Source organism: Mycobacterium sp. 4D054, from assembly GCF_052245755.1.
Lineage (GTDB): Bacteria > Actinomycetota > Actinomycetes > Mycobacteriales > Mycobacteriaceae > Mycobacterium.
On sequence record NZ_JBQQCF010000007.1, the window covers coordinates 1 to 115,343 of the forward strand.

The 115,343-nt window shown below is 69.2% G+C and carries 80 protein-coding genes, 3 pseudogenes and 1 riboswitch; of the genes and pseudogenes, 32 read left to right on the plus strand and 51 right to left on the minus strand.

The window, feature by feature from the left end; genetic code table 11:
* The 6 genes and pseudogenes from ACTWP6_RS07565 to ACTWP6_RS07590 form a co-directional block, all read left to right on the plus strand.
* Positions 1-151, plus strand: a pseudogene (locus ACTWP6_RS07565) (HNH endonuclease signature motif containing protein); the annotation flags it as partial.
* Between the two features lie 188 nt (positions 152-339).
* The gene (locus ACTWP6_RS07570) at positions 340-930 is read left to right on the plus strand and encodes a TetR/AcrR family transcriptional regulator (protein ID WP_260752747.1); all 591 of its coding nucleotides are present in this window, start codon (positions 340-342) and stop codon (positions 928-930) included.
* Positions 923-1,984, plus strand: a complete 1,062-nt coding sequence (locus ACTWP6_RS07575) for a hypothetical protein (protein ID WP_443187266.1) — start codon at positions 923-925, stop codon at positions 1,982-1,984. The genes ACTWP6_RS07570 and ACTWP6_RS07575 overlap by 8 nt, the downstream gene beginning before the upstream one ends.
* Positions 1,920-3,581 carry a tetratricopeptide repeat protein gene (locus ACTWP6_RS07580; RefSeq protein WP_443187267.1) on the plus strand — a complete coding sequence of 554 codons (1,662 nt, stop codon included), beginning with the start codon at positions 1,920-1,922 and terminating at the stop codon, positions 3,579-3,581. The genes ACTWP6_RS07575 and ACTWP6_RS07580 overlap by 65 nt, the downstream gene beginning before the upstream one ends.
* Before the next feature lie 78 nt (positions 3,582-3,659).
* Positions 3,660-4,139: a nucleoside deaminase gene (locus tag ACTWP6_RS07585; protein ID WP_260752744.1), complete on the plus strand. Its 480-nt coding sequence runs from the start codon at positions 3,660-3,662 to the stop codon at positions 4,137-4,139.
* A 28-nt stretch (positions 4,140-4,167) separates the two neighbouring features.
* Complete coding sequence (locus ACTWP6_RS07590; RefSeq protein WP_443187268.1) at positions 4,168-5,472, plus strand: alpha-amylase family glycosyl hydrolase; 1,305 nt, start codon at positions 4,168-4,170, stop codon at positions 5,470-5,472.
* A 3-nt stretch (positions 5,473-5,475) separates the two neighbouring features.
* Here ACTWP6_RS07590 and ACTWP6_RS07595 read toward each other — a convergent pair whose 3' ends face one another.
* A complete protein-coding gene (locus ACTWP6_RS07595; protein WP_443187269.1) occupies positions 5,476-5,904 on the minus strand; it encodes a DUF1810 domain-containing protein in 429 nt (142 codons plus the stop codon).
* Between the two features lie 205 nt (positions 5,905-6,109).
* Between ACTWP6_RS07595 and ACTWP6_RS07600 the strand changes: the two genes are divergently transcribed.
* Positions 6,110-7,114 carry an esterase family protein gene (locus ACTWP6_RS07600; RefSeq protein ID WP_260752740.1) on the plus strand — a complete coding sequence of 335 codons (1,005 nt, stop codon included), beginning with the start codon at positions 6,110-6,112 and terminating at the stop codon, positions 7,112-7,114.
* Between the two features lie 70 nt (positions 7,115-7,184).
* Here the strand turns inward: ACTWP6_RS07600 and ACTWP6_RS07605 are convergent, their stop codons facing one another.
* A complete protein-coding gene (locus ACTWP6_RS07605; RefSeq protein ID WP_260752736.1) occupies positions 7,185-8,462 on the minus strand; it encodes an ATP-binding protein in 1,278 nt (425 codons plus the stop codon).
* A 163-nt stretch (positions 8,463-8,625) separates the two neighbouring features.
* Here ACTWP6_RS07605 and lon point away from each other — a divergent pair, with 163 nt between their 5' ends.
* From lon to ACTWP6_RS07620, 3 genes are read left to right on the plus strand one after another with little or no spacing between them, the layout of a single operon-like run.
* On the plus strand, positions 8,626-10,956 hold the full coding sequence (lon, locus tag ACTWP6_RS07610) for an endopeptidase La (RefSeq protein ID WP_443187270.1): 2,331 nt from the start codon (positions 8,626-8,628) through the stop codon (positions 10,954-10,956).
* 53 nt (positions 10,957-11,009) lie between these two features.
* Positions 11,010-11,648 (plus strand): endonuclease, encoded by a 639-nt coding sequence (locus ACTWP6_RS07615; protein WP_443187271.1) that lies wholly within the window; start codon positions 11,010-11,012, stop codon positions 11,646-11,648.
* A gap of 13 nt (positions 11,649-11,661) precedes the next feature.
* Positions 11,662-12,282, plus strand: coding sequence for a hypothetical protein (locus ACTWP6_RS07620; protein WP_443187272.1), 621 nt, complete (start codon positions 11,662-11,664; stop codon positions 12,280-12,282).
* 17 nt (positions 12,283-12,299) lie between these two features.
* Here ACTWP6_RS07620 and ACTWP6_RS07625 read toward each other — a convergent pair whose 3' ends face one another.
* Entirely contained in the window at positions 12,300-13,775 is a 1,476-nt protein-coding gene (locus ACTWP6_RS07625; protein WP_443187273.1) for an acetyl-CoA acetyltransferase, read from the minus strand.
* Positions 13,685-16,032 (minus strand): annotated as a pseudogene (locus ACTWP6_RS07630) (CoA transferase). The gene ACTWP6_RS07625 and the pseudogene ACTWP6_RS07630 overlap by 91 nt, the downstream one beginning before the upstream one ends.
* Positions 16,033-16,119: 87 nt before the next feature.
* On the opposite strand from ACTWP6_RS07630, the gene ACTWP6_RS07635 reads away from it, so the two are divergent.
* Positions 16,120-18,624 (plus strand): phosphoketolase family protein, encoded by a 2,505-nt coding sequence (locus tag ACTWP6_RS07635; protein ID WP_443187274.1) that lies wholly within the window; start codon positions 16,120-16,122, stop codon positions 18,622-18,624.
* 19 nt (positions 18,625-18,643) lie between these two features.
* On the plus strand, positions 18,644-19,405 hold the full coding sequence (locus ACTWP6_RS07640) for a lysostaphin resistance A-like protein (RefSeq protein WP_443187275.1): 762 nt from the start codon (positions 18,644-18,646) through the stop codon (positions 19,403-19,405).
* Positions 19,406-19,427: 22 nt separating this feature from the next.
* On the opposite strand, the gene ACTWP6_RS07645 is transcribed toward ACTWP6_RS07640, so the two are convergent.
* From ACTWP6_RS07645 to ACTWP6_RS07655, 3 genes are all read right to left on the minus strand, one after another.
* Positions 19,428-20,441 (minus strand): zinc-binding alcohol dehydrogenase family protein, encoded by a 1,014-nt coding sequence (locus ACTWP6_RS07645; RefSeq protein WP_443187276.1) that lies wholly within the window; start codon positions 20,439-20,441, stop codon positions 19,428-19,430.
* 14 nt (positions 20,442-20,455) lie between these two features.
* The gene (locus tag ACTWP6_RS07650) at positions 20,456-20,761 is read right to left on the minus strand and encodes a GlsB/YeaQ/YmgE family stress response membrane protein (RefSeq protein ID WP_260752728.1); all 306 of its coding nucleotides are present in this window, start codon (positions 20,759-20,761) and stop codon (positions 20,456-20,458) included.
* A gap of 116 nt (positions 20,762-20,877) precedes the next feature.
* Positions 20,878-21,915 (minus strand): APA family fibronectin-binding glycoprotein, encoded by a 1,038-nt coding sequence (locus ACTWP6_RS07655; RefSeq protein ID WP_443187277.1) that lies wholly within the window; start codon positions 21,913-21,915, stop codon positions 20,878-20,880.
* A 316-nt stretch (positions 21,916-22,231) separates the two neighbouring features.
* Here ACTWP6_RS07655 and ACTWP6_RS07660 point away from each other — a divergent pair, with 316 nt between their 5' ends.
* From ACTWP6_RS07660 to ACTWP6_RS07670, 3 genes and pseudogenes are all read left to right on the plus strand, one after another.
* Positions 22,232-22,903 (plus strand): SDR family oxidoreductase, encoded by a 672-nt coding sequence (locus tag ACTWP6_RS07660; RefSeq protein WP_443187278.1) that lies wholly within the window; start codon positions 22,232-22,234, stop codon positions 22,901-22,903.
* Positions 22,904-23,034: 131 nt separating this feature from the next.
* Positions 23,035-23,855, plus strand: a pseudogene (locus ACTWP6_RS07665) (LLM class F420-dependent oxidoreductase); the annotation flags it as partial.
* A 140-nt stretch (positions 23,856-23,995) separates the two neighbouring features.
* Positions 23,996-25,369, plus strand: a complete 1,374-nt coding sequence (locus ACTWP6_RS07670; RefSeq protein ID WP_443187279.1) for an NAD(P)/FAD-dependent oxidoreductase — start codon at positions 23,996-23,998, stop codon at positions 25,367-25,369.
* Here the strand turns inward: ACTWP6_RS07670 and ACTWP6_RS07675 are convergent.
* The 8 genes from ACTWP6_RS07675 to ACTWP6_RS07710 all read right to left on the minus strand — a co-directional run bounded on the left by ACTWP6_RS07675 (position 25,366) and on the right by ACTWP6_RS07710 (position 31,206).
* Entirely contained in the window at positions 25,366-25,992 is a 627-nt protein-coding gene (locus ACTWP6_RS07675; RefSeq protein WP_443187280.1) for an urease accessory protein UreD, read from the minus strand. The genes ACTWP6_RS07670 and ACTWP6_RS07675 overlap by 4 nt on opposite strands.
* Positions 25,992-26,696, minus strand: a complete 705-nt coding sequence (gene ureG / locus ACTWP6_RS07680; RefSeq protein ID WP_443187281.1) for an urease accessory protein UreG — start codon at positions 26,694-26,696, stop codon at positions 25,992-25,994. Before ureG ends, ACTWP6_RS07675 begins: the two co-directional genes overlap by 1 nt.
* A gap of 13 nt (positions 26,697-26,709) precedes the next feature.
* Positions 26,710-27,354, minus strand: a complete 645-nt coding sequence (locus ACTWP6_RS07685; protein ID WP_443187282.1) for an urease accessory protein UreF — start codon at positions 27,352-27,354, stop codon at positions 26,710-26,712.
* A gap of 17 nt (positions 27,355-27,371) precedes the next feature.
* Positions 27,372-29,093, minus strand: a complete 1,722-nt coding sequence (locus ACTWP6_RS07690; protein ID WP_443187283.1) for an urease subunit alpha — start codon at positions 29,091-29,093, stop codon at positions 27,372-27,374.
* A gap of 25 nt (positions 29,094-29,118) precedes the next feature.
* On the minus strand, positions 29,119-29,436 hold the full coding sequence (locus ACTWP6_RS07695; protein WP_443187284.1) for an urease subunit beta: 318 nt from the start codon (positions 29,434-29,436) through the stop codon (positions 29,119-29,121).
* 13 nt (positions 29,437-29,449) lie between these two features.
* Positions 29,450-29,752, minus strand: coding sequence for an urease subunit gamma (locus ACTWP6_RS07700; RefSeq protein ID WP_260752715.1), 303 nt, complete (start codon positions 29,750-29,752; stop codon positions 29,450-29,452).
* A gap of 103 nt (positions 29,753-29,855) precedes the next feature.
* A complete protein-coding gene (locus tag ACTWP6_RS07705; protein ID WP_443187285.1) occupies positions 29,856-30,260 on the minus strand; it encodes a PaaI family thioesterase in 405 nt (134 codons plus the stop codon).
* Between the two features lie 175 nt (positions 30,261-30,435).
* Entirely contained in the window at positions 30,436-31,206 is a 771-nt protein-coding gene (locus tag ACTWP6_RS07710; RefSeq protein WP_443187286.1) for an iron reductase, read from the minus strand.
* A gap of 172 nt (positions 31,207-31,378) precedes the next feature.
* Between ACTWP6_RS07710 and ACTWP6_RS07715 the strand changes: the two genes are divergently transcribed.
* The 4 genes from ACTWP6_RS07715 to ACTWP6_RS07730 all read left to right on the plus strand — a co-directional run bounded on the left by ACTWP6_RS07715 (position 31,379) and on the right by ACTWP6_RS07730 (position 35,807).
* Positions 31,379-31,795: a BlaI/MecI/CopY family transcriptional regulator gene (locus ACTWP6_RS07715; protein WP_443187287.1), complete on the plus strand. Its 417-nt coding sequence runs from the start codon at positions 31,379-31,381 to the stop codon at positions 31,793-31,795.
* A gap of 14 nt (positions 31,796-31,809) precedes the next feature.
* Complete coding sequence (locus ACTWP6_RS07720; protein ID WP_260752711.1) at positions 31,810-32,745, plus strand: M56 family metallopeptidase; 936 nt, start codon at positions 31,810-31,812, stop codon at positions 32,743-32,745.
* Positions 32,746-32,800: 55 nt separating this feature from the next.
* The gene (gene gndA, locus ACTWP6_RS07725) at positions 32,801-34,270 is read left to right on the plus strand and encodes an NADP-dependent phosphogluconate dehydrogenase (RefSeq protein ID WP_260752710.1); all 1,470 of its coding nucleotides are present in this window, start codon (positions 32,801-32,803) and stop codon (positions 34,268-34,270) included.
* Between the two features lie 100 nt (positions 34,271-34,370).
* Positions 34,371-35,807 (plus strand): GuaB1 family IMP dehydrogenase-related protein, encoded by a 1,437-nt coding sequence (locus ACTWP6_RS07730; protein WP_443187288.1) that lies wholly within the window; start codon positions 34,371-34,373, stop codon positions 35,805-35,807.
* Here ACTWP6_RS07730 and ACTWP6_RS07735 read toward each other — a convergent pair.
* The 3 genes from ACTWP6_RS07735 to ACTWP6_RS07745 are packed head-to-tail and all read right to left on the minus strand — an operon-like array spanning position 35,760 to position 39,426.
* Positions 35,760-36,842, minus strand: a complete 1,083-nt coding sequence (locus ACTWP6_RS07735; protein WP_443187289.1) for an ABC transporter ATP-binding protein — start codon at positions 36,840-36,842, stop codon at positions 35,760-35,762. The two genes, ACTWP6_RS07730 and ACTWP6_RS07735, sit on opposite strands and share 48 nt — an antisense overlap.
* The gene (locus tag ACTWP6_RS07740) at positions 36,835-38,343 is read right to left on the minus strand and encodes an ABC transporter permease (protein WP_443187338.1); all 1,509 of its coding nucleotides are present in this window, start codon (positions 38,341-38,343) and stop codon (positions 36,835-36,837) included. Before ACTWP6_RS07740 ends, ACTWP6_RS07735 begins: the two co-directional genes overlap by 8 nt.
* Positions 38,344-38,397: 54 nt before the next feature.
* Positions 38,398-39,426, minus strand: coding sequence for an iron ABC transporter substrate-binding protein (locus ACTWP6_RS07745; RefSeq protein ID WP_260752704.1), 1,029 nt, complete (start codon positions 39,424-39,426; stop codon positions 38,398-38,400).
* A gap of 308 nt (positions 39,427-39,734) precedes the next feature.
* Between ACTWP6_RS07745 and ACTWP6_RS07750 the strand changes: the two genes are divergently transcribed.
* The 6 genes from ACTWP6_RS07750 (at position 39,735) to ACTWP6_RS07775 (ending at position 48,669) form a co-directional block, all read left to right on the plus strand.
* A complete protein-coding gene (locus tag ACTWP6_RS07750) occupies positions 39,735-41,090 on the plus strand; it encodes a hemolysin family protein (RefSeq protein ID WP_443187290.1) in 1,356 nt (451 codons plus the stop codon).
* On the plus strand, positions 41,083-42,150 hold the full coding sequence (locus tag ACTWP6_RS07755; RefSeq protein ID WP_260752702.1) for a hemolysin family protein: 1,068 nt from the start codon (positions 41,083-41,085) through the stop codon (positions 42,148-42,150). Before ACTWP6_RS07750 ends, ACTWP6_RS07755 begins: the two co-directional genes overlap by 8 nt.
* On the plus strand, positions 42,128-43,018 hold the full coding sequence (locus ACTWP6_RS07760; RefSeq protein ID WP_443187291.1) for a 3-methyladenine DNA glycosylase: 891 nt from the start codon (positions 42,128-42,130) through the stop codon (positions 43,016-43,018). The genes ACTWP6_RS07755 and ACTWP6_RS07760 overlap by 23 nt, the downstream gene beginning before the upstream one ends.
* A gap of 90 nt (positions 43,019-43,108) precedes the next feature.
* Positions 43,109-45,313, plus strand: coding sequence for a malate synthase G (locus ACTWP6_RS07765; protein ID WP_443187292.1), 2,205 nt, complete (start codon positions 43,109-43,111; stop codon positions 45,311-45,313).
* A 67-nt stretch (positions 45,314-45,380) separates the two neighbouring features.
* On the plus strand, positions 45,381-47,237 hold the full coding sequence (locus ACTWP6_RS07770) for a hypothetical protein (RefSeq protein WP_443187293.1): 1,857 nt from the start codon (positions 45,381-45,383) through the stop codon (positions 47,235-47,237).
* A 244-nt stretch (positions 47,238-47,481) separates the two neighbouring features.
* Positions 47,482-48,669: an alkane 1-monooxygenase gene (locus ACTWP6_RS07775; protein WP_443187294.1), complete on the plus strand. Its 1,188-nt coding sequence runs from the start codon at positions 47,482-47,484 to the stop codon at positions 48,667-48,669.
* Here ACTWP6_RS07775 and ACTWP6_RS07780 read toward each other — a convergent pair.
* A complete protein-coding gene (locus tag ACTWP6_RS07780; protein WP_443187295.1) occupies positions 48,649-49,506 on the minus strand; it encodes an SDR family NAD(P)-dependent oxidoreductase in 858 nt (285 codons plus the stop codon). The genes ACTWP6_RS07775 and ACTWP6_RS07780 overlap by 21 nt on opposite strands.
* A gap of 32 nt (positions 49,507-49,538) precedes the next feature.
* Positions 49,539-50,774, minus strand: coding sequence for a PE-PPE domain-containing protein (locus tag ACTWP6_RS07785; protein WP_443187296.1), 1,236 nt, complete (start codon positions 50,772-50,774; stop codon positions 49,539-49,541).
* A gap of 853 nt (positions 50,775-51,627) precedes the next feature.
* Between ACTWP6_RS07785 and ACTWP6_RS07790 the strand changes: the two genes are divergently transcribed.
* The 5 genes from ACTWP6_RS07790 (at position 51,628) to ACTWP6_RS07810 (ending at position 57,524) form a co-directional block, all read left to right on the plus strand.
* Entirely contained in the window at positions 51,628-52,839 is a 1,212-nt protein-coding gene (locus ACTWP6_RS07790) for a PE-PPE domain-containing protein (protein WP_443187297.1), read from the plus strand.
* 166 nt (positions 52,840-53,005) lie between these two features.
* The gene (locus ACTWP6_RS07795) at positions 53,006-54,484 is read left to right on the plus strand and encodes a flavin-containing monooxygenase (protein ID WP_443187298.1); all 1,479 of its coding nucleotides are present in this window, start codon (positions 53,006-53,008) and stop codon (positions 54,482-54,484) included.
* 59 nt (positions 54,485-54,543) lie between these two features.
* Positions 54,544-55,209 carry a cutinase family protein gene (locus ACTWP6_RS07800; protein WP_260752693.1) on the plus strand — a complete coding sequence of 222 codons (666 nt, stop codon included), beginning with the start codon at positions 54,544-54,546 and terminating at the stop codon, positions 55,207-55,209.
* A gap of 195 nt (positions 55,210-55,404) precedes the next feature.
* Entirely contained in the window at positions 55,405-56,658 is a 1,254-nt protein-coding gene (locus tag ACTWP6_RS07805; protein ID WP_260752692.1) for a PE-PPE domain-containing protein, read from the plus strand.
* Positions 56,659-56,702: 44 nt separating this feature from the next.
* Positions 56,703-57,524 (plus strand): class I SAM-dependent methyltransferase, encoded by an 822-nt coding sequence (locus tag ACTWP6_RS07810; RefSeq protein WP_260752691.1) that lies wholly within the window; start codon positions 56,703-56,705, stop codon positions 57,522-57,524.
* Here the strand turns inward: ACTWP6_RS07810 and ACTWP6_RS07815 are convergent.
* The 4 genes from ACTWP6_RS07815 to ACTWP6_RS07830 form a co-directional block, all read right to left on the minus strand.
* Positions 57,521-58,885: a cytochrome P450 gene (locus ACTWP6_RS07815; protein WP_260752690.1), complete on the minus strand. Its 1,365-nt coding sequence runs from the start codon at positions 58,883-58,885 to the stop codon at positions 57,521-57,523. The two genes, ACTWP6_RS07810 and ACTWP6_RS07815, sit on opposite strands and share 4 nt — an antisense overlap.
* 36 nt (positions 58,886-58,921) lie before the next feature.
* Positions 58,922-60,406 (minus strand): flavin-containing monooxygenase, encoded by a 1,485-nt coding sequence (locus ACTWP6_RS07820; protein WP_260752689.1) that lies wholly within the window; start codon positions 60,404-60,406, stop codon positions 58,922-58,924.
* A gap of 34 nt (positions 60,407-60,440) precedes the next feature.
* Entirely contained in the window at positions 60,441-62,744 is a 2,304-nt protein-coding gene (locus ACTWP6_RS07825) for a PE-PPE domain-containing protein (RefSeq protein ID WP_443187299.1), read from the minus strand.
* 873 nt (positions 62,745-63,617) lie between these two features.
* Complete coding sequence (locus ACTWP6_RS07830) at positions 63,618-64,400, minus strand: alpha/beta hydrolase (protein ID WP_260752687.1); 783 nt, start codon at positions 64,398-64,400, stop codon at positions 63,618-63,620.
* Between the two features lie 41 nt (positions 64,401-64,441).
* Between ACTWP6_RS07830 and ACTWP6_RS07835 the strand changes: the two genes are divergently transcribed.
* Complete coding sequence (locus ACTWP6_RS07835) at positions 64,442-65,230, plus strand: SDR family NAD(P)-dependent oxidoreductase (protein ID WP_260752686.1); 789 nt, start codon at positions 64,442-64,444, stop codon at positions 65,228-65,230.
* A gap of 12 nt (positions 65,231-65,242) precedes the next feature.
* Here ACTWP6_RS07835 and ACTWP6_RS07840 read toward each other — a convergent pair whose 3' ends face one another.
* From ACTWP6_RS07840 to ACTWP6_RS07855, 4 genes are all read right to left on the minus strand, one after another.
* The gene (locus ACTWP6_RS07840; protein WP_260752685.1) at positions 65,243-66,664 is read right to left on the minus strand and encodes a hypothetical protein; all 1,422 of its coding nucleotides are present in this window, start codon (positions 66,662-66,664) and stop codon (positions 65,243-65,245) included.
* A gap of 133 nt (positions 66,665-66,797) precedes the next feature.
* A complete protein-coding gene (locus ACTWP6_RS07845; protein ID WP_260752684.1) occupies positions 66,798-67,517 on the minus strand; it encodes a nitroreductase family protein in 720 nt (239 codons plus the stop codon).
* A gap of 2 nt (positions 67,518-67,519) precedes the next feature.
* Positions 67,520-68,026, minus strand: coding sequence for a DUF2505 domain-containing protein (locus ACTWP6_RS07850; RefSeq protein ID WP_260752683.1), 507 nt, complete (start codon positions 68,024-68,026; stop codon positions 67,520-67,522).
* A gap of 4 nt (positions 68,027-68,030) precedes the next feature.
* Positions 68,031-68,678: a flavodoxin family protein gene (locus ACTWP6_RS07855; protein WP_260758125.1), complete on the minus strand. Its 648-nt coding sequence runs from the start codon at positions 68,676-68,678 to the stop codon at positions 68,031-68,033.
* A 104-nt stretch (positions 68,679-68,782) separates the two neighbouring features.
* Here ACTWP6_RS07855 and ACTWP6_RS07860 point away from each other — a divergent pair, with 104 nt between their 5' ends.
* Positions 68,783-69,622 carry a class I SAM-dependent methyltransferase gene (locus tag ACTWP6_RS07860; protein WP_260752682.1) on the plus strand — a complete coding sequence of 280 codons (840 nt, stop codon included), beginning with the start codon at positions 68,783-68,785 and terminating at the stop codon, positions 69,620-69,622.
* A 4-nt stretch (positions 69,623-69,626) separates the two neighbouring features.
* On the opposite strand, the gene ACTWP6_RS07865 is transcribed toward ACTWP6_RS07860, so the two are convergent.
* The 23 genes from ACTWP6_RS07865 to secA2 form a co-directional block, all read right to left on the minus strand.
* Positions 69,627-70,877 (minus strand): phthiocerol/phthiodiolone dimycocerosyl transferase, encoded by a 1,251-nt coding sequence (locus ACTWP6_RS07865; RefSeq protein WP_260752681.1) that lies wholly within the window; start codon positions 70,875-70,877, stop codon positions 69,627-69,629.
* Between the two features lie 54 nt (positions 70,878-70,931).
* Positions 70,932-71,786, minus strand: coding sequence for an ABC transporter permease (locus ACTWP6_RS07870; protein ID WP_313901389.1), 855 nt, complete (start codon positions 71,784-71,786; stop codon positions 70,932-70,934).
* Positions 71,783-72,607 carry an ABC transporter permease gene (locus tag ACTWP6_RS07875; RefSeq protein WP_443187300.1) on the minus strand — a complete coding sequence of 275 codons (825 nt, stop codon included), beginning with the start codon at positions 72,605-72,607 and terminating at the stop codon, positions 71,783-71,785. Before ACTWP6_RS07875 ends, ACTWP6_RS07870 begins: the two co-directional genes overlap by 4 nt.
* On the minus strand, positions 72,604-73,602 hold the full coding sequence (locus tag ACTWP6_RS07880; protein WP_443187301.1) for an ATP-binding cassette domain-containing protein: 999 nt from the start codon (positions 73,600-73,602) through the stop codon (positions 72,604-72,606). The genes ACTWP6_RS07875 and ACTWP6_RS07880 overlap by 4 nt, the downstream gene beginning before the upstream one ends.
* Positions 73,603-73,621: 19 nt before the next feature.
* Positions 73,622-78,073, minus strand: a complete 4,452-nt coding sequence (locus ACTWP6_RS07885) for a type I polyketide synthase (RefSeq protein WP_443187302.1) — start codon at positions 78,071-78,073, stop codon at positions 73,622-73,624.
* Positions 78,070-83,463, minus strand: a complete 5,394-nt coding sequence (locus tag ACTWP6_RS07890; protein ID WP_443187303.1) for a type I polyketide synthase — start codon at positions 83,461-83,463, stop codon at positions 78,070-78,072. The genes ACTWP6_RS07885 and ACTWP6_RS07890 overlap by 4 nt, the downstream gene beginning before the upstream one ends.
* Positions 83,463-88,901, minus strand: a complete 5,439-nt coding sequence (locus tag ACTWP6_RS07895; protein ID WP_443187304.1) for a type I polyketide synthase — start codon at positions 88,899-88,901, stop codon at positions 83,463-83,465. Before ACTWP6_RS07895 ends, ACTWP6_RS07890 begins: the two co-directional genes overlap by 1 nt.
* A gap of 5 nt (positions 88,902-88,906) precedes the next feature.
* Positions 88,907-93,679 (minus strand): SDR family NAD(P)-dependent oxidoreductase, encoded by a 4,773-nt coding sequence (locus tag ACTWP6_RS07900; protein ID WP_443187305.1) that lies wholly within the window; start codon positions 93,677-93,679, stop codon positions 88,907-88,909.
* Complete coding sequence (locus tag ACTWP6_RS07905; RefSeq protein WP_443187306.1) at positions 93,676-95,406, minus strand: AMP-binding protein; 1,731 nt, start codon at positions 95,404-95,406, stop codon at positions 93,676-93,678. The genes ACTWP6_RS07900 and ACTWP6_RS07905 overlap by 4 nt, the downstream gene beginning before the upstream one ends.
* Before the next feature lie 60 nt (positions 95,407-95,466).
* Positions 95,467-100,935 (minus strand): beta-ketoacyl synthase N-terminal-like domain-containing protein, encoded by a 5,469-nt coding sequence (locus ACTWP6_RS07910; RefSeq protein ID WP_443187307.1) that lies wholly within the window; start codon positions 100,933-100,935, stop codon positions 95,467-95,469.
* Positions 100,932-102,710: an AMP-binding protein gene (locus ACTWP6_RS07915; protein WP_313901322.1), complete on the minus strand. Its 1,779-nt coding sequence runs from the start codon at positions 102,708-102,710 to the stop codon at positions 100,932-100,934. The genes ACTWP6_RS07910 and ACTWP6_RS07915 overlap by 4 nt, the downstream gene beginning before the upstream one ends.
* 553 nt (positions 102,711-103,263) lie before the next feature.
* Positions 103,264-104,001 carry a thioesterase II family protein gene (locus ACTWP6_RS07920; protein WP_260752672.1) on the minus strand — a complete coding sequence of 246 codons (738 nt, stop codon included), beginning with the start codon at positions 103,999-104,001 and terminating at the stop codon, positions 103,264-103,266.
* Between the two features lie 30 nt (positions 104,002-104,031).
* Positions 104,032-106,881: an aminomethyl-transferring glycine dehydrogenase gene (gcvP, locus tag ACTWP6_RS07925; protein WP_443187308.1), complete on the minus strand. Its 2,850-nt coding sequence runs from the start codon at positions 106,879-106,881 to the stop codon at positions 104,032-104,034.
* A 154-nt stretch (positions 106,882-107,035) separates the two neighbouring features.
* Positions 107,036-107,134, minus strand: a riboswitch (glycine riboswitch).
* A 22-nt stretch (positions 107,135-107,156) separates the two neighbouring features.
* Entirely contained in the window at positions 107,157-107,780 is a 624-nt protein-coding gene (locus ACTWP6_RS07930; RefSeq protein ID WP_260752669.1) for a MerR family transcriptional regulator, read from the minus strand.
* A 212-nt stretch (positions 107,781-107,992) separates the two neighbouring features.
* Positions 107,993-108,487 carry a bifunctional nuclease family protein gene (locus tag ACTWP6_RS07935; protein WP_260752668.1) on the minus strand — a complete coding sequence of 165 codons (495 nt, stop codon included), beginning with the start codon at positions 108,485-108,487 and terminating at the stop codon, positions 107,993-107,995.
* 49 nt (positions 108,488-108,536) lie between these two features.
* Complete coding sequence (ftsR, locus tag ACTWP6_RS07940) at positions 108,537-109,280, minus strand: transcriptional regulator FtsR (RefSeq protein ID WP_260752666.1); 744 nt, start codon at positions 109,278-109,280, stop codon at positions 108,537-108,539.
* Positions 109,281-109,303: 23 nt separating this feature from the next.
* Positions 109,304-109,777: a glycogen accumulation regulator GarA gene (gene garA / locus ACTWP6_RS07945; RefSeq protein ID WP_443187309.1), complete on the minus strand. Its 474-nt coding sequence runs from the start codon at positions 109,775-109,777 to the stop codon at positions 109,304-109,306.
* Between the two features lie 156 nt (positions 109,778-109,933).
* The gene (gcvH, locus tag ACTWP6_RS07950; protein WP_260752663.1) at positions 109,934-110,329 is read right to left on the minus strand and encodes a glycine cleavage system protein GcvH; all 396 of its coding nucleotides are present in this window, start codon (positions 110,327-110,329) and stop codon (positions 109,934-109,936) included.
* Positions 110,330-110,350: 21 nt separating this feature from the next.
* On the minus strand, positions 110,351-111,115 hold the full coding sequence (locus ACTWP6_RS07955) for a DUF881 domain-containing protein (RefSeq protein ID WP_443187310.1): 765 nt from the start codon (positions 111,113-111,115) through the stop codon (positions 110,351-110,353).
* Between the two features lie 2 nt (positions 111,116-111,117).
* Positions 111,118-111,450 carry a small basic family protein gene (locus tag ACTWP6_RS07960; RefSeq protein ID WP_260752659.1) on the minus strand — a complete coding sequence of 111 codons (333 nt, stop codon included), beginning with the start codon at positions 111,448-111,450 and terminating at the stop codon, positions 111,118-111,120.
* Positions 111,451-112,338 (minus strand): DUF881 domain-containing protein, encoded by an 888-nt coding sequence (locus tag ACTWP6_RS07965; protein ID WP_260752657.1) that lies wholly within the window; start codon positions 112,336-112,338, stop codon positions 111,451-111,453. It abuts the gene before it with no gap.
* Positions 112,335-112,916 carry a CDP-alcohol phosphatidyltransferase family protein gene (locus ACTWP6_RS07970; RefSeq protein ID WP_260752654.1) on the minus strand — a complete coding sequence of 194 codons (582 nt, stop codon included), beginning with the start codon at positions 112,914-112,916 and terminating at the stop codon, positions 112,335-112,337. The genes ACTWP6_RS07965 and ACTWP6_RS07970 overlap by 4 nt, the downstream gene beginning before the upstream one ends.
* Before the next feature lie 10 nt (positions 112,917-112,926).
* Positions 112,927-115,272, minus strand: a complete 2,346-nt coding sequence (gene secA2, locus ACTWP6_RS07975) for an accessory Sec system translocase SecA2 (RefSeq protein WP_260752652.1) — start codon at positions 115,270-115,272, stop codon at positions 112,927-112,929.
* Positions 115,273-115,343: the final 71 nt, after the last annotated feature.

A 115,343-nucleotide genomic window follows, 5' to 3' on the forward strand; every position in this document is an offset into this window, starting at 1 on the left:
CACCGGCTGGACCACCACCAAAAACGCCAAGAACCAGACCGAATGGCACCCACCACCAGGGCTCGACGCCGGCCAACACCGCACGCAGCTGGTCAATGGCTACCACCACCCCGAACACCACCTACTCCCCGAAGATGACCAAGGCCCGTGAGAGACGAAGGCCCGCCATCGCCGAGGCACATGGACGGCCAAGCCTCTGCAGAAGGCGCTGGCCGTGAAATGCATTGATAGCCAGGTGAACTGCGGTCCAGCGACCAGGATCACACCGGCCGCGGAGCGGTGGCATAGATTACCTAAGTTGTCGTAGACAACTGTCAACGAAGTCTTTAGTCTCGTGGAATGACCGAACGCGGCCGAAGTGCCGACCCACGCGCCGAACGGGTCCACACCCGACTGCGTGAGGCCGCGTTCGCGCTCGCGCACGAGTATCCCGTCGAGGCGATCACCGTCGGCGATCTCGTTGCCCGGGCCGGGGTCAGCCGTCAGGTGTTCTATCGGCACTTCCGTGACCGCGACGACGCGGTGGCGCAAGCTTTCTCGCATGCGTTCGGCACGATCGCCCAAGTCGAGCACGACGACGCCCGCGCACGGATCCAGGACCTCTTCGGCTTCGCGGCCCGGCATGAACGGTTGTGCCGCCACGTCGCCTCCAGCACCGTGCACCAGCACGTGCTGGCCGCCTACCGCGACGCACTGTTGACGCCTTGCCGCCAGATCTCCGAACAGGGCATGACAGTCCTGGACATCGTGTCTGACGTGCCTGCCGAGTCGGTCACCCGGTTCCTGGTGGGCGGGCTCATGGAGGTACTGCGGTCCTGGATGGAAGACGACCACGTCACCGATCTCCGAGCCCGGGTCAGCGCGGCTCTCGACACCGTCGACGCGCTGCTGGGCATCTCCTCACCGACGAAAGGCTCCACCCATGGGTAGACATCACGTCCCCGAAATCCCGCCGGTGCGTGATCGTTCCGCATTGCGCATCACCGTGCTGGCTCTGACCGCCTTGACGGTTTTCGTGCTCGCCATGGTGGCCAGTTATGCCGGGGCATTCGCGAAACCGACGTTGCGTCACATGACCGTCGCCGTGTCGGCGCCCCAGCCGATCGTCGACGGACTGCGTGCCCAAGATGTGCTGTCGGTCAACGAAGTCGGCGACGCCGCCGCAGCCAGAGCCCAGGTGTACGAGCGCGTTGCCGACACCGCGTTTTCGGTGACCTCCGATCACCAGCTGACCGTCTACGTCGCCGGCGGCGGTGGCCGCAGTACCGCGGCCGCCGCCGAGAGCGTCGGCCGCGCTGCCGCCGAACGCGCCGGCCTCACCACCGTCGTCGAGGATGTCGCCCCGACCACCGCCGCCGACCCGTCGGGCACCGTCGAGTTCTACGCGGTGATCTTCCTGTCGATCGGCGCATCGCTGGGTGCGGCGCTCCTCGGCCGGCTGATGGGCAGCGTCCGCACACCGGCCACCTTCGCGTTGCGCACAGCGTCGCTGGCCGTGTTCTCGACGGTGCTCGCCGGTGTCGTCACCGCCTACGTCGGGCCGGTGCTCGGTGCCCTCACCGGGCACACCTGGCAGGTATTCGGCGGGCTGTGGCTCTATGCGATGGCAGTCGGTGGTGCGATCACCGGCGTCGCGGCCGCCTTCGGGTCCGCCGCTTCGATCGCGCTGGGAGTCTTCCTGGTGGTCGTCGGCAACGCGGCCGCCGCCGGTCCGGTCGGCCGGCCGCTGCTGTCGAGTTTCTACGCCACGTTGACCGCCGTGGTGCCGCAGGGCTCCGGTGTCTCGCTGCTGCGCAGCATCTCCTATTTCGGCGGCAACGGCGCGGCCACTCCCCTGGTCACGCTGGGGATCTGGGCCGGCGCCGGCTGTTTTCTCGCAGTTGCCGCCATCGCCGCGCGGCTGAATTATCGTGCCTGGTATGAGCGCCGAGCCGGGCACCGCCGAGCCGTATTACGACCTCGGCTCCTTCCATCGGCCGACTGACACCCCATCGCCCGCCGCCCAGGTCTGGTTCGACCGCGGCATGGTCTGGTCCTATGCGTTCAACCATGAAGAGGCGATCCGCTGCTTCGAGCGCGCCCTCGAGTTCGACCCCGACTTTGCGCTCGCACACTGGGGCATCGCCTACGCCGTCGGCCCGAACTACAACAAGGGCTGGGAAGCCTTCGACCCGGTGGATCTCGCGGCGTCGCTGCAGCGGGCGCGGACCGAACTCGGCTTGGCCGCACACGGCCGGGCGACGGCCGTCGAACGCCGTTTGATCGCCGCGCTGACCGCCCGCTTCCCCACCGAGGACCCCGCTGACGCCGAGGCGCTGCAGGCTGGGCACAGCGCCTACGCCGACGCGATGTCGGCTCTCGTCCAGGACTATCCGGACGACATCGACGTGGCCACGCTGGCGGCCGACGCGTTGGTCAACGTGACCGCGTGGGCGTTGTGGGACAGCCGGACCGGTCAACCGGCACCCGGGTCGCGGGTGGTGGAGGCCAAACGCATCCTCGACGACGCGCTGGCCACCCCGGCCGGGCGTGACCATCCCGGCGTTCTGCACCTCTATCTGCACACCATGGAGATGTCGGCGACTCCCCAGGACGCGTTGCCCGCAGCGGACCTGCTGCGTGGACTGGTGCCCGACGCCGGCCACCTGCGGCACATGCCAAGTCACATCGACGTGCTGTGCGGCAACTACCACGACTCGGTGACGGCGAATGTGGCTGCGACGACGGTCGATCAGCGCTTCGTCGAACACCGGGGCCCGTTGAACTTCTACTCGCTGTACCGGGCGCACAACCTGCACTTCATCGTGTATTCCGCGATGTTCGAAGGCAATTCGAGGGTGGCGCTGCAGGCCGCCGACGAGCTCGCCGGCCAGCTGACCCCCCAATTGCTGGCCATCGACTCGCCGCCGATGGCGGACTGGCTGGAAGCGTTCGTACCGTTGCGGGTGCACGTGCTGGTGCGGTTCGGCCGCTGGAGCGAGCTGATCGCCACGCCGCTGCCCGACGACCCCGCGCTGTACTGCACCACCACGGCCACCATCCACTACGGGCGCGGGGTGGCGCACGCCGCGAGCGGCCACCCGGACCGGGCCGCCGCCGAACGGGAGTTGTTCGCCGCTGCCTACGACCGCATCCCGGAGACCAGATATCTGTTCAACAACACCAGCCGCGATATCCTGGCCGTCGCAGCGGCGATGCTGAACGGCGAGATCGATTACCGCGCAGGACGATTCGATGACGCCTTTGCGCATCTGCGACGCGCGGTCGACCTCGACGACAACCTGCCCTACGACGAACCGTGGGGCTGGATGCAGCCGACCCGGCACGCCCTGGGCGCCCTGCTCCTCGAGCAGGGCCGGGTCGAGGAAGCCGCCCAGGTGTACGCCGCCGACCTCGGGCTGGACCCCACGCTGAGCCGCCCCTGCCAGCACCCCGGCAACGTGTGGAGCCTGCACGGATACCACGAATGCCTGACCCGGCTCGGCCGCGGAGCCGAAGCGGCCATCATCGGCAAACAGCTCGAGCTGGCCTCCGCCCGCGCCGACGTGCCGATCGAAGCGTCCTGCGCCTGCCGGCTGTAGGCGCACTGCTGCGACTGACTCAGGCGAACGCGACACGTCCGGGCCGCAAGTGCACCAGTCCGACCGTAGACTCCGGCTGTGGCGGTCACCGACGACGACCTGGCTTTCCTGCGCCGATGTGTCGAACTCGCCCGCGAGGCGCTCGACGACGGGGACGAACCTTTCGGTTCCCTGCTTGTCGATCCTCAGGGTTCGGTCCGGTTCGAAGACCACAACCGGGTCAAGGACGGCGACGCCACCCGTCATCCCGAGTTCGCGATCGCCCGCTGGGCGGTGGCGCACCTCACCCCCGAGGAGCGGGCCCGCTGCACAGTGTACACCTCAGGCGAGCACTGCCCGATGTGTGCCGCGGCGCATGCCTGGGTAGGCCTCGGGCGCATCGTCTACGCCGCGTCGGGGGCGCAACTGTCCCGATGGCTGCAGGAATGGGCCGCGCCAGCGCCACCGGTCGCGGCGCTGCCGATCACGGCCGTGGCGCCGGGGGTGGACGTGCACGGACCGGCCGAGGAGTTGACCGAGGAGATGAAGGCGTTGTACCAGAGGGCGTTTCGACCGTGACCGACCATCGCTCACGCGAGGAGCCGAAGTGACCGATCCCGGCTGGGTGGAACACGTCATCTGGTGGCAGATCTATCCGCTGGGGTTCGTCGGCGCCTATCCGGCCGACCCTGCCCCGGGACCGGACGGGCACCGGTTGCGCCGGGTCGTCGACTGGCTCGACTACGCAGTCGAGCTCGGTGCGTCCGGGGTGGCGCTGGGCCCGGTGTTCGCGTCGCGCACCCATGGTTACGACACCACCGACCACTACCGCATCGACCCGAGGCTCGGTGACGACGAGGACTTCGACCACCTGGTGGCCGAGGCCGGCAAGCGCGGACTGCGGATTCTGCTCGACGGGGTCTTCAACCACGTGGGCACCGAGTTCCCGCGCTACCGCGAGGCCCTGGCCGGCGGTGACCGGTCGTGGTTCCGCGCCCGGGGCGACGGGTTCGCCACGTTCGAGGGGCACGACGGGCTGATCGCACTGAACCACGGCAACGCCGAGGTCATCGACTACACCGTCGAGGTGATGGCGCACTGGCTGGACCGCGGCGCGCACGGATGGCGGCTCGACGCCGCGTACGCCACCCCGGACCGGTTCTGGTCGCAGGTGCTGCCGCGGGTGCGGCAGCGGCACCCCGACGCGTGGATCGTCGGCGAGGTCATCCACGGCGACTACCAGGCGCGGGTGCGTGACTCAGGGTTCGATTCGGTTACCCAGTACGAGCTGTGGAAGGCCATCTGGAGCAGCCTCAACGACGGCAACTTCCACGAGCTGGACTGGGCACTGACCCGGCACAACGAGTTCCTCGACAGCTTCGTGCCGATGACGTTCATCGGCAACCACGACGTCACCCGCATCGCCAGCCGGCTCACCGACCCCCGGCATGTCGAGCAGGCGCTGGTGCTCCTGCTGACCACCGGCGGCACCCCCAGCGTCTATGCCGGCGACGAGGTCGCCTACCGCGGGGACAAGGAGGAGAGATTCGGCGGCGACGACGCCGTCCGGCCCGAATTCGGTTCGCCGTTCGACGGAGTCGGCGAGCACGGGCACCAGATGTTCCGTTCACATCAGCACCTGATCGGATTGCGACGCCGGCACGCGTGGCTGCATACCGCCAGGACCACGGCGCTGCGTGTCACCAACACCGGATACGTCTACACCTCCCGTCACGGCGGTGACGAGCTCGTCGTCGCGCTCAATGTCGCCGACGATCCGCTGCCGGTGCCGCTCGCGGACTTCGGGATCGGTCGTGCCGAGGTGGTCGCAGGGTCCGGCGCACCGCCGGCCGAGATCGTCACCGACACCGCGGTGCCGCCGCACGGCTGGCTGATTCTGGCGCCACGGTAAAGGTCAGCCGAGCAGCTCCAGCGTCGCGGGATCTTCGTGGCCGTCGTAGAACGCGTCGAGCACGGTGCGGAACACCCCGTCCCCACCGGCCCGGGCGAACAGCGTCATCGACGACCGCACCTTGAGATCGTCGGGATGTCCGAGAATGGTTGTCGCCGAACGCCCTTGGTGAGTCATCAGTAGCGTCGCGCACTCGCGCAGGCGCGGACCGAGCACCGGATGGCTCAGGTAAGCCCCGGCCTCCTCCAGCGAGGAGATACCGTATCGCTGCGCGGTGGCGCTGCGGCCGAGGCCGCGCAGCTGCGGGAAGATGAACCAGATCCAGTGCGAGCGCTTGCTTCCGGCGCGGAGTTCGGCCAGCACCGCGGGGTAGACCCGCTGCTGTGCGGTCACGAAACGTTCCAGATCGAACGGGTCATCGGAATCGGCCATCGTCTTCTCAGGCTGGCACGCCGGGGTCCGCTCATCAACCTGCGGTGAGTCCGGCCCGAGTCGCAATCGTTGCCCAACCGCGATATGGGTTCGCCGTGTCGGGGCGGTATGGGCTCAGTTCCAACGTGTTTCATTACGACTGCAAAGCGACGGCAATTTTGCGAGCTGTACGAGACTTGATGAGAAAGGTGGGTTGGTTGCCGTTATGAAGTTCACAGAGAAGTGGCGGGGTACCGCAAAAGCGGCGATGCGCAGGGTGGCGGTTGCCGCCCTGGCCGCCGTTGCGATGCCCGGGCTGATCGGCTTCGCCGGGGGTTCGGCAACGGCAGGAGCATTCTCCCGTCCTGGTCTTCCCGTCGAATATCTCGACGTGTTCTCCCCGTCGATGAACCGCAACATCCGCGTCCAGTTCCAGGGCGGTGGGCCGCACGCGGTCTACCTGCTCGACGGCCTGCGCGCCCAGGACGACTACAACGGCTGGGACATCAACACTCCCGCGTTCGAGTGGTTCTACCAGTCCGGCCTGTCGACCGTCATGCCCGTCGGTGGCCAGTCCAGCTTCTACAGCGACTGGTACCAGCCGTCGCGGGGCAACGGGCAGAACTACACCTACAAGTGGGAGACGTTCCTGACCCAGGAACTGCCCGCGTGGCTGGAGGCCAACCGCGGGGTCTCGCGCACCGGCAACGCCGTCGTCGGCCTGTCGATGGCGGGCAGCGCGGCGCTAACCTACGCGATCTACCACCCGCAGCAGTTCGTCTACGCCGGTTCCCTGTCGGGCTTCCTGAACCCGTCCGAGGGCTGGTGGCCGATGCTGATCGGGCTGGCGATGAACGACGCGGGCGGCTTCAACGCCGAGAGCATGTGGGGCCCGTCCTCTGACCCGGCGTGGAAGCGCAACGACCCGATGGTCAACATCAACCAGCTGGTGGCCAACAACACCCGCATCTGGATCTACTGCGGCACGGGCACCCCGTCGGACCTGGACTCGGGCACCCCGGGCAACAACCTGATGGCCGCTCAGTTCCTCGAAGGGTTCACGCTGCGGACCAACATCAGCTTCCGTGACAACTACATCGCAGCCGGCGGCACCAACGGTGTCTTCAACTTCCCCACCTCGGGCACCCACAGCTGGGGGTACTGGGGTCAGCAGCTGCAGCAGATGAAGCCGGACATCCAGCGGGTCCTGGGGGCTCAGGCGACAGCCTAGCCACCCACCCCACACCCAGAGAGCCTGCCGTTTCCCCCGAGCGGCAGGCTCTCTGCCGTCGGGTCACCGGTCATAGCCGTGTCCGGACGTCGATGTCCTCGCCGAACTCGTCGAGCATCGCGTCGGTCAGCGTCGGTCGGGTCTCGGCGATCGCGGCCAAGTAGTCGGCGGTGCACGCAGGTTCGCCGCGCCGGTGTTCGATCTCACGCTCGAACGCGCACTGGGCGCCCTTTCGGGCCGCGAATTCGATGTCAGCCGGGGTGAACATGTGAGTGGCCTCGACGAGCTCGTCGACAGCGACGGTGGCGGCGTTGACACCGAGGTAGCGATTCCAGATCGCCGTGCGCGCGGCGTCATCCGGCGGACCGACCGGGATGATGTAGTCGAATCGGCCGGGACGTAGAAACGCCGAGTCCAGGGAGCGCACCGAGTTCGTCGCGCAGATCAGCAGCCGCTCGTCGTGCTGACGGAATGTCGGGATCAGTTTGAGCAGCTCGTTGGTGACCCCGTGGGCGGGGTCAGACGGGATCCCTGAGCGCGATCCCGCGATCTCCTCGACCTCGTCGATGAAAACCACGGCGGAGTCGAGTTCGTTGAGGTTGGTGAACACCTCCCGCAGCGCGGTGGGCATCGCGACGTCCGGGGCGGCCAGCCGGGAGGGGAAGATCTCGACGAATGGCCAGCCCAGGCGGCCGGCAACCGCTTTGGCGAAACTGGTCTTTCCCGTTCCCGGCGGACCGAACAGAATGACGGCCTTGGGCGGCGACACGCCGTATCGCTCCGCCAGATCCGGCTGGGCCAGCGGCAACACGATCCGGCGCTCGATCAAGCGCTTCTCCGTTTCCATGCCCGCCATGCCCTCCCACAGCCCCGGACCCATCAGCTGACCGCCCAGCGCGGACAGCAGGCCGGCATCTGAGGCCCCGACGTGATCGATCTTCTCGAAGAAGCACAGGTCGGAGCGTTCGGTGTATCCCGAATTGCGCAGCGCGGCGGTGCCCGTGGCCTCGGCATGCAACAGTCCACTGATGCGTCGCGCTCCCAGCGTCCGTAGCCGCACCTCCAACTCCGCGATCAGCGCGCTGCCGATGCCGCGGCCACGCCACCGCTCGCTCAGCGCCATCATCGAGATCCAGGCCCGATCACCCGTGACCTGCGCGACGGCCATACCCACAAGTTGATCGCCGACGACCGCGACGACGGCTGGCTGCCCCGAGCGGGCGGCCGCGATCACCTCCGAGACCGGGAAGGCCGGCGGCGGTTCCCCCGGTTCGCGGCTCTGGTCCCAGACCGAGATCGCCCGGTCGAGGTCGTCGTCGTGGAAATCGCGCAAACGCCATGGGGGCATACCGCACAGATCTACCCGGGCACGTGCCGCACGGCATCACCCGTGCGGGTGGTCAGGCCGGGGGCTGGCTCGGGGCGGGAACAAAACCACCGCCCACAAGGTTGAGCGCATAAGGTTCAACTTTGGAGGTTTAGTGCCTGAAGCTATACATACGCCGGGGGCCGTGCCGGTCCTCTTCGCAAGCGAGCCGATCGTGCTGCCCGGCATGGTGGTGCAGATCGAGCTCGACGACGCCGCGCGTGCCGCGGTGGATGCCGCGCAGGCCAGCGAGACCGGCAAGCTCTTGATCGCACCGCGGCTGGACGACCGATACCCCACCTCCGGCGTACTCGCGTCGGTGGTGCAGGTCGGCCGGGTTCCGGGCGGCGGAGCGGCCGCGGTGGTGCGGGGTGAGAAGCGTGCCCACATCGGATCCGGGACCACAGGCCCCGGCACCGCGCTCTGGGTGTTCATCGAGGAAGTGGCCGAGGCGGAAGCCACCGACGCCACCAGGGCGCTCGCCGCCGAATACAAGAAGCTGCTGCTGGCGATGCTGCAGCGCCGTGAGGCCTGGCAGATCGTCGACGTGGTCAACAAGATCACCGACCCGTCCGCGCTCGCCGACACCGCCGGCTACGCGTCGTATCTGAGCGACGTGCAGAAGCGGGAGTTGCTGGAGACCGCGGATGTGGACGCCCGGCTGCGTCAGCTCATCGACTGGACCGGGTCCCAGCTGGCCGAGGTCGAGGTCAACGACAAGATCGCCGAGGACGTCCGCGCCGGAATGGACAAGCAGCAGAAGGAATTCCTGCTGCGCCAGCAGCTGGCCGCGATCCGCAAGGAGCTCGGCGAAGGCGAGCCCGACGGTTCCGATGACTACCGGGCCCGGGTGGAAGCCGCCGACCTGCCGGAGAAGGTGCGCGAGGCCGCGCTGCGCGAGGTCGGGAAGCTGGAAAGGTCCAGCGAGCAGAGCCCCGAGGGCGGTTGGATCCGCACCTGGCTCGACACCGTGCTGGACCTGCCGTGGAACGTCGTCACGGAGGACTCGTCCGATCTGACGATGGCCCGAGAGATCCTCGACGCCGATCACCACGGGCTCGACGACGTGAAGGACCGCATCGTCGAATACCTGGCTGTGCGGGCCCGCCGCGCTCAGCGCGGAATGTCCGTCGTCGGCGGTCGCGGCTCCGGTGCGGTGATGGTGCTGGCCGGTCCGCCCGGTGTCGGCAAGACGTCGCTCGGTGAGTCTGTCGCCCGCGCGTTGGGCCGTAAGTTCGTGCGGGTCGCCCTGGGCGGTGTGCGCGACGAAGCCGAGATCCGTGGGCACCGCCGCACCTATGTCGGCGCGTTACCCGGCCGGATCGTGCGGGCCATCGGCGAGGCGGGATCGATGAATCCCGTTGTGCTGCTGGACGAGATCGACAAGGTCGGCTCCGACTACCGGGGCGACCCGGCGGCCGCACTGCTGGAGGTGCTCGATCCTGCGCAGAACCACACGTTCCGGGACCACTACCTGGATCTGGATCTGGATCTGTCCGACGTGGTGTTCCTGGCCACGGCCAACGTGATCGAGAACATCCCGCAGGCACTGCTCGACCGCATGGAGCTCGTCGAGATCGACGGGTACACCGCCGATGACAAGCTCGCGATCGCACGTGACTTCCTGCTGCCGCGACAGTCCGAACGGGCCGCGCTGACCACTGACGAGGTCACGATCACGGAGGCCGCGCTGCGCAAGATCGCCGCGGACTACACCCGTGAGCCCGGTGTGCGGCAGTACGAACGGCTCCTGGCCAAGGCGCTGCGCAAGGTCACCACCCAGCTGGCGGCGCGCGTGCGAGGAGCACAGGAGGGTTCCGAACCCGGGCCGATCGTCGTCGACGAGCCGGATCTCGTCGAGTACCTGGGCCGTCCGCGGTTCTTGCCGGAATCGGCCGAACGCACGGCGGTGCCCGGCGTCGCGACCGGGCTGGCGGTCACCGGCCTGGGTGGCGACGTCCTCTATATCGAGGCGGGCGCCACTGACGGAGAGCCAGGGTTGCAGCTGACCGGTCAGCTGGGCGACGTGATGAAGGAGTCCGCGCAGATCGCGCTGTCCTACGTCCGCTCGCACGCGGCGCAACTCGGCGTCGACCCGAAGGCGCTGGACCGCCGGATCCATGTGCACGTGCCCGCGGGCGCGGTGCCCAAGGACGGTCCGTCGGCCGGCGTGACGATGGTGACGGCGCTGGTGTCGATGGCCACCGGTCGGCAGGTGCGCGCCGATGTCGGCATGACCGGCGAGGTCACGCTGAACGGGCGAGTGCTGCCGATCGGCGGAGTCAAGCAGAAGCTGCTGGCTGCGCAGCGGGCCGGATTGTCGACGGTGTTCATCCCGCACCGCAACGAGGCCGACCTCGACGACGTGCCGGCCGAGGTGCTCGAGGCGCTGGACGTGCGGCCGATGACTGACGTCGCCGAGATCGTCGCGCAGGCCTTGGCGCCGGCGGGCGACACGCAGGTGGCCGCCGCCTAGGGCGGCCACCGGCGGGGGTTTCCGCGGGGTGGATTCGGGAAAGCCGTGCCGGCATGGCCACGTCGGCACAGGAACAACTCGTCGAGCGTCTACTCGGCCGCGCCGGAACCACGTACGCCGAGGAGGCCGGGATCCGGCTGCGGGACAAACCGATGCCGCTGTTCCAGCTGCTGTTGCTGTGCATGCTCGCCAGCAAGCCGATCGACGCCGCCATCGCCACCCGGGCGGCCCGCGAGATGTTCCGCGCCGGGCTGCGCACCCCGCGTGCCGTGCGCGACGCCGAGCGGTCCGCGCTGATCCATGCGTTCGGACGGGCCCGCTACGTCCGCTACGACGAGAGTTCGGCCACCCGTGCGGTCGACATCGCCACGATGATCGACCAGGACTACGCGGGCGACCTGCGGCGGATGGCCGTCGCCGGCGGCCGTGACCCCGACAAGACCAAGCACCTGCTGACCCGGTTCAAAGGCATCGGCGACACCGGCGCCGACATCTTCCTGCGCGAGATCCAGGACACCTGGACCTGGGTGCGGCCCTACTTCGACGATCGGGCGGTCACCGCGGCGGCCGCGCTGGGACTGCCGCGCGACCCGGACCGGCTGGCGGCGCTGGCGCCGAGGCGGGCCGCGAACCTGGCCGCCGCGCTGGTGCGGGTGTCACTCGACGGCGAACTGCGTGACGAACTGCGATGAGCGACCGCCGGGCATGGCAGGCTTGGACACCGACATGCATCCCCTTCTCCGCGCCACGCTGCCCGTGCTCGTCGTCGCCGGCGCCGCCTGCTCCGGTCCGACCGTGATCACCACCGACGACGGAACCCGGCCCCCAGCTCCCGCTGCGCCGTCCCCGACCTCGACCACCAGACCCAGCAATGCCCACCTGGCCAACGCCCACGACTTCCTCGCCGAGGTCGACGGCCGGACCGGTTACTACTTCACCTCCCCGAGCGGGCGGTGGGAGTGTGCGATCGTTCCCCGCGTGCGGGCGGGTTGTCAGAACGCGCAGAACGCCGCGAGTATCGGGGTCAGCGCGGCACCCGAGGAGGTACCCGGCGACGACGGCGAACCCGGCACACCGAACGCCGTCGTGGTGGACCGCGACTCCGACCCGGGTTTCATCGCGCTGGAGGCGCCCGCGTTCGGCCTCGACTCCGAGCCGGCGACCGCGCTGCCGTTCAACCGGATCCTCGCCGCGGCCGGATTCCGGTGCAATGTGCAAGAGGCGACCGGTATTTCGTGTCTCTCTGAGACCAGCGGCAAGGGTTTCACCTTCTCGGCGGACACCTACGTGCCGCGGTACACCGATGTGCCCGCCAACGCCCCGTGACCAGGGTTACCCCATGCCTATTCCAGCGACGCAGTACCGTCCGGGTGCACCCGCACCGCGACGCCGGCGATGTCCTCACGCACCGTGACCTCGGCGCCTGCAGGGTCGGTGATCACCGCCAGCGCCCGGGCGTCGTCGGGCGTGCGCACCGCCAGGAACGCTTTCTCCGGTGCGCCGTCGCGGTCGACCGGTGTGGTCCAGGACTCGACGGTGCCGACCCCGGTCCACTCCACCGCGGCGCGGCGGGTCGGCTCCCGGTCGACCTCGGATTGCACGTCCTGCCAACGAAATTCATGTGACGGCGGCTCGGTGCCGTACACGCCGAAGCTGTGCTTGGTCAGGTAGCCGCCGTTGGCGGTGATCAGGCCGCGGAGTCCGGGTTCGGCGGCGAGCCGCTCGGCCATCGTCGCGATCGAGTGGGTGACGTAGTTGTTCCACGGCCCGCCCGCGAACGTCAGGCCGCCGGTGACCGTCAGCGGCCGCGCCGGATCCCCGACCGGCAGGCCCAGCTCGGCGGCGGCCACCTGGACAGCTGACGGGAAGCACGAGTACACGTCGATCAGGTCGATGTCGTCGACGGTGGTGCCGGCCAGTTCCAGCGCCCGCCGGCCCGCGATGCGGATGGCCGGCGAGGTGTGGAACTCGGCCCGCTCGGCGATGGCGTAGGTGTCGTGGGAGTCCGCTCCGGCGTAGGGGAAAACCCAACGCTCGGTAGGGATCTGGAGATACCGGGCCTTCTCGGCCGAGGCCAGCATCAGCACCGCCCCCTGATCGACCATGTTGTTGGAGTTCATCAGCTTGGTGTACGGCCAGCTGATCATCCGGTTCTTCGGCGACGGCTGCCAGATCTCCTCGGCGGTCAACGCGTCGCGGCTCCACGCATGCGGATTGTCCGCGGCCACCGCCGAGAACTGCGACCACAACCCTCCGATGCGCCTGCGATGCTCGTCGGGTGATTCCCCGGCGGCGATGCGCACCGCCTGCTCGAACATCGGGTAGACGTAGGCCGGTCGGTCCAGGTTGATCCGCATGTCGGACGGGCCCGCCATCGGCACGCCCTCGTCGGCCCCTGGCGGCACCGGCACCGATTCGTCCTGCTTGGTCCACGCCGGTTTGCGGCCCGCGGCGCGCAGCCGGGTCCGGGTGCGCCACGTCTCGGCGCCGGCGATCAGCACCACGTCGGCCCGGCCCTGCTGAATGTCCCGGCACGCCAGGTTCACCAGGGTCTGCGGCACGTTGCCCCCGATGCCGGTATAGCGCGTCGTCGCCTTGTCGGCCCCGATGCGTTGCGCCAGCAGCAGTCCGGGGTCGCGGTAGCGCCAGGACAGCAGGTTGACGACGCGGACCGCGTCGACGGCCTCCAGGACCCGGGGGTCGGCCGCCTCGCGGGCCGCCGCGGCCATCAGGTCGATGGGCTCGACGCCGGGATCCTCCTCGCGCTGGTTGACCTGGCCGTAGCCGACGAGGACGGGCGTCCTGGGATCGATGGGCATCTAGGCGGGGGCCTTTCGCTCAATGGGCTGATGGGTGAACAACGCGCCGGCGGCGACCAGGTCGTCGACGTGCGCGGGGGTCATGCCGAGCACGTCCCGGCAGATCTCGGCGGTGTGCTCGCCCGGCATGGGAGCCGGGCCCGAACCGGCGCGTGGGATCCGGGCCAAAGGCGCCGGCGCGGTCTCGGCCGGCATCACCGGCTCGACCAGCGGATGGGTCATCGGGCGCAACAGCTTCCGGGCCCGGATCTGCGGGTCGGCGAGAACATCGGCCGCGCGGTACATGGGCGCGGCGGGGATTCCCGCCTCCTGCAGGCGCCGGGCGACGCCGATGTTGGTGCGGCTGCGGGTCCACCGCGACACCGCGTCGATGAGTGCGGCTCGGTCGTCGGGCAATCGCGGGATCCCGAGCAGGTCCGCCAGCGTCGCACGGTGTGCCGCGGTGCGCAGCGAGATCACACACCACTCGTCGTCCCCGGCGCACGGGAACACCGCGTCCATGTCCTCGCCGAGACGGACGGGAAGGCCTGCACCGGTAGCCGTTTCGACAGCGAAGTGTTCGGCCAGCTGACTCATCGCGGCCTCGGCCTGGGAGATGTGGACATGACCGCCGGTCCCGCCGGTCAACGCGCGCCGGATCAGGGTGGCCAGCGCGGCGATCGCGGTGAGCCTGCCGACGAGGTGGTCGGGAAAGACCGTGGTCGCATCGTAGGTCGCGCCGGGCGCCGCATCCGGGGACGTCCACAGCCGCGTGACGCCCGAGGACGCCCGGACCAACGGCCCGTAACCCATCCGCGCGCTCCACGGACCGCGATCGCCGAACGCGCTGCTCTCGGCCAGCACGATGCCCGGATTGAGCGCCCGCAGCCGCTCGTAGCCGAAGCCCAGGGAGGCAAGGGTGCCGGGCCGGAAGTTCGCGAACACCGCGTCGGCGCCTCCGACGAGGCGGCGGAACACCGCCGCGCCGGCCGGGTGGCGCAAATCGAGCCCGAGGCCGCGCTGGTTGCGGTGCGCGAGCGCCCACGACCGGCTCATCAGCGTCCCCGGCGTGGTCTGGCGTAACCCGTCCGGATAAGCCGCGCTCTCGATCTTGATCACGTCGGCGCCGAAATCCGCGAACAGCCGGCCCAGCTCACCGCCGGCCACGATCACCCCGAGATCGAGGATGCGCAGTCCCTCGAACGGACGGGCGCCGGCGGCTCCGGACGCCGGCGCAGGCTCGACCCGGTGCCGCCACTCGGCGATCTCGACGGACTCCGGCCCGTGCCGGTACCCGTGGTGCATGCCGTCCACCACCAGCGCGCCCCCCGGCCTGGCCCTGCGCGACGAGCTCGGCCCTGGTCTGGGTGGCGAACAGGGCGCCGATGGCGGCGTTCAGCGTGCGCGACGCGGCATACCTGGCGGCGATCGTCTCGAACTGCGGTCCGGCGAACTCCTCGGGCCGCCCCAGCCAGTCCCACATACTCCGCCACTGCCGCGGCGACAGCAGGCACAGCCGCACCTGCCCGTCACGGCATTCGACGATCGGGTAGATCTGCTGGTTACGTGGCCGTCCACGCCACAACCGGTCGGGCGACTTCACGCCGACCACGGCCTGGCCCTCGGTGCCGAACGGCGGATCCAGCGCCTGCACGACGGCCTCGAAGCGCGAGGCGTCGATGAATTCTCCCCTGCCGCAACGCAATCTGTCGAAGTACGCGACCAGTGCGGCCCAGGCCGCCTGCGCCGCCGCGGTGCCCGACGCGACACCGCGAGGGGGCAGCACCGGCGTTCCCGTTGTCGGTCCGGTCCGCGAGAGCGCCGAGGACATCGCGTAGAGCACCGCGTCGGTGGCGCGCCACCGTGCGTACGGACCGGTGGTGCCGAAGTCGGTGACCGACACGACGACCAGGTGCCCGAACCGTGCCGCCAGTTCCTGCCCCGACAGTCCGAAAGCCGCTGCGATGCCGTCACTTCCGGATTCGGCATGTCCCGACTCCACGACGATGTCGGCCGCGGCAGCGAGGTCCGTCAGCCGTCGGCGGTCCGCGCCGCTGCCCGGATCCAGCCGGACGCATCGCTTGTTCGCGTTGTTCACGGTGAACCCGACCCCGACGCCGTCGACCGCCGGCGCGGCGGTCCGGGTCCTGGACCCACCCGGGGGTTCGATCTTCAGCACGTCGGCGCCGAGGTCGGCCAGGATGCGGCTCACGGCGTCGGCGTCCCCGGACGCCAGGTCGAGCACGCGCAGCGACGGCAGCAACGCACCCTCGGACATCCGAACACGATAACGGTGCGCAAAAGATTAACGCGCACGCCATCGGGTACGGGTTGACTGGACCTCGATGCCGAGTTGGATGAAGAGATGACTACCACGACCACAGCCGATACCTCCTCGATCGCCGCGTGGAAGACCGTGGAACGCCGTCCGCTCAGCGACGCGGAGATCGATCAGGTGGACCGGTGGTGGCGCGCCGCCAACTATCTGTCGGTCGGTCAGATCTACCTGCTCGACAATCCGCTGCTGCGCACGCCGCTGAGCCGCGACGACGTGAAGCCCCGATTGCTCGGGCACTGGGGCACCACGCCGGGGCTGAACTTCCTCTACGCCCACCTCAACCGGGTGATCAAGGAACGGAGCCAGTCGACGATCTACGTGACGGGCCCGGGACACGGCGGCCCCGGCCTGGTGGCCAACACCTACCTCGACGGCACCTACAGCGAGATCTACTCCGACGTCACCCAGGACGACGAGGGACTGCGCCGGCTGTTCCGCCAATTCTCCTTCCCCGGCGGCATCCCCTCGCATGTGGCGCCGGAGACCCCCGGGTCGATCCATGAGGGCGGCGAACTGGGTTACGCGCTGTCGCACGCTTACGGTGCGGCATTCGACAACCCGGACCTGCTGGTGGCCGCGGTGGTCGGCGACGGCGAGGCCGAGACCGGGCCGCTGGCGACCAGCTGGCATTCCAATAAGATCTCCAACTGCGCGCACGACGGCGTGGTGCTGCCGATCCTGCACCTCAACGGCTACAAGATCGCCAACCCCACGGTGCTGGCCCGCATCCCCGAAGACGAGCTGCGCGCGCTCATGGTCGGATACGGTCACCGCCCGTACTTCTTCGAAGTCCCCGACGACGAGGGCGGGCCGGGCGTGGATCATGCCGATGCCCACCGGCGCTTCGCCACCCTGCTCGACGACGTCCTCAACGAGATCGCCGCCATCAAGGCGAGGGCCCGCGCCGGTGACGAGTCCCGCCCGATGTGGCCGATGATCGTGTTCCGCACACCCAAGGGCTGGACCGGTCCGGCCACCATCGACGGCAAGAAGACCACGGGTTCGTGGCGGGCCCACCAGGTACCGCTGGCCAGCGCCCGCGACACCCCGGAACACCTCGCGGTGCTCGCCGACTGGCTCGCCTCCTACCGCGCCCACGAACTCTTCGACGACGACGGGAAACTGATGCCCGACATCGCCGAGCTCGCGCCGCGAGGGCAGCTGCGGATGAGCGACAACCCGCACGCCAACGGCGGGCTGCTGCTCAAGGACCTCCGGCTGCCCGATTTCCGTGAGTGCGCCGTCGACGTCCCCGCACCGGGAGCGACGGTGGCCGAGGCGACCCGGGTGCTCGGCCAGTGGCTCACCGGGGTGATCCGGCTCAACCCCGACAACTTCCGCATCTTCGGCCCGGACGAGACGGCGTCCAACCGCCTGCAGGCCGTCTACGACGTCACCGACAAGCAGTGGAACGCCGAGTTCTTCGGCCCGGAGGTCGACGAGCACCTCGCCCGGGTGGGCCGGGTGGTGGAGGTGCTGTCCGAGCATCAGTGCCAGGGCTGGCTGGAGGGCTATCTGCTCACCGGCAGACACGGGCTGTTCAACTGCTACGAGGCGTTCATCCACATCGTCGACTCGATGCTCAACCAGCACGCCAAGTGGCTCAAGGTCACCAACGGCATCCCGTGGCGGCGGCCCATCGCCAGCCTGAACTATCTGCTGTCCAGCCACGTCTGGCGGCAGGACCACAACGGGTTCTCCCACCAGGACCCCGGCTTCATCGACCACGTGGTCAACAAGAGCGCCAAGGTGGTACGGGTCTATCTGCCGCCGGACGCCAACACGCTGCTGTCCACCTACGACCACTGCCTGCGGTCCCGGCAGTACGTCAACGTCGTGGTGTCGGGCAAGCAGCCCTCGCCCAACTTCCTGACCATGGAGCAGGCGGTCGCGCACTGCATCCGCGGCGTGGGCATCTGGGAGTGGGCCGGTTCGGAACAACTGGGGACCGATCCCGACGTGGTGCTGGCCGCCGCCGGGGACATCCCCACGCTGGAGGCGCTGGCCGCCGCCGACATCCTGCGTCGGCACCTGCCGGATCTGTTGGTGCGGTTCGTCAACGTCGTCGATCTGATGCGGCTGCAGGACCCGACCGAGCATCCGCATGGGCTGTCCGATCGCGATTTCGACGTCATCTTCACCACCGACCGCCCCATCATCTTCGCCTATCACGGCTATCCGTGGCTGATCCACCGGCTGACCTACCGCCGGGCCGGGCACGACAACCTCCATGTCCGCGGATACAAGGAGGAGGGCACCACGACCACCCCGTTCGACATGGTCATGCTCAACGATCTGGACCGGTATCACCTGGTGATGGACGTGATCGACCGGGTTCCGTCCCTGGGTTCGCGGTGCGCGACGCTGCGGCAGCAGATGGCCGACAAGCGGATCGCCGCGCGTGAATACACCCGCGCGTACGGCGACGACATCCCGGAGGTGAAGGACTGGGTGTGGCCCGCCGCGCGCGAATCGGGCTTCGGCACAGCCGGCAGTGACGCCACCGCGTCCACCGGGGGGGACAACGAATAGCCGGTAAGCTGGTGCGGTTATGTCAGATGCCGTCGCAGCCGCCGCCGAGCCGCACCCCGTGGTGGCCCAGCTCGCCGCGCTGCATCACTTCCGGATCTATGTCGACATCGCGGTCGTCGTCGTCGTTTTGGCGCTGACCAACCTGCTGGCTCACTTCACCACTCCGTGGGCCAGCGTCGCCGTGGTGCCCGCCGCCGCGCTGGGACTGCTGGTGTTGATCCGCTCGCGAGGGCTCGGCTGGTCGGAACTGGGGCTGGGCCGGGAGCACTGGAAGTCCGGCGCCGGGTACGCCCTGGGCGCGGTCGGTCTGGTCGGGACCGTGATCGCGATCGGGGCGCTGCTGCCGTGGACGCGGCCGATGTTTCTGAACAACAATTACGCGACGCTGTCCGGTGCGCTGATCGCGTCGATGATCATCATCCCGCTACAGACCGTGATCCCCGAGGAGCTCGCGTTCCGGGGCGTGCTGCACGGCGCGCTGGACCGGGCCTGGGGCTGGCGCGGCGTCGCCGCGGCCGGCTCTGTGCTGTTCGGGCTGTGGCACGTCGCCACCTCGCTGGGCTTGACGGCCAGCAACGTCGGGTTCACCAAGATCCTCGGCGGCGGGGTGTTCGGGATGGTCGCCGGGGTCGTCGGCGCGGTGCTGGCGACCGCGGCCGCCGGTTTCGTGTTCTCCTGGCTGCGGCGCCGCAGCGGCAGCCTGATCGCGCCGATCGCGCTGCACTGGTCACTCAACGGACTGGGGGCGCTGGCCGCCGCACTGGTGTGGCACCTGTCATGACCTGCCGGGTGGCCGGGGCGGGCTAGACGACCAGCACGGCCGCACCGGCGACCCGCCCGGCGGCCAGGTCGCCGAGCGCCTCGTCGGCGCGGTCGAGCGGATACCGCGGATGGGTGACCTCGAGCCGGTGCCCGGCGGCGAAATCGAGAAACGCCTGCGCGTCGGCGCGGGTGTTCGACGTCACCGACCGCATCTGCCGCTCCTGGAACAGGTGTCGCTGATAGTTGAGCACCGGGATGTCGCTGAGGTGGATGCCGGCGATGGACAGCGTGCCGCCCCGGTCCAGGGCCGCCAACGCGGGCAGCACCAGATCGCCGACCGGGGCGAAGAGGATCGCCGAATCCAGCGGCACCGGCGGCGGATCCGCGGGCCCCTGCGCCGACGCCGCGCCGAGCTCCAGCGCGAGCTCGCGGGCTCGCTGCCCCCGGGTCATCACATGGACCTCGGCTCCCTCAGCCAGCGCCACCTGCGCGGTCAGGTGCGCGCTGCCCCCGAATCCGTAGATTCCCAAGCGCCCTCCGGGCGGCAGGTCAGCACGCAGCAATGCCCGATACCCGATGATTCCCGCGCACAGCAGCGGAGCCAGCTCGGTGTCGGCGTAGCCGCCGGGCAGGCGCAACGCGAACGCCTCCGGAACCGTCGCGTACTCGGCGTAACCGCCGTCGGCGTCCCACCCGGTGTACCTGGACTCCGGGCACAGGTTCTCCCGCCCGCTCACGCAGTATCGGCAGGCCCCGCAGGTGTGGCGCAGCCAGGCGATACCGACCCGGTCGCCGACCGCGAAGCGCGGTGCCGCCTGCCCCTCCGGCGACGCACCGATCTCGACAACCTCTCCGACCACCTCGTGGCCGGGGACCACCGACGGACGGTGCACCGGCAGGTCGCCCTCGGCGACGTGCAGATCCGTCCGGCACACCCCGCACGCCCGCACCGCGACCAGCAGTTCACCGGGTCCGGCCCGCGGCACCGGCACGGTCACCGAGACCAGCGGGCGAGTCGACATCGGACCGGGTGTGCGCACCTGCCATGCGCGCATCACGGGTCCGGGGTTCAGACGCGCGACTTGGTGAACTTACCGACGATCCACAGCAGGATCACCGAGCCGAGGATCGCGGTGAACAAGGTGAACCACCAGCCGCCGCCGGCGGTGTCGAGGAAGAAACTCAGCAGGAAACCGCCGATGAGGGCACCGACGATGCCGATCACGATGTTCATCAAAATGCCCGAGCCGGAGCCCTTGACGATCTTGCCGGCGATCCATCCCGCGATCGCCCCGATGATGATGTAGCCGATCCAGCCGACGCTGGTGAGCGTTGTCGAACGGGCCAGAATCTCGGTAGCTGCCACGACGTCCATCACGAACTCCTGTCTGTCACCGCGTCGACCCGGTGCGGCCGCGACCGGGCCATGCCCCAGGTATACCTACCTCGGGTAACGAAAGGGTCGTGCAAACAGGCAGCGAACGGACACGATCAGGCGGGCGGCAGCATCCCGGGGGCGGTGTTCGGATCGACCGGGACCGGCACACCGACCGCGGGCCGCGGGGCGGGCGCGTTCGGATCCGGCGGCGGCGCATTCGGATCGGCGGGCGGCACCGGAGCGTTCGGGTCCGCGGCCGGCGGAGGCGGCGGAGGCGTCCAGGGGCGGATCGAGTTCGCCAACGCGACGGCCTGCTCCTGCGGAATCGGGTTGGTCGCCGTACCGAGCCACACCACGAACCACCGCTCCGGGGTGCGCTGTCCGCGCGGGGTGCCCGGCGCAACCGGCGTCCCGACCACACCGGCCCAGATCTGGCCGTTGGGCTTGTTGGTGTCGGTGAACTTCACCTCGTAGGACGACGCGACACCGTTGTTCTCCAGCGGAACGGTCTGCTGATTGATCCGGGTGCCCGGGAACGGCATGAAGAACTCGCCCATGTCCGAGGCGAGCCGCTGGGCCGCCTTGGTGTTGTCGGTCTCCGCGCCGGCGAACAACTTCAGGTCCAGCCGGCCCAGCAGCACACTGGTGTCATTCGGCGGCTGCGTGTCAGGCGGAGATCCTGCGGGCGGCAGCTTGGTCAGCAGCGCCTGCCCGTACGACAGCTGGGTGGAGTCGGAGACCTCCCAGCCTTCGGGCACCACGTAGCTGAAACCGCCGGCGGCGTTGTCAACGCGGCCCGGTTCCGGGGCGGGCGCCGCCGGAGCGTTCGGGTCGGCCGGCGGCACGGGGGCGTTCGGGTCGGCCGGTGGCGGTACCGGGGCATTCGGATCCGCCGGCGGCGGCGGAGGCGCAGGAGCCGGCGCCACGGGGGCGTTCGGGTCGGCCGGGGGCGGTGCCGCCGGGGGCGCCGCAGGCGCCTCGACGGCGGGGGCCGGCGCGGGGCTGGGCGGCGGTGCGGGCTGGGCGTAGGCCACTGCGGGCACGGTCAAGGCCGCGGCCAGTGCCGCCGCGGTGGCGCCGGTCAGCGCCGAGCGTCGCAACGACGTCGGCAGCCCTTTACGGCGCGGGAAATGCACGTCCGGCTGGTCCATGGGGAAGAAACTACCGTGTTGCTGGCGTGACGCAAGTGTGAGGTGCTCAAAATGTGCCGAATTGTTACATTGCTGACCAACGCATACCTGCTGTTAAAGGCGCCGTCGCGAGGTAGCTGACGCGCAAGACCACCCGCGCGTGGCGCGGGTGGTGTCACGGTGCCGAAGCGGTCTGGTGTTCTCTCGCTCTGTCCATCGCCGCCCACCCCGGGCGTGTTACCGGGTCGGCAAGTCGCATTTTCCGATATAGCTACTGTCCAGTAACATTGGCGCCACTCGCTGGGGTTCAGCGTCGAACACAACAGGAGGCTCGCCGATGGATGTGCTGATCACAGGATGCGACACGGATCTGGGACGCACGATCGCGGAGAGCTTCACCGAAGCCGGCCACACCGTGCTGGTCGGCGGCCGGCGCCGCGAGGAGGTCGAGGTTCTCGCCAAGGAACTCGACGCCGACGCGTTGGTGTTCGACAACACCGATCCCGCCTCGGTCGCCGAGCTTCACGGACAAGTCCCCGCGCACCTGGACACCATCATCAACGTTCCCGCGCCGACCTGGCCGGGCGGCGACGTCCGCACCTACACGCTCAACGACCACGCCGCCGAGTGGCGCGGCCTGTTCGACGCCACCGTGGTGGCCGCGATGCTGACCGTGCAGGTGCTCGGCGATCACATGCGGTCCGGCGGCTCGATCGTCAGTGTGATCCCGGACTTCACCCACGAGGGTGGCGCCGCGTCTGCGGTCAAGGCCGCGGTCTCTGACTGGACCGCCGGCCAGGCCACCCACTTCGGCATCCGCGGCATCACCGTCAACGCCGTGGCTGTGGGACGCGCCGTGGAACCCGGCTACGACGGGCTCGGGACCACGCCCCCCTCGGTCGCGGCCGAGATCTCCCGGCTCTCGCTGTTTCTCACGACTCCGTCCGCGCGTCACATCACCGGACAGACCCTGCACGTCACCCACGGCGCGCTCGCCAACTTCGGCTGACGCTGGCGTCCCGCGCGGGCTGACGAACGGGCCCGCGCAGCGTTTTTCCGCGATCGTTTATTCCGCGGTTCGCGGCGCGTGAAAACGGGCGTCGCCGCTGGGAGCCGGATCGTAGGGTCGACCCGTGACCATTCGACTCGGTGTTCGTGATGGACCACTTCTATCAACTGCCCGGCATCGGAACCCCTGATCAGCCGATGCTCGAGGCCTACACCGCCCTCGGCGCGCTGGCGACGGTCACCGAGAACGTGCAACTGGGCACGCTCGTCACCGGCAACACGTACCGCAATCCCACGCTGCTGGCCAAGAACATCACCACACTCGATGTGATCAGCCAGGGCCGCGCGGTGCTGGGCATCGGGACCGGGTGGTTCGAGCTCGAACACGACCAGCTCGGCTACGAGTTCGGCACGTTCACCGACCGGTTCGACAAGCTCGACGAGGCGCTGGAGATCATCCTGCCGATGCTCAGAGGTGAGCGACCCACCTTCACCGGCCGGTACTACCGGGTGCAGGAAGCGATGGCCAATCCCCGCTTCCGCGAACACATTCCGCTGATGATTGGCGGCAGCGGCGAGAAGAAGACGATTCCGCTCGCGGCGAGGCACTTCGACCACCTCAACGTGATCGCCGGCTTCGACGAGCTCGCCAGGAAGGTCGCGGTGGCCCGGCAGCGGTGTGAGGAGATCGACCGCGACCCCGACACGTTGGAGACGAGCATGCTGGTCGGTGCCGTCGTCGGCGAGGGGGTCTCCCCCGATCTGATCCCCGAAGATTTCCGGCAGCGGATGGTGGCCGGAACACCCGGGCAGATCGCCGAGCAGTCAAGGAGAAAGTCCTCGACGCAGGCATCGACGGTGTCATTCTGTTCGTGCCCACCCAGACCGTCGGGTACCAGCCGGGACAGGTTTCGGCGCTCGGAGAGGCACTCAAGCCGCTGGTCACGGCCTGATTCCAGGGGTGGGGCATGTCACCGCGCCGCCCGGAAGCGCAGCGACTAAGGTTCTCGTTGTTCGGAACGGGTAAAGCAAGGAAGGTCTCAGACCGCCCAGGGGACGACCGCATCCGACAAGGACCCGACAAGGAGTTGCAATGAGCCATCCCGGAGCCACTCCGTCCGATCGCCACAAGGTGGTGATCATCGGATCGGGATTCGGCGGGTTGACCGCAGCCAAGACGCTCAAACGAGCCGATGTCGACATCAAGATGATCGCCCGCACCACCCACCACCTGTTCCAGCCGCTGCTCTACCAGGTGGCGACGGGCATCATCTCCGAGGGAGAGATCGCCCCCGCCACCCGGATGATCCTGCGTAAACAGAAGAACGCGCAGGTGCTGCTCGGCGACGTGACGAAGATCGACCTGAAAACCAAGACCGTGCGCTCCGAGCTCCTCGGCCACACCTACATCACCCCGTTCGACAGCCTGATCGTGGCCGCGGGCGCAGGTCAGTCCTACTTCGGCAATGACCATTTCGCGGAGTGGGCGCCCGGCATGAAAACGATCGACGACGCGCTGGAGCTGCGCGGGCGCATCCTCGGCGCGTTCGAACAGGCCGAGCGGTCCAGCGATCCGGCCCGCCGCGAGAAACTCCTCACCTTCGTGGTCGTCGGCGCCGGCCCGACCGGCGTCGAAATGGCCGGTCAGATCGCTGAATTGGCCGACCACACGCTCAAGGGCGCGTTCCGGCACATCGATCCGACCAAGGCGCGGGTGATTCTGCTCGACGCCGCGCCCGCGGTACTGCCGCCGATGGGTGAGAAGCTCGGCAAGAAGGCGCAGGCCAGGCTCGAGAAGCTCGGCGTCGAGATCCAGCTCAACGCGATGGTCACCGACGTCGATCGCAATGGCATCACCGTCAAGGATCCCGACGGCACCATCCGCCGGATCGAGGCGGCGTGCAAGGTGTGGTCTGCCGGTGTGTCGGCCAGCCCGCTCGGCCGTGACCTCGCCGAGCAGTCCGGTGTCGAGCTCGACCGGGCCGGCCGGGTCAAGGTGCTCCCCGACCTGTCGATCCCGGGGCACCCGAACGTGTTCGTCGTCGGTGACATGGCCGCGGTCGAAGGGGTGCCGGGCATGGCCCAGGGCGCGATCCAGGGCGGCAAGTACGCCGCCAAGGCGATCGAGGCCGGCATCAAGGGCGCAGACCCGTCCGAACGGGAGCCGTTCAGCTACTTCGACAAGGGTTCGATGGCCACGGTGTCGCGGTTCAGCGCGGTGGCCAAGATCGGCCCGCTGGAGTTCGAGGGCTTCATCGCCTGGCTGGCCTGGCTGGTGCTGCACCTGGTGTATCTGGTCGGCTTCAAGACCAAGATCGTCACGCTGCTGTCCTGGACGGTGACGTTCCTGTCGACCAAGCGCGGCCAGCTGACCATCACCGAACAGCAGGCCTACGCACGAACACGGATCGAGGAACTCGAGGAGATCGCGGCTTCGGTGCAGGACACCGAGAAAGCGGCGAGCTAGAGTCGCTCCCCCTGCCAGGTGGTCAGAGCACCGCCGGCCGCCAGCGCCAGCGTCACCCCGTCGGTCTCGGCATCGGTTCGGGGGTAGTGCAGTTCGCTGACCGCGGCGCGAGGTCCGGCGATCTCGTCGTCGGTGCAGGCTCCCGTGCCGAGTTCGACGCGGTGTCGCAGCAACGGGGCGCCGTCGAGGTCGGCGTTCAGTGAGCCGCTCCAGAAGCCTTGCCGCTCCCCGGATCTGCCGATCTGGATGCGCTCGCGCAGCCGCACGGCGCCCGTCCCGGCCAGCGCCAGCCGCGTCGACGTGAAGTGCCGCGAGGTGGCTGCGACGATCGTCGGCTCCGGGTCGAGGTCGAGCTCGCCGGCGACCTCGAGCTCCCAGGCCGAGTGGGATTCGGCGGTCATGCGTCCCGGCAGCGTGATGGTGGCAGCCACCGTCCTGATGACGAGTCTGGCCCCCGATTCGACGACGACGCGCATCGCGATCGCGTCGCCGCCCAGCGGGGTCGCCACCGACGACACCAGATGCACGGTGTCCCTGGCGGTGCGGCGTGCCGCGATCCCGCCGCTGCACTCGATGTGAGGCAGGCGGTCGGGCCGGGCGACGATCACGACTTCCGAACGCACTAGAGCGCCTGCGCGACCCGCAGTTGCTCGCGCACCCAGCCCAGCACCGGCGTGGCCGCCGGGTCGGCGGTCAGCGAGATCAGTTCGAACGGACGGACGCCGCGCACCGCCGCCGCGTCCCGCCGCATGACGTCCAGATCGGCGCCCACCAGCGGTGCGAGATCGGTCTTGTTGATCACCAGCAGGTCGGAGAACGTGACACCGGGCCCGCCCTTGCGCGGCACCTTGTCCCCGCCGGCGACGTCGATGACGAAGATCTGCACATCGACAAGACCTGAGGAGAACGTCGCGGTGAGATTGTCCCCGCCCGATTCCACCAGGATCAGGTCCAGGTCCTGCCCCGGACCCGAGTGAGCGGCGATGAGGTCGTCGATCGCGTCGAGGTTGGCGGTGATGTCGTCCCGGATGGCGGTGTGCGGGCAGCCCCCGGTCTGCACCGCGGCGATACGGTCGTCGGGCAGAACGGCGTTGCGGCGCAGGAAGTCTGCGTCCTCGGTGGTGTAGATGTCGTTGGTCAGCACCGCCAGGGACAACTCGTCACGCAACTGGCGGCACAGTGCCGCGACCAACGCGGTCTTGCCGGAGCCGACCGGACCGCCGACGCCGATGCGCAGCGGCTCCCCCACCCGGCGCTCCCGGCGGGGACGGTGGGTGTGGCCGTGCGGCTGGCCGGCCGAATCGGCCGACAGGAAATGCGGTGGCATCGCGGGACTCTCTCTAGGAGGCGAACAACGGGCGGTCACGGTCGGCGTGGCGTTGAGCGAGCACGTCGAGCAGTGGATCGGAAAGGTCGGCGAGCTCCTTGGCAGCCTCGGCCGCGGTCTGCTCGCACAGCGGGGACAACGCGAACGCGACCGCTGCGACGTCGCCGGGATCGAGCGCGAGCAGTCGCTGCGCGGCGGTCGCCGACCCGGTCATCGTCGTGTACACCAGCGACAGCGCGGTGTGTGCCGGTACCAGGCCGCCGGCCCGGCCGGCCACCCCCGCGGCGACGGCCAGGTGCGGTGTCGGGCCGAGGGCGTCCCAGTCGTCCTCCGGCCAGATCCGCCGGGCCAGCCGGACCAGGCCGCGGCCCTGCGCGCGCGAAGCCGCGCGTGCCGCCGGCGAAGGGGTGCGGGCATCTGTCTCGACGTCGCCGGCCCGGCCCGCGGCCGGGGCCAGGGACCCGCGGTGCACGGCCGCAGCCAGCGATGCGGTGACGAGGCCGCTGGTCCGGATCCTGCGCCGCAGAAACGCTTGCAGCGTGACCAGGTCGACGACCAGTCCACTGGTCACCGCCTCCTCCACACCGCCGGAATGCACGTGCCCGCCGGTGGGCAGCCGTGAGTCCGACAGCGCGAGCAGGGTGGCCAGATTGGTCATCGTGGGCAGGACTTCGCCTAGAAGAGGAAGTATCTCTGAGCCATCGGCAGTTCGGCCGCGGGCTGCTCCTGCCAGACCTCACCGTCGATGCGCACCGTAAACGTGTCCGGATCGACCTCGATGTCGGGAGTGGCGTCGTTGAGCGGCATCTGTGCCTTGCCGATTCCGCGGACATTGCCCACCGCGACGAGCCTGCGGTTCACTGCGATCCGGTCGGCCAGGCCGTCCTCGATCGCCTGCGGCGCGACGAAATGCAGTGACGTCGCGGCGGCCGCGGCGGGTGCGGCGCCGAACATCGGCCGCGGCAGCACCGGTTGCGGCGTCGGGATCGACGCGTTCGCATCACCCATCGCGGCCCACGCGATCATCCCGCCCTTGACCACCGCGTGCGGGCGCACGCCGAAGAACGCCGGTTCCCACAGCACCAGGTCGGCGAGCTTGCCGACCTCGATCGAGCCGATCTCGTGGTCGAGCCCGTGCGCGACCGCCGGGCAGATCGTGTACTTCGCGACATATCGCTGCGCGCGGGCGTTGTCGGCGCCGGTGTCCCCCGGCAGGAATCCTCTGCGGCGCTTCATGACATGCGCGGTCTGCCAGGTGCGCATCACCACCTCGCCGATGCGGCCCATTGCCTGCGCGTCGCTGCCGATCATCGAGATCGCCCCGATGTCGTGCAGCAGGTCCTCGGCGGCGATGGTCGACGGCCGGATCCGGCTCTCGGCGAACGCCAGGTCCTCGGGCACACTCGGGTTCAGGTGATGGCACACCATGAGCATGTCGAGGTGCTCATCGAGGGTGTTGACCGTGTGCGGCCGGGTCGGGTTGGTGGAACTCGGCAACACGTTCGGGTGACCGGCGACGGTGATGATGTCGGGCGCGTGCCCGCCGCCGGCGCCCTCGGTGTGGTAGGCGTGGATCGAGCGGCCTTTGATCGCTGCCAGGGTGTCCTCGACGAATCCCGCCTCGTTGAGGGTGTCGGTGTGGATGTTGGCCTGCACCCCGGCCGCCTCGCACACCGTCAGGCACGCGTCGATCGCCGCAGGCGTCGTCCCCCAATCCTCATGCAGCTTGAAACCGGCTGCGCCGCCGCGCAATTGTTCCCACAGGGCGTCGCTGCTGACCGTGTTTCCCTTGGCCAGCAGGGCCACGTTCAGCGGCCAGGTGTCGAGCGCCTCCAACATGCGCGCCAGGTGCCAGGCCCCCGGGGTGACCGTGGTGGCCTTGCTGCCCTCGGCCGGACCGGTGCCACCGGCCACGATCGTGGTGATCCCGCCGCCCAGCGCCTCCTCCATGATCTGCGGGCAGATCAGGTGGACATGGCAGTCGATGGCGCCGGCGGTGATGATGCGGCCATTGCCGGCGATGATCTCGGTGGACGGGCCGACCACCAGGTCCGGGTGCACACCGGACATGATGTCGGGATTGCCGGCCTTGCCGATCGCGGTGATGCGACCGTCGCGAATTCCGATGTCGGCCTTGATGATCCCCCAGTGGTCGAGGATCACCGCGCCGGTGATGACAGTGTCGGGGGCGCCGTCGGCACGCGTTGCGCGCGACTGGCCCATCGATTCGCGCAGCACCTTGCCACCTCCGAACACCGCCTCGTCACCGGCCAGCCCCGGGCCGCCGCTGCGATCCTCGGTGACCTCGATGAACAAATCGGTGTCAGCCAGCCGGATGCGGTCGCCGGCGGTCGGCCCGAACAAAGCCGCGTACCGCGCGCGGGACAGCAGGGTCATCTCGGTTCTCTCTTCGCGCGAGCGCTCATCGGTTTTCGTCCAAACGTCCCGGCGGATCCAGACTCAGGCCGTGCACCTCACGCGCGCCCGTCAGCGGGACCAGGCGAACACGTTGCGCCACACCGGGTTCGAACCGGATCGCGGTGCCCGCCGGGATGTCGAACCGTTGTCCGTGGGCGGCGGCGCGATCGAACCGCAACGCGCGGTTGGCCTGTGGGACGTGGACGTGGCTACCGACCTGCACCGGACGATCGCCGGTGTTGACGATCTCGAGTTCCATCCGCGGTGCGCCCGGGTTGATCTCGATGTCTCCGTCCCCGAAGACGACTTCTCCTGGAATCACCGTCGCACCTGCCTCACGGAATCGGGTGGTGGACGGTGACCAGCTTGGTGCCGTCCGGGAAGGTGGCCTCGACCTGGACGTCGTCGAGCATCTCGGGGACACCGTCCATCACGTCGTCGCGGGACAGCACCGCCTGCCCGCTGACCATCAACTCGGCCACGGTGCGGCCATCTCGGGCACCCTCGAGGATGTGATCGGTGATCATCGCCACTGCCTCGGGATGATTCAACTTCACGCCGCGGGCCTGCCGGCGGCGGGCGAGTTCGGCGGCATACGACAGCAGCAGCCGTTCCTGTTCATGCGGCGTCAAACGCATAGTGGGCGATACTGCCACGCCGTGGCGTACTCAGCAGCGCGCCCGTCCTGCCGCTACGCGTCCGGCTTTGATTCGCCGCTACGCGTCCGGCTTTGATTCGCCGCTACGCGTCGGTGATGTTCTGCAACCTGACCTGCCCCCGCGCGACCACCCGTTCGGTGTCGTCGGTGATGGTGATCAACCACAGCTGCTGGCGCCGGCCGCGATGGATCGGCGTCGATGTCGCCGTGACGGTCCCTGTCCCGATCGCCCGCAGGAAGTCGGTGTTGTTGTTCACCCCGACGACGGTGCCGCCACCGTGTTCGCAGAGCCAGACTTGACCCGACACGCTGGCCATGCTCTCGATCACCGCGCAGTAGACGCCGCCGTGCACGATGCCCCACGGCTGCAACAGCTGTTCGGTGATCTCCAGCGTGGCGCGTCCGCCGTCGGGCGTCATCTCCAGATAGGTCAGCCCCAGCACCTTGTCGAAACCGTCACCGAGACCTTGGGGAACTTCACTCGTCACGCGTCGTGTCTACACGTCGCCGCCGCAACCTCCGACGCGGGGTCTGGAGAAAGCGGAAGGGCCCCACACCCCTGGTGTGGGGCCCTTCCTTCGATCGGACCGGGGGTCTCTGCAGCCCTCAGTGACTCCGGCGCGGTCCGTTGGTTCCGATACCAAGACAATAGGCAAGGCTTGCCTAATTAATCAAGACCTTCCCGGTATTCATCCGGGGGGTGCCGCGCACCGGCAGCCCGAAGCCGACCAGCGCGTCGAGCACCGCCTGTCCCCGGCGCATGCTGACGAACTCGCTGGTGCCGGCCAGCAGCGGGATCTGAGTCGCCGCGCTGACCACGGTGGCGCCGACGGTATGCCACATCGCCGGCACGCTCATCGTTCCGGCGCCGACCGCGGCGAGCTTGTCGAAGATGGGGCCGAGCGCGCAGTGGCTGCGATGAGCGATCCAGGTGGTCAGCGCGGCCTCGCTGGGCAGCGCGACGATGCCCTCCTGGGCTGCAACACCGTTGCCGCGCCGGGTGAAGTGCGGATCCTCGGGCAACGCGCGCAGCGTCGGATCCACCACGCCGACCCAGTCGATCGCGCCCTCGGAGTCGACATGGACCCAGAGGTTCTCCAGGCCGGTGTCCCACGCGCGGCCCTCGACCGCCAGCAACGGGACCACTCGCCCGACCACGACGTGGGCGAACGTAGCAGCCAGCTGCTGGGCCACCGCGGACCGGCTCTCGGTCTCGGCGACGCCCGCCTCGAACATGGCGTGCAGACGGTCGGTGGTCAAGATCTCGGCCAGCGGCCACCAACGTCTCCGCGAGAGGTCGCCCATCACGGCGACCCCGTAGACCCGCGGGCACTCGCGGTAGAGCTCCCGCAGGCGGCGGCTCGATTCATGGATCGGCAGCGCGCGCCGGATCGCCATACTCGCGATCAACGGATCCTCGACGAGAACCGTCATGTCACCTCCCGTTCGTGAGTTAGGTTAGCCTTACTATAGTCATAGGCCCCGAGGCCGCCAGGCTGTGTGATCGGACTCACGGCCGCCTGGCCTGCGACGTCATCTGGTACGACACGCGGTAGTAAGCACGTAGTAGGCTTTGGTCCTACTGCCGGTAGGAGATGAACGGAAGATGGCCAAGCTGACGAGGCTCGGGGAACTCGAGCGTTCCGTGATGGACCACTTGTGGTCCGCAGGTGAGCCGCAAACCGTGCGCCAGGTACACGAAGCCCTGGCTGCCCACCGCTACCTCGCCTATACGACGATCATGACCGTGCTGCAGCGCCTGGCGAAGAAGAACCTCGTGGTGCAGCACCGCGACGACCGCGCGCACAGATATGCGCCGACCCACGGCCGGGATGAACTGGTTGCGGGCCTGATGGTGGACGCCCTCGACCAGGCCGCCGATTCGGGCAGCCGGGAGGCCGCGCTCGTGCATTTTGTGGAGCGTGTCGGCGCCGATGAGGCGGCCGCCCTTCGGCGCGCGCTGGCCGAGCTTGAAGACAAGCACCGCATCGGAGGGCCAGGTGGCGATCCGGGTACCGGCTGAGAGACACTGACAGCGTGTCCGCGCTGGCCTTCACCGTCGTGGCCCTGCTGCTGTCAGGGCCGGTGCCTGCGATGCTGGCGCGGGCCTCGTGGCCGCTGCGCGCGCCGCGCGCCGCGATCGTGCTCTGGCAGTCGATCGCGCTGGCCGCGGTGCTCTCGGCATTCTCCGCCGGGATCGCGATCGCGAGCCGGCTGTTCGTGCCCGGGCCCGACGGCAGGCCTACTGCCACCATCGTCAGCGAGATCGCTGTGCTGGGCTGGCCGCTGTGGACCGCGTACGTGGTGGTCTTCGTCCTGACCTTGATGATCGGCGCCCGGTTGATCGTGTCGGTGCTGCAGGTCGCCATCGCCACCCGCCGCCGCCGGGCCCACCACCGCATGGTGGTCGACCTGGTCGGTTCCCTCGATCCCCGGCACCGGGCCGGCAACGGCCTGCGCATCCTCGACGTCGCCGAACCGCTGGCCTACTGCCTGCCCGGGGTTCGCAGCCGCGTGGTCGTCAGCGAGGGTGCTTTGAAAGCGTTGTCGGACAACGAGATGTCGGCGATCCTCGAGCACGAACAGGCGCACCTGCGGGCTCGCCATGATCTGGTGCTGGAGATGTTCACCGCGGTGCACGCCGCCTTCCCCCGCCTCGTCCGCAGCGGGCACGCGCTCCACGCCGTACGGCTGCTGATCGAACTTCTCGCCGACGACGCCGCGGTGCGGGCCGAAGGTCCGACCCCGCTGGCGCGGGCGCTCGTCGCGTGCGCGTCGGCTCGGGCACCGCGTGGCGCACTGGCCGCCGGCGGGCAGACGACCGTGGTACGGGTACGCCGGCTCGGCGGCGAGCCCAACAGCAGGGCGCTGGCCGCCGCCGCGTACGCCACCGCCGCGGCAGTGCTGGTGGTGCCGACCATCGCGCTGGCGGTGCCGTGGCTGACCGAGCTCCAGCGGCTGTTCTCGGCGTAGACGCGGCCCCGTAGATTCTGCGGTGCCGCATTCAACGAACGAAAGGGATCCGTTCATGAGCTCGTCGCAGTCCACTACGGGGACGGCGCAGATCGGCGTCACCGGTCTGGCCGTCATGGGGTCGAACATCGCGCGGAACTTCGCGCGGCACGGCTACACCGTGGCACTGCACAACCGCTCGGTGGCCAAGACCGACGCGCTGCTGGCCGAGCACGGATCCGAGGGCACCTTCGTCCGCAGCGAGACCATCGCCGAGTTCCTCGACGCGCTGGAGAAGCCGCGTCGGGTGCTGATCATGGTCAAGGCCGGTGAGGCGACCGACGCCGTGATCAACGAGCTGGCCGACGCCATGGAAGAAGGCGACATCATCATCGACGGCGGCAACGCGCTCTACACCGACACCATCCGCCGCGAGAAGGCGATCCGCCAGCGCGGGCTGCACTTCGTCGGCGCCGGGATCTCCGGTGGTGAGGAGGGGGCGCTGAACGGGCCGTCGATCATGCCCGGCGGTCCGGCGGAGTCCTACGCCTCGCTGGGTCCGCTGCTGGAGGAGATATCCGCCCATGTCGACGGGGTGCCGTGCTGCACCCACATCGGCCGCGACGGCGCCGGCCACTTCGTCAAGATGGTGCACAACGGCATCGAGTACTCCGACATGCAGCTCATCGGCGAGGCCTATCAGCTGCTGCGGGACGGCCTCGGCAAGACGGCGCCGGAGATCGCCGACGTCTTCGACGAGTGGAACTCCGGAGACCTCGACAGCTTCCTGGTCGAAATCACCGCGAAGGTGCTGCGCCAGATCGACGCCAAGACGGGCAAGCCGCTGGTCGACCTGATCCTCGACGAGGCCGAGCAGAAGGGCACCGGCCGCTGGACGGTCAAATCCGCCCTCGACCTGGGCGTGCCCGTCACCGGCATCGCCGAGGCGGTGTTCGCCCGCGCGCTGTCGGGCTCGGTCCCCCAGCGCAAGGCCACCACCGGGCTGGCGTCCGGGGACCTCGGCGGGCAGGTGCCCGCAGACGGTGAAGCCGCAGAGCAGTTCACCGAGGACATCCGGCAGGCGCTGTACGCGTCGAAGATCATCGCCTACGCGCAGGGCTTCAACCAGATCCAGGCCGGCAGCGCCGAATACGACTGGGACATCACACCCGGCGACATGGCGAGGATCTGGCGAGGCGGCTGCATCATCCGGGCCAAATTCCTGAACCGGATCACCGACGCCTTCGACAACGATCCCGACCTGCCCACGTTGATCGTGGACCCGTACTTCCGCGACGCGATCGAGAACGCTATCGACAGCTGGCGCCGTGTCGTGGTCAAGGCCACCGAGCTCGGCATACCGATTCCCGGCTTCAGCTCGGCGCTGTCCTACTACGACGGGCTGCGCACCGAGCGACTGCCCGCCGCGCTGACCCAGGGGCTGCGCGACTTCTTCGGTGCGCACAGCTACGGGCGCATCGACGCCGACCGCGACCAGCGGTTCCACACCCTGTGGAGCGGGGACCGCAGCGAGGTCGAGGTCTAATTTCCGCGCGCGAGCAGACACATACTCCGGCGTGTCGCCGGCATGTCGCGCGAATTTGTGTCTGCTCGCGGGGGAAAGTCGCGCAACTAGACTCGGGTTTGTGAGATTTCTCGATGGGCACCGGCCGCCGTACGACCTGACTTACAACGACGTCTTCGTCGTGCCGAGCCGCTCGGAGGTGCTGTCGCGCTTTGACGTGGACCTGTCGACGGTGGACGGGTCAGGCACCACGATTCCGGTGGTGGTCGCGAACATGACCGCGGTCGCCGGCCGGCGTATGGCCGAGACGGTGGCCCGCCGCGGCGGTCTGGTGGTGCTGCCGCAGGACCTTCCGCTGTCGGCGGTCAAGCACACCGTCGACTTCGTCAAGAGCCGCGACACCGTGGTCGACACCCCGGTGACCCTGTCTCCCGACGACTCGGTATCGGATGCGAACGCGCTGATCCACAAGCGGGCGCACGGCGCGGCCGTCGTCGTCTTCGAGAATCGGCCGATCGGGTTGGTCACCGAGGCGTCCTGCGCGGGGGTGGACCGGTTCACCCGCGTGCGTGACGTCGCGATCTCAGACTTCGTCACCGCCCCGGTCGGCACTGATCCGCGCAAGGTGTTCGACCTGCTCGAGCATGCCCACATCGACGTCGCCGTGCTGACCGAGGCCGACGGATCACTGGCCGGCGTCCTGACCCGGACCGGGGCCGTGCGCGCCGGCATCTACCGGCCCGCCGTCGACGCCCGTGGCCGGCTGCGGATCGCCGCGGCGGTCGGGATCAACGGCGACGTCGGGGCCAAGGCGCGGGATCTGGCGGATGCCGGGGTGGACCTGCTCGTGGTCGACACCGCGCACGGCCACCAGCAGAAGATGCTCGACACGATCGAGACGGTGGCCTCCCTCGACTTGCGGCTGCCGCTGGCCGCGGGCAACGTGGTGTCGGCCCAAGGCACCCGCGACCTGCTCAACGCGGGCGCGTCGATCGTCAAGGTCGGTGTTGGGCCCGGCGCCATGTGCACCACCAGGATGATGACCGGCGTCGGGCGGCCTCAGTTCTCCGCCGTGGTCGAATGCGCTGCGGCAGCAAGGGAACTCGGCGGCCACGTGTGGGCCGACGGTGGCGTGCGGCACCCGCGGGACGTGGCGCTGGCCATCGCCGCCGGTGCGTCGAACGTCATGATCGGATCCTGGTTCGCCGGCACCTACGAGTCGCCGGGCGACCTGATGCACGACCGCGACGACCGACCCTTCAAGGAGAGTTACGGCATGGCGTCCAAGCGTGCCGTCGCGGCGCGCACCGCCGGCGACAGCGCGTTCGACCGGGCGCGCAAGGCGCTGTTCGAAGAGGGCATCTCCTCGTCGCGGATGAACCTGGACCCCGTGCGGGGCGGTGTCGAGGACCTGCTCGACCACATCACCTCCGGGGTTCGCAGCACCTGCACCTACGTCGGCGCGACGACGTTGCCGGAGTTGCACGAGAAAGCGGTGCTCGGCGTGCAGTCAGCCGCCGGTTTCGCCGAGGGACACCCGCTGCCCACTGGTTGGTGACGGGTAGGCCAGCACCTCACCGGCGACCTCCACGGTGACGACGTCACCGTCGTCCAGCGCGGTCGGCCCCGGGCTGCGCAGCTGCAGGCGGGTGCCGTCGTCGAGTTCGACGTGCACGACGGTGTCGGCGCCGTAGAACCGACGCGCCGTCACCCGTCCCGCCGCCCCGGACGCGCCGGTGCCGAACCTGAGCTGTTCGGGGCGCAGCATCACCACCGCCGCACCGGGTGTGGTTCCCGCATCACGCAGCCGCAGTGGTCCGAGCGTGGTGTGCGCGATGCCGGCGTCCACGGTCCCGGAGATCTCCACAGTGCTGCCGAGGAACCGTGCGGTCGCCAGCGAGCCCGGACAGTCGTAGAGGTCGCTCGGCGCGCCGTGCTGGGCGACGACACCGTCGATCAGCAGCGCCACCGAGTCGGCGAGCGACAGCGCCTCGGCCTGGTCGTGGGTGACCAGCAGCGCGGTGGTCCCGGTGTCGTGCAGGATCGTCGCGATGTCCTCGCGTACCCGGACCCGCAATCCGGCGTCCAGCGCGGCGAACGGCTCGTCGAGCAGCAGCACCCGCGGCCGGGCCGCCAATGCCCGCGCCAGCGCCACCCGCTGCTGCTGTCCCCCCGAGATCTCGTGGGGCCGGGCTCCGGCCAGACCGGTCAGGCCGACGACGTCCAGCCAGTGGGCGATCTCGGCGGCCGCTTGCGCGCGGGGGACGCGGCCCAGCCCGAACCCGATGTTCTCCCCCACGCTCAGGTGCGGGAACAACGCTCCTTCCTGCGGCATCAGCCCGACGCGACGGCGGTGCACCGGCACTACTCGGCCGTCCCCGGCCACCGTCTCGCCGGCGATCCTCACCGTCCCGGCGTTGGGATCCTCGAATCCGGCCAGGATGCGCAGCAGCGTCGTCTTGCCGCAGCCCGACGGCCCCAGAACCGCGGTGATGGTCCCCGCGGCCAGCTCGAGGTCGACGCCGCGCAGCACATGGCGCTCGCCGAACGACTTGTGGAGTCCGCGCGCGCTGACCGCGGTCGGGTCAGTCACTGCGCACGGCCCCCTCGTCGGTGCCCCACATCCCGAGCAGCGCCGTGGGGACCGCGGCGAACAGCAACAGCGCGGCCGCATACGGTGCGGCGGCCGCGTAATTGCTGACCGAGCTGTAGTTCCATAGCCGGGTGGCCAGCGTGTCGGTGCCGGTCGGGTGCAGCAGCAGCGTCACCGGAAGCTCTTTCATGCAGGTCAGCAACACCAGGGCGGCACCGGCCGAGATGCCCGGGAGCGCGACGCGGGCGGTCACGGTGCCGAAGGCGCGCAGGGGTGTGCGCCCGAGTGAGCGCGCCACCTCCTCCAGGCGGATCGGGGCGGCTTCCACCGCGGCACGGATCGAACCGATGGCCATGGGCACGAACAGCACGGTATAGGCCAGGATCAGCAGCGGCTCGCGCTGGTAGATCGGCCGCAGCAGCAGCACGCCGAGGGACACCATCGAGATCGCGATGACGATGGCCGGAAGGCCGTGGGCGACATAGCTCGCGCCCTCCAGCAGCCGGGTCGCCCGGTCGCGGTGACGGGCCGCGAGCACCCCCAACGGAAGCGCGGCGGCCGTGGACACCAGCGCGGCGGCGGCCGACAACCATACCGTCGCGCCGAGCGCGCCGGCCCACTCGGCGAAGTCCCAGGTCGCGCCGGCGGTGAGCAGCCACTGCGCCAGTTCGGCACCCGGCAGGACAACGGCGGCGGCCAGCACGGCCGCGGGCGCCATCAGCCAGACCGGGCCCCAGGATCCCAGACGGTTCAGCGGCGCCGGTCGCGGTGCGCCGCCGCCGAGGCGCGAGGCCGCCGCGAGTCCGCGGGCCCGGTGCTCGGCCACCACCAGCGCCACGGCGAACACCATCAACACCAGCGAGAGCACCGCGGCCCGGGACGGATTGAACCCGGAGCGGTACGCGCCGTAGATCACCCAGGTGAACGCCTCGAAACGCATCGCGGCGACCGCGCCGAAATCGCTGAGCACGTACAACGCGACGAGCAGCGCCCCGGCGGCGATCGCGGCGCGCGCCTGCCGCAGTGTGACCCGGAACAGCACCGCGACCCCACCCAGCCCGAGCGAGCGCGCCACCTCTTCCTGGGCCGGGTCGACGCGGGCCAGCGCCGCCATCGTGGTCAGCAGTACGAGCGGATAGCTGACCAGGGTGAGGACCAGCGCAGCGCCCCAGAAACCGGTGATGGCCGGGAACGCCGACACCCACAGGTAGGCGAGCAGGTAGCTGGGCATCGCCAGCGGCAGCGTCAGCGCCACCGCCAGACCGCGCCGCCCCCACAGATCGGTGCGGGTGACCAGCACGGCCAGTCCGACCCCCAGGACCACGCAGGCGGCGGTGACGACCGCGACGAGCACCAGCGAGCGGCCGACCAGGGCCGCGGTGCGCGGCTGCACGAGCTCGTCGACGACGAATCCCCAGCCGCGGTCCAGTGCGCGCTCGGCCAGGTACGCCAGCGGCACCAACGTGCAGACCGCGACCAGAGAAGCAGGGAGCAGCAGCAGCGCGGGCGGGCGGCTGCGGGCCGAACGGGCCGCCGGCGGTGACCGCCACCGAGGTCAGTTCGTCAGGAGGCCGGTGTTCACCAGCAACTCCTGCGTCGCCTCGATGTCGTCGAGTTGCGACAGGTCCACCGCCGGCGGCTTCAGATCGGCCAGCGGGGGCATCTCAGATGATGGCGCCACCGACGCGATGAGCGGGTATTCGGCGGTCTCCTGGGCGAAGTACTTCTGCGCCGACTCGCCGACCAGGTAGGCCGCGAACTGCTGCGCACCGGCGGGGTTGGGCGCCGCCTTGAGCACACCCACCCCGGCGACGTTGATCAGGCCGCCGGGATCGCCGGGGGCCATGAACTTGTTCTCGGCCACCACGGCGTCGGGGCCCTTGGAGTGGATCAGCTCGTAAAGGTAGTAGTGATTGACCAGGCCGAGCGGAACCTGGCCGGAATCCACCGCATCCCGGACCGCGACGTTGTTCTCGAAGGCCTGCGGATCCTGGGCCTTGAACGCCCGCAGCCACTGCTCGGCACCGTCGTCACCGCGCAGCACACGCAGGCCGGTCACGAACGCCTGCCAGGACGCGTTGCTCGGGGCGAACCCGATCTTGCCCTTCCACTCCGGGGCCAGCAGTGCGTCGATGGTGTCCGGCGGGTTGGGCGCCAGCGTCGGGTTGTAGACGATGACGCGGGCACGCCCGGACACGCCCACCCAGGTGCCGTCGGCGGCGGAGAACTCGCCGGGCACGGCCGCCAGTGTCTCGGCATCGATCGGCGCGAGCAGGCCGGCCTTCGACACCGCGCCCAGCGCGCCGGCGTCCTGGGACAGGAAAACATCGGCCGGCGACTTGTCGCCCTCGGTGATCAACTGGGCGGCCATCTCCCCCGAACCGGCGTACCTGGCCTCGACCTCGATACCGGTGTCGGCGGTGAACTGCTCCATCAGCGGTGCGACGAGTTCCTCGCTGCGGCCCGAGTACACGACGATCTTGTCGGAGTCCTCGCCCTGGGGCTGTGAGCTGCACGCACTGAACGCCAGCATCGCGGCCACCACTGCGAGCGCGCCTGCCAACCGGGTGAACGACATCGACATTAGGTTCGCCTTTCCAATCTTTGGTAGAAAGTACCACTGGCTCCGAATTAGCCCGGCTAACGAATAGGGAGCGTGGGCGCGCGCCCGGATTCCGCTAGCATGTGTTGACATTCAGCAGAATTCGCGCAACGCATGCACTGCGCGTCAGCCATCTCAGACGAAAGGGACCAGGTGCCGCAGGCACTGGATGGAGGTCCATCCGAGCCGGCCACATTCGCCGGACAACCCGACCTCGACCCGTGCGAGGCAGAGCCCTCCTCTAGTCGGCCGGGCCTCGGACCCGGCTGCAGGCGCTGCGGGGCATCGCGATGAACGTTGCCACCTCGCTGCTCTCTCTGTTCGCGTTCGTGCTGCTCACCGCCGGTACGGCGGTTTTCGTCGCCGCCGAGTTCTCGTTGACCGCGCTGGAACGCAGCACCGTCGAGGCCAACGCACGCTCGGGCGACCGTCGCGACCAGTTGGTGCGCCGTGCCCACCGCACCCTCTCGACACAGCTCTCCGGTGCGCAGGTGGGAATCTCCATCACCACGCTGGCCACCGGTTTCCTGGCCGAACCCGTTGTCGCACGGCTGATCCACCCCGGGCTCGCCGCCATCGGTATCCCCGAGCGGTTCGTCGGCGGCCTGGCGCTCGCCCTGGCGATCCTGATCGCGACCTCGATCTCGATGGTGTTCGGTGAGCTGGTCCCGAAGAATCTCGCGGTGGCCCGCCCGGTGCCGACCGCACGCTGGTCGGCACCGCTGCAGCTGGCGTTCTCGTTCCTGGCCACGCCGCTGATCAAGCTGACCAACGGCACCGCGAACTGGATCCTGCGCCGGCTCGGCATCGAACCGGCCGAGGAACTTCGGTCCGCACGCTCACCGCAGGAGCTCGTCTCGCTGGTGCGGTCGTCGGCCGAGAGCGGAGCGCTGGATCCGGTGACCGCAGTGCTGGTGGACCGCTCTCTGCAGTTCGGGAACCGTTCCGCCGAGGAGCTGATGACACCGCGCTCCAAGATCGACACCCTCGACGCCGACGCCACCGTCGTCGACCTCAGCGAGGCCGCGGTCAGAACCGGCCACTCCCGGTTCCCCGTCATCCGCGGTGACCTCGACGAGACCATCGGCGTAGTGCACGTCAAGCAGGTGTTCGCCGTGCCCGCCGCGGCACGCGCAACCACCCGGCTGTCGGCGCTGGCGCAGCCCGTCACCAAGGTGCCGTCGACGCTGGACGGTGATGCGGTGATGTCGGAGGTGCGGGCCAACGGGTTGCAGACGGCGCTGGTGGTCGACGAGTACGGCGGCACCGCCGGGATGGTGACGGTCGAGGACCTGATCGAGGAGATCGTCGGTGACGTGCGCGACGAGCACGATGTCGAACCCCCCGACGTGGTGCAGGCGGGCCGCGGCTGGCAGGTGTCGGCGTTGCTGCGCATCGACGAGGTGGCCAAGGGCACGGCGTTCCGGGCGCCCGAGGGTGATTACGAGACCATCGGCGGGCTGGTGCTGGAGAAGCTCGGCCACATCCCCGAGGAGGGCGAGTCGGTCGAGCTGACCGCGTTCGACCCGGACGGAGCGCTGGAGGATCCGGTGCGGTGGCTTGCCACGGTGGTGAAGATGGACGGGCGCCGCATCGACCAGCTGCGCCTGACCGAACTCGGCCGCAAGGAGCCCGCCGATGGGTGACATCTTCGGTGTGCTGCTGACCTTCGTCCTGCTCGCGGCGAACGCGTTCTTCGTCGCCTCGGAGTTCTCACTGATCTCGGCCCGCCGCGATCGGTTGGAGGCGCTGGCCGAACAGGGCAAGCGCAGCGCGGTGACCGTCATCAGGGCCGGCGAGCATCTGTCGCTGATGCTCGCGGGCTCCCAACTCGGGATCACGATCTGCTCGATCCTGCTCGGGCGGGTCGCCGAACCCGCGGTGGCCCACCTGCTGGAGATGCCGTTCGCGCTGCTCGGCATTCCCGATCCCGTGCTGCACACGGTGTCGTTCCTGGTGGCGCTGACCATCGTGGTGACGCTGCACGTGCTGCTCGGCGAGATGGTGCCGAAGAACATCGCGATCGCCGGTCCCGAGTCCACCGCGATGCTGCTGATCCCGGTGTACCTGGTGTACATGCGCCTGGCCCGGCCGTTCATCGCGTTCTACAACTGGTGCGCCAACACGACCCTGCGCCTGTTCGGGGTCGAACCCAAAGACGAGCTCGACGTCACCGTCTCCACCGTCGAGTTGTCCGAGATGATCGCCGAGTCGCTGTCGGAGGGGCTGCTCGACCCGGAGGAGCACACCCGGCTCACCCGTGCGCTGCAGATCCGCAACCGGGCGGTCAACGACGTCGCGATACCGCTGCATGAGATCCGCGCCGTCCCGGTGGCCAGTGAGGGCGCGGGACCGACGGTCGCCGCGCTGGAGGAGGCACTCAAGGAGACCGGCTACTCGCGGTTCCCCGTCACCGACACCGACGGCGCCTTCATCGGCTACGTGCACATCAAGGATGTGCTGCCGCTGATCATGGCCGACGGGGAGGCGGACAGCACCGCGGTGATCGAGACGTCGATGGTGCGGCCACTGCCGAAGGTGCCGGCGTCGCTGCCGCTGCCCGACGCCCTGACCCGGCTCCGGCGCACCAACAGCCATCTCGCGCTGGTCACCGCCGCCGACGGCGCCGCGACCGCGATGGTGGCGCTGGAGGACCTGGTCGAGGACCTGGTGGGAACCGTCCGTGACAGCACGCACCGCATCTGACACCCGTCTGTCCCAGGCTGCCTGGATCCCATGCGCGGCCGCGCACGCCCGCCGCGCCGACGACATCCTGGCGCCTCACCTGCGGCGCCGCCGTACCGGGCAGGCCCATCCGGTCTACGACTTCCTGTTCACCTACTACAGCGTGCGTCCGCCGCGGCTGCGGATGTGGCATCCCGGGTTCGGGGTGGTCTTGGACGGACCCGAGGCCGACCGCTATCTCGGCAGAACCGGCTATGTGCGCCACGACGGCGGGGTGACCGTCGGACGCGACCATCTCCACCGCCGCAGCGGCACGGTGAGGTTCATCGCGGATCTGCTGGCGGCCACCGCGGCGCGGCCGCCCCGGTTCAACTGCTTCGGACTGCACGAATGGGCGATGGTCTACCGGGCCGCCGAGGTCCGCCACGACCGGGTCCCGCTGCGTCTTTCGGCAGCCGGCACCGACGCGGTGGTCGAGTCGATGCCGTTGCGCTGCAGCCACTTCGACGCGTACCGCTTCTTCACCGAACCCGCCGCGGGTCGCAACGCCCGGCACCTGACCCGCGACACGCAGATCGCCACCGAGCAGCCGGGCTGCGTGCATGCCGGCATGGATCTGTACAAGTGGGCGGTCAAATTGGGCCCGCTGATCGAATCGGGGCTGGTGCTCGACTGTCTCGAGCTGGCCCTCGACGCGCGGGTGCTCGACATGCGGGCCAGCCCCTATGATCTGCGCGCGTACGGCTTCGACCCGATCGAGGTCGAGACACCGGGCGGCAGAGGCGAATACGCGCGCGCACAGGAGGAGATCAGTACGCGGGCCGCACCACTGCGGTCCCGGCTGCTGGACCGCGCCCGGGTGCTGCAGGACCGTGCCACCGGGGCATAGGCCCTGTTACCGGTGGGTAAGCTGAACCGTCGACACCGACAGACACTGCCAACGGCGGGACGCAGGCCCGCGTCAAGCGAGGGAGGAATCATGACCGATCGCGTGACGGTGGGTAATTTGCGCGTCGCCCCCGTGCTGTACGACTTCATCAACAACGAGGCGCTGCCCGGAACCGGCATCGACCCGGACACCTTCTGGTCCGGCGTCGAGAAGGTGGTGGCGGATCTGACTCCGCGCAACCAGGAGCTGCTGGCCCGCCGTGACGATCTGCAGGCGCAGATCGACCGTTGGCACCGCGCCCGGGTGATCGGCGGATTCGAGCCCGAGGACTACAAGCAGTTCCTCACCGACATCGGTTACCTGGAGCCCGAGCCGGGCGACTTCGCCATCACCACCGCCGGCGTCGACGACGAGATCACCACCACTGCGGGTCCGCAGCTGGTGGTGCCGATCCTCAACGCCCGCTTCGCGCTGAACGCCGCCAATGCGCGTTGGGGTTCGTTGTACGACGCGCTGTACGGCACCGACGTGATCTCCGAGGAGGGCGGCGCCGAACCGGGTACGAGCTACAACCCGGTGCGCGGCGACAAGGTCATCGCCTACGCCCGCACGTTCCTCGACGGTGCGGCCCCGCTCGCGTCGGGCTCGTGGACCGACATCACCGGGCTCACGCTCGACGACGGTCACCTCGCCGCCACGCTGGACGACGGTGGGTCGGTCGCGCTCAAGGATCCCGCGCAGTTCGTCGGCTACCTCGGCGCGGCCGAGGCGCCGACCTCGGTGCTGCTGGCCAACCACGGCCTGCACATCGAGATCCTGATCGACGCCGATTCCCCGATCGGCTCGACCGACAAGGCCGGCATCAAGGACGTCGTGCTGGAGTCGGCGATCACCACGATCATGGACTTCGAAGACTCGGTCGCTGCGGTCGACGCCGACGACAAGGTGCTCGGCTACCGCAACTGGCTCGGCCTGAACCGCGGCGACCTCGCCGAGGAGGTCAGCAAGGGCGGCAAGACGTTCACCCGGGTGCTCAACCCGGACCGCACCTTCACCACCCCGGACGGGTCGGGTGAGCTCACCCTGCCGGGCCGCAGCCTGCTGTTCGTGCGCAACGTCGGCCACCTGATGACCAACGACGCGATCGTGTTCGACGCCGACGGGCAGGACGGCGCAGAGGTGCCCGAGGGGATCCAGGATGCGCTGTTCACCAGCCTCATCGGCATCCACGGCCTGCGCACCGGCGACAACAACGGCCCGCTGGCCAACAGCCGGACCGGTTCGGTCTACATCGTCAAACCCAAGATGCACGGCCCGGAAGAGGTGGCCTTCACCTGCGAGCTGTTCAGCCGCGTCGAGGATGTGCTCGGCCTGCCGCCCAACACCCTCAAGGTCGGCATCATGGACGAGGAGCGGCGCACCACGCTCAACCTCAAGGCCTGCATCAAGGCCGCCGCCGACCGGGTCGTGTTCATCAACACCGGCTTCCTGGACCGCACCGGCGACGAGATCCACACCTCGATGGACGCCGGGCCGATGATCCGCAAGGGCGCGATGAAGTCCACCGAGTGGATCACCGCCTACGAGAACCAGAACGTCGACATCGGCCTGGAGACCGGGTTCTCCGGCAAGGCCCAGATCGGCAAGGGCATGTGGGCGATGACCGACCTGATGGCCGACATGGTGGAGCAGAAGATCGGCCAGCCCAAGGCGGGCGCCACGACCGCGTGGGTGCCCTCACCGACGGCGGCCACCCTGCACGCCATGCACTACCACCAGGTGGACGTGTTCGCGGTGCAGCGCGAACTCGCCGGCGAGCGCCGCAGCACGGTCGACGAGCTGCTGACCATCCCGCTGGCCAAGGAACTGGCGTGGGAGTCCGACGAGATCCGCGAAGAGGTCGACAACAACTGCCAGTCGATCCTCGGGTATGTCGTGCGTTGGATCGACGCCGGTGTCGGCTGCTCCAAGGTGCCCGACATCCACGACGTCGCACTCATGGAGGACCGCGCCACACTGCGCATCTCCAGCCAGCTGCTGGCCAACTGGCTGCGCCACGGTGTGATCACCGCCGACGACGTCAAGGCCAGCCTGCGCCGGATGGCGGCCGTCGTCGACGAGCAGAACGCCAAGGACCCCGATTTCCGGCCCATGGCAACGGATCCCGACAACAACATCGCATTCCAGGCCGCCCAGGAACTGATCCTATCCGGCGCCGAGCAGCCCAACGGCTACACCGAACCGATCCTGCATCGCCGGCGCAGGGAGTACAAGGCAGCTAGTAACGTTGGCTGACGCAGGACAGCCCACCCCGACCGGTTACCGAACAAGGACGTGAGCAGCGTGTGCAGCGAAGGCTGGCATGGGCCGGCATAGCCTCCCCGATCCGGACGACTCGCGCGGCGGGTCCGAGCCTGACACCGCGGGTGAGGCGGCCTCGTCGAGCGGCGGTGCGCAGTACAGCGGTGACTGGCAGGGCGGCGAATGGACGGGCAGTCACCGTGCGGTGACGCCCGGCCGGCGCGGCGTCAGCATGGGTGTGATCGTCGCGCTGGTGGCGGTGGTCGTCGTGGTCGCCGCGGTCATCCTGTGGCGCTTCGTCGGCGATTCGCTGTCCGGTCGCTCCGATGAGGCGGCCGCCCGGTGCGTCGCGGGCGAGGTCGCGGTTGCGGTGGTCGCCGATCCGGCGATCGCCGAGCCGGTTGGGGCGCTCGCCGAGCGATACAACGAGACGGCCGACCCCGTCGGGGACCGGTGCGTCAAGATCGGCGTCAAGTCCGCCGACTCCGATCAGGTGGTCAACGGTTTCGCCGAACAGTGGCCGGCCGACCTGGGTGAGCGACCTGCGTTGTGGATCCCGGCCAGTTCGGTGTCGGCGGCCCTGCTGGAAGCCGCGACGGGCGCCGAGACCGTCAGCGACAGCCGCTCCCTGGTCACCTCCCCCGTCGTGCTCGCCGTCGCTCCTGCGCTCAAAGCCGCTCTCGGTCAACAGAACTGGGGAACCCTGCCAAGGCTGCAGACTGATCCGGCCGCACTGGACGGTCTCGGCCTGACCGGCTGGGGCGGGCTGCGGCTGGCCTTGCCGCTCGAGGCGGACAGCGACGCGTCCTACCTGGCCGCGGAGGCGATCGCCGCCGCCGCGGCGCCCTCGGGCGCCAGCGCAAGCGCGGGCCTGGGGGCGGTCAGCACCGTGATGTCCCGCGCGCCCGACTTGGCCGACCGCACCGCAGACACCGCGCTCGACGCCCTCGTCAACGCCCCGGATCCCGCCGCGGCGCCCGTGCACGCGGTGGCCACCACCGAACAGCGGGTGTTCCAACGCGGTGCGTCGCTCACCGACGCCAAGAACAAGCTGACCGCGTGGATCCCGCCGGGGCCGACCCCGACCGCCGACTTCCCGACCGTGCTGCTGGCCGGGGACTGGCTGTCCCAGGAGCAGGTCACCGCGGCCAGCGAGTTCGCGCGGTTCATGCGCAAACCCGAGCAGCTCACCGACCTGGCCAACGCCGGGTTCCGGGTCGAGGGCGCCGCCCCTCCGGCCAGCGATGTCGTTGACTTCGCGCCGGTGTCGGCGCCGCTGCAGGTCGGCGATGACGCGCTGCGCACCACGATCGCCGAGACGCTGACCACCCCGTTACAGAGCCCGACCGTCACGGTGATGCTGGACCAGTCGATGCCGACCGACGAGGGCGGCTCGCCGCGCCTGCGCAACGTCATCAACGCGCTCAAAGCCCGGCTGGCGGTGCTCCCGCCCGATTCGGCTGTGGGGCTGTGGACGTTCGACGGTGTACAGGGGCGCCCGGAGGTCGACCTCGGACCCCTGGCCGACCAGGTCGACGGAACCCCGCGTGCTGACGCGCTCACCGCAGCACTGGACGCGCAGAATCCTTCCGGAGGCGGAGCGGTGTCGTTCACCACCCTGCGGCTGGTCTACGCCGACGCATTGTCGAAATACCGGGAAGGGCAGAAGAACTCGGTCCTGGTCATCACCGCGGGCCCCCACACCGACCAATCGCTGGGTCCCGCGGGCCTGCAGGACTACATCCGGGGGGCGTTCAACCCGGATCGTCCGGTGGCGGTCAACATCATCGACTTCGGTGACGATGCCGACCGGCCCACCTGGGAGTCGGTCGCGCAGATCACCGGCGGCAGCTATCAGCTCCTCGGTTCGTCGGACTCCCCCGAACTCGCCGCCGCGATCTCGTCGATGATGTCCTGAACGCCCACGATCGGCAGCTTTGCTGCACTGCGGCGCGGCGGCCACCGGAAACGCGCGTGGCCGGAGGTCCCCGTGTGTCGGCCAGCAATCGGTACCATGGGACCTGCCTGACAGCGCGCCGAGGGCTTGCTTCGCTCACACGATTGCCCCTGGCTTGCTCCAATGGTATGACGACGTTACCCAATCGTCGCTCGCCGTTGCGATGATCAGGAGACCGTCGGCTAAGAGGAGGAATCTTCGGGCAATGCCGATCCAGCAGCGCACTCAGGTACGGAAAGGTCTGGTGTCGGAGGTTGCTCCAGCCTGGCGGGACCGCAAGCGGTACGTCTGGCTGCTCGGCCTGGTGATTCCGACGCTGGTGCCGATGTCCTGGGCCGCCGCGACACTGACCGGGTGGGGCGGGTTCTGGTGGTCCGGCCCGGCGTTGATGATGGTGGTGATACCGGCGCTCGATTTCCTGGTCGGGCCGGACTCCGACAATCCGCCCGACAGCGCGCTGACGCATCTGGAGAACGACCGCTTCTACCGCTGGGCCACCTATCTCTACCTGCCCGCCCAGTACCTGTCCCTGGCACTGGCCTGCTGGCTGTGGAACGCCGAAGCCGCCACGATGAGCCTGCCCGACAAGATCGGCCTGATGCTCACTGTCGGTGGCATCGGCGGCGTCGCCATCAACATCGCCCACGAACTCGGCCATCAGCGGGCGCGGTCGGAACGCTGGCTCAGCAAGGTGGCGCTGGCCCAGACCGGCTACGGGCACTTCTTCGTCGAGCACAACCGCGGCCACCACGCCCGCGTCGCCACCCCGGAGGATCCGGCCAGCTCGCGCCTCGGCGAGACCCTGTATGCGTTTCTGTTCCGGTCCATCCTGGGCAGCCTGCGCTCGGCGTGGTCGCTCGAGCGGCGCCGACTGGCCCGCCGCGGAAAGTCGGCGTGGAGCCTGCGCAACGACGCGCTGAACTCCTGGGCGATGACCGCGGCGCTGTTCGCGGTGCTGGTCGCCGTGTTCGGGGTGCAGGTCCTGCCGTGGCTGCTCGGCCAGGCGGTGATCGGGATCTGCCTGCTGGAGTCGATCAACTACCTGGAGCACTACGGACTGCGGCGGCAGCGCCGTCCCGACGGCAGCTACCAGCAGGTCCGCCCGGCGCACAGCTGGAACAGCAACTCGGTGATCTCCAACGTGTTCCTCTTCCATCTGCAGCGCCACTCCGACCATCACGCCAATCCGCATCGGCGGTATCAGGCGCTCTGCCACGCCGACGAGGCTCCCCAACTGCCGTCCGGCTACGCCACGATGGTGCTGCTGGCGCTCGTCCCGCCGTTGTGGCGGCGGGTGATGGACCGGCGGGTGGTCGCGCACTACGGCGGCGAGGTCCGGCTGGCGGCGCTGAGTCCGCGCAAGGAACGGGCGTTACTGCGGCGGTACGGCTGACTGCACCTCGCGGGTGCGTTTGAGCGCGACCGCGGCGGTGCGCATCGACAGCCCCGGTGACAGTCGCTCCAGATACCACAGCGCCTTCCACCATCGCGGCACCACGATGATGGCCTCGTTGCGCAGCACGGCGCGCAGGGCCTTGTCCGCGAACACATCGGCGTCGATCGGGCGCAGCGCCTCGCCGAGCTTGACGAGGTTCTCCCGGCTGACACTCGTGTTGCGGCCGTAGGCCCCGCCGGACAGGATCGGCGTCCGAACCACACCGGGGCACAGGACCGACACGCGCACGCCGTGCGTGGCGGCCTCCACCCGCATCGTCTTCGACAACGCCACGACGGCGTGCTTGGTCGCCGAGTAACCGGCCTGCGCGGAGGTGGTGACCAGCCCGGCCATTGACGCGGTGTTGATGATGTGGCCGCTGCCCTGCTTGATCATGATCGGATAGGCAGCCTGGACACCGTGGATCACGCCGCGCAGGTTCACGTCGATGATGTCGGTCCAGTCGTCGAGGGTGAGGGTGTCGACCTCGCCGCCGATGCCGATACCGGCGTTGTTGAACAGATAGTCGATGCGGCCGGCGGAGTCGACGGTGCTGCCGACCGCTGCGCCGAACGCCGCCGGGTCGCGCACGTCGAGTTCGACCGCGTGCACCGGCGCGCCGACTCCCTGCAGCTGTTGTGCGAGGCTCTGCGCGGCCTGGTACTGACGGTCTGCGATCCACACCTGCGCGCCGGCCCCGGCGAGCTTGGCGGTGAGCGCGGCACCGATCCCTGATGCGCCGCCGGTGATGAAGGCGACTTTCCCGGACAGTCGTGCTGCGTCTACGGATGCCACCCGGGAAGGATAGCGGCCGCGCCGGATCCGGCTCAGGCCTCGCCGCCGCTCCCGTGGCCGGAATCACTGCCCTTCGGCCCCGAATCGCTGTCATCCGCGGCGTCTCGGGCGGTGGCGGCGTCGTCGGACTCACCGGTCCCGGAGTCGGCCTCGGTGTCGGCGGCGGTGTCCTCGTCTACCGATACCGACGGGTCGGCGTCGTCGACGCCGGTCTCGTCGACGCCGGTCTCGTCGACGACGGTCTCGTCGACGCCGGCGTCCTCGTCCCGGTCGCCGGAGTCGCGCTCGGCGGTGTCGTCCTCGGTGGTGTCGCCGGCGCCGTTCACATGACCCACCGCGGTGACCTCGGCCGCGGTGTCGGTGACCTCGTCAGCGGCGTCGTCGGCCGTCCGGTCGCCGGTGGCCGCCGCGTCGACGGCGGCGCGTGCGGCCTGCTGCCCGCCCTGCGACTCGCGGCCCTCCAGCCAGGTGCGGTCGTAGGCCTGGTCGATGATCGCGCGCAGCGGCTCCTCCCAGCTCTCGACGAGCCAGCCGAGGCCGAAATCGCGGAAACCCTGCAGCAGCGGCAGATTCTTGGTCGGCACGTGGACGTAGGTGGTGTTGCCCTCGGTCCACACGATGTTGTCGGGATCGTCGAGATCGACCTCGTCGTAAGCCATGTGGACGTAATCGAAGGCCGCGATCGCGTTGGCGAGGGCCAGCAGGTTGAACGGGTTGGCCGGGAAGTCGGCGATCGGGTCGTATTCGCGGGCGATGTCGACCACGGCGTAGTCGGTGTCGGTGGGCGTGAGCAGCGCATCGCCGTACCACCAGCCGTTGAGCCCGCCGTACTTGCGCCCGCCGTTACCGATCAGGACGAACGACAGATCGTCCGGCGCCGGCGTCGCGGTACTGCCCTCGTGGTCGCGGCCGTGGTTCTTGAGCCACACCGAGGCCACCCTCGCGCCTCCGCTGAACGCGTAGACGATCTTGTCCTCGGGCGCCCCGGGGTCCGACGGCAGATTCTTGATCGCGAAATCGAGGGCTCGCACGTTTTCGGTGACCCCCAGCTCGATCGTCCCGAGCGGCAGGATCCACTGGTAGTTCACCGCAGTGCAGACCTTGGGTTCCTCGCAGAGAACGCCGCCGAGGTTGTCATCCATCGCCCACGGGGTCGGACCGTGATGCAGCACGGTGGCCGGACCGTCCGGGACGATCTGGGCTGCCGCGGCGATCGAACCACCGAATGCCAGCGGGAACGCAGCAAACGGCAGGGCAGCCGCGGTCATCGCAACCTTCGTCGCTCTATTCAAGAGAGTGCCTTCCTCGTGGACCATGGGTGAGCCGTGCTCCGGTGGCGCCCGCAGCAGCCGGCCGTCGCGACTGCCGATCTGCTTGACCCCCGTCAAACGAACAGCACTGTACCGGAGCCGGGCGCCGGGAGCGACCGCTGTAGCAAACTTGATCAAGTGCAGGGGCAGGCGGGTGTGGCATGCACGGCCATCGTCGCGCATCGCACGCATCCTGACCTGGTGCTTTAGCCGTCGCAAGCGGATGGCAGGCCTTGCGGCGGCATACCGGCCGATTCCAGGCGTACAGCTGCTGATCGCTTTGCCGCGGACGGGGTTGGCGCATCCGGTAGGCGAACCGCGGGTGGCGCGCCCGTTATCACAGCATGGACACGCCACCATCGCGGGGTTACGTCGCGGGCCGTCGGGTCTGCTCACTGTCGATCTTGTGCTGATCGGGTTGGTACAGACCAACTAATTTTTTTAGCGGGCCGGTGGCCAGCTACGAGCGGATTGCAAATATTGACGCACTATACAGCATCAATTCACGTCGATGTAATTTTGTCTGGTATCGGCCCAAGTAGGCACGTCTAGTACCTAAATCTGCATGTCAAGCCCCGGACTGGGCTCACGCAGGTGAGACGCGACCTTTCGCCGGTGGCGGTTAAATGAGATTCTCTACCATTGTAGAGAATGCATAGCAGCGAATAACAGCAATATAAAGCAATTTTGCTACATCTACGTCAATTAGAAATATGCAGATTTTGCTGCGCAAAGGTTGACGGAAGCGCAATATGCTTCTGTCGCGTCGGAGACGGCGGATCACGTCATCGCTACACATCGGGGAGATCACATGCGTAAAGGCTTTCGTAAGGCGGGAGTAGCAGCCGGCACCGCCTTTGCTTCGGTGGCGCTGGCGCTGTCCACCGCCGCGGCGGGCACGAGCAGCCCGTCAGGGCTTGTCGTCGGCGGTCTGGCAACACCGTCAATGCACGATCTCGTGATGGCTCAGATCCTCAAGGACGAGCTGCACGGGATGGAGCGGGTCAGCATCGGGTGGCCCGCGGAGGCGAAGCCCTATACGGGCAGCACCTACACCCTGGGTCAGTCGATCAACATCGGCATCACCAACCTGCAGGCGGCGATCGGCACCGCCGTCGGCAAGCTCGAACGGGACGCCGACGGCAACCTGCTGCCCAAGGAGCAGGTCAAGATCGTCGGTCTGTCCGCCGGCTCGCTGGTGGTGACCGAGGTGCTGCGGCAGCTGGCGCAGGATCCCAACGCGCCGCAGGCCGACGAGCTCACCTTCATCGTGGTCGCCGACTCCAGCCGGCAGAAGCTGATCAACAAGGCGCGCTACAACAGCCGGTACGACTACACCTACCAGCCGGCGCCGGATTCGCAGTACGAGGTCAAGGTGGTCACCGGGGAGTACGACGGCCTGGCCGACCTGCCGGACCGGTGGTGGAACTTCCTGGCGGTCGCCAACGCCATTGCCGGCGGCATCTTCGTGCACGTGCCGATGATGTTCGCCGACCTCAAGGACGAGTACATCACCAGCGTCGAGTACAACGACGCGGGCGGCAAGGTGACGAACTACCTGGTGCCGACCGCCAAGTTGCCGCTGGTTCAGCTGCTGCCGTTCCTCGCGCCGCGAGAGGCCGAGCTGAAGGCCAAGATCGACAAGGGCTACAGCCGCAACGACGTCGTGGACACCAGCGTGGCCCGCGTGGCATTCAACACGGCGCCGGTCACCGAGGACGACGTCGTCGACGCGACTCCCGCCGAGGAGGCCGAGGACGTCACCGAGGCCGCCGAGCCGGTGGAGGCGGTCGAGGGCAGCGATGGCGCCAAGGACACGACCGGTGTCAAGGACGACGTCGAGGACCTCGACGCCGTCGACGACGACACCGAGACGAGCACGGACGACGAGGCCGCGAAGGACGACGATGAGGCCGGGGAATCCGAGGACTCCGCGGACTCCGCAGACTCCTCGGACTCCGACTCGTCGGCGGATTCGTCGTCCGGTGATTCTGGGTCGTCTGACTCCGGCTCCTCGGAGTAGCCTCCCCGAAACTCGAGGCCGCCGACGTCTCGGACGCCCGCCCGGAGCCCCGGCACACGCCGGGGCTTCGTGGTGTGCCGAGGGCGACCGACAAGCGCTCTCGACGCCGGCGGCCTAAGATCCACTGGTCGGGGGCTTGATTTGCTGTGAGGTAGCGTTGATGGCCATGGATGCGCAATACGACGCGATCGTCGTAGGAGCTGGATTCGGCGGCATGGGCGCCGCGATCCAGCTCAGGAAAATGGGTTACGACAACATCCTGATCGTCGACCGTGAGGACGATCTGGGGGGAACATGGCACGTCAACCACTATCCGGGGCTGGCTGTCGACATCCCGTCGGCGACTTATTCGTACTGGTTCGAGCCCAATCCGAAGTGGTCCCGGCTCTACGCTCCCGGAAGTGAGCTCAAGGCCTACGCCGAGCATGTTGCCGACAAGTACGACGTGCGCCGGCACATGCGGTTCAACAGCGCCGTCGACGGCGCGCGCTGGGACGAGGACGCCAAGCAGTGGCAGGTGACGCTGTCGAACGGCGAGACGCTGACGTCGCGATTCCTGATCACCGCCACCGGTTACCTGTCGCAGCCCCGCACCCCCGACATCCCCGGTATCGAGGACTTCGCGGGCCGCATCGTGCACAGCATGGACTGGGATGACGACTACTCCCCCGCCGGTGAGCGCATCGGACTGATCGGTACCGGCGCCACCGCCGTCCAGCTGATCCCCGAGCTGTCCAAGTCAGCCGCCGAGCTCACCGTGTACCAACGCACGCCGATCCATGTGGTGCCCAAGTTCGACTTCCCGATCCCGCCGTTGGTGCGCCGGCTGTTCACCCGGATTCCGCTGCTGCAGCGCGCCTTCCGGTTCACCACCGACGCGAATCTGGAAGTGATGATGATCCTGTCGGTGCTGAACTACAAGTACTTCCGCCAGCTCAACGTCGGCGCCTCCTATCTCTCGCAGGCCCTGCGGTTCGTGTCGATCCGGGACAAGGAGCTACGCACCAAGCTGACGCCGGATTACGACTTCGGATGCAAGCGGCCGACGTACTCGAACTCCTACTACCGCACGTTGGCCAAGCCGCACGTGCACCTGCAGACCTCCGGAATCGAGCGGGTGGAATCCGACGGCATCGTGGCCTGTGACGGCACCAAGAACGAGATCGACACCTTGGTGCTCTGTACCGGGTTCGATATCTGGGAGGCGAACATCCCGGCGATCGAGGTGATCGGCCGTGATGCCCGCAATCTCGGAAAATGGTGGCGCGACAACGGCTTCAAGACCTACCAGGGCGTCACGGTACCGGCCTTTCCGAACTTCCTGAGCCTGGCCGGACCCTACGCCACCAGCGGGTTGTCCTACTTCAACACCATGGAATACCAGATGCGCCACATGGATCGGCTCTTCGGTGAGCTGAAGCGGCGCGACGCGACGACGTTCGAGGTGACCGAGGACGCCACCACCCGGTTCAGCGAGCGGATGTCGAAGCTGTTGGGCAAGACGGTGTTCCGGCGGGGCGACTGCTCACGCTCGCGCTCCTACTACTTCAGCCCGAGTGGGGAGACGCTGGTTCGTCCCGCGTCGACCAACCAGACCAACCGCGAGAACGACAACTTCCCGTTCACCGACTACACCTTCGCCTGAACGCGCTGCTCAGAGGTGGTTCGGCCGGTGCACTCACAGCGATGTGACAGCATGGACACATGCAGGTGAGGCGCGTTCTCGGCAGTGTCGGTGCGGCAGTCGCGGTTTCGGCCGGGTTATGGCAGACCGGGGTCGCGGCGCCGACCGCGGCGGCGGACCCGTGTCCGGACATCGAGGTGATCTTCGCACGAGGAACCGGCGCCGAGCCCGGTCTCGGCTGGGTCGGCGACGCCTTCGTCAATGCGTTGCGGCCCAAGGTCGGCGGCAAGTCGGTGGGCGCATATGCGGTGAACTATCCGGCCGGTTTCGACTTCGATGAATCGGCGCCGCTCGGGGCAGCAGACGCGTCCGGCCGGGTGCAGTGGATGGCCGCCAACTGCCCCGATACCAAGCTGGTGCTGGGCGGCATGTCGCAGGGCGCCGGCGTCATCGATTTGATCACCGTCGACCCGCGGCCGCTGGGCCGGTTCACCCCCACGCCGATGCCGCCGCACGTCGCCGACCATGTCGCCGCCGTGGCCGTCTTCGGAAATCCGTTGCGCGACATCCGAGGTGGCGGTCCGTTGCCCGCCATGAGCGGCGCCTACGGGCCGAAGTCGATCGACCTGTGCAGCCTTGACGATCCATTCTGCTCGCGTGGATTCAACCTGCCGGCGCACTTCTCCTATGTCGATAACGGCATGGTCGAGGAGGCGGCGAACTTCGTCGCAGACCGGGTACGGTAGCGCGCACCGTTCCGGTAGCCAGCAAACGAAATTCACGTTTGCCGAAGGCGATGAGCGGTTACTCCTCGGTGACTGAACGGCCCAGGACACGATTCCCTGTGACGGTGCCACCAAATGCAGGTGATCATGACGCGGCACGCGTACGCTCAAGCCAATCAGCAAACGAATGGGATATGAGTGCTGGGGGGAGCGCCAATGACGACAAGTGGAGGGAACGGAACGGCTTGCGGAGGCGACGGGGACCGCGGGGGGCGGCGTCGGGCCAGATGGCTCGCGGCGGCCGCCGCCGCGGCGGCACCTGTTGTGGTACTCCACGCCGTCGGGTCGGCTCCGCAGGCCGCGGCTGAGTTCTCCTACCTGCCCGAGCAGGCGCGGGTGCTGACGCTGAGCCTGTTGCCCGGAGGCAATGACGATGACCTGCACGGCGAGGTCTGCGCCGCGCAGCGCTCCTGTTCGCCGGTGCCGTACCCGTACCTGCTCCGGTCACAGGGGGTGGATCGACTCGACACCGCGCTGCGCCAGCCGATGCCGGATCCCGGGCAATCGCGCCAGATCGTCTTCGGATACAGCCAGGGCGCCCGCGTGGCGGCGAACTGGATCGCTGAGTATGGCGGCACCGAGGGCGCGCCGAGCCCGGAGAATCTCAGCTTCGTGCTGATCGGCAATCCCGGCCGCAAACACGGTGGTGCGCACGTCGACTGGGGCCAGGTGGTCCCCGACAGCGAGTACGAGGTGCTCGACGTCGCGCGCCAGTACGATCTGGCGGCCGATTTCCCGGACAAGCTGAACTTGCTCGCATTGGCCAACGCGTTCGCCGGCTTTACGTTCGTTCACCCTAACTACGAGGAGGTCGACCTCTACGACCCGGCGAATTACGTTTGGCGCGAAGGCAGGACGACATACGTCTTCATCCCGACCGAGAATCTTCCCTTGCTCGAGCCGCTGCGCTGGATCGGTTTGATCAAGCTGGCCGACGCGCTCAACGGTCCGCTCAAGGAGATCGTCGAGTCCGCCTACGACCGGTCCTATCTGCCTGCGCAGCCGGGAATGCCCACCGAACCCGAGCCAGAACCTGAACCTGAACCTGAACCAGAGGATCCGCCGGCCGAGCCCGGCCCTGAAGAGCCGCCGGCGGAACCGGCCCCCGAGGGCGGCGCCGACACGGTCGATGCGGCCCGCACCGCACCGACGGCGCAGTTCGTGTCGACCGACGAGGACCGGGACGACCTCGGTCGGTCGGACGACCTGGGCGACGATGAACCGGCGGTGGAGGACGAAGAGATCGACGACACCGAGGCCGACGACACCGAAATCGCCGAAACTGAAATCGCCGAAACCGAAAACGACGACGCCGCCCCCGAGACGGACGACTCCTCGGCGGCGACGGCGGACGACAAGGATTCGGACGGGCAGAAGTCCGGCGGTGAGGACTCGGGCGGCAGCGAGTAGTCACCGATTGCCTGCCGTCCCGGTGGATGTGCTTGGCTGGCGGTATGGATGTCAGCGGGCTCACCTCGATCGAACAGACCGCGTTGCTCACCGAGTACTGCCGGGCAACCGACAGCAGAGCCGTCCATCCAATCCTCGGTGACCACCGGGCCGCGGCCACCGTGGCTCAGATCGACTATGACTTCACCACGCTGGCCGCCACACCGAGTGTGGTGCCGTTGGTGGCGTTGCGAGCCAAGATGCTCGACGAGCGCATCCGCGGCTTCATCGCCGAACATCCCGACGCCGTCGTCGTCGACCTGGGCGCCGGATTCAACAGCGCCGTGCTGCGCATCGATCCCCCGTCCGGCGTGGACTGGTACAGCGTCGACCTGCCCGCCGTGATCGCCACCCGTCAGGCACTGCTTCCCACTCACGACCATCCGGTGCCGGCGTCCCTGCTCGAACCGGGCTGGACCGACGCGATTCCCGCCGACCGGCCGACGATGGTGTTCGCCGACGGTCTGGTCGCGTTCCTCGACGAGTCGGACGTCATCGCGATACTGCGCCGCGTCACCGGCCATTTCGCTTCCGGCGTCATCGCTTTCAACGACTACGGGCCGGTCAGCAGGCTCAACCGGCTGGTCGGCAGGGTGGCCACCGCACGCAAGACGAACTCACCGCACGACCAGTGGAATTTCGCGGGCTTCAAGGACGCTCGGCGGCCCGAGAGCTGGAACCCCGACCTCGCCCTGCTGGAGGAAGCCAGCGTCATGCAGCGGCCCGAGGCGGCGCTGTTTCCGGGTGGCCTGCGGCTGGCGGGCCGGCTGTCGCACCGGGTGCCGGCGATCGCGCGCAAGGCGCGGATCCTGCAGTATCGCTTCTAGCTGCTCTCGGCGACCGACACGGAGTCCGCGTTGCGGGGCGCGGAGTTCTTGCGACGGTGCACGACCACGCGGCCGTTGCGCGCCGGTGTGACGGTGACACCGCGGCTGTGCGGCTTCTCGTCGGGTTCGGTGGTCGGCTCGATTGTGAACTCACGCAGCATCGCGCGCAGCGTCACTTCCATCTCCATGGTCGCGAAGGACGCCCCGATGCAGCGCATCATGCCGCCGCCGAACGGGATCCACGCGAACGGGTTCGGCGCCTTTCCGAGAAACCGGTCGGGGTCGAACTTCTCGGCATCGGGGAAGCTCGACTCGGCAGCCATCGCCAGCTGGGTACTCGCCAGAATCGTGTCCCCTTCGGGGATCACCCACTCCCCCAACTGGATCCGCGTCCGAGCCCGGCGCAGCGCGGCCGTCAGCACGGGACGGGTGCGCTGGGATTCGGCGATCGTCGCGAGCAACAGCTCGTTGCCGCCGGCGTCCACCTCCTCGGTAAGCCGCGCCAGCAGCTCCGGGTGGCGGCGGATCCGCTCGATGGTCCAGGCCAGTTGCGTGGAGGTGGTCTCGTGCCCGGCGACCAGCATGGTGAGCAGCTCGTCGAGGATGTAGGAGTCCGGCATCGGTGAGCCGTCGTCGTAGCGGGCCTGCAGCAGCAGCGACAGCACGTCGTTGCGCTCGGTGAAGTTCGGGTCGGCACGCGCGTCGTCGAGCAGCGAGTTCAGCAGCTCGTCCATCCGCTTGCGGTAACCGGCGAACTTGCCGCCCGGGCTCCACGGACCGAAGTCGCGCCGCACGATGGACGGCATCAGCGCGATCTTGGAACCGAACTCGACGGCCTTGGGCATCAGCACGCGCAGTTCGTCGAGCTGCTCGCCCTCCGCGCCGAACACGGCGCGCAGAATGGTGTTGAGCGTGATGCGCATCATCGGCTCGAGCGTCTCGAACTCCACGCCCTCGGGCCACGTCCGGATCTCGCGGACGGCCTCTTCCTCGGTGATGCTCGCGTAGCCGCGCATGCTCTTGCCGTTGAACGGCGGGAGCAGCAGTTTGCGCCGCGCCTGCAGCTCATCGCCTTCGAGGTTGAAGATCGAACCGGGCCCCAGCACGTCGCCGCCCAGGTTGTTCTGCGGCCGGCCCACCAGGTCGCGGTGGGTGCTGAACAGGTCCTTGACCAGCACCGGGTCGCTGATGACCACCGTCTCGCCGAAGACCGGGATGTTCAGCGTGAAGGTCGGGCCGTACTTGCGGCCCAGCGCCGCGATCGCACCGTAGCGCTGGGTCAGCACGGCCGCGCCCTGGATCAGCTTGGGAATCCGCGGACCCGGCGGGAGCCGCACTGGATCGGTGGTGGCCGTCGCCATTCCGTCACCCCTTACCTCTGGTGAGCTAGTGAACTATCAGGCTATCGCGTAGTCGCTGAGCGGGAATCTCTCCTGCTCCTTGACCGCCTGACGGATGGACGTCGGCCGGAACAGCGGCGCCTCGCCGGAGCTGTTGAACCAGTAGGACCGCGAGTTCGTGCAGTCGCCGAGCCGGAACACCGAATCGTCGAGCAGAGTCAGCATGCGCTCGAGGAAACGGGCGTTGGCCTCCTCGGTGACCTCGAAGGTGCGGCCACCCCGGCGCTGCAGCTCGCCGAAGAGCCGCTTCATGTGGCGCATCTGGTACTCGACGGTGTCGAACCAGGACATGCCCACCCACGCGTACGGGCTGGCCTGGGTCACCAAGTTCGGGAACTGCGGCACCGTCATACCCTCGTAGGCCTGGAACCTGTTCTCGCGCCACCACTTCCCCAGATCACGGCCGTCCCGGCCGATCACCTCGATGGCGGGCAGGTTCGACTCCCACACATCGAACCCGGTGGCCAGCACCAACGTGTCGATGACGCGCTTGGTGCCGTCCCTGCCGACGATGCCGTCCGGTTCGATGTGGTCGATGCCGCCGGTCTCCAGGTGCACATGGGGTTTGGTGAACGTGCGGTAATAGACGTTCGACAGCGTGGGTCGCTTGCACCCGAAGTCGTAATCCGGTGTCAGCTTGCGTCGCAAATCCTTGTCGCGGATGGCCAGGAACCGGTGCAGCGCCCCGATCTTGGCGGCCGCGGTGTTGATCGGTCGCAGCTGACGGAACTTCCACATCGCCAGCGTGGTCATGATGTCCATGAACATGTCGCTGGAGAGCCGCACAAAACGTTGCGTCGCAGGGAATTTCGCGAAGATCCGCTGTGTCCGGGGACCGAACGACAGGTCGAACTTCGGCATCACCCAGATCGGTGTGCGCTGGTACACCGTCAGGTCGGCGACATCCTCGGCCAGCTTCGGGATGAGCTGCACGCCGGTCGAGCCGGTGCCGATGATCGCGGCCCGCTTGCCCCGCAGCGAATAGTCGTCGTCCCATTCCTGGGCGTGCAGCACCGTCCCGGCGAACGTGTCGATGCCGGGGATGTCCGGCTTCTTCGGCTGACACAGATAACCGGTCGCCAGCACCAGGAACTGCGACCGCAGGGTCTGACCGCCGGTCAACGACACCACCCATTCCTGGGCCTCGTCGTCCCAGCGGGCGCCGTCGACGACGGTGTTGAACCGCATGTACCGGCGCAGGTCGTACTTGTCGGCGACGTGCTCGGCGTAGGTCTTGAGTTCCGAGCCCGGCGCATACAGCCGCGACCAGTACGGGTTCGGTTCGAACCAGTACGAATAGGTGGTGGACGGGACGTCAACCGTCAGGCCTGGATAACGGTTGACGTGCCACGTCCCACCCAAGTCGTCCTCGCGGTCGAGGATCGCGATGTTGCGGTAACCCAGCTGGTTCAGCTGGATCGCCGCACCCATCCCGCCGAATCCTGCCCCGACGATGACGGCGTCAAACTGCTCCGTGCTCACTCCGGCGATACTACGTTCAACGCTTCAGGCTTTCCTATTCGCCTGAATCAGAGCCGCCGCTGCTCGCGCCGGCGCTCTCCTTGTTCGAGTCGGCGCCCGACGTGGACTCGTTCGAGGAGTCGGCAGTGTCGGTCTTGCGGTGCTTACCGCCGGTCGACGGCTTCTCGGAGTCCTCGGACACCGCGCCCTTGTCCTGGTCCTCGTCCGCGGCATCGGATTCGGCGTCGGACTCGGTCTCGGTGGGATCGCCCGCCTCGTCCTTACCCTCGTCAACCCCGGTGTCGGGCTTGGTCTCGGCCGGGGTTCCGGTCTCGGTCTTGCCCTCGTCCTCGGCCGCCGGCGTCTCGTCGGTGACCTCGTCGGCGGGCTGCTCCTGGCCGGCCTCGTCGCCGGACTTCTCGTCGACCGGGGCCGCTTCCTCCTCCTGCGGGGCGAGCTTGAACTTCTGGAGCAGGTCGTTGACCGCGGTGTTCACCACGCTGTCCTGCTCGGTGCCCTCCTCCGAGGCGGTGCCCTCGTCGGCGGCCTCGGTGGAGGAGGCCAGCAGCGCGGTGTCCTCGGCGCCCTCGGTGCTCTGAACGCCCTGCTCCTCAGCGTTCTCCGGCGCATCGCTGAACGGCGTCGGGTCCCCGGGGTTCTCCGGGTCGCACGACGGGCACAGCAGCTTGACGAACGGCTTGATGAACGGGGTCACCAGCGTGTACGGGTAGCCCTTCCACAGGAAGCTGCCCGGTACGAACGGGTTGAAGTCCAGCCACAGCGCCTTGCCGAAGCGGACCACCGATTCCACCACCTCGGTGAACGTGATCGGCTCGGGACGGTTCTGCTCCGGCGGCGCGAACAGGTAGTTCAGCGTGTTGTACACCGGATCCCACGGGTTGAGCTGGACGGCCTCGCCGGACCACGGCACCGGGGCGCCCGTCTGGCCCGGGATCTCCTCGCCCGCAGCGCCCTCTTCCTCGCTGACGGGATTGTTCAGCTCGGGGAACTTGTAACCGTTGACCAGGTCCCAGATCGGGGCCAGGAACATCTTGCTCAGGATGGAGTTCGCGTCTTTGCAGGTGGGCGGCGCGGTGCCGGTGCAGCCGGCGTCCATCGGCAGGTTGGCCTTGGCCCACCACGACACGTGCTCGCCGAGCGCGTTCGACAGCGGCTTGAACGGGATCAGCAGGTTGGTGACCGCGGTGATCTTCGGCGGGTCGGCCGGGTCGTAGCCGAGCACGTTGGTGGGCGTGTAGACCCACCAGCTGCCGGTCACCTCGAGTGCGTGCGACAGGTCGTTGAGCCCGTCGAGGTAGGCCCGCGGCACGCTGATCAGCGCGTTGAACAGGTTCGGCAGCACGTTCTGCCACGCCGCGTTCTCCAGATTCGGCGCGGTGATCGGGGTGTACGACTGATCCTTCTCGATGTCACAGCCGTCGGTGTTGTAGCCCGAGCAGGCCTCGCCCGGGCCGGTCGGGATCGCCGCGGCGACCGGCTGCACCGGGTTGGCGTCGTCCTCGTCGTCCGACTCGCCGATGACCTCGGCGTCCGCCAGGTAGTCCCGCTTGTAGGCCTTGTCGATGATCGCCCGCAGCGGTGCTTCCAGCTGGTCGGCCAGCGCGCCCATCCCCCAGGTGCGCAGCCCCGCCAGCAGCGGCAGTTGGGCGGTGGGGATGAAGACGTAGGTGGTGTTGCCCTCGGTCCAGACATAGTTGCCCGGCGCGTTGAGGTCGGCCTCGGAGTACTTCATGTGCACGTTGCCGAACGCCGAGATGGCGTTGGCCAGCGCGAGCAGGTTGAACGGGTTGTCCGGGAAGTCGGCGATCGGGTCGTACTCCCGCGCCACGTCGGTCACCGAGAACGGGGTGTCGGTGGGGGTCATCAGCGAGTCGCGGTAGAACCAGCCGTTGATGCCGCCGTACTTTCGCCCGCCGTTGCCGACGAGCAGGACCGACAGTTCCTCGGGCGAGATCGCGGTGGAGTCGGCGTTGTCCTCCAGCCACTTGGAGACCACACGTGCGCCGCCGCTGAACCCGTAGGCGACCTTGTTGCCCTCGGTGTTGTTCAGCGCGAAGTTCATCGTCTTGACGTTCTCGGCCAGCCCCGGCTCGAACGTCCCGAGCGGCATCACGTACTGGTAGTACACCTCGCGGCACTCGCGCTCCAGCTCGCAGATGATCCCGCCGAAGTTGGTCGGTGTGGACCACGGGGTCGGACCGGTGTGCAGGACGGTGGCCGGACCGGGGGGCAGCTCGACGGCCGCAGCGGCGGCCGTGGGCAGCGGTCCGGCAACGGTGAGCGGCAGCATCATGAACGGCAGAGCCGCCGTCAGCGCCGTCTTCGTCGCTCGATTCACTAACGTCCCTTTCCTGAGGTGCAGATGATCCCGCCCGGAAAGGGCGGGATCACGCAGTTGGCATCGTGCGGGGACGCGCGCCGACCAATACGCCCCCGGTGCCCTCACAAAACGGCGCCACCTGGGCAATCACCGGCGACGCACGTCGCGTGTGACCGGCCCCCGGGGGCGTCGATCTGTCAAAGCTGCACGGTAGGCACGATCCCTGACGAAGGGAGAATACCCCAAAGGTCTCGATTTGGTAGACGGATCAGCAAACCCTCCTCCAGCGCTGCCGCGGTTGCGCGGCCGGCAGCCAGATTCGCGGCGTTTGTGCCGGCGGCGAGGCGGCCTGGCGGCACCATGTTCTTCATGCGGAAACGCCCCCTGGACCGACGTCGCAGAGGCCGTATTGCAGGGCTGCGGGCAGGCTTGCTGAACACCGCGACGCGCTTCTCCGGCCGGCTCGCGGAGCGTGGACCGGCGTGTCGCGCCGCGGTCGGAGCCGGTGCGCCGCGCATCTGGGGGCCGCACCGGCTCTGCCGCCCCGCCCGCTCGGGACGCCCGCAAATAGGTTGTCCGGCAACATTTTTGATCACACATCGGAGGGTGGCGGGGGTTCGCGCCCCGGAATGGCCGCTTCCCGGCAGCGCCGCGACCGCCAGGAGCATGCTCTACGGAGTGTCCGGCGGCGGGCCCCACCGATATGCCGCAGCCCGCGCGGCCACCCCGTCGAGGGTCCCCGGCGCCGGACGTCGGGACGGTCGATGCACGCTGCGCGCCGTGGCCGGACGCCGCGGCCCACAGCGGGCGAGGGTCCGCCGGGCCGTTTGCTGACGCCGGCGTCATTATGGGTGTGGCAATCGCGGGGCAGGCGGGCGGCAAAGCCGGTGTCTACAGTCCGCGGTCGCGCAGCCAGGTGTCGATGCGGCCGGCGACATCCCTCCACCCGGCCTCGAGCATCATGTTGTGCCCCATCGCCGGGAAGAAGTGCGCGTCGGTACCGTACGCCGCGGCGGTCGCCCGCACTTCGTCCCGGGTCACCGCGCCGTCCTCGGCGGCGCCGAGAACGAGCACCGGGGCGTGCACCCGGTCCGGACGTGGCCGCTTCACCAGACCGTCGAGCCCCATCCGGGCGCTCTCCTCCTGCAGGCGTCCCGCGTAGTGGCACACGACGGATTCCGGCGTGTTCGGGGAGAAGAACCGCTCTCTGGCCAGCGCGGGTGTGCTGACATAGGGCAGTGATCTTCCGGTCACCGTCAGCTTGGCGAAATGCCACGGGTGACTTTTGATCCACCGCAGCCCGGACCGCAGCGAACCTGTCGGGGGCATGGACGCCATCAACACCGCGGCCGGCGCGTCGCGGCTCTCCAGGTATTTCTGGACCAGCACCCCGCCCATCGAATGTCCGACGATGACCGGACGCGTCGGCAACGTGTCCGCGGCGGCGGTGATGTCGGCGATGAAATCCTCGAAGGTCAGATCCTTGAGCTTCTTGTCGGTGCCGCTGCCGCCGTGCCCGCGCAGGCTCACCGCGAGCGCCCGGTAGCCCCGTCCGGCGAAGAAGTCCAGGAAGTGCTCGTCCCAGCACCACGCCGCGTGCCAGGCCCCGTGGACGAACAGCAGTGGGACCGGGTGAGATTCGCTGACCGATCCCTTGTCGATTACCTCCAGCATCGCGCTCAGCGTATACGGCGGCCTGGGTACTATCGCCGCCCATGAGCCTTGCCCAGCCCAGTCCAGGCACCACCGTCGTGATCACCGGCGCTTCGTCGGGAATCGGCGAACACATCGCCCGTGGGTTGGCCCGGCGGGGCCACCACCTCACGCTGATCGCGCGACGACGTGACCGGCTCGACGCGCTGGCCGACGAATTGCGAAGTGTCCGTTCGATTTCGGTGGAGTTGTTACCGCTGGATCTGAACGCCGAATCCGGCCGCGCCGAGGCGGTGGAGCGGCTGCGCGCCGGGTCGGTGGCGGGGCTGGTGAACAGCGCGGGGTTCGGCACCAACGGGCTGCTCCAGCACCTCCCCCCGGAGCGGGAACGCGACCAGGTGATCGTCAACGTCCTCGCGCTGACCGAGCTCACCCACGCCGCGCTGCCCGAGATGATCCGGCGCGGTAGTGGAGCGGTACTCAACATCGGCTCGATCGCCGGTTTTCAACCGCTCCCCGGCGCCGCGGTGTACTCGGCGACCAAGGCCTACGTGCAGACGTTCTCCGAGGCCGTGCACGAAGGTCTGCACGGCACCGGCGTGTCCTGCTCCGCGCTGTGCCCCGGACCGGTCCCGACCGAATGGTGGGAGATCGCCGGCGAACGACCGCCGGGCGGCAAGGTTGCGGTCTCGGTCGAGGACGTCGCCGAAGCCGGTATCGCGGCGATGCGCGAGGGCAAGCGCCTCGTCGTGCCCGGGCTGATGCCGAAACTGACCGGACTCGGCGGGCGTTTCACCCCGCGCGCACTGCTGCTGCCCGCGCTGCGGAAAGCCGCAGCGCGCCGCGGTTAGTCGTCCCCGCGGTTAATCCTCAGAACCCGAGTCGCCGGCGTCCTTGGTGTCCTTGGTGTCGGTGTCTTCGGGGGCGTCCTTCTCGGCCTCCACCTTGTCCTTGATGGACTGCACCGACGCTGAGTCGTCCCCCTCGTCGAGGCGGTGCTTGCCGGCGCCTTCGTCGGAGTCGTCGGCGCCCTCGGCCTCGTCGACCGGTTCTTCGGCCGGCTCCTCCGCGGGCTCCTCGGCCGGTTCCTCGCCGGCACCCTCCGCGGGCTCCTCGCCGGCGTCCCCGGCAGCCGAATCCTCGGCGCCTGCGGCCTGGAACTTCTTCAGCAGGCTGGTGACGGCCGCGGACTCGGGATCGGTCTGCTGCTCGTCCGGCTCCGGAGTGGCCCCCTGCGGCTGCAGCGCGGGATCGGCGCCGGAGCCCGACTCGTCGGAGTCACCGTCCGACTGGGCCGCATCGCCTGTCACGTCTTCCGGAAGCGGCGGATGCGGCTCGTAATTCTCGCCCAGCCACGGGTTGTCGTACAGGTTGTCCAGATCGCAGCTCTTGCAGAACAGCGGCGCCAGCGCCTTGGCCACCACGGCCAGCAGCCCGTTGCGCGGATTGAAGATGCTGCTGTTCTGGACGAACGGGTTGAAAGCGTCGAACAGGGACTTGGCGAGCTTGAGGGGCACCCGGATGAAATCGGACAGCGGCACGCTGGCCACCGGCTTCGGCGGGGTGGTCAGCCACTCCCAGGAGTTCTTGAACGGACCCCACGGTTCCAGCTTCACGGTGGTGCCGGCCCACGGCACGATCGAGCCGTCGAACGGGTTGGTCGAGCCCTGCTCACCCGCTTCGGGGAACGTGTAACCCTCGTACAGCTGCGACACCGGGACCTTGAACATGCCGGCGAGCAGCATGCTCATGTCGGGGCATGCCCCGGGCGTGCCGGCGCAGCCGGAGTTCATCGGCAGGTTGGCCTGCGCCCACACGCTCATCTGCTCACCGAGCACCGACGAGAACGGCTGGAACGGCATCAGCACGTCGATGAACGCCTTGAGCTTCGGCGGATCCCACTCGTCGAAGCCGAACACGTTGGTGGGCCCCCACACCTGCCAGCTGCCGGTGCCGATCATCGCGTCGGCCAGCCGGTCCATCGCCTGGATCTCCCATGCCGGGATGCTCAACAACGCGTTGAACAGATTGCCCGGGATGTAGAGCAGCGAGGAGTCGCCGAACACCGCACTGTTGGTCACCGCGACATCCGAGGCCCCCGTGTCGGTGCACAGCGCCGACGTGGGCTCGCTGTCGCAGATGTTGCTCGCCGCCGCGGTCAGAGCGACGTACCGATCGGTCGCGCGTTCGGCGATCACCTGCGGTGCGATCGGAGTGACGGAAATGACGCTGGCCCCCACCAGCGCCACGCCCGCCGTGATGTATGGCTTAACGGCAGCAGGCATGACGCCCCCTTCGAAGTCTGTGAAAATGCTGTCCCCCAACGGCAAGGAACGTAACCGACCAGCAACCGCATTGTCTAGCAAAGTGCAAACACCGCGTGTCGAACCGCAAATCGTGACGGCTACGTCAATACGTTCAGTGCGTTTTCGTCCGATTCGGCCCGAACCAGGCCCGATTGCCGTAGCGGTCCAGATGGACAACTTCGTCGACGGGTCTACGCGTGGTAGGACCGTATCGGCCCCGGGGCCAACCCAGCGGGACCACGGCGCACGGCGTTACTTCCGTAGGCAATTTCAGTACCCGGCGCGCCGACGTCAGACTCCACAGCGGCAACGTGATCAGCGACGCGCCCAGCCCCATCGACCGCGCTGCCAGCAACAAATTCTGCACGCTGGGGTAGATCGAGCCGAAGAACGCCGACGCCGCCGCATGCGGCATCGGCACATACGGCACCTTGCCGTCGCGGGCGGACAGCCGCAGGCACGCGATGACCAGCACCGGAATCTCATGGAAGTGCTCGAGCTGCCATTCGATGGCCCGCACGCTCTTGGCCATCTCCTCGTCATAGGATGCGATGTCGCGGATCGAGGTGCGGTGGAACACCCGCCACGCCAGCCGGTAGCGGCGCTGCAGCTTGCGCTTGATCTTGGGATCCTTGACCACGACGAATTCCCAATTCTGCCCGTTGGCGCCGGTGGGCGCCCGCAGCGCCAGCTCCAGGCACTTCAGCACGATCTCGTCGTCGACCGGATCCGGCAGCACCCGGCGGATCGCCCGCTGGGTCATCATCGCCTCGACCAACGGCATGTCCAGCCGGGCCAGCGCCTCGGCCGTGGTCGGAATCGGTTCCGGCACGCTCAGGCCCTCCCGTGGATCCACTCGGCGGTGAACAGCTGCATCTGCGGCACCTCCCTGCCGATCAGGTCGGCGACGTAGCGTTCGATGCGTCCGCCGACCACCGGGATCCGGACCTCGAGGGTGCCGCTGACCCGCAGGCTCGATCCCGCCGCGACCGGCGCGAGCACCATCGTGCCCGAGCCCGAACTGGGCACCCCGCGTGCGGTGATGGTGAAGTCGCCCTGCGCGCGCCCGTCGACGGCCGGCCGCCACGTCTCGGTCCGCATGATCTTGGTGTCACCGGGCAGCATCCGCGCGATCGCGCCGGGCAGCATGTCCTGGCGCAGATCCTGGGTGGTGCGCACCACCACGGTGCCGCCGGCATCGGCGTCCAGCGCATCCAGGTGCATCGAGTCGCCGCCGTAGGCGGCCAGCCGGGCCAGCCAGTAGTCGCGTTCGGCGAACGCCGCCAGCACGTCGGCGACCCCGGCGGCAGCCTCGGTCGTCACGTCGAAGGAACGGGGCACGGCCTCAGTTCCCCCGCGCTTGCTTGCCGAACGCCTTGTCGGCGACACGGGCCGCGAAGCGCCGCGACTCCTCCAGATGCTCGTCGTTGATGTTGGTGGGGGGCAGTTTCACACCCAGGTAGCGGTCCTTGTACTCCCCCGACCCCAGATAACTCGTCAGCGACAGCATCGACGGCAGTTCCCCGCCCGGGTAGGTGAAGTGGATGCCGTCGACGTAGCGGCCGCCCTTGCTCTCGGCGAGCTTTCGCACCCCTGCGAGGTTCTTGCGCCACTTGCGCCGGCACACCACGAACACCGCGAACCGCTTGCCGTCCAGCAGATTCCGCGCCTCGTGTGACTTCAGGAACGATCGCAGCGGCATCGACACCGTGTCCCACCAGGTCGGCGAACCGATGCAGATCAGGTCGTAGTCGTTGCGCCGCACCGCGTCGGGGGTGCGGATGTCGCCGGTGCGCTGCAGCGTCTGCGCAGGCAGCATGCCGAAGAACTCCGGCCACACCCGGTGCATCGGGAACCGGGAGAATCGCTGCGCGTAGCGCGGGTCGGTGAATTCGATCGGCGCCTCGGTCACCTCGTATCCCCGGTCGCGGAACACGTCGGCGGCGGCGTCGAGAACCTTCTTGGACTGTCCCGTGTAGCTGTAGTAGAGCATCAGCACCCGCGGCGGACCCGATTGAGTCACGGTCGGCCCATCCTCTCGTCATCATCGTCGACCCGACGTGCCACGCCGGGCCCTTTGCGAATAGCCTCACACACGTGAGCAACAAAGTTCCGGTCGACCTCACTGGCCCGGCGAAGACCATGCTGTCGACCCTGTACCTGAAGGCCCTCGACGCCGACTTCGACCGCCCCATCCTGGGCGACCGGTTCGCCAAGGCCGCGATCGACAAGCTCGACTTCGATTGGCGTGAACTGGAGATCACCCCGAAGTGGGCTCCGCTGTTCACGGTCCGCACCGCGCTCTACGACCGCTGGGTCCGCGAGTTCATCACCGCCCACCCCGAGTGCACCGTCGTACACCTCGGCTGCGGCCTGGACTGCCGCGTGTTCCGCGTCGACCCCGGACCCGACGTCCGTTGGTACGACGTGGATTTCCCCGAGGTGATCGCGCTGCGCGAGCAGATCTACCCCAGCCGGCCCAACTACCAGCTCATCGCGACCCCGGCGACCGAGCCGAACTGGCTCGACGAGATCCCGGCCGACCGGCCCACGCTGCTGATCGCCGAGGGCATCAGCATGTACCTGACCGAGGACGAGGGCATCGCGCTGCTGCGCCGCTTCATCGACCGCTTCGGCGTCGGCGAACTGCAGATCGACTTCTTCAACTGGCTGGCCATCAAATCGCAGAAGACGCAGTCGCTGGTGCGCACCTCCGGTTCGGTGCTGTACTGGGCGGTCAACGACCCGCAAGACATCCTCGGCAAGCTGCCCGACATCCGCTTGCTCGCCGCCACAACGTTTTTCGACGCCGAGACCTACGCCAAGACGGGTAAGGGGCTGCAGGCGGCCAAGCGTGCGGTGCGGGCGCTGCCGCCGCTGCGAAACGCACTGCAGTACCACCGCTACGCGTACGGGGACCCTACCCGGCAGGCCTGACCGGTCAGCCGGCACCGGAGCGCTTGGCCACGACGCCCCGAAGCTGCGTCTCGATCGCCGCGACGGACTTCTCACGGTCGGGGCCGTGCGAGTGGTATTCGATCATCAACTGCCCGTTGAAGATCTTGCTGGTGTAGATCTCGATGCCCGCGCCCACGGCGAAGTAGAACTCGCCGTGGCTGGCGGCCACCTCCATGTCCGGCGGGGTGCGCAGCGGGGGCACGATGCCGTTGTCGGTGAACATGACGACGTCGGGCAGGCCGGGCGGGTTGCCCACGTATTGCGGGCTGAAGTGCAGAAAGCTCTGCTGGATCACGCCTTCGGCGATGTCCTTCTTGTACGTGTCGTTGATGTCGCGGGCCAGCTCGGCGATGTCGGTGCCCGCCTCGATCTCGGCCAGATAGGTCGCGATGCCCACCGGGTTGGTGCTCTCGGTGGCCGACACCGGCGGTGACAACAGGTAGCGCAGGTCCACCGGGTACACGTACGGCACCGGGATGTTCGGGGTGTTGCGCACATTCCACTCGGCCATCAGCACGGCCGCCGACAGCAGGCTGTTCAGGCCCAGCTTGTTGGCCCGGCAGAACGCGATGATCTTCTCGGTGTCCTGTTCGGAGAGCGTGCAGTACGCCATCGGGACCAGTTGCGGCAGAACCGGATTGACCTCCGACGGGGCGCGCCGCGACGGCGGCAGGTCGTAGACGAACATCGCGGCCAGCAGCCGTTCCAGGCCGGAGCGGGTGCGCTTCTCCACGCCGCGGTTGGCCAGGATCACCTCCAGCGGTTCCGGCGCCGGGTGCACCTGGATCGGTTTGGCGGTGCCGGTGGTGACGAGGTCGGTGTAGGTGGAGAACAGTTCCTCGACGAGGCTGAACTGGTGGTGGCCGTCGGCCAGGCTGTGGTGGATGTACAGCGTCGGCTGAGCGACGCCGTCGCGGACGGTCAGGCGCAGATGCACCAGCGACACGGTCTGGTCGAACAGCAGCGGCGGCGCGGGCGCGTCGCCGGACAGTTCGACCACTTCGATGCCGGGGTGCATCAGGTCGTCGAGCACGATCTCCCACTTGCCGTCGGGCAGCTGCTCCAGATGCCCGCCGAGCACCGGATGGGCCTGCAGCAGCAGATCGAACGCGTCCGACAGCGCGTCGGCGTCCATCGGGCCTTTCACGTGCGCCGCCAGGCCGATGAAGTTGTGCGTCTCGGCGAACATCTCCTCGCTGCGCGCGAGCTTGCGGATACCCGATGAAGGAAACATCAGTGTCAGACTCCCGGGGTCAAGGTATCGGTCTCGGTGGGTCTCACGGGCCCGTCAGCCACGCTTGCTGGCCTTGCGGTATCCGATCGCCAGGGGCACCGCGCACACGGCGGCGATCCCGGCCGCCCACAACACCGAGAACAGCACGGGCTCGGCGATCGGGCCCTCCAGGGACAGGCCCCGCATGGCCTCGATCGTATAGCTGACCGGTTGGTGCTCGACGATCGGTTGCAGCCATTCCGGGTACTGGTCCAGGGGCACGAACCCGATCGAGAAGAACATCAGCATCGCGATGACGATCTCGGTGGCCTGCGGCACGATCGTGTTCGACGAGAACAGCGCCAGCGTCAGCACCGCCGCCGACAACGCGACCCCGAACAGCGCGGGCATGAACACCCACAGGATCGCGGCGAGGACGCCCTGTTCGAACCGGAACCCGAGAGCCAGGCCGACGCACATCACCACCAGCGTGATCACCACGATGCGGACGAAGTCGGCGGCCAGCCGCGACAGCAGGCCCGCGGCCCGGTGCACGGGGACGACCCAGAAGCGCGACAGCAACCCGACTTCCCGCTCGCGCATGATGCCGACCGCGCCGATGATCGCCCCCGTCATTCCGCCGACCAGGGCGACCAGCGGCACCTGGCCGTAGAGGCCGCTGTGCCCGGTGACCTCTTCGAGCACGTCGCCCAGCACGATGTCCAGGGCCACCAGGAACGCCGCGGGCATCACGAAGGACTGCACGAGCGTCGCCGGGTCGCGGCTCCAGCGGCGCAGGATGCGCCAGGTCAGCACACCTACCTGCGGCAGCAGCCGCTTCGGCGAGTTCTCCCAGATCTTCTCCCGGCGGTGCCTGCCACCGGGACGGTACGGGGCGGTCACCAGGGGCTCCGAGGATTCCAGCGTCATTCCGACCGCCGTTTCCTGGTCACCCACAGGTGCAGGGTGAGCGCCACGACGATGCAGCCGACCGCCCACGCGACCGCCGGGAACAGCACCGACCAGTTCGCCTCCGGCGCGGCACCGGAGCTGTCACCGGCCAGGGCCTGCAGCGCGTAGACCCACTGCGACAGCGGCTGATTGCGGACGAAGCCCTGGATCCAGTCCGGGAACCGTTCGACCGGCTGCAGACCCACCGACGCCAGCCCGAGCGTCAGCTGCGGGATCAGCATCATGGGCGCGGTCGCCTCCGGGTTCTGGGTAGCGATGCCGATCAGGTCGCCGATCAGCGCCAGCGCGGCGCCGATCAGCAGCACCAGCGCGACGAAGCCGACGAGGCCCGGCACGCCGTTGTCGAACCGGAAGCCGATCACATGGCCGCACGCCACCGAGACCACCAGCGCCACACAGCAGCGGTACATGCTGGCGGTCATCCGGGAGGCCAGCGGGGTGATCGCCGGGATCGGCATCGCCCGGAAGCGGCGGTTGATGCCCTGGACGGAGTCGGTCGCCGAGCGGAACGCCGCCGAGATCGCGGCGAACCAGATCGCCTGCAGCACGATCAGCGGCGTCAGGTACTGCGCGTAGCTGCTCAGCGGCTGCACCGCGCCCATCATCTGTTTGAGCGGAAGGTAGTACCCGATGGTGAAGACGATCGAGCCGATGATCTGGGTGGCCAGCTCCCCGTTGCGCAGGGTCGGGGTGATCATCCGGATTGTCAGCACCCACCACTGCTGGATGTTGGAGACCGGCGGTCGCGGGTCCGCCGGGATGATGGACTGTCCGATCACGAGTCCGCGGCCACGAGGTCGTCGGACTGGCCGTCCCGGCCGCGGGTGCTGTCCCCGGTCAGCGCCAGGAACACCTCGTCGAGGGACGGCCGGCGCAGCGCGATGTCCATCAGCTCGATGTGGTGTTCGCTGAGCAGGTGCAGCGCCTGCATCAGCGTGTTGGGTCCGTCCGGCGCCGGCATCGAGATCCGGTCCGAGGAGTCGCTGATCGCGGCGCGGTTCGCGGCGGGCAGCAACGGACCGAGGATGCGGGCGACCTCGGGAACGTCGCCGAGCTGGCGGGGCACGATCTCGCAGTAGGTGCCCCCGGTGCGCTCCTTGAGCTGGTCGGCGGTGCCCTCGGCGATCACGGTGCCCTTGTCGATGACGATGATGCGGTCGCTGAGGAGGTCGGCCTCCTCGAGGTACTGCGTGGTCAGCAGCGTGGCGATCCCGGCCTCTTTGAAGTCGGTGACCAGTTCCCAGATCGCCTGCCGGCTGCGGGGATCCAGGCCGGTGGTCGGCTCGTCGAGGAACACCACCTCCGGGCGCACCACCAGCCCGCACGCGATGTCGATGCGGCGCTTCATGCCGCCCGAGTAGTTGCCGACGGGCCGGTCGCCGGCCTGCACCAGGTCGAACTGCTCCAGCAGTTCCTGGGCCCGCTGCTTGGCCACCTTCTTGGTCAGACCCTGCAGCCGCCCGAACATCAGCAGGTTCTCGCGACCTGTCAGCAAATCGTCCAGCGCGGCGTGCTGGCCGGTCAGCATCAACGCCCGCCGCACGCCGGAGGGGTCGCTGACGACGTCGTGGCCGGCGATGAGCGCGCGTCCGCTGTCCGGCTTGATCAACGTGGACAAAATGTTCACGGTGGTGGTCTTGCCGGCCCCGTTGGGGCCGAGCAGACCGAGCACCTCGCCCCGCTCGACCTCGAAGCTGACGTCGCGCAGCGCCTGGACGGAGCCGAAGGACTTCTTGATGCCGGCGACGACCACCGCCTTGTCGGACCTGGTCATGCGCTCTCCTGAAAACCGCTCACGACAGATCGACCAGCGCCAGCTCGTCGCCGGCCGCGTCGCTGTCCTCCTCGGCGAGCGCATCCCGGGTGACCTCCAGGAGCGCCGTCGAGTACTGCCGGGCAAAGGATTCCACATCGGTGGGCCCGAGCCGGCGGCTGTCATACCACCAATCCAGGTGCAGCACTCCGCCGGTGCGGTAGACCCGCAGCTCCAGCGCGTGCCCGAGCCCGGGCAGCGCGTCGCGGATCGGCATGGCCGTGTCCGAGTCGAACCGCACCGGGGCGTCGTCGGGCTGCTCGGCCGGCACGTCCGGGATGGTGCCGACATGCGAGAACAGGATGTCGGCGGGACGGCCGGCACCCAGCACGCGCGCGGTCGGCGCGTACAGGTAGCGCAGCAGGCCGTAGCCGATGCCGTAGTGCGGAACCGCCTTGAGCGTCTCCCGCACCTCGTCGAGGGACTGGGTGGCCGAACTGTGCGTGGACGCCGACAACACCACCGGGTGGACGGTGGTGAACCAACCCACCGTGCGCTGCAGATCGACGTCCGGCTTGAGCACCGAGCGGCCGCGGCCGCCGAGATCGACGGTCACCGCGCCCTCCCCTACCGTCGCGGCGACCGCGCGGCCGAGGGCGGCCAGCAGGATCTCCTCGACCGGGAGGCGCAACCGCCGCCGGGCGTCGTCGATCTCGCCGGTCTCGGTCGCCGACAGCGCGGTCGACATCCGGGCCACGTCGTCGGCGCCGGGACGCTCACCCGGTTCCGGCCCGGCCACGCTGAGCGTGGACCTGCGCGCGGTCTCGAACCAGTAGTCGCGGCTGTCGAGCACCGCCGGATGGCTGGCCAGCCCCGCGCAGCGCTGCGACCATTCCCGCCACGACGCCGGGACGGGCGCCAGCGCGATCTCCTCGCCGGCCATCCGCTGGCTGAACGCGGTGAAGATGTCGGTGAGCAGCACGTCGCGCGATACGTCATCGCCGGCGATGCCGTGCAGGCTCAGCGCCAGATACGACGCACTGCCGGCCGCGCCGCGGATGAACGTCGCGGTCAGCGGCACCACCACCTGGTGCTCGCGCACCTGCTCGTCGAGGAACGCCAGCACCGCCTCCCGCTCCTGCGGGCTGCCCTGGGCCACCCCGTCGGGCAGCTGCCGGGAAACCAGCTCGGTGAACTCGGCGGGCTCGGCGATGCGCTGATCCCAGGTGCCGGCCCGCTCCACCAGGTGTACGCGCAGCGCGTCGTGGGCGTCGGTGACCGCGGTCAGCACCGCGCGTACGTCGTCCTCGCCGACATCGGGGCGCAGCCCGAGGATCACCGGGATGCGCCAGCGTCCGATGTCGCGCAGGCCGTGCTCGAGGAAGTACGCCACGTTCGGCGGGACCGGCGGGTGCACCGCATCGTCGAGCGTCTGGCGGGCCAGGCCGCCCTCGGCGTAGCGCGCGGTGAGCACCTTGGCCAGCGACGACACCGTCTGGTTCTCGTAGAGATCCTGCGGCGTCAGGTCCAGGCCCTCGTGGCCCGCGGTCATCGCGACGCTGATCGCGATCAGCGAGTCGCCGCCGATCTCGAAGAAGTTCGCGTTGCGGTCGATGTTCGACAGGCCCAGGCACTGCCCCCAGATGCGTTGCAGCTTGGCTTCCACCGTCGACCCGCCGCCGGCCGCCGCGGGGGCCGCACCGGCCGAGGCCGCCGCGGCGGCCATCCCGTTGCCGCCGGCTCCGCCGGCCAGCCACGCGGCGTTGGCGTTGTGCTCCACCCAGTGACGCTGCTTGGCGAACGGATAACCGGGAAGCGTGACCAGCGTGTGCTGTGCCTCGGTGCCCTGGTCGAAGTCCACCTCGACGTCGGCCGCCCACAGCTGGCCCAGCGCGAGCAGGAACGTGTCGTGGTCGTTGCGGTTCTGCGCCTGGTGCCGCATCAGCCGCACGGCGCGGTGGCGCTCACCCCACTTCGGGTGGCGCCCGGCCGACGACGTCAGCGTGCCGCCGGGGCCCACCTCGACCAGCACGCGGTCCGGCGCGGTCAGCAGCGCGTCGAGCTCGTCGGCGAAGCGGACGGTGGCCCGGATCTGGCGGGCCCACGTCGCCGGGTTGGTGGCCTCGGCCGCCGTCATCGTGGTCCCGGTGATGTTGGACAGCAACGGGATCTGGGGTTCGCGCAGCGTCACCCCGGACAGGAAGGCGCCGAACTCGGCGACGACGGGATCCATCAGCCGGGAGTGGAACGCGTGCGAGGTGCGCACCCGCCGGGCCGCGACGCCCTTCTCGGCCAGCGCGGCCTGGAAGGTCCGGATCGCGTCCTCGCTGCCGGCCACCACGCAGCTGCCCGGATCGTTGATTGTCGCGACGTCGACGTCCGGCGTCAGGTGTTCGGCGACCGCCGCAGGGCTCAGCGGCACCGCGACCATCACCCCGCGCGGGGCGGCGTGCATCAGCTTGGCGCGCTTGGACACCACCTTGACCGCGGTGTCGAGGTCGAACACGCCGGCGATGGTGGCCGCCGGGTACTCGCCGATGCTGTGCCCGGCCATGATCGCCGGTTCGACACCGTAGGACTGCACCAGCCTGGCCAGCGCGTACTCGACGGTGAACAGCGCCGGCTGGGCCCGGTCGGTGTGCTCCAGGTTGCGGCCCACCCCGTCGAAGATCTCGGCGCGCAGGTCGTAACCCATCTCGTCGCTGAACGCGCTCGCGCACTCGTCGAAGTGGCGGGCGAACACCGGCTCGCTGTCGTACAGCCCGCGGGCCATGCCGACGTGCTGGGCGCCCTGCCCCGGGAACAGGAACGCGACCCGCTCAGCCGAGCCGTCGGCGTCGGACACCGCCTGGCCGACGAACACGTTGTCGGTCGCCCCGTCTGCGTGAGAGGCCGACAGCACCGTCGCGGCATCGGCCGCATCGTGCACCACGGCGGCGAGCCGCAGCGGCTCCTTGCGCCGGCGGTTCAGCGTGTACGCGGCGTCGGGCAGGCTGACCTCGTCACCGGCCTCGTCCGACGCGGCAAGGTGAGCCGCCAGCGCCGCCCGCGACTGGTCGAGGGCCTCTTCGGTGCGCGCCGACAGCACCAGCACCTGCGGCCGGGACGGCGCGGGCGCCGGCGCCGGGGTGTACGGCGCCTCTTCGAGGATGACGTGGGCGTTGGTGCCGCCGACACCGAACGAGCTCACACCCGCGCGGCGGATGCCGTCGGATTCCCACGGCCCGTCCTGGCTGCGGATGCGGAACGGTCCGCGGTCGATGTGCAACTCGGGGTTCGGACTGGTGTAGTGCAGCGTGGCCGGGATCGCCTTGTGCTCCAGGCACAGGATCGCCTTGATCAGGCCCGCGATGCCCGCGGCGGTCTCCAGGTGGCCGATGTTGGACTTCACCGAGCCCAGATAGCAAGGCGCGCTACGGGTTTCCTCGGCCAGATCGAACGCCTGGCGCAGCCCCTCGATCTCGATCGGGTCACCCAGCGGGGTGCCCGTGCCGTGGGTCTCCACGTAGGTGATCGTCGACGCGTCCACCCCGGCGATCGCGTGCGCCTCGGCGATGACCTCGGCCTGGCCCAGCGCGTTCGGCGCGGCGTAGGTCATCTTGGTCGAACCGTCGTTGTTCAGCGCCGAACCGCGGATCACCGCGTGGATGTGGTCGCCGTCCTCGACGGCGTCGGCCAGGGCCTTGAGCACCACCACACCGACGCCGCTGGCGAAGATCGTGCCGTCGGACCGCACGTCGAACGGGCGGCACTGTCCGGTCGGCGAGACCATCGCGCCCTGCTCGTACCAGTAACCGACGTGGTGCGGGATGCGCAGCGAGGAACCGCCGGCCAGCGCGATGTCGCACTCGCCGTTGAGGATGGACTGACAGGCCAGGTGCACCGCCACCAGCGACGACGAACACGCCGTGGCCACCGACAGCGCCGGGCCGCGGAAGTCGAACTGGTGGGCCACCCGGGTGGCCAGGTGGTCCTTGTCGTTCTGCAGCGACAGGTTGACCATCTCGAAGCTGGCGCCCTGCCCGATCACCATCATCGGGTCGAAGTTCGACATCAGGTTGTGCAGCAGGTAGCCGCTCGAGCTGCTGGTGCCGAACACGCCGACGGTGGACTCCAGCTCCTTCGGGTCGTAGCCGGCGTCTTCCAGCGCGTGGAACACCGCCTGCAGGAACAGCCGGTGCTGCGGATCGAGCATCCGCGCCGCGTACGGCGTGAAGCCGAAGAAGTCGGCATCGAACTCCTCGATACCCGGCATCAGCCCGGCCCGCCGCACGTAGCCGCGGTTGGACAGCGCCTTCTCGGTCACACCGTTGGCGAGCAGCTCGTCCTCGGAGAGGTCGACGATCGACTCGACTCCGCCCCGCAGGTTGCGCCAGAACTCCGACACCGACCCCGCGCCCGGGAACTTGCCGGCCATGCCGATGACCGCGATCGCATTGTCAGGCAACTCTCGGTCATGTTCGTCGGCGTTGTTCAAGGCACCGCTGGTCACGATCGTGGTCCCACTTTCCGCCGCGATGCGGCTCGTTGCCGCGCTGCGGCCCGCTGTTGTGCCCGTTCGCGCAGGGCGTTCGGGCGCTCGGCAGACTCCTGCTCCTCGAGCCCGAGCTGACGGATCAGATCGAGCGCGAGATCGGACAGCGTAGCGCCCTGCAGCAGCAGAGCCACCGGCGGCTCCACGCCGAAGTCGCCGCGGATGGTGTTGCGCATCCGGACCGCCATCAGCGAATCCAGACCCAGCTCGGTCAGCGGCTGCGCGACGTCGACCGCGCTGTCGTCGGAGTAGCCCATGATCGCCGAGATACGGCGACGCAGCCGCGCCACCACGACCCGGTTGACCTCGGCGGCGTCCAGCGCCTTGAGCGCCTCGGCGCCGCCCCAGTCCTCGTCGACGTCGTCGGTCTGCAGCTCACCCACCAGGTCGGCGAAGAAGCCGATCTGGTGGATCTCCGGGAACGCCGCCGCGGCGCGGTCCAGCCGCAGCCGGGCGATGCCCACCCGCGAGAAGCCGGCGGCCATCACGCCGCCGAGCGCGTCGACGCCCTCGGCCGGGGTGATCGGGTCGAGCACCGAGAACCGCAGCGTGCTGGCCAGACCCACGTCGGCCCACTGGCCCCAGTTGATCGCGATCCCCGGCAGCCCCGCCGCACGGCGCCACGCGACCAGCCCGTCCAGCCATGCGTTCGCGCACGCGTACGCGGCCTGGCCGGGAGATCCCAGCAGCGACACGATCGAGGAGAAGCCCACCCACCAGTCGAGGTCCTTGTCGGCGGTGACCTCGTGCAGGCGCAGCGCACCGGCCGCCTTCGGGGCCCAGATCTTGTCCAGGCTCTCGCGGGTGAGGCCGACGAAGATCTCGTCCTCCAGCACGGCGGCCGAGTGGATCACGCCGCGCAGCGGCTTTCCGGTCTCTTCGGCGGCGGCGACCAGCCGCTCGGCGACGCCCGGGACGGCGATGTCTCCGGTGACGACGACGATCTCGGCGCGCCCCGACAGTTCGTCGAGCGCCGACTGCACCTCGTCGGACGGCCCGCTGCGGCCGTTGAGCACCAGCCGGCCGGCGCCGTTGTCGACGAGCCAGCGCACCACGGACATGCCGACACCGCCGAGCGCGCCGGTGACGACGTAGGCACCGTCGGAGCGCACCACGAGCTGTCCCGGGGTGGCGGGCAGGCTGGCGCGGGAGAGCCGCTCGACGAACCGGGTGCCGCCGCGCCAGGCGATCACATCGTCTGCGCCGTTCGTTTCGATCTCGGTGACCAGCGCCGCGTCGTCGCCGCCCGTGTCGAGCAGCGTGGTCTTGAGGTCCGGATGCTCGTAGGCCAGCACCCGGGCCAGGCCCTTGAGGCTGTTCGCGCCCGGATTGCCCTGGCCGCCTTCGTCGTCGGAGACGACCAAACCGCCTTGGGTCACCAGCCACAGCCGCGGCGCCTTGCCGTGCCAGCTGCCGACGATCGCGCGCACGGTGCCCGCCACACCCCAGATCACGTCCCGGGCGTGCTCCAGGCCGCCGGCGGCGTCGCCGCCGTCGAAGGCCGGGTTCGTCGTGAACACGACCACCCCGGCGGGCGGGAGGTCGGGATCGGCCGTCGCGGTCGCGAACGCCTCACGCACCGCGGCTTCGTCGCCGAGGTCGGCGGTGATCACCCGGCGGGTGTCGGCGCCGAACCGGCTCGCGAACTCCTGTGCGCCGGCCTTCCCGGCCTCGCCGTCGGCCAGCGCCAGCCAGCTTCCGCTGACCGGGCTGCCGGCCGGGGCCGGAGATTCGACCCAGCGCGAGTCGAAGATCTTCTGCGACAACGGAAGTGGCACGGTGCGGCGCTGGATGCGCTTCAGGTGCACGTCGTTGACCTGGGCCAGCACGGTACCGGTGTCGTCGGTGAGGGTGACGCGGCCCATCGCGTCGCCGCTGTCCTCGACCACGCCGACCAGTTCGGCGCGGCACGTGGCCCGCCTGCCGATCTGCCCGTACACCCGGATCGACCCGAAACCGACCGGCAGGTAGGTGACATCGGTGGATTCCGACAGGGTCTCGTCGCTCATCGCGGCGGCCAGGCCCTGCAGCGCCGCGTCGAGCATCACCGGATGCAACGCGATGCCGCGGTGCGGGGTGGCCTCGTCGGGCAGCACGATCTCGGTGTCGGCCTTGCCGGACGACCGCACGATGCGGGTCAGCGCGGCGAACGCGTGCGCGTGGTGGGCGCCGGTGCGGCGCACCGCGGCGTAGAACTCCGACGGCGACACCGGCGTGCCGTCGGCGGCGGGCACCACCTTGGCCGGGACCGCGTCGTCTTGGGCGGCTTTCACCGAGCCCACCGCGTGCCGGGTCCAGGTGCCCGCATCGGAACGCGAGTGGATCTCGACGCGCAGCGCGCCGTCCTCACCTCCGGCGAGCTGGGTGGTTAGCCTGGTGTGCTCGTCGAGCGGCAGCATCTGCTCGACCTCGACGGCCACCTCGACCCCGGTCGCCGGCAGGCCCAGCGCCTCGCGTCCGGCGGCCAGCGCGATCTCGGCGAAACCGGCGCCCGGCATCACCGCCAGCCCGTGCACGATGTGGTCGGCCAGCCAGGGATGTGCCTGCAGACCCACGTCGGACTGCCACACATGACCGGAGCCCGCCGGCAGCTCCACGTGCAACCCCAGCAGCGGGTGCGCACCCGAGAAGCCCTGCGTCGCAGAGCGATCCGCCATCCAGTACGGCGAATGCTGCCACGCGGTCGGCGGCACGTCCACCAGCGCGCCGGTGGCGCCCTCGGGCTCCTTCACCGCCGGCGGACGCACCGCGGCCAGCTGCGCGTGGAAGGCCAGCGTCTCGGGCTGGTCCCGGTTCACGGTCGCCCCCACGTGGTACTTGCGGCTGGTGGACTGCGCGGCGAGGGTGTCCGAAATCGCATGCGTCAGCAGCGGATGCGGGCTGATCTCGATGAAGTTGCTGTGGTCGGCGCTGGCCTCGTGCACGGCCTGGGAGAACCGCACCGGGTTGCGCAGGTTGGCCGCCCAATAGTCGGCCGAGTACATCGGCGCGGCACCGGTGTACGCGACGGTGGAGACCAGCGGGATCTTCGGCGCCGCGGGCTTCAGGTAGGCCAGCGCCTCCCGCAGTTCGGGCAGCACCGGGTCGATCGTCGGATGGTGGGATGCGACGTCCACCTCGACGCGCCGGGCCAGCTTGCCCTGCGCGTCGACCGCGGCGACGAGTTCGTCGACCTGCTCGGGCGGGCCGGCGATGACCGTCTGCTTCGGCGAAGCGTACACCGCGATCGTCACGTCGGGCCGGTCGGCGATCAGCTTCTCGGTGGCCTGGGCGTCGAGCTCGAGCAGCGCCATCGCGCCCTGCCCGGACAACCGCTTCATCAGCCGGGTCCGGGTGGCGATGACGTCGAAACCCTCGGCCGGGGTGAGCACCCCGGCGACCACCGCGGCGGTGGCCTCACCCATCGAGTGGCCGATCACCGCGTCGGGTTCCACACCGTAGGACCGCCACAACTCGGTCAGCGCCAGCTGCATTCCGACCAGAACGGGCTGGATGCGGTCGATGCCGACGACCGGCTCACCGGTCTCCAGCGTCTGGCGCAGCGAGAACCCGACCTTGTCGACGAACGCCGGTTCGAGTTCGTCGACGGCCTTGGCGAACGCGGGCTCCTCGGCCAGCAGGGCCTTGCCCATGCCGGCCCACTGCGCGCCCTGACCGGAGTACAGGAACACCACGCCCTTGCCCGCGCCGCTGCGGGCGTCGTGGGCGCCGATCACGCCCGGCGCGGGGCGCCCGTCGGCCAGCGCGCGCAGGCCGGTGACCGCCTCGGCGTGGGTCCGGGCGCACACGGTGGCGATGGTCTGGTGGCGGCTGCGGTGGTGGTTGACGGTGTAGGCGACGTCGACCAGCGGCGCGGTCGCGCCGTCCCCCTCCAGCCAGTCGGCCAGCGATCCGGCGGAGGCGGCCAGCCGGGCGGGAGTCTTGCCGGAGACCACCAGCGTGACCACGCCTTGCGCCGCGTCGGCGGCCGGGACCGGCTCGGGGCCCTGCTCCAGCACGATGTGGGCGTTGGTCCCGCCCATGCCGAACGAGGACACCGCGGCGCGGCGGGGATGCTCGCTCTTGGGCCACTCCCCCGCTTCCGTCGGCACGAACAGCCGCGTCGGCTTCGGGTCGATCTGGGGGTTCCACTTCTCGAAGTTCAGGTTCGGCGCGATCTTGCCGTGCTGCAGCGTCAGCACGGTCTTGATGAAGCCGGCCACGCCGGCGGCCGCCTCGAGGTGGCCCATATTGGTCTTGACGGCGCCGAGCGCGCACGGCACATCGCCCTTGCCGTACACCGCGGCCAGCGCGTCGAACTCGATCGGATCGCCCAGACCCGTTCCGGTGCCGTGGGTTTCGATGTAGTTCACGGACGCGGCGGTCACGTCGGCGGATTTCAGCGCCCGGGTGATCACGTCGCGCTGCGACGGGGCGTTCGGCGCGGTCAGGCCGTTGGAGCGGCCGTCCTGGTTGACCGCCGAACCGCGCACCACACCGACCACACGGTCACCGTCACGCACCGCGTCGGTCAGCCGCTTGAGCACGACCACGCCGGCGCCTTCTCCGCGGACGAAGCCGTCGGCACGCGAATCGAAGGCGTGGCACTTGCCGTGCGGGGACAGCATGCCCCACTTGGCAAGGGCCAGTTGGGTTTCCGGACGCAGATTCAGGCTGACCCCACCGGCCAGCGCCAGGTCGCTCTCCCGCATCCGCAGGCTCTGGCAGGCCAGGTGGATCGACACCAGCGACGACGAGCACGCGGTGTCGACCGCTACGGCGGGGCCCTTGAGCCCCAGCAGGTAGGCGATCCGGCCGACGGTGACGCTGTGCGCGTTGCCCGTCGCCGAGTACGCGTCGATGGTGTCCGGGTTGCCCGCCGACGAGTTCTGATACTCGGTGTAGTAGACGCCCATCATCACGGCGGTGCGCGTCTCGCCGAGGGTGTCCGGCGCCAGGCCGGCGTTCTCCAGCGCCTCCCAGGCCACTTCGAGCAGCACCCGCTGCTGCGGGTCCATCGCGGCAGCCTCGCGGGGCGTGATGCCGAAGAACTCGGCGTCGAAACCGGCAACGTCGTCGAGGTAGGCGCCCCACTTGGTGGGCATGCGGCCCGGCGCCATCGGGTCCGGGTCGTAGAACGCGTCGCCGTCCCACCGGTCCTTCGGCACCTCGGTGACGGCGTCCACACCGTTCTCCAGCAGCTCCCAGTAGCTGTCGGGGCCGGTCACGCCGCCGGGGAACCGGCAGCCGATACCGACCACCGCGATCGGCTCCGCCCCGGCCACCCGGGAGGCCTTCTCGAACTGCTCGGCCAGCTTGCCGCGCTGTTCGGCCGACATAGCCGCGATCCGGTCGAACGTGGTCTTCATCAGATGGATCCCTCACTGCCGGCGTTCGCCGACTCGACGGAAGAGAACAGCTCGTCAAGCACGCTGAACGAGTCTGGATCGTCCTCGGGTTCTTCGGGTTCGGGTTCGTCGGCCGCGCTCTGAAGCGGTGCGAGCAGGTCGGCGACGAAGTCCGACATCTGCGAGATCGACGGGTGGTTCCACAGCATCGTCGCCGACAGATCCACGCGGACCAGTGCCTTGGCGTCGCGCAGCAGGTTCATCGCCATCATCGAGTCCAGGCCCAGCTCCGGGAACGGCATGTCGACATCGACCGCGTTCTCCGGCATCCCGAGCTCGCGCGCCAGGATGGAGCGCAGCCTGGTGCGCAGTTCGGCGATGGTCTGCTGCCGGTTCATGGCCGACCAGTCGACGAATTCGGCTGCGCCCGCGTCGTGCTCGCCGGCCGCCGGGGCGGGTGCGGACTCCACCGGGGTGTACGACAGGCCGCGGATGTCCACCCACACGGTGCCGTCGGCGCTCCTGACCGCGACGTCGACCACCAGAGTGTCTCCATCACCGGAGCGCCGGTAAGCCTCGACGACGCCGTTGGTGCCCACCGATGCGGCGACCGCGAGAGTCTCGGCGCCGGCGGGCAGCAGCAGCTGCGCGGTGTCGGCGTCGGCCAGGCGGGCCACGTGCACCGCGGCGTCCACCAGGGCGGCCGCCGGCGATTCGGTCCGGTCGGGCAGCGTGACGTCGGCGCGCGCCCCGGCGGGGGTGGCGGTGCAGTCCGAGACCGTCCACTCGAACGGCTGCCCCTCCACGCCCAGTGCGCTCTGCATCTCGGCGATCGCCGCGTCATCGAACGCCGTGCCGCTCGCGCCCTGGTCACCGCGCAGCTGTCCGGCCGGCGCGTCGGCCAGCTCGGCACTCGCGTGCCGGGTCCAGCGCTGTTCCGGGCTGTCGGGCCCCGCGCTGGACCACACCGTCAGCGCGTTGCCGTCGGCCACCACGTGGATGACCTTGGGCTGATCGGCGACGATCGGGTACTCGAACCGCACATCGCCGACCGCGACGGTCGGACCGCCACTTGAGCCTGGGCCCGCGAGCTGCGCCGCTGCGGCCGAAAGCGTCTGCAGCAGAACCGAAACCGGCACCACCTCGACACCGCGGACACGGTGCGCGACCGGGTACGAGCGCTGGCCGGGCAGAACCCTGGCGCGCCACAGGCGGTCATGCGAGGTGCCCTCGACCGGCTCGCCGAGCACGGTGCCCCAGGCGGGCGCCGCCACGGCGCTGAGGTCGGCGTCGTCGCCCGGCCCGGACACCAGGTGGTCGAGCACCTTCACCGAGGCGCGCATCCGGTACGCGTCGGCCAGCCGCGCCCAGTCGGCGCCGGCCACCACGGTCTGCACCGCGGCGTCCGGGCTGAGCACCGCGGGCAGCATCTTGATCGCCACGTCGTTGGGCATCGGTTCCAGCCCGGCGGCCTTCATCTGGGGCTGGGCGTCCGACCACGACTTCCACAAGCCCCAGTCGACGACGGTCGCCGGCAGCCCGAGGGCCCGCCGCGCATGGGCGAAGGCGTCGGCGAACGCGTTGGCCGCCGTGTAGTGGCCGACCGCCCGCGACCCCAGCAGGCCCGTGATCGAGGAGAACAGCACGAAGCGGCGCACCGGGGTGCGCAGCGACAGTTTGTGCAGCACCGCCGCGGCGTCGACCTTCGCCGCGAACATCGGGCGCAGGTCGTCGTCGGTCATGTCGGCCAGCAGCGCCTCACCACCGGCCAGCGAAGCCAGGTACACGCCGTCCAGCGGGGGAAGGTCCGCGCCGAAGCGGTCGAACACCGCGGCCATCGACGACTCGTCGGACGCGTCGGCGGCGACCTCGACCAGCGTGGTCCCGCGGGCGGACAGCTCCTCGGCCAGCTCGGCGAGCTGCGACCCGCCCCGACGGGACACCGCCACCACCGTCGAGGCGCCCATGTCGGCGAGCTGACGGATCAGGTACGGCCCCACGTTGCCGGTGGCGCCGACGACCAGATGGCTGGTGCCGCTCTCCAGTCGGGTCAGCGACACGGCCGGCAGCGGGTGCGGGACCAGTCGCGGAACACGACGCTCCGCGCCGCGGTAGACAGCCTGATCGTCGCGGTCGGAGTCGGTCGACGACAGCGCCGTGGCCTCGGCGCGCAAATACTGCGCGAGCAGCTCGGCCGGCAGGGCCTCGTCGACGTCGATGAGGCCGCCCCAGAACTCCGGGTGCTCCAGGGCCAGAGTGCGGCCCTGCCCCCACAGCACGGCGTGCGCCGGGTTCGCCCGCTCGCCGTCGGCAACCGGCTGGGCATTCCGGGTCACGACGAAAAGTCTTGGTGCTTCGGCCGTTTCGGACAACGCGACCACGAGCCGGCGCAACTGGTGGAATGTCGTATAGCTCGGCGCGGCGTCGAAGCGCCGCGCCGCGACCGGCGGTGCGTACACGACGTGCTCGACGCCGGGCAGCGCCGCCCGCACGGCGTCCGCGTCGTCGAGCACCGACAACGGCAGCGTCCGCGAGCCCGCACCCAGCAGGTCGGCCAGGTCGGTGTCGGCGTCGTCGGCCAGCACCAGCCACCCGACGTCGGGCCCGCCGGCGGGCAGGTCACGAACCGGCCAGCTCAGCCGGTGGAGCCACGCGTGCTGTTCCCCCTCGGCCGGCGCGACGTCGGCTCCGTTGTGCTTGTGCCGCACCGATTCCGCGGCAGCGGTGTGAATCCAGTGATGGGCGTGGTGCCACGGGGTGGTCGGAAGCTGCACGCGGGTCGCGCGCTGCGGTGTCTTCGGTGGGCGCACCGTGTGGGTGGCGTTGAGGTTGGTGTGGAAGGTGACCGTGTCGTTGGTGTCACGCTGCAGCGTGGCGATGCTGTGGTGGTGCGTGCCCGCGAGCGTGTCCTTGATCGCATGGCTGAGCAGCGGGTGCGGGCTCACCTCGACGAACACGGCCTTGTCGGCGCCGGCGGTGGCCACCGCGCGGGCGAACCGCACCGGGTTGCGCAGGTTGGCCACCCAGTGCCCGGCGTCGAACACGTTGCTGCCGTCGGTCGGGCGTTCGTCGGTGGTGACGATCACCGGGATGCTGGGCTGCCTGGGCTGCAGATCGGCCAGCTCGGCGCGCAGGTCGTCAAGGATCGGGTCGATGATCGGGTGGTGCGACGCGACGTCGACCTCCACGCGGCGGGCCAGCTTGTCGAGCTTGTCGACCTCGGCGATCGCGGCATCGACCTGGTCGGGCGGGCCCGCGATCACGGTCTGGTTCGGCGAGGCGTACACCGCCACGGTCAGGCCGGAGTATCCGGCGATCAGCTTCTCGGCGGCCTGGGCGTCGAGCTCGAGCAGCGCCATCGCCCCCTGTCCCGACAGCCGCTTCATCAGCCGCGACCGGGTCGCGATCACCTTCAGGCCGTCGGCCGGGCGCAGCGCGCCGGACACCACCGCGGCGGTGACCTCTCCCATCGAATGGCCGATCACCGCGTCGGGCGTGACGCCGTAGGACTGCCACAGCTTGGTCAGCGCCAGCTGCACCCCGACCAGCACCGGCTGGATGCGGTCGATGCCGACCACGGTCTCACCGCTGGTCAGCACGTCGCGCAGCGAGAACCCGGCCTGGGCGGCGAAATCGGGCTCCAGTTCGTCGACGGCGGCGGCGAACGCCGGCTCCTCGGCGAGCAGCCGCCGGCCCATGCCGGCCCACTGCGATCCCTGCCCGGAGTAGACGAACACCGTCCCCGAACCGCACGGGCCGTCGTGGACCGGCACCACGCCGGGGGCCGGGTAGCCCTCGGCCAGCGCGCGCAGCCCGGCGACGGCCTGGTCGCGGTCGGCGGCGGTGACGGTGGCGAACCTGGCGTGCTGGGCACGGCGGTGATTCACGGTGGCCGCGACGTCGGCCAGACCGATCCCGGCGGACTCCGGTGACTGCAGCCAGTCGGCCAGCCGTCCGGCCAGCGACGCGACACGGGCCGGCGTCTTACCGGTGACGACCAGCGTGCTCACGGACGGTTCCGGTTGCGCGGCAACCGGTTCGGCGACCTCCGGGGCCTGCTCGATCACTATGTGGGCGTTGGTGCCGCTGACGCCGAACGACGACACCGCGGCGCGGCGCGGGCGCTGCAGGGCAGGCCACTGGAGGTGCTCCGACGCGATCCGGAATTTCTGCGCGCCCTCACCGGCCTGCGGGGTCAGCGTGTTGAAGTGCAGCTGCTTGGGGATGGAGCCATGGTGCACGCTCAGCACGGTCTTGATGAACCCGGTGACGCCGGCCGCCGACTCCAGATGGCCGAGGTTGGTCTTCACCGAGCCGAGCACCAGCGGCGCCGAGTCCTTGCGGTCGCCGTACACGGCCGCCAGTGCGTCGAGTTCGATCGGGTCGCCCAGTGAGGTGCCGGTGCCGTGTGCCTCGACGTAGTCGATGTCCGACGGCTCCAGCCGGGAGGTCTGCAGCGCCTTGCGCATCAGTTCCTGCTGGGCGGGGCCGTTGGGCACGGTCTGGCCGCTGCTCGCACCATCCTGGTTGACGGCGGATCCGCGGACCACGGCCAGCACCCGGTCCCCGTCGCGCAGCGCATCGGTGAGGCGCTTGAGCACCACCACCCCGGCGCCCTCGCTGCGGACGTAACCGTCGGCGTCGGCGTCGAACGTCTTGCACTTGCCGTCCGGTGCCAGCATGCCCCAGCGCGAGCAGGCGATGTTGTTCTCCGGGGACAGAATCAGGTTCACCCCGGCGGCCAGCGCGTGGTCGCTCTCACCGCGGCGCAGACTCTGGCACGCCAGATGGATCGACACCAGCGACGACGAGCACGCGGTGTCGCTCACCACCGCTGGGCCGCGCACCCCGAGGAAATACGACAGCCGGCCCGCAGCAAAGTTCGGGGCGTTGCCGAACGGGATGTAGGGGTCGATGTCCTCGGGCGCCAGCTTGCCGACGATCGAGTGGTAGTAGTCGTTGGTGGTCATCCCGATGAACACACCGGTCGATGACCCGCGCAGCGTGCGCGGATTGATGCCGGCGTCCTCCAGCGCCTCCCACGCGAGCTCGAGGAGCAGGCGCTGCTGCGGATCCATCGCCGCGGCCTCGCGCGGTGCGATCGAGAAGAACTCGGCGTCGAACTCATCCGGCTGCCACGACGTCAGGAAGCCGCCCTCGCGGTTGACGATCGTGCCCGGCACGCTGTAGTCCGGCGAGTAGAACTCGTCGGCATCCCACCGGTCGGCGGGCACCCGAATGACGCCACTCTCGCCGTCGCACAACAACTTCCAGAAGTCGTCGGCGTTGTCGACGCCGCCGGGCAGCCGGCAGCCGATGCCGACCACGGCGATCGGTTCGGTCTCGGTCTTCTCCGCCGCCGCCAGCCGCGCGGTCAGGTCGTCGATCTTGCGCAGGGCCTCGGTGATGATCGCGCGGCGATCAGGTGACGCGGACGGCTTTGAGGACGCTTGGGTCATTCCACTCAACTCAATCTTTCCGAAAGTCTCGCCAGCAGTTCGTCCTCGGCAAGGTCGTCGTAGGCGTCCTCATCGACCCCTTCGCCTCCCACGCCGTCATTGGCGTGGTCCCCACCCTCGGTACCGGCGGTCTCGATTATCTCAGGAAGCACCGTTGCCAGATAATCGGTGAGCGCTTCGACGGTCGGATAGTCGAAGACCACGGACGCGGGCAGCGCCTCACCTAGGCTCTCGCTCAGCGAACGCTGCAACGTTACGCTCATCAGCGAATCCATTCCGAACTGGAAGAACCCGACCGTCGGGTCCAGCGTGTGGGTCGAGGCAAGGCCCATTGCGGCCGCGACCTGCGCCAACACGTGGTCGGTGAGCAACTCCAGGCGCCGCTGCGGCTCACACTCTTTCAGCTCCTGGCGAAATCGGGTGTCCCCTGCCAGCAAAACCTGGCTCGCAGAGGTCTCCTCGGCGAGCAGGTCGTCGAGAATGTGCAGCTGCGCCCGGGTGTGATAAGCGGCGGCCAGCCGCGGCCAGTCCGCGGCCACCACGGTCGCGCGGGCCGGCGCCTGCGGTCCCACGAAGGAACGCAACGCGGTGATCGCCACCGCGTCGTCCATCGGTTCCAGCCCGGACTCGGCGGTGGCCTGCCGCTCGAACCCGGTCTGCACGTCGGCCAGCGACTTCCACAGGCCCCAGTTGATCGCGCACGCCGGCAGACCGGCGGCGCGGCGGGCGAACGCGAACGTGTCCAGGAACGTCGTCGTGGCCGCGTAGTGGGCCAGCCAGCGCGACCCGAGCACACCGGAGATCGACGAGAACAGCACGAACTGCTCAACCGGATGCCCGAGCGAGAGCTTGTGCAGCAGGGCGACGGCGTCCATCTTGGGCCGGAACATCGCCACGACGTCGTCGCGGCTCATCTCGGCCAGCGTGACCGGACCGCCGCTCATCGCCGCGAGGTAGATGCCCTTGAGCGGCGGCAGGTCGGCGCCGAACCGGTCGAACACCGCGCGCAGCGACGTCTCGTCCGAGGCGTCTGCGGCGGCGGTGACCAGCGTGGCGCCCGATTCGGCCAGCCGCGCGGTCAGCTCGTCGAGCCGGTTGCCCGGGTTGCGCGACACCGCGACGACGGTCTTCGCGCCCATCGCGACGAGCTGCTCGATCAGGCCGGGACCGATGTTGCCGGTCGCGCCGATCACCAGATGTGCGCCGTCGGCGTCGAGGGTCTCGGCGCCGGCCGAGGCCGGAGGCAGCGCGTGCATCAGCCGGGCCACCCGACGGGTGCCGGCCCGGTAGACCACCTGGTCCTCCCCGTCATCGGCGTGCGCCTCGGCCAGCACCCACCTCGCCGCGACCACGGCGGGCACCGACTCGTCGATGTCGATGGCCCCGCCCCAGATCTCGGGGTGCTCCAGCGCCAGCGTGCGGCCCAGACCCCACAGCACGGCCTGGGCGGGGTTGGCGCGGTCCCCCACCTCGACCGGCTGGGCGTTGCGCGTCAACAGGAACAACTGCGGAGCCGCCCCCGAACCGGCCGCGGTCGTCGCGGTCGACGCGATCGTGCGGCCGGTCTCGAAGATGTCGTAGCCCAGCTCGTCCCCGCCCGTCGGCGCATACACCACGTGCGTGGCACCGGCGAGGTCGGTGCCGTCGCCGGTGGCGACGGGACGGCCGAGCAGCCGGCCCATCTCAGAGGCCAGCGCGTCGTCGCCGACGACCACCCAGCTTGCGTCCCCGGCGGATGCGGAATCAGGTTGTGCGGCAAGAACTTTGGCCGGCCAGGTGAGTTCGCAGAACCACTCCGGCGGCACCGCGCTGTCCGCCGGCAACGCACCGCCACGCGCCGCACCGCCGCGGCGCAGCGGACGCACGTCCACCCAGTGCCGGCCGCGCAGCCACGGTGTCGTGGGCAGCACGACGTGCGGTTCGGCGCGATGGGCGGTGTGCGGGGGCCGCGACGTGTGGGTGGCGTTCACGTTCGCGCGGAACGTCACCGCGTCGTCGGTGTCGCGGGCCAGCGTGCCGATCGTGCGGTGATCCGGAACGTCGGCCAACGTGTCGGCGATCGCCTGCCCCAGCGTCGAGTGCGGGCTGATCTCGATGAACGTCCCGTGGCCGGCGGCGGCGGCCTCGATGGCCTGGCTGAACTTGACCGGTCGGCGCACGTTGGCCACCCAGTAGTCCGCGTCCAGCGTCGGCGCATCCCCCGCCTCGGTGACCGTCGACAGGAACGGCAGTGCCGGGATGTTGGGCTCGATGCCGGCCAGCGCCTCCCGGATCTCGGGCAGCACCGGGTCCATCAGCGCGGTGTGCGACGCGACCACCATGTTGACGCGGCGGGCGAACGTGTTCTGGGCGGTGACGGCGGCGATGACGGCGTCGACCTGGTCGGGCAGGCCGGCCACCACGGTCTGGCGCGGCGACAGGTACCCGGCGATCTCGACGCTGGGATGCGCGGCGATGCGCGCCGCGGCCTCGTCGGCGGCCAGGTTCAGCAGGGCGACGGCGCCTTGGCCGGCCAGCCGGGACATGATCGACGAACGGGCGGCGATCACCTTCAGTCCGTCCGAAAGGCTCAGCGCGCCGGCCACGACGGCGGCGGTGACCTCACCCATGGAATGGCCGATGACCGCGTCGGGATGCACGCCATAGGAGCGCCACAGCTCGGTCAGGGCCAGCTGCAGCCCCATCAGCACCGGCTGTACCTGCGCGTCGCCGCTGACGGTGTCCCCGTTGGCGATGATGTCGTGCAGCGAGAAGCCCACCTGCTCGACGAAGACCGGTTCGATCTCGGCCAGAGCCGAAGCGAAGGCCGGTTCCTCGGCCAACAGCCCGCGGGCCATACCCGGCCACTGCGAACCCTGCCCGGAATACACGAACACCGTGCCCGGCTTCGGATTCCCGTCGGCCGCACCGACGACGCCGGGCGCCGACTGGCCCGCTGCCAGCGCCAGCAGGCCGCCGATGGCCTGGTCGCGGTCGCGTGCGGCCACCGTGGCGAACTTGGCGTGCTGGGTGCGGTGATGGTTGAGCGTGTGCGCGACCTCGGCCACCGGCACGTCGGCGCCCTCGCCGGCCATCCACTCGGCCAGCATCGCGGCCTGTGACGCGATCCGCTCCGGGGTCTTGCCCGACACCACCAGCGTCGTGACGGCTTCCGGCTCGTCGGCGGGCGCCGGCGGCAGCACCGGCGGCTGCTCGATCACGACGTGGGCGTTGGTGCCGCCGAACCCGAACGACGAGATCCCCGCCCGCCGCGGCCGCCCCGCCGCGGCCCACTCGGTGTGCTCGGCGACGACCTTCAGTCGCAACTTCTCGAACGGGATGTGCGGGTTGGGCTGCTGGTAGCCCAGGTTGGCCGGAATCCTGTGGTGCTGCAACGCCAGCACCGCCTTGGCGAACCCGGCGATACCCGCCGCGGCCTCCAAATGGCCCAAGTTCGACTTCACCGCCCCCAGCAGCAACGGCGCGTCGGCTGGACGTCCCTTGCCCAGCACGGTGCCCAGCGCCCGGGCCTCGATCGGATCCCCCAGCAGCGTGCCGGTGCCGTGCGCCTCCACGTAGTCGACCTCGCGGGGATCCACTCCGGCCGCCGCGTAGGCGGCGCGCAGCACCGCCATCTGCGCCGACGGGTTCGGCGCCATCAGCCCGTTGGAGCGACCGTCCTGGTTGATCGCCGATCCGCGGATGACCGCGAGCACGCGGTCGCCGTCGCGCAGCGCGTCGGACAGCCGCTTGAGCACCGCCACCCCGCAGCCCTCGCCGCGCACGAAACCGTCGGCGGCGGCGTCGAACGCGTGACACTGACCCGTCGGCGACATCGCCTCGGCCTGGTCGAAGCTGCGGGTCGGCGCCGGGGACAGCAGCAGGTTCACCCCGGCGGCCAGCGCCAGTTCCGAGTCGCCCGAGCGCAGGCTCTGGCAGGCCAGGTGGATCGCCACCAGAGCCGACGAACATGCGGTGTCCACCGTGACCGACGGGCCGCGCAGATCGAAGTAGTACGACACCCGGTTGGCGATGATGCTCAACGCCCCGCCGGTGCTGTACCAGGCGTCGATGCCGCTCAGGTCCGTCGACCCGAGCTGGGCGTAATCGGCGGCGCTCGCCCCGGCGAAGACACCGGTGGCCGTCTCGGCCAGCGCATCGGCCGCGATACCGGCGTGTTCCAGCGCCTCGTGGGTGACCTCGAGCAGCAGCCGCTGCTGCGGGTCCATCCGGGTCGCCTCACGGGGGATGATCTCGAAGAACTCGGCGTCGAAGGCGTCCAGATCCCGCAGGAACGCACCCCACCGGGTGGTGCCGGCCAGCGCGGCGGCGCCCTCGGGGGTGCCGTCGTCGAACCACGACCAGCGGTCCTCCGGCACCTCCCGCACCGATGAGCGGCCCTCCATCAGGAACCGCCAGTACGCGTCGGGGCCGGCGATGTTGCCGTCGACGTCGTCACCGCCGGGCAGCCGCAACCCCAGCCCGATCACCGCGATCGGCTCGTTCATCGACGCCGGGCGGTCCGTTCCGCGGCCCGGGTCGACGGGCTCGACCTCACCGCCGGTCAGGAACTTGGCGAGCGCGTCCACCGTCGGGTACTGCCAGAAGTCGACCGGGGACACGGTGCGGCCCAGGAATTCGGAGAGGACACCGGTGAGCACCACCGCATCGCGGGACCCCACCCCGAGATCGTGCATCGAGGCACCGCGTTCGATGTGCTCGAGACTGCAACCGTTGTTCGTGACCAAATAGTCGATCAACCAGCGACGTACAGCAGCCTCGTCGAAGGCAGACGTCATGTAGTGGCGTCCAGACGGCTGAACTTCTCGGAGCGGTACAGCTCGACGCAGGACGCGCGGCGCACCTTCCCGCTGGTGGTCAGCGGCAGTGAACCCGGCGCCACCAATGCGAAGTCGGACAGCCGAACGCTGTGCGTCATCGAGATCGCCGATGTCACCTGCTGCTTGACGGACTCCAGCACCGATTCGTCGAGCTGCTTCTTCAGCTCCGCGATCACCACCAGCTTCTCGGTGGCCTCGTCCGGCACCGAGATCGCCGCGACCCGGCCGCCGGTGAACTCGGCGACGGTGGCCTCGATGTCGTCCGGGTAGTGGTTGCGCCCGTCGACGATCAGCAGGTCCTTGATGCGCCCGATGATGTACAGCTCATCGTCGAACATCACGCCGAGGTCGCCGGTGCGCAACCACGGGCCCTTGGGGGTACCGGTGCTCGGCTCGGCGAGCTGCGCGGCGAACAGCTCGCTCAGCTTCGGGTTGTGCCAGTAGCCGGCCGCCACGTGCTCGCCGTGCAGCCAGACCTCGCCGATCTTGCCGGCGGGGTTCTCGGTCTGGGCGTCGGGATCGACCACGCGCACCGTCGTCGACCGCGGCACACCGCATCCGATCAGTTCGGCGCCGTTCTCATCGTCGCAGCGCTCGGCGTGCCCGGCGGCGAGCTTCTCAAAGTCGAAGCGCACCGCGGTCGGCGGTCGGCCGCCCGCGGACGCCACCACGTACACGGTGGCCTCGGCCAGGCCGTAGGACGGCCGCATCGCCGAGCCGGGCAGGCCGAATGCGGCGAAGCGCTCGTTGAATCGCCGCACCGTCGCGCCGTGCACGCGCTCGGCGCCGTTGATCATGACCACGACGGAGCTGAGGTCCTTACCGGCGAGGTCCTCGTCCTTGGTGCGCTTCACGGCGAGCTCGAACGCGAAGTTCGGCGCGGCGGTGAACACGCTGGGGTGCGAACCCAGCTGCTGCATCCAGCGGGCCGGTCTCTGCATGAAGGCCACCGGGCTCATCAGCACCGCCGGGCGGCCCAGCATCATCGGGATGAACACTCCGACGATCAGCCCCATGTCGTGGTAGAAGGGCAGCCACGACACGATCGTGGTGTCCGCCGGCACTCCGTCGGGATAGGCCTCGTAGTAGTCGGCGAGCAGCTGCTCAAGATTGGCCAGCACGTTCTTGTGGGTGACCACCACGCCGGCGGGCTGCCGGGTGGAGCCGGACGTGTACTGCAAATAGGCCGTCTTGGGCAACGCGGCCGGCGGGGCCGCCTTGGCCGCAGAGTCGAAGTCCAACGTGTCGACCTCGAGGAACTTCGGCGGCCGCTGCTTCGGGTCGGCCTGGCCGTACTTGCGGACCTCGTCGACCACCGCCGAGGTGGTCAACACCACCACCGGGGTGGAGTCCTTCATGGCGCCCGTCACGCGCTCGTCGTGGTGGCGGGTCTGCGGCATCGACAGCGGCACCGCGATGAACCCGGCCGCGATCGCGCCGAGGAATCCGATGATGTACTCCAGGCTCTGCGGAGCCAGGATGACCGCCCTGTCCCCCGGCGAACCGAGCTTGGCCAGCTTCTCGGCGACGATCAGCGCGCGCTCGTGCACCTCCGACCATGTCAGGCTTTCGGAGACACCTGCCGGGTCAACTTCGTAGTCGACGAAGGTGTACGCGATGTCGTCGGGCTGCTGCTGCGCGCGGTCGGCGAGGACCGCTGGGATCGTGGCTTCAGACAACGCCATCTCCTACATCCTTTCAATCGTCTCCCGACATGGTCTCGTGCATCGGGGCAATCAGGGAAATCAGTTCTCAACGCTGTCGAACAGCGAGTCGAGCAAGCTGTCGCCCGACTCGTCGTTCACATCGTCGTCACCGCCGGCGTCGGGGGCCAGCTGAGCGGCCAGGTAGCCGGCGAACGAATCGATCGTCGGGTGGTTGAACAGCATCGTCGCCGACAACTCCAACCCGACCAGACGCTCCACCTCGCGGCGGATCGACATGGCCATCACCGAGTTCAGACCCATCTCGGCGAAGGGCCGATCGGTGTGGACGTCGCTCTCGGGCAGCCGCAGCTCGGTGGCCAGGATGCCGCGCAGCCCCTCCTCCAGTTCGGACCGCAGCTCCTCGGGGGTCATCGCCGCCCAGTCGCGGGTCGGCGCGGCCCGGTGCGTGTCGGAGGTGACCGCCGCGGCATCCTCTGCGGACTGCATCGGCGCCATCACGGCCTGGGCGATGTCGAAGCGGGTGACGAAGTCCCACGCCGCGAACGCCTCGGCAGGCATCACGGGGCGTGATCCGACGCGCTCCAGCTCGGAGATCACCACCTGGGCCTCGCTGCCGAATCCGAGCCCCTGCCAGGCCACCCAGTCCAGGCTGACGGTGTTGTCGCCCTGGCTGTGCCGTGACCGCGCCAGCGCGTCGAGGTACGCGTTGCCCGCCGCGTAGGCGCCCTGCCCGGGGATGCCGAACACCGCGCCGGCCGAGGCGGCCAGGTACAGGAAGTCCAGGCTGCCGACCGGGAAGATCTCGTCGAGCACCGTCGCACCGGCGATCTTCGGCCACACTGTGCGGTGCACGCGGTCAGCCTCGATCTCGGTGAGCAGCTGGGCCTCGGTCATGCCCGCGGCGTGGATGACGCCGCGGATCGGCGGCGCGCCGTCCGCGTCGCGCCGCTGGAGCATCGCGGTCACCGCGTCGGCGGACGCGATGTCGAGGGCCACGGTGTCGACCGCCACGCCTCGCTGCTCCAGTGCACGGATCGCGCTGATCTTCTGGCGCATGGCGTCGTCGGTGGCGTCGTCCCAGCTGCGGCGAGGCGGCATCGCGGTACGGCCGGCCAGCACCACGCGTCGTGCGCCGCGGTCGGCCAGCCAGTCGGCCATCAGCAGGCCCAACACCCCCATACCGCCGGTGATCAGGTACGCCGCGTCCGGCCGGCACCGCAGGGTGTCCCGGACGGGGGCGTCGCCGATCTCGGCCAGCGCCGACGTGCGCAGCGCTCCGTCCCGCAGGATCGCCACCGACTTGACCGGGGTCGGCAGCACCGCCGCGAACGACTCGGCCGACGGCTGCTCGGCGGGCAGGTCGACCAGGCCGCCCCACAGCTGGGGTTGCTCGGCACCGACCACCCCGGCCAGACCCCACAGCGGGCTCTGTCGCAGAGCTGCCGGGGATGCGGACTCGTACACCCCGCGGGTGACGATCCACAGCGTTGCCGGATGGCGCGGCTCGCGGTCGGCGAGCGTGCCGACCAGCTCTGCCACCTCGGTGGTCAACCGCACCGCGGCGTCCTGATCGCTGTCGGCCTGATCGCCGTCGACCGGGCCCGGCTCGGCGACGTAGACCACGAAGCGGGCGTCGGCCACGTCGGCCTCGGCATGCCCGGCGGCGGTGACCGCGTCACGCACCGCCCGCGCGGTCTCGCCGGCACCGACCACCGCGACCGGGCCGGTGTCGGTGCGGGCCTCGTCGTCCGGCGTCCACGGCTGCCAGTCGAGCCGGTGCGCGACGCGCTGCGGATCCGCGGCGGCCGACGCGGTGACCGAGCCGATCTCGACGGGCGTGTAGCGCAGCCCGGAGATCCGGGCGTAGCGCGTGCCGTCCTCGCCGCTGAGGGTGAGGTCGACGACCAGGTCGTCGCCGTCGCGCCCACGGTTGTGCGCCGTGACGACGGCGCGGGTGACGGCTTTCGCCCCTTCCCACCGGACACTGTCCGCAGCGGACGGCACCATCAGGCCCGGCGTCGAGGAGTCGACGAGCCGGCCGAGATTGACCGCGGCGTCGAGCAGGCCCGCCGGCGCTCCGGAGGCCAGCTCGACCACGGTGCGCAGCTCGCCCGACGCGCTCTCGTGCGACGCGACGGTCCACGGGTAGGCCAGGCCCTCGATACCCCACGCGTTGTGGAGTTCGGTCAGGGCTGCCGGATCGTAGGCCGAGGACGGCACGGCCGGCGCGGAGCCGTCGGTGACCCGGTGGGCGAGCCGTGCGCTCACATGCCGGATCCAGCGCTGCGGCGCGTCCTCGTCGCCGCCGGCGGGCGCCGACGAGATCGTGATCGTGTCACCGTCGCTGAACACCTGCACCAGGCGCGCCCCGTCGACGGTGATCGGGAAGTCGAACCGGACGTCGGTCACCGCGGACGCGCCGGTGCGGGATGCAGCCAGCGACAGCGTCTGCAGCAGCACCGACAGCGGAACGATCTCGACCCCGGCGAACTTGTGCGAGTTCGGGTACGGCCGCGCCTGCGGCGCCAGCCGGGCCTGCCACAGGTGTCCCGGCTGGGGGCCCGCGACGGCGGTGTGTGACCCGAGCACCGTGTCCGGGCTCGGCGCCGACGCACCCGAGGGTGCTTGCTTGCGGATGGCCCAGTGGCGGGTGTGGTGCCACGGCGTGGTCGGCAGCGGCACGTGCGGCTCGCCGCGGTGCGGCGTCTCCGGCGCGTGGGTGGTGGACGTCGCGTTCAGTGCCGTGTGGAACGTCAGCGTGTCGTCGGTGTCGCGGGCCAGCGTGCCCAGGCTGACGTGGCTCGCCGACGCCAGCGTGTCGTTGACCGCATAGGTCAGGATCGGGTTGGCGCTGACCTCGATGAACGTGCCGATCTCGGCCGCGGCGGCCTCGATGGCCTGGCTGAACTTGACCGGCCGGCGCACGTTGGCCACCCAGTAGTCGGCATCGAGGGTCGGTTCGCCGTCCGGGTCAGTGACCGTCGACAGGAACGGCAGGTTCGGCGTCCGCGGGGTCAGCCCGGCCAGCGCCTCGCGTAGATCCGGCAGCACCGGCTCCATCAGCGCGGTATGCGAGGCCACCTCCATGTTGACGCGGCGGGCGAACCGGTCCTGGGCGGTGACGGCGGCGATAACGGCGTCGACCTGGTCGGGCAGGCCGGCCACCACGGTCTGGCGCGGCGACACATAGCCGGCGATCTCGACGCTGGGATAGTCCGCCACGAACGCCGTGGCGGCCTCCGGATCGAGCTCGATCAGCGCGACGGCGCCTTGGCCGGCCAGCCGGGACATGATCGACGAACGGGCGGCGATCACCTTCAGTCCGTCCGAAAGGCTCAGCGCGCCGGCCACGACGGCGGCGGTGACCTCGCCCATGGAATGGCCGATGACCGCGTCGGGATGCACGCCATAGGAGCGCCACAGCTCGGTCAGGGCCAGCTGCAGCCCCATCAGCACCGGCTGTACCTGCGCGTCGCCGCTGACGGTGTCCCCGTTGGCGATGATGTCGTGCAGCGAGAAGCCCACCTGCTCGACGAAGACCGGTTCGATCTCGGCCAGAGCCGAAGCGAAGGCCGGTTCCTCGGCCAACAGCCCGCGGGCCATACCCGGCCACTGCGAACCCTGCCCGGAATACACGAACACCGTGCCCGGCTTGCGTGCGGCTGTCGGGGCGGACACCACCCCGGGCGCACTCTGCCCGGCGGCCAGCGCCAGCAGGCCTGCGATGGCCTGGTCGCGGTCACGTGCGGCGACTGTGGCGAACTTGTTGTGCTGGGTGCGGTGATGGTTGAGCGTGTGCGCGACCTCGGCCAGCGGGACGTCGGCGCCCTGGCCGGCCATCCACTCGGCCAGTGTCGCCGCCTGCGATGCGATCCGCTCCGGTGAGCGCCCGGACACCACCAGCGTGGTGACAGCGCCGGATTCTCCGGCCGGCGCCGGCGCGGACACCGGCGGCTGCTCGATCACGACGTGGGCGTTGGTGCCGCCGAACCCGAACGACGAGATCCCCGCCCGCCGCGGCCGCCCCGGCTGGGCAGGCCATTCGGTGTGCTCGGCGACGACCTTCAGTCGCAGGTTGTCGAACGGGATGTGCGGGTTGGGCTGCTGGTAGCCCAGGTTGGCCGGAATCGTGTGGTGCTGCAACGCCAGCACCGCCTTGGCGAACCCGGCGATACCCGCGGCGGCCTCCAGATGGCCCAGGTTCGACTTCACCGCCCCCAGCAGCAGCGGCGCGTCGGCGGGTCGACCGCGGCCCAGCACGGTGCCCAGCGCCCGGGCTTCGATCGGATCGCCCAGCAGCGTGCCGGTGCCGTGGGTCTCGACGTAGTCGACCTCACGGGGCTCGATGCCCGCAGCCGAGTACGCCGACCGCAGCACGGCCATCTGCGCGGCCGGGTTGGGCGCCATCAGCCCGTTGGAGCGGCCGTCCTGATTCACGGCCGAGCCGCGGATGACGGCCAGGATGCGGTCGCCGTCGCGTTGCGCGTCGGACAGCCGCTTGAGCACCGCCACCCCGCAGCCCTCGCCGCGGACGAAACCGTCGGCGCTGGCGTCGAATGCGTGACACTGACCCGTCGGCGACATCGCCTCGAGCTGATCGAAGCTGCGGGTGACCGCCGGGGACAGCAGCAGGTTCACTCCCGCGGCCAGCGCCATGTTCGAGTCGCCCGAGCGCAGGCTCTGGCAGGCCAGGTGGATGGTGACCAGGGATGACGAGCATGCCGTGTCGATGGTGACCGACGGGCCGCGCAGATCGAAGTGGTACGACACCCGGTTGGCGATGATGCTCAACGCCCCGCCGGTGCCCGACCATGAGTCGACGTCACCGAGATCGACAGTGGACAGATAGCCGTACTCGCCGAGGCACGCCGCGGCGAACACGCCGGTCTGTGAATGCCGCAGCGTGTGGGCCGGGATACCGGCGTTCTCCAGCGCCTCCTGGGTGACCTCGAGCAGCAGCCGCTGCTGGGGGTCCATCTTGTCGGCCTCGCTGGGCGAGATCTCGAAGAACTCGGCGTCGAAGGCATCCAGGTCGCGCAGGAACGCGCCCCACCGGGTGGTGCCCGCCAGCGCGGCGGCCGCCTCCGGGGTGTTGATCTGGAACGACTCCCAGCGGTCCTCCGGCACCTGACGCACCGACGATCGGCCGTCCATCAGGAACTGCCAGTACGCGTCGGGCCCGGCGATGTTGCCCTCGAGATCGGCGCCACCCGGGAACCGGCAGCCCAGCCCGATCACCGCGATCGGCTCGTCGTCCGTGCTGTACTCGCGTACCACGGGCGCCTCGGCAGCGGGCTCGACCTCACCGCCGGTGAGGAACTTCGCCAACGCGTTGATCGTCGGGTACTGCCAGAACTCCACCGGCGAGACCGTGCGGCCCAGCAACTCGGAGAGTTCGCCGGTCAGCACGACGGCGTCGCTGGAGCCGACGGCCAGGTCGTTCAGAGGGGCATTGAAATCGATCTCGTCGGGACTGCAACCGATGTTGGTGACCAGATAGTCGACCAACCAGTGCCGGATTGCGTCCTCGTCGAAAGCAGAGGTCATGTAGTGACGTCCAACCGGCTGAACTCGTCCTGTCGATACCTGTCGACACAGGCCGAGCGCCGAATCTTTCCGCTAGTAGTGATGGGGATGGAACCGGGTGCCACCAGCACCAGGTCGGCTACGCGCACGCTGTGTGAGCGTTTGATCGCCGAGGCGACCTCTCGCTTGACGGCCCGCAGCTTGTCCAGGGCCTCGGCTTCGGAACTGCCCTTCTTCTTCAGCTCGGCGATGGCGACGAGCTGCTCGCTGGTGTCGTCGAGCACCGAGATCGCCGCCACCCGGCCGCCGGTGATCTCCTGGATGGTGGCCTCGATGTCGTCCGGATAGTGGTTGCGCCCGTCGACGATCAGCAGGTCCTTGATCCGGCCGATGATGAACATCTCGCCCTCGGACATCACGCCGAGGTCGCCGGTCTTGAGCCACGGGCCCACCGGGGTGCCCTCGGACGGGTTGACGATCTCGCCACCGAAGGTGCGCTCGGTCTGCTGCGGGTTGCGCCAGTAGCCCGACGCGACCTGCTCGCCGTGCACCCAGATCTCGCCGATCTTGCCGTCCGGATTCTCGGTGCGGGTCTCGGGATCAACGATCCGCACGGTGGACGAGCGCGGCGTGCCGTAGCTCACCAATTCGGTGCCCGACTCCGAGCCGCAGCGCTCGGCATGGCCGGCGGAGAGCTTCTCGTAGTCGAATCGCACCGTCGCCGGGGTGTGCCCGGTCGGCGCCGAGATCACATACAGGGTGGCCTCGGCCAGCCCGTAGGACGGCCGCACGGTGGTGTCCGGCATGTTGAACTGTGCGAAGCGCTCGTTGAAGCGGCGGATGGTCGCCGAGTGGATGCGCTCGCTGCCGCTGATGATGCCCAGCACGTCGCCCAGGTCCAGGCCCTCCATGTCGGCGTCGGAGGTGCGTCGCACCGACAGCTCGAAGGCGAAGTTCGGCGCCGCCGACCACGAGTGGGGGTTGATCGCGAGCTGCTGGATCCAGCGCGCCGGCTTCTGCAGGAAGGCCACCGGGCTCATCAGCACCGCGGGCCGGCCCCAGGTGCCGTCCGGGCCGTCCGGCGGGCACAGCAGCGTGGCGAACACACCCTGGATCAGGCCCATGTCGTGATAGAAGGGCAGCCACGACACCATCGTGGTGTCCTGCGGCGGCACGCCGCCACGGTGCGACATGTAATCGGTGAAGATCTGCTCGAGGTTCGCGATCACGTTCCGGTGGGTCATGATCACGCCGGCCGGCGACCGCGTCGAGCCCGAGGTGTACTGCAGATAGGCGGTCTTGGGCAGGGGCCCGACGTTCACCTCGACCGTGCGTGGCGAATCGAAGTCGAGTGCGTCCACCTCGATCACGGCCGGGGGCGTCCCGCCCGGAAGCCCGCCGACATAGGTCATGATGTCGCCGACGACGGCCGAGGTGGTGAGCACGGCAACCGGCTGGCAGTCCCGCAGCGCGCCGTTCACGCGCTCGTCGAGCTGGCCCATGGCCGGCACCGGCAGCGGCACGGCGATGAAACCGGCGGCCATCGCGCCGTAGAAGGCGATGATGTACTCCAGGCCCTGGGGCGCGAGGATCGCGGCCCGATCACCCTTGGAACCGTGGCGGAGCAGCTCCTCGGCGACCACCTGAACCCGGTGGTGAACCTCAGACCACGTCAGCGATTCGGCGAAGCCCGCCGGGTCGACGTCATAATCGATGAACGTGTAGGCCACGTCATCGGGTTGCAGGCGCGCACGCTCGGCGAGCAGGCCGGGAATGGTCGACTCAAGCAACGGCATGGCGACGTCCTTTCACTATCTTCCGCGCCCCGGCTTCATCGCCGTGGATGGTTGACCCCTTCGCAGCTCTTGGCCGCACATTCCCCCGCTCGCCGGAAGGCTAACACTGACCCGTCAATTTTGTTGAGCAATCCGACCATGGATTAGACCACGACATGCTTGCCAGAGGGAAGTTGGCGGATTCCGGCATTTTTCGCCCGTTTTGTGCGTAGGGAAGCACTTCCCGCCCGATGTACAGCGTGCTCACAGTTTTGCCAGGCGTAGAAACAGCCCACTTGGCACCAGGTATCTGGGTTGCTCCATGGGTGTGACGTGCGGGTACGCGGTTACGCCGACGGCGTCGACGAAAACAGTGCTCGGATCGCCTTGACGCGTGCGTAAGGCGTTTGCCGAGATCGCACGCTCGCGTCAATTAAATATCTGACTCACCGGTAAGTTGTGGGCCTGTACCGGTGGCAGACGGGTGCGCCGACGGGCTCCGCACGGGGGTGCGTCGCGCGGCTGCGGGCGAGCGATTCGTGTGACTCCTGTGGTGAAAACCACAGCGTGTGCGCTATGGGGATATCTGCGCCCAGAGCTTGGCTTCGATGTCGGGCACCACGTCGTCGAGGTGATCATTGAGGTAAAAGTGGTGCCCGGGCAGTTCCCGCGCGGTGAACTCGGCGGTGGTCCGCTCACTCCACGGCTTCACCTTCTCCGCCGTGGCGATCTCGTCGTCATCGCCGAAGAACGCGTGGATCGGCGCCGAGAGCCTCACCTCCGGCGGGCAGGTGTAGTTGGCGATCGCCTTGAGGCCACGCAGCGTCGGCAGGATCGCCGCCGCGAACTCCGGGTTCTTCATGAACTCCGGGTTGGCGCCCGTCATCGAGCTGACCGCGGCCAGTAGACCCTCGTCGTCGTCGGGAATGTCCTCGTAACCCACTCGGCCGGGTGCGGCGACCGCCGAGACGAAGAGCGCGGTAATCGGCCGTCCGGCCTCCTCGAAGCGGCGGGCCACCTCGAACGCCAGCAAACCTCCCATGCTGTGCCCGAAGAAGGCGATGGGAGGTCCGTGGACGCCGCCTTCTTTGTCCGGGGAGACCATCTTGCACACCTCGTCGGCCAGCGCGGGCAGGCTGGTGAACGACGCGAAGTCCTGCTTGCCACGCTGGCCGGGATACTGCACCGCGACCCGCTTGATGTCGGTGGTGAAGGTCTTGGCGAACGGTACGTAGTACTGCGCCGAACCGCCGGCGTGCGGGAAGATGAACAACTTCGGCTGGCCTGCAGTCTCCCCAGGGGCTCCCGTCATGCCGGTCACCCTATCGCCCGCCGGTGCCGGTCAGGCGAACGCCTCCACCGGCGGGCAGGAGCACACCAGGTTGCGGTCGCCGTAGGCGCCGTCGATGCGGCGCACCGGTGGCCACACCTTCGGCCGGAACGACGTGCCCAACGGATAGGCCGCCTGCTCGCGACTGTACGGGTGGTTCCAATCGCCGACGAGCAGACACTGCGCGGTGTGCGGCGCACCGCGCAACGGGTTGTCGTCCACCGACCACGTTCCGGACCCGACCTTGTCGATCTCGCCGCGGATCGCGATCATCGCCTCACAGAAGGCGTCGATTTCGGCAAGCGACTCGCTCTCGGTCGGCTCGACCATCAGGGTGCCCGCGACGGGGAAGCTCATCGTGGGGGCGTGGAAGCCGTAGTCGGCCAACCTCTTCGCGACGTCGTCGACGGTGACTCCGGTGGCTTTGGTGATCGCGCGCAGATCGAGGATGCACTCATGGGCGACCATGCCGTTCTCGCCCGTGTAGAGCACCGGGTAGTACTCGTCGAGCCTGCGGGCGATGTAGTTGGCCGACGCGATCGCCACCAGCGTCGCCGACCGCAATCCCTCGGCGCCCATCATCCGGATGTAGGCCCAGGTGATCGGCAAGATCGAGGCCGACCCGTACGGCGCCGCCGACACGGTGTGCTCGTCGGACAGTTCCTCGGCCAGCGGATGGCCGGGCAGGTACTGCGCCAGATGCGCGCGCACCGCGACCGGGCCGACGCCGGGGCCTCCCCCGCCGTGCGGGATGCAGAAGGTCTTGTGCAGGTTCAGGTGGCTGACGTCGCCCCCGAACCGGCCAGGGCGGGCCAGTCCTACCAGCGCATTCAGGTTGGCGCCGTCGACATACACCTGCCCGCCGGCGTCGTGCACCGCGGCGCAGATCTCGGCGATGTCGTGCTCGTACACCCCGTGGGTCGACGGATAGGTGATCATCAGCGCCGACAGTCGGTCGGCGTGCTCGGCGACCTTGGCGCGCAGGTCGTCGAGGTCGACGTCGCCGTTGGGGCGGCAGGCCACCACGACGACTTTCATGCCGACCATCGCCGCGGACGCCGCGTTGGTACCGTGCGCGCTGGACGGGATCAGGCACACGGTGCGCTCGGTGTCCCCGCGAGCGCAGTGGTAGGCCTGGATCGCGAGCAGGCCCGCGTACTCGCCCTGCGATCCGGCGTTCGGCTGCAGCGAGACCTCGTCGTACCCGGTGATGGCGGTCAGCCATGCCTGTAGGTCCGCGATCAGCCGGCGCAGCCCCGGAGTATCGGCGGCGGGGGCGAACGGGTGTTGGCGGCCGAACTCCGGCCAGGTGATCGACTCCATCTCGGCGGCCGCATTGAGCTTCATGGTGCAGGAGCCGAGCGGGATCATGCTGCGGTCCAGCGCGATGTCCTTGTCGGCCAAAGACCGCAGATACCGCATCATCTCGGTCTCGGTGCGATACCGGGTGAACGCCGGATGGGTCAGGAACTCCGAGGTCCGCGTCGTGATCGATGGTCCGGCGTACTCCCCCGCGGTCGCCTCGGCCGAGAACGCGCCGAGCACAGCGGCGATGTGGCCGTCGGTGGTCGCCTCGTCACAGGCCACCGAGATGTGGTCGTCGTCGACGAGCCAGACGTTGATGCCGCGCTCCTTGGCGGCGGAGCGGACCGCGCCCGCGCGTCCCGGCACGCGGGCCAGCACGGTGTCGAAAAACGACCCGTGCACCACCTCGACGCCCGCGGCGGTCAGGCCCGCCGCCAGCGTCCTTGCCTTGTCGTGCACGCGCTGCGCGATCGCGCGCAGCCCGTCCGCGCCGTGATAGCTCGCGTACATCGCCGCCATGACGGCCAGCAGCACCTGCGCGGTACAGATGTTGCTGGTGGCCTTGTCGCGGCGGATGTGCTGTTCGCGGGTCTGCAACGCGAGCCGGTAGGCCGGTGAACCGTCGGCGTCGACCGACACCCCGACCAGCCGGCCGGGCAGCTGGCGGGCTTGCTTGGAATGCACCGCCAGGTATCCGGCATGCGGGCCGCCGAAGCCCATCGGCACGCCGAAGCGCTGGGTGGTGCCGAACGCGACATCCGCGCCGATCTCACCGGGCGGGGCGATCAGGGTCAGTGCCAGCAGGTCCGCCCCGATGGCCACCAGCGCGCCGCGCTCGTGGGCCTGCTCGACCAGCGTGGACCAGTCGTTGACGGCACCGCCGGCGCCCGGCAGCTGGGTGATCACGCCGAAGAAATCTCCCTCGGGCAGGCCCTGACGCAGGTCGGCCGTGACGATCTCGATGCCCAGCGGTTGGGCGCGGGTCGCCAGCACCGCCGCGGTCTGCGGATAGATGTCGACATCGACGGCCAGGCGTTGGGCCGGGCCGCGCACCGCGCGGTGCATCAGCGTCATCGCCTCCGCGGCGGCGGTCGCCTCGTCGAGCATCGATGCGTTGGCGACTTCGAGCCCGGTCAGGTCGGTGACCATCGTCTGGAAGTTCAGCAGCGCCTCCAGCCGGCCCTGGCTGACCTCGGGCTGGTACGGCGTGTACGCGGTGTACCAGGCCGGGTTCTCCATGATGTTGCGCAGCAGCACCGGCGGGGTCAGCGTGTCGTAGTAGCCCTGCCCGATCATCGACACCGCGACGGTGTTCGAGTCGGCCATCGCGCGCAGCTCGGCCAGCGCCTCGGCCTCGCTGGCCGCGGGCGGTAGATGCTCCAGCCCGGGTGCGATACCGGCCGCCGTCAGAGAGTCCAGGATCCCGGCTGGCAGCGCCTTGGCCGCGAGTTCGTCCAGGGAGCTGACCCCGATGGTGTTCAGCAGCGTGTCGAGGGCGGGGGCGTCGGGCCCGATGTGGCGGTCGACGAACGAAAGGGTGCGGGGCTGGTCAGACACGTGTGCAGTTCTCCCGGGGGCGCGAACGACGGCGGCTCCTCCCCCTCTGTCGTCGACCCGGACCGGGCTGCCTGAGAGATTCGGCCGCTCGGCCTTTCCCCATGGGCGGGTGCACCGGCCGGCGTGGACGGCGAACCGCTTTCCAGAGGCATCGGGGCTTCACGCGGTCCAGGGTGCCTGAGAGGTTGACGGAGAGGTGTTGCTCCTTCGGCGCCCGTGGCTGGCGGCCACGGGACTCTCCCGCGCGACGGCGATGCGCGAGCGAGTCTACCCGCTCAGCCTATTTTCCGATCCCGGTGCTTACGCCTGGACGCCAACTCGTCCTCCGGCGCCGAGATCGACTCGCCGCCGTCGGCGCGCTCGCCGGGGAAGTCGGCGATGGCGCCGGTCAGCTCACGCATCGCGCCGGACACCGCGATGCCGAACACGCCCTGGCCGCCCTGAAGCAGGTCGACCACTTCTTCTGCCGATGTGCACTCGTACACCGTGGTGCCGTCGGAGAACAGTGTGATGTTTGCCAGATCCTGGACACCGCGCTGACGCAGATGATCGACCGCGACGCGGATGTTGTGCAACGAGATACCGGTGTCGAGCAGCCGCTTGACGATCTTGAGGACCAGGATGTCCTTGAAGGAGTACAGCCGCTGGCTGCCCGACCCGGCGGCGCCGCGGATCGAGGGCACCACCAGCGAGGTGCGGGCCCAGTAGTCGAGCTGACGATAGGTGATGCCGGCGATCTGGCAGGCGCTGGGCCCGCGGTAGCCGACGAGCTCGTCGGGCACGGAGTCGTCAGGAAACAGACCGGCCTGGACCGGCTCGCCGGTGACGCGGGGAAGATCGTCCGCCTGCACAGAGCCGGTGGTCAGGTCCAGTTGCTCCTGGCGTGGCGTGTCTCCCACTTGCGAATCCTCTCGCCGATCGAACTCTGACCTGCGTGGGCGCACTCAACCCCTGCTTACACCCTGCCCGAACCTCGTTCGAGCATACGCTTGACGGCGTTGCATGACTGCCCGTCGGGACCAAGTATGGCGTCCTGTTTCGGCGTTTCAGAAAACCCAGCCCGCGTGTCGAACGCGACGAGACGCATCCGTGACCAAGATCAGCGCTGCGGTCAGGTCGCCTTGAAATCGTCGGGTGACACGCTGTCGAGGAATTCCTTGAACTTCTCGACCTCGTCCTCGCGCACCCCGCCGCCGGACTCCTCGTCGGTCTCGTCGGGAATCAACAGCCCCGCCTCGGCCAGCACGGCCTCCTCGACATAGATCGGCACGCCGACGCGCAGCGCGATCGCCACCGAATCAGAGGGGCGCGCTGAGACCTTGATGTCACGGTCGAAGATCAGGTCCGCGTAGAAGGTGCCTTCCTGCAGATCCACGATGCGCACCTCTTTGAGCGAATGCCCAAGCGCGGCAATCACATCGCGGAACAAGTCATGCGTCATCGGCCGCAGCGGCTCGACGCCCTGCTGTTCGAGGGCGATCGCAGCCGCCTCGGACTGCCCGATCCAGATCGGCAGATACCGGTCACCGTTGGACTCCCGCAACAGCAGGACAGGTTGGTTCTGAGGCGGCTCAACGCGAATGCCGATCACACGAACCTCACCCATGTGTGCCTACCCTCCGCACGCCGACGAACTCGTGGCTCGAGTCTAGTCCTCAGCGATCCAGAACGTCGCGTACCGCCGACTTGATCAGTGACGTGTGCAACGTGATCGCCAGGGCAGCCACCTCGCGGGCCAGGTCGTCGGCGCGGTCCCGGGCTCCGGCCTTGCCGCCCTTGCCCACCGGGCCGGCGATCTGAGCGATGAGGTCCGACTGCCGGTCGGCGGCGGACCGAAACGCGCGCAGATGACGCGGCTCGACACCGTAATCGGCCAGGGCGCGCGCGCACTGGGCGATCACCACGGAGTGCTCGTCGAAGAACGAGGTGCCGCCACCCTTGAAGATCGGGGTGATGATGCCGGCCTTGAGCAGTGCGCCCAGCAGTTCCTCGCCCACGCCGGAGCGCTCCAGCAGATCCTCGCGGCTCAGGCGCACCAGGGCGGGGCCGGCTGCCACGGCGGTCTCCGTCGTCTCCTGACCCACCGGCACCAGACGCGGTGTCGCATATGCGGATCCGGGCCGGGGCAGTTCCCCGTCGGGTTGCGCGTCGAGCTGGGCCTTGATGACCTTCAGCGGCAGGTACTGGTCCCGCTGCGCGGTCAGGATGAAGCGCAGCCGCGCGCAGTCGTAGGCGGTGAAGCGCCGGTACCCGGACGCGGTCCGCTCTGGCGTGACAAGACCCTCGGACTCCAGGAAACGGATCTTGGAAATCGTGACATCGGGAAACTCGTCGCGGAGCAGATCCAGCACAACGCCGATCGACATCCCGCGCAGTGCCGGTGTGTCGGGTTGCGTCATCGGTGCTTACCGGGCGCAGTCACTCATTCGGATGCGCCGCCGTCGGCGCCCTTCGGTCCGGTCAGGAACACCAGACGGAACTTACCGATCTGCACCTCGTCACCGTTGACCAGCACGGCCGAGTCGACCGGCTCCCGGTTGACGTAGGTGCCGTTGAGGCTGCCGACGTCGACGACCTGGAACTCGCCACCCTCCAGCCGGAACTCCGCGTGCCGGCGGCTGACGGTGACGTCGTCGAGGAAGATGTCGCTGTCGGGATGGCGGCCCGCCGACGTGGTGGGCTGGTCGAGCAGGAACCGCGACCCGGCGTTCGGGCCGCGCTTGACGACCAGCAGCGCCGAACCGACCGGCAGGCCTTCTACTCCCGAGACCGCACTCTCCCCGCCCGCCGCGGGCGGGGCGTCGAGCTCGTTGAGGAAGTCGGCGCGGAACACCGATGTGGTCTCCACGGTGACTTCGTCAGAATCGGCCCCGGTATTGAAGTCCTTGTCCGTCACCCGCTGCTCCTCACTGGCTGCCGTGGCGGTATCCGGCCAGACCCCCGGCCGATGCGCCGCTGGTGTCGACCGTACCGCGCATACGACCGCATTGTGTCCACCACTGCTGGATCCGCACGTCGCGTCCCAGCCTGTCTGAACGACCCTAACAAGACCTCAGTCCGTCGCGTGGGCGCGGTAGCCCTCCGCGTCGAGCAGACCTGCCAGGTCACCCTGCAGGGTGCCGGCCTCGGCCTGCAGTTCGACCAGCCAGCCCCCGCCGTACGGATCCGAGTTGACCAGCTGCGGGTTGCTCTCCAGATCACCGTTGACCGCAACGACTTTCGCGGTGATCGGGGCGTAGAGATCCGACACCGATTTCGTCGACTCCACCTCACCGAACGACTCGCCGGCCGTCACCTCTGTGCCCACGTCGGGCAGCTGCACGAACACCACATCGCCCAGGGCGGACTGTGCGTAGTCGGTGATGCCGACACGCACCGTGTCGTCGCCGGTCTGCTGCACCCACTCGTGTTCAGCGGTGTAGGACAGGTCGGCGGGGATCTCGCTCACGGGGCTCCTTGGTCGGGAAGGTCATTTGACGGGCTGAGCGTATTGGCGCGGTTTCGGTTGCCGCAAGGCGGTCACGTCCACCCGGCCGGACTGTTGTACCACCATCGTGCCTCCGACGCGTTCGACGCTGTCCATCGCGCCGCCCGGGATGTTCATCGCAGCGGCCAGGGTGGGCGGATCCCCGATCGCGATCACCGAGTACACGGGGCCCATCGTGGTGGAGTCGACGATCAGCGACCCAGCACTGCCGACCACCCAGGTGCCGACCCCGACCCGGACCGTGACTTGCTGGCCGTTGTGTTCGCCGCGGATCTCCATCGCCTCCGCGCCGGCCGCGCGCAATTCGTTGATCACGTCGAGCATCGTCTCGGCGGCCACGCCGCGCGCGGGGTCGGTGATGGTCAACGTCACACCCGGACCGGTCGCGGCGACGGTGCCGATCAGGATCGACAGCGCCGCCAGCCGGGACCGGGCGTTCTCGATCGCGGCCTGGTCGTCACTGCCGGAGGTCTGCAGTTCGTTCAGCGTCTGCTGTAGATCGCCGACCTCGGTGTTCAGCGCGGCTTCTCGCTGCTGCAGCGAGTCCAGCAGCACCACCAGGTCGGCCGGTCGGGCGGTCTCCAGCGAGTCGCCGGAATCGGTCTGCTGCACCTGAGTGGCGATCCCGACGCCGAGCAGCAGGCACAACAGGACGGCCAGGACCCCGAAGACGCGCTGCGGGCGTCCGCTCCTGCCCGACCGCGGCTCGGCACCGGGCGGGAATTCGTGGCGGCCGTGCTCAGTCATCGTCAGGCACCGAACAACCTGCGCCGCAGTGCCGCGGCATTGCCGAAGATCCGGATCCCGAGGACGACGATGATCGCGGTCGTGAGCTGGGTGCCGACGCCGAGCTGGTCACCGACGTAGACGATCAGAGCGGCCACGAGCACGTTGAACACGAAGGACACCACGAACACCTTCGAATCGAAGATGCCCTCCAGGTAGGCCCGCAGCCCGCCGAACACCGCGTCGAGCGCGGCGACCACCGCGATCGGCAGGTACGGCTGGACGAACTCGGGGACGTCGGGATGGAACACCACACCGAGCACGATTCCGACGACCAGAGCGACGATTCCGATCAACTAGGACCCCATCTGTTCAGCGAAGTTGATGTCGCGGACCGAGCCGGCCGGCAGCACCAGACCGTCGCCCTGGGAGACGTTGACCACCACCCCGTAGGACGTCTCCAGCAGCCGTAGCCGCTGCAGGCCCGCGCTGCGGTCGAAGCTGTCCGCCATGGCGTTCGGTGGCCCCACCGCGAGGATCTCATACGGACTCGAGACCGGCTGATTGTCGACGAGGATCCCGCCCCCGGCCTGGCGGACCGTCACATTTGGCCCGATACGCACGCCGCCGACCGAGATGGCTTCGGCCCCGCTGACCCACAGCGAGTTCACGACCAGCTGCAGGTCCCGGTCCAGGATCACCTGCCTGCTGCCCGCCACGCGCTGTTTGGAGACATCGGTGAGGTTGGGCGACATACCCGGGTCGGTCACCGTGAGGGTCAATCCCGGCCCGATTACCGGTACGGCCGCGGCTGCGACATTGGCCTCGTCGAGTTCACCGAGCAGCCGGCGTCCGGTGGCGTCCCCCTCCAGCCGGCTGCGCCGTTCGGCGTTCACCTGGCGGGTCAGCTCGTCGCGCTGCGCCGCGACCGCGTCGGTGGCGGCCTCCGCGGAGCGCACGCTGCCCGCCAGTACCTGCTGGGTCTCGCGCACGCCGGGTGCGGTGTCCCTGGCCTGCGCCCAGGCCAGCGCGAACACCGCGGCGACCAGCACGGCGGCGAGCACCTGCCACAGCGCGTCGGAAGACCGCCGGCGCGGCGCGCCGGACTGCGCGGCCGCGGCGTAGCCGGGGTCGAGGTGCTCGGTGAGCAGCGAGCGCAGCAGCGACGGCACCGGAATGCGCGTCGGCCCGCCCGCTTCGTGCGTGTTCCGTCCGGACGAGTCGAATCCCCCCAGCGTGCTCATGGCCGTGGCATCACCTTCAGGACCATCCCGACCTGAATCAGGTACAGCACCCCCGACCACAGGTACATCGCCAGACCCCAGATCAGGAACCCCCACCCGATCGCGAGAACCACCCTGCTCCACTGGGCGTCGAACTGGCCGAGCAGCACCAGCGGCAGCCCGGACATCAGCGCGAACGTGGCGGCCTTGCCGATGTAGGTGACCGGCAGCGCTGACAATCCGCGGCTGCGCAGCACCGGCAGCGTGCCGGCCAGCACCAGATCTCTCCCGAGCAGCAGCGCCACCACCCACCACGGGATGACTCCGGCCAACGCCATGGCGACCGGAACGACGATCATGTAGATCCGGTCGACCAGCGGATCCAGCAGCTCGCCGAGCCGGGACGACTGGTTGTCGAAGAGCCTGGCGATCTTGCCGTCGGCCCAGTCGGACACTCCGCTGAACATCAGCACCGCGACCGCCCACCCGGTCGCCTCGACCATCAGCAGCCACAGGAACACCGGGACCAGCACCAGCCGGATCACCGACAAAGCGTTGGGCACCGTCAACACCCGGTCACGCACGGGAGCGTGGTCCATGCAGGTAAACCTAGCGGAACACCCCGGGCAGGCTCAGGGCCGACAGGGTGTCGTCGGCCAGCGGATTGTCGTGAACCATGTAGGTCCACGTCGACGTCGGCCGGGCCAGCTTGGACAGGTCGACTCCGGGCTCGTCCTCGATCGACGGCGCGGTCTCGAAGGTCTGCTGCGCGGCCTCGATCGCGTCGGCGGCCAGCGACGCGAACGCGTCGACTGCCATCCGGTGGAACTCGTCGAGCGGGTTCTGCCGGCCCAGCGCGCGCAGGTGGATGCTCTCCCGGATGTCAGCAAGAAACGCCAGGTGGTCGGCCCAGGCTCGGTCGAGGTGGTAGAGCATGATCAGCCGGCAGCTCTTCTCCAGCTGCGCGTCGGCATCCTCGCCCAGCCTGGTCTTGATCTCCTGGTAGCGCTGCGGGGACAGCTCGGCGATCTCGTCGCGCGCGGTTGTGGTGCGCAGCAGGTTGTCTCGGCGCTCGACCAGGATGGCCCGCTGCTGGGCGATGAGCTGGTTGTAGCGCCACGTGTTGGCGTGCACGTCGAGCAGCCGGCCCTCGGCGACCCGCTGGGCGTGCTCGAGCAGCGTCGCCGCCTTCGGGCTCAGGACGCGGCCGTTCTCGTCGCACTCCAGCGGCAGCTTGTTGTCGTCGAGATGCGACACCACCAGGTCGTCCTCCCAGCTGGAGAAGAACACCGAGGTGCCGGGATCGCCCTGCCGGCCCGCCCGCCCGCGCAGCTGGTTGTCCAGCCGCTCGGTGTGGTGCCGGCCGGTGCCGATCACATGCAGGCCGCCCAGCTCGGCGACCCGATCGTGGTCCTCCTCGCCGGAACCGCCGAGCCGGATGTCGGTTCCGCGCCCGGCCATCTGCGTGGACACCGTCACCGCGCCGAGCTTGCCGGCCTCGGCGATCACGGCCGCCTCCTCGGCGTCGTTCTTGGCGTTCAGCACCACCGCAGGAACCCCGGCCTTGACCAGACGCTCGTGCAGGTCCTCGGACTCGGCGACGTCGCGGGTGCCGACCAGCACCGGCTGCCCGGTCTGGTGGATCTCGGCGATGTGCTCGACGACGGCGTCGTTCTTCGCCGCGATCGTGACGTACACCCGGTCGGTCTCGTCCTCGCGGATGTTGGGTTTGTTGGGCGGGATCGGTGAGACGCCCAGCTTGTAGAACTGGCGCAGCTGCTCACCGGCGGCCAGCGCGGTGCCGGTCATCCCGCAGACCCGCGGATACCGGTTGATCAGCGCCTGCACCGTGATGGTGTCGAGCACCTCGCCGGTCTCGGTGGTCTCGATGCCCTCCTTGGCCTCGACCGCGGCCTGCAACCCGTCGGGCCAGCGCTGCAGGGTCGCGATGCGGCCGCGGGACGAGTTGATCAGGTGCACCGCGTCGTCGCGGACGATGTAGTGCACGTCGCGCTGCAGCAGCACGTGGGCGTGCAGCGCGACATTCACCTCGGTCAGCGTGGTGGCGACGTGCTCCTCGGAGTACAGATCGATGCCGCCGAGGGCCGCCTCGATCTTCCGTGCGCCGGCCTCGGTCAGATGCACGTTGCGGCTGTCGTTGTCGGTGGCGTAGTCGGTGTTCTCGTCCAGCTCACCGACCAGGCGGATCAGTTCCACCCGCGGGGTCTCGCGATGGCTGGTGCCCGCCAGCACCAGCGGTACCAGCGCCTCGTCGACGAGCACCGAGTCGGCTTCGTCGATCAGCGCCACGTCGGGGTTCGGGGAGACGAGGTCCTCGACATCGGTGACGAGCTGATCGCGCAGCACGTCGAACCCGACCTCGTTGACCGACGCGTAGGTGATGTCACACCGATAGGCGGCCCGGCGCTCGGCGGCGGTGGATTCGGCGGTGATCCAGCCGATGCTCAGGCCCATCGCCTCGATCAGGGGACCCATCCATTCGGCGTCGCGGCGAGCCAGGTAGTCGTTGATCGTGATCACGTGCACGCTGCGCCCGGCCAGCGCGTAGCCGGCCGCGGCGATCGCGCCGGACAGCGTCTTGCCCTCGCCGGTGGCCATCTCGACGACGTCGCCGGCCAGCATCCGCAGGGCCCCGAGCAACTGCACGTCGAAGGGACGCAGCCCGGTGGTGCGTTCGGACGCCTCGCGGGCGATCGCCAGGAACTGCGGGATGTCCGCGGAGTCGGCGAGGTCGTCCAACTCGAGCAGTCTGGCGGCCTTGCGCAGTTGGTCGTCGTCGAGGTCGGCGGCCTTGGCGTCGAACTCGGTCGCCTTGTGCACCTGAGCCATCGACCGGGACTGGTCCTTGTCGGTGCTGGCGCCGAGCAGCTTCCAGAAACGGCCCGACAGCCGACCGGTCTTCGGGGAGTCCTTCTTGGAGGAGGTGCGTGCCACAGGATCACGGTACTTGGCCTCGCGCGCATGATTCCGCCGTGACCTCCGCCAGCCTGCCCGGCGGGTCTCCC

Excerpts from the sequence above, each read along its gene's own strand:
- ACTWP6_RS07570 (WP_260752747.1), top strand. The coding sequence starts at position 340 with ATGACCGAACGCGGCCGAAGTGCCGACCCACGCGCCGAACGGGTCCAC.
- ACTWP6_RS07575 (WP_443187266.1), top strand. The coding sequence starts at position 923 with ATGGGTAGACATCACGTCCCCGAAATCCCGCCGGTGCGTGATCGTTCC.
- ACTWP6_RS07580 (WP_443187267.1), top strand. The coding sequence starts at position 1,920 with ATGAGCGCCGAGCCGGGCACCGCCGAGCCGTATTACGACCTCGGCTCC.
- ACTWP6_RS07595 (WP_443187269.1), bottom strand. The coding sequence starts at position 5,904 with ATGGCCGATTCCGATGACCCGTTCGATCTGGAACGTTTCGTGACCGCA.
- ACTWP6_RS07600 (WP_260752740.1), top strand. The coding sequence starts at position 6,110 with ATGAAGTTCACAGAGAAGTGGCGGGGTACCGCAAAAGCGGCGATGCGC.
- ACTWP6_RS07605 (WP_260752736.1), bottom strand. The coding sequence starts at position 8,462 with ATGCCCCCATGGCGTTTGCGCGATTTCCACGACGACGACCTCGACCGG.
- ACTWP6_RS07615 (WP_443187271.1), top strand. The coding sequence starts at position 11,010 with ATGGCCACGTCGGCACAGGAACAACTCGTCGAGCGTCTACTCGGCCGC.
- ACTWP6_RS07620 (WP_443187272.1), top strand. The coding sequence starts at position 11,662 with ATGGCAGGCTTGGACACCGACATGCATCCCCTTCTCCGCGCCACGCTG.
- ACTWP6_RS07625 (WP_443187273.1), bottom strand. The coding sequence starts at position 13,775 with ATGCCCATCGATCCCAGGACGCCCGTCCTCGTCGGCTACGGCCAGGTC.
- ACTWP6_RS07635 (WP_443187274.1), top strand. The coding sequence starts at position 16,120 with ATGACTACCACGACCACAGCCGATACCTCCTCGATCGCCGCGTGGAAG.
- ACTWP6_RS07640 (WP_443187275.1), top strand. The coding sequence starts at position 18,644 with ATGTCAGATGCCGTCGCAGCCGCCGCCGAGCCGCACCCCGTGGTGGCC.
- ACTWP6_RS07645 (WP_443187276.1), bottom strand. The coding sequence starts at position 20,441 with ATGCGCGCATGGCAGGTGCGCACACCCGGTCCGATGTCGACTCGCCCG.
- ACTWP6_RS07650 (WP_260752728.1), bottom strand. The coding sequence starts at position 20,761 with ATGGACGTCGTGGCAGCTACCGAGATTCTGGCCCGTTCGACAACGCTC.
- ACTWP6_RS07655 (WP_443187277.1), bottom strand. The coding sequence starts at position 21,915 with ATGGACCAGCCGGACGTGCATTTCCCGCGCCGTAAAGGGCTGCCGACG.
- ACTWP6_RS07660 (WP_443187278.1), top strand. The coding sequence starts at position 22,232 with ATGGATGTGCTGATCACAGGATGCGACACGGATCTGGGACGCACGATC.
- ACTWP6_RS07670 (WP_443187279.1), top strand. The coding sequence starts at position 23,996 with ATGAGCCATCCCGGAGCCACTCCGTCCGATCGCCACAAGGTGGTGATC.
- ureG (WP_443187281.1), bottom strand. The coding sequence starts at position 26,696 with ATGCCACCGCATTTCCTGTCGGCCGATTCGGCCGGCCAGCCGCACGGC.
- ACTWP6_RS07685 (WP_443187282.1), bottom strand. The coding sequence starts at position 27,354 with ATGACCAATCTGGCCACCCTGCTCGCGCTGTCGGACTCACGGCTGCCC.
- ACTWP6_RS07690 (WP_443187283.1), bottom strand. The coding sequence starts at position 29,093 with ATGACCCTGCTGTCCCGCGCGCGGTACGCGGCTTTGTTCGGGCCGACC.
- ACTWP6_RS07700 (WP_260752715.1), bottom strand. The coding sequence starts at position 29,752 with ATGCGTTTGACGCCGCATGAACAGGAACGGCTGCTGCTGTCGTATGCC.
- ACTWP6_RS07710 (WP_443187286.1), bottom strand. The coding sequence starts at position 31,206 with ATGACGGTTCTCGTCGAGGATCCGTTGATCGCGAGTATGGCGATCCGG.
- ACTWP6_RS07715 (WP_443187287.1), top strand. The coding sequence starts at position 31,379 with ATGGCCAAGCTGACGAGGCTCGGGGAACTCGAGCGTTCCGTGATGGAC.
- gndA (WP_260752710.1), top strand. The coding sequence starts at position 32,801 with ATGAGCTCGTCGCAGTCCACTACGGGGACGGCGCAGATCGGCGTCACC.
- ACTWP6_RS07745 (WP_260752704.1), bottom strand. The coding sequence starts at position 39,426 with ATGTCGATGTCGTTCACCCGGTTGGCAGGCGCGCTCGCAGTGGTGGCC.
- ACTWP6_RS07750 (WP_443187290.1), top strand. The coding sequence starts at position 39,735 with ATGAACGTTGCCACCTCGCTGCTCTCTCTGTTCGCGTTCGTGCTGCTC.
- ACTWP6_RS07755 (WP_260752702.1), top strand. The coding sequence starts at position 41,083 with ATGGGTGACATCTTCGGTGTGCTGCTGACCTTCGTCCTGCTCGCGGCG.
- ACTWP6_RS07765 (WP_443187292.1), top strand. The coding sequence starts at position 43,109 with ATGACCGATCGCGTGACGGTGGGTAATTTGCGCGTCGCCCCCGTGCTG.
- ACTWP6_RS07770 (WP_443187293.1), top strand. The coding sequence starts at position 45,381 with ATGGGCCGGCATAGCCTCCCCGATCCGGACGACTCGCGCGGCGGGTCC.
- ACTWP6_RS07775 (WP_443187294.1), top strand. The coding sequence starts at position 47,482 with ATGCCGATCCAGCAGCGCACTCAGGTACGGAAAGGTCTGGTGTCGGAG.
- ACTWP6_RS07785 (WP_443187296.1), bottom strand. The coding sequence starts at position 50,774 with ATGACCGCGGCTGCCCTGCCGTTTGCTGCGTTCCCGCTGGCATTCGGT.
- ACTWP6_RS07790 (WP_443187297.1), top strand. The coding sequence starts at position 51,628 with ATGCGTAAAGGCTTTCGTAAGGCGGGAGTAGCAGCCGGCACCGCCTTT.
- ACTWP6_RS07795 (WP_443187298.1), top strand. The coding sequence starts at position 53,006 with ATGGATGCGCAATACGACGCGATCGTCGTAGGAGCTGGATTCGGCGGC.
- ACTWP6_RS07800 (WP_260752693.1), top strand. The coding sequence starts at position 54,544 with ATGCAGGTGAGGCGCGTTCTCGGCAGTGTCGGTGCGGCAGTCGCGGTT.
- ACTWP6_RS07805 (WP_260752692.1), top strand. The coding sequence starts at position 55,405 with ATGACGACAAGTGGAGGGAACGGAACGGCTTGCGGAGGCGACGGGGAC.
- ACTWP6_RS07810 (WP_260752691.1), top strand. The coding sequence starts at position 56,703 with ATGGATGTCAGCGGGCTCACCTCGATCGAACAGACCGCGTTGCTCACC.
- ACTWP6_RS07815 (WP_260752690.1), bottom strand. The coding sequence starts at position 58,885 with ATGGCGACGGCCACCACCGATCCAGTGCGGCTCCCGCCGGGTCCGCGG.
- ACTWP6_RS07830 (WP_260752687.1), bottom strand. The coding sequence starts at position 64,400 with ATGCTGGAGGTAATCGACAAGGGATCGGTCAGCGAATCTCACCCGGTC.
- ACTWP6_RS07835 (WP_260752686.1), top strand. The coding sequence starts at position 64,442 with ATGAGCCTTGCCCAGCCCAGTCCAGGCACCACCGTCGTGATCACCGGC.
- ACTWP6_RS07840 (WP_260752685.1), bottom strand. The coding sequence starts at position 66,664 with ATGCCTGCTGCCGTTAAGCCATACATCACGGCGGGCGTGGCGCTGGTG.
- ACTWP6_RS07855 (WP_260758125.1), bottom strand. The coding sequence starts at position 68,678 with ATGCTCTACTACAGCTACACGGGACAGTCCAAGAAGGTTCTCGACGCC.
- ACTWP6_RS07865 (WP_260752681.1), bottom strand. The coding sequence starts at position 70,877 with ATGTTTCCTTCATCGGGTATCCGCAAGCTCGCGCGCAGCGAGGAGATG.
- ACTWP6_RS07870 (WP_313901389.1), bottom strand. The coding sequence starts at position 71,786 with ATGACGCTGGAATCCTCGGAGCCCCTGGTGACCGCCCCGTACCGTCCC.
- ACTWP6_RS07880 (WP_443187301.1), bottom strand. The coding sequence starts at position 73,602 with ATGACCAGGTCCGACAAGGCGGTGGTCGTCGCCGGCATCAAGAAGTCC.
- ACTWP6_RS07890 (WP_443187303.1), bottom strand. The coding sequence starts at position 83,463 with ATGAAGACCACGTTCGACCGGATCGCGGCTATGTCGGCCGAACAGCGC.
- ACTWP6_RS07895 (WP_443187304.1), bottom strand. The coding sequence starts at position 88,901 with ATGACCCAAGCGTCCTCAAAGCCGTCCGCGTCACCTGATCGCCGCGCG.
- ACTWP6_RS07900 (WP_443187305.1), bottom strand. The coding sequence starts at position 93,679 with ATGACGTCTGCCTTCGACGAGGCTGCTGTACGTCGCTGGTTGATCGAC.
- ACTWP6_RS07905 (WP_443187306.1), bottom strand. The coding sequence starts at position 95,406 with ATGGCGTTGTCTGAAGCCACGATCCCAGCGGTCCTCGCCGACCGCGCG.
- ACTWP6_RS07910 (WP_443187307.1), bottom strand. The coding sequence starts at position 100,935 with ATGACCTCTGCTTTCGACGAGGACGCAATCCGGCACTGGTTGGTCGAC.
- ACTWP6_RS07915 (WP_313901322.1), bottom strand. The coding sequence starts at position 102,710 with ATGCCGTTGCTTGAGTCGACCATTCCCGGCCTGCTCGCCGAGCGTGCG.
- ACTWP6_RS07920 (WP_260752672.1), bottom strand. The coding sequence starts at position 104,001 with ATGACGGGAGCCCCTGGGGAGACTGCAGGCCAGCCGAAGTTGTTCATC.
- ACTWP6_RS07935 (WP_260752668.1), bottom strand. The coding sequence starts at position 108,487 with ATGGGTGAGGTTCGTGTGATCGGCATTCGCGTTGAGCCGCCTCAGAAC.
- ftsR (WP_260752666.1), bottom strand. The coding sequence starts at position 109,280 with ATGACGCAACCCGACACACCGGCACTGCGCGGGATGTCGATCGGCGTT.
- ACTWP6_RS07955 (WP_443187310.1), bottom strand. The coding sequence starts at position 111,115 with ATGACTGAGCACGGCCGCCACGAATTCCCGCCCGGTGCCGAGCCGCGG.
- ACTWP6_RS07965 (WP_260752657.1), bottom strand. The coding sequence starts at position 112,338 with ATGAGCACGCTGGGGGGATTCGACTCGTCCGGACGGAACACGCACGAA.
- ACTWP6_RS07970 (WP_260752654.1), bottom strand. The coding sequence starts at position 112,916 with ATGGACCACGCTCCCGTGCGTGACCGGGTGTTGACGGTGCCCAACGCT.